At 44.0% G+C, this 114,213-nt stretch carries 100 protein-coding genes, 2 tRNA genes and 1 riboswitch (1 of these 103 only partly in view); of the genes, 61 read left to right on the forward strand and 41 right to left on the reverse strand.

The window, feature by feature from the left end; genetic code table 11:
• Window positions 1-327: the 5' portion of a hypothetical protein gene (locus tag CLV59_RS14775; RefSeq protein ID WP_146616202.1), read on the reverse strand. The gene continues 9 nt to the left of window position 1, outside the view; the window shows 327 of its 336 coding nt (coding positions 1-327); it begins with the start codon at window positions 325-327; its stop codon lies beyond the left edge, outside the window.
• A 40-nt stretch (window positions 328-367) separates the two neighbouring features.
• Entirely contained in the window at window positions 368-1,453 is a 1,086-nt protein-coding gene (locus tag CLV59_RS14780; RefSeq protein ID WP_111592810.1) for a class I SAM-dependent methyltransferase, read from the reverse strand.
• 163 nt (window positions 1,454-1,616) lie between these two features.
• Between CLV59_RS14780 and CLV59_RS14785 the strand changes: the two genes are divergently transcribed.
• The 4 genes from CLV59_RS14785 to CLV59_RS14800 all read left to right on the forward strand — a co-directional run bounded on the left by CLV59_RS14785 (window position 1,617) and on the right by CLV59_RS14800 (window position 5,316).
• The gene (locus CLV59_RS14785) at window positions 1,617-1,853 is read left to right on the forward strand and encodes an acyl carrier protein (protein WP_111592811.1); all 237 of its coding nucleotides are present in this window, start codon (window positions 1,617-1,619) and stop codon (window positions 1,851-1,853) included.
• A gap of 255 nt (window positions 1,854-2,108) precedes the next feature.
• A complete protein-coding gene (locus CLV59_RS14790) occupies window positions 2,109-2,699 on the forward strand; it encodes a Crp/Fnr family transcriptional regulator (protein WP_111592928.1) in 591 nt (196 codons plus the stop codon).
• Window positions 2,700-2,759: 60 nt separating this feature from the next.
• Window positions 2,760-3,683 (forward strand): haloalkane dehalogenase, encoded by a 924-nt coding sequence (locus CLV59_RS14795; protein WP_111592812.1) that lies wholly within the window; start codon window positions 2,760-2,762, stop codon window positions 3,681-3,683.
• A 343-nt stretch (window positions 3,684-4,026) separates the two neighbouring features.
• Window positions 4,027-5,316: a peptidase associated/transthyretin-like domain-containing protein gene (locus CLV59_RS14800; protein ID WP_111592813.1), complete on the forward strand. Its 1,290-nt coding sequence runs from the start codon at window positions 4,027-4,029 to the stop codon at window positions 5,314-5,316.
• Between the two features lie 107 nt (window positions 5,317-5,423).
• On the opposite strand, the gene CLV59_RS14805 is transcribed toward CLV59_RS14800, so the two are convergent.
• From CLV59_RS14805 to CLV59_RS14820, 4 genes are all read right to left on the reverse strand, one after another.
• Window positions 5,424-6,899, reverse strand: a complete 1,476-nt coding sequence (locus CLV59_RS14805) for a hypothetical protein (protein ID WP_111592814.1) — start codon at window positions 6,897-6,899, stop codon at window positions 5,424-5,426.
• A gap of 108 nt (window positions 6,900-7,007) precedes the next feature.
• On the reverse strand, window positions 7,008-9,095 hold the full coding sequence (locus CLV59_RS14810; protein WP_211323868.1) for a hypothetical protein: 2,088 nt from the start codon (window positions 9,093-9,095) through the stop codon (window positions 7,008-7,010).
• 389 nt (window positions 9,096-9,484) lie between these two features.
• The gene (locus CLV59_RS14815; RefSeq protein WP_111592815.1) at window positions 9,485-10,432 is read right to left on the reverse strand and encodes a lipase family protein; all 948 of its coding nucleotides are present in this window, start codon (window positions 10,430-10,432) and stop codon (window positions 9,485-9,487) included.
• Between the two features lie 313 nt (window positions 10,433-10,745).
• Window positions 10,746-11,669 (reverse strand): alpha/beta fold hydrolase, encoded by a 924-nt coding sequence (locus CLV59_RS14820; protein ID WP_111592816.1) that lies wholly within the window; start codon window positions 11,667-11,669, stop codon window positions 10,746-10,748.
• 372 nt (window positions 11,670-12,041) lie between these two features.
• On the opposite strand from CLV59_RS14820, the gene CLV59_RS14825 reads away from it, so the two are divergent.
• Complete coding sequence (locus CLV59_RS14825; RefSeq protein WP_111592817.1) at window positions 12,042-12,740, forward strand: DUF1826 domain-containing protein; 699 nt, start codon at window positions 12,042-12,044, stop codon at window positions 12,738-12,740.
• Between the two features lie 45 nt (window positions 12,741-12,785).
• On the opposite strand, the gene CLV59_RS14830 is transcribed toward CLV59_RS14825, so the two are convergent.
• A complete protein-coding gene (locus CLV59_RS14830) occupies window positions 12,786-14,228 on the reverse strand; it encodes an SDR family oxidoreductase (protein WP_111592818.1) in 1,443 nt (480 codons plus the stop codon).
• Window positions 14,229-14,299: 71 nt separating this feature from the next.
• Window positions 14,300-14,770 carry a TspO/MBR family protein gene (locus CLV59_RS14835; protein ID WP_111592819.1) on the reverse strand — a complete coding sequence of 157 codons (471 nt, stop codon included), beginning with the start codon at window positions 14,768-14,770 and terminating at the stop codon, window positions 14,300-14,302.
• A gap of 297 nt (window positions 14,771-15,067) precedes the next feature.
• Between CLV59_RS14835 and CLV59_RS14840 the strand changes: the two genes are divergently transcribed.
• From CLV59_RS14840 to CLV59_RS14850, 3 genes are read left to right on the forward strand one after another with little or no spacing between them, the layout of a single operon-like run.
• Entirely contained in the window at window positions 15,068-15,742 is a 675-nt protein-coding gene (locus tag CLV59_RS14840; RefSeq protein ID WP_111592929.1) for a response regulator transcription factor, read from the forward strand.
• On the forward strand, window positions 15,739-17,022 hold the full coding sequence (locus CLV59_RS14845; RefSeq protein ID WP_170137766.1) for a sensor histidine kinase: 1,284 nt from the start codon (window positions 15,739-15,741) through the stop codon (window positions 17,020-17,022). The genes CLV59_RS14840 and CLV59_RS14845 overlap by 4 nt, the downstream gene beginning before the upstream one ends.
• 55 nt (window positions 17,023-17,077) lie before the next feature.
• Complete coding sequence (locus tag CLV59_RS14850) at window positions 17,078-19,477, forward strand: TonB-dependent receptor domain-containing protein (RefSeq protein ID WP_111592821.1); 2,400 nt, start codon at window positions 17,078-17,080, stop codon at window positions 19,475-19,477.
• Window positions 19,478-19,612: 135 nt separating this feature from the next.
• Here the strand turns inward: CLV59_RS14850 and CLV59_RS14855 are convergent, their stop codons facing one another.
• Window positions 19,613-20,887, reverse strand: coding sequence for a retropepsin-like aspartic protease (locus CLV59_RS14855; RefSeq protein ID WP_111592822.1), 1,275 nt, complete (start codon window positions 20,885-20,887; stop codon window positions 19,613-19,615).
• 410 nt (window positions 20,888-21,297) lie between these two features.
• On the opposite strand from CLV59_RS14855, the gene CLV59_RS14860 reads away from it, so the two are divergent.
• A complete protein-coding gene (locus tag CLV59_RS14860) occupies window positions 21,298-22,392 on the forward strand; it encodes a M23 family metallopeptidase (protein ID WP_170137767.1) in 1,095 nt (364 codons plus the stop codon).
• A gap of 17 nt (window positions 22,393-22,409) precedes the next feature.
• Here the strand turns inward: CLV59_RS14860 and CLV59_RS14865 are convergent, their stop codons facing one another.
• Window positions 22,410-23,306, reverse strand: coding sequence for a helix-turn-helix domain-containing protein (locus CLV59_RS14865; RefSeq protein ID WP_111592824.1), 897 nt, complete (start codon window positions 23,304-23,306; stop codon window positions 22,410-22,412).
• A gap of 288 nt (window positions 23,307-23,594) precedes the next feature.
• Here CLV59_RS14865 and CLV59_RS14870 point away from each other — a divergent pair, with 288 nt between their 5' ends.
• The 8 genes from CLV59_RS14870 to CLV59_RS14905 all read left to right on the forward strand — a co-directional run bounded on the left by CLV59_RS14870 (window position 23,595) and on the right by CLV59_RS14905 (window position 30,209).
• Window positions 23,595-24,446, forward strand: coding sequence for an aldo/keto reductase (locus CLV59_RS14870; protein ID WP_111592825.1), 852 nt, complete (start codon window positions 23,595-23,597; stop codon window positions 24,444-24,446).
• A gap of 54 nt (window positions 24,447-24,500) precedes the next feature.
• Window positions 24,501-25,454: an aldo/keto reductase gene (locus CLV59_RS14875; protein ID WP_245950873.1), complete on the forward strand. Its 954-nt coding sequence runs from the start codon at window positions 24,501-24,503 to the stop codon at window positions 25,452-25,454.
• A 13-nt stretch (window positions 25,455-25,467) separates the two neighbouring features.
• Complete coding sequence (locus tag CLV59_RS14880; protein WP_111592827.1) at window positions 25,468-26,550, forward strand: alpha/beta hydrolase; 1,083 nt, start codon at window positions 25,468-25,470, stop codon at window positions 26,548-26,550.
• A 283-nt stretch (window positions 26,551-26,833) separates the two neighbouring features.
• Window positions 26,834-27,886 carry an alpha/beta hydrolase gene (locus tag CLV59_RS14885; protein ID WP_111592828.1) on the forward strand — a complete coding sequence of 351 codons (1,053 nt, stop codon included), beginning with the start codon at window positions 26,834-26,836 and terminating at the stop codon, window positions 27,884-27,886.
• 49 nt (window positions 27,887-27,935) lie between these two features.
• Window positions 27,936-28,403, forward strand: a complete 468-nt coding sequence (locus CLV59_RS14890; RefSeq protein WP_245950874.1) for a nuclear transport factor 2 family protein — start codon at window positions 27,936-27,938, stop codon at window positions 28,401-28,403.
• Entirely contained in the window at window positions 28,403-29,152 is a 750-nt protein-coding gene (locus CLV59_RS14895; RefSeq protein ID WP_111592829.1) for a carboxymuconolactone decarboxylase family protein, read from the forward strand. Before CLV59_RS14890 ends, CLV59_RS14895 begins: the two co-directional genes overlap by 1 nt.
• A 28-nt stretch (window positions 29,153-29,180) precedes the next feature.
• Window positions 29,181-29,687 (forward strand): cupin domain-containing protein, encoded by a 507-nt coding sequence (locus CLV59_RS14900; RefSeq protein WP_211323869.1) that lies wholly within the window; start codon window positions 29,181-29,183, stop codon window positions 29,685-29,687.
• Window positions 29,688-29,873: 186 nt separating this feature from the next.
• On the forward strand, window positions 29,874-30,209 hold the full coding sequence (locus tag CLV59_RS14905) for a ubiquitin-like protein (RefSeq protein WP_111592830.1): 336 nt from the start codon (window positions 29,874-29,876) through the stop codon (window positions 30,207-30,209).
• A gap of 539 nt (window positions 30,210-30,748) precedes the next feature.
• Here the strand turns inward: CLV59_RS14905 and CLV59_RS14910 are convergent.
• The 8 genes from CLV59_RS14910 to CLV59_RS14945 all read right to left on the reverse strand — a co-directional run bounded on the left by CLV59_RS14910 (window position 30,749) and on the right by CLV59_RS14945 (window position 36,373).
• On the reverse strand, window positions 30,749-31,345 hold the full coding sequence (locus tag CLV59_RS14910; RefSeq protein WP_111592831.1) for a mercuric transporter MerT family protein: 597 nt from the start codon (window positions 31,343-31,345) through the stop codon (window positions 30,749-30,751).
• Between the two features lie 83 nt (window positions 31,346-31,428).
• Window positions 31,429-31,608 carry a hypothetical protein gene (locus CLV59_RS14915; RefSeq protein ID WP_111592832.1) on the reverse strand — a complete coding sequence of 60 codons (180 nt, stop codon included), beginning with the start codon at window positions 31,606-31,608 and terminating at the stop codon, window positions 31,429-31,431.
• Between the two features lie 9 nt (window positions 31,609-31,617).
• Window positions 31,618-33,387 carry an arsenical pump-driving ATPase gene (arsA, locus tag CLV59_RS14920; RefSeq protein WP_111592833.1) on the reverse strand — a complete coding sequence of 590 codons (1,770 nt, stop codon included), beginning with the start codon at window positions 33,385-33,387 and terminating at the stop codon, window positions 31,618-31,620.
• A gap of 5 nt (window positions 33,388-33,392) precedes the next feature.
• On the reverse strand, window positions 33,393-33,725 hold the full coding sequence (locus tag CLV59_RS14925; RefSeq protein WP_111592834.1) for an arsenic metallochaperone ArsD family protein: 333 nt from the start codon (window positions 33,723-33,725) through the stop codon (window positions 33,393-33,395).
• Window positions 33,726-33,794: 69 nt separating this feature from the next.
• A complete protein-coding gene (locus CLV59_RS14930; RefSeq protein WP_111592835.1) occupies window positions 33,795-34,382 on the reverse strand; it encodes a sigma-70 family RNA polymerase sigma factor in 588 nt (195 codons plus the stop codon).
• A 136-nt stretch (window positions 34,383-34,518) separates the two neighbouring features.
• Window positions 34,519-34,592, reverse strand: a tRNA-Pro gene (locus CLV59_RS14935).
• A 316-nt stretch (window positions 34,593-34,908) separates the two neighbouring features.
• Complete coding sequence (locus tag CLV59_RS14940) at window positions 34,909-35,076, reverse strand: phosphatidate cytidylyltransferase (protein ID WP_111592836.1); 168 nt, start codon at window positions 35,074-35,076, stop codon at window positions 34,909-34,911.
• A gap of 43 nt (window positions 35,077-35,119) precedes the next feature.
• Window positions 35,120-36,373: a hypothetical protein gene (locus CLV59_RS14945; RefSeq protein WP_146616203.1), complete on the reverse strand. Its 1,254-nt coding sequence runs from the start codon at window positions 36,371-36,373 to the stop codon at window positions 35,120-35,122.
• Between the two features lie 218 nt (window positions 36,374-36,591).
• Between CLV59_RS14945 and CLV59_RS14950 the strand changes: the two genes are divergently transcribed.
• The 3 genes from CLV59_RS14950 to CLV59_RS14960 all read left to right on the forward strand — a co-directional run bounded on the left by CLV59_RS14950 (window position 36,592) and on the right by CLV59_RS14960 (window position 40,718).
• Window positions 36,592-38,316: an ATP-binding response regulator gene (locus CLV59_RS14950; RefSeq protein WP_111592838.1), complete on the forward strand. Its 1,725-nt coding sequence runs from the start codon at window positions 36,592-36,594 to the stop codon at window positions 38,314-38,316.
• 216 nt (window positions 38,317-38,532) lie between these two features.
• Complete coding sequence (locus tag CLV59_RS14955) at window positions 38,533-39,537, forward strand: terpene synthase family protein (protein WP_111592839.1); 1,005 nt, start codon at window positions 38,533-38,535, stop codon at window positions 39,535-39,537.
• A 104-nt stretch (window positions 39,538-39,641) separates the two neighbouring features.
• Window positions 39,642-40,718 carry an NADH:flavin oxidoreductase/NADH oxidase gene (locus CLV59_RS14960; RefSeq protein ID WP_111592840.1) on the forward strand — a complete coding sequence of 359 codons (1,077 nt, stop codon included), beginning with the start codon at window positions 39,642-39,644 and terminating at the stop codon, window positions 40,716-40,718.
• Window positions 40,719-40,774: 56 nt separating this feature from the next.
• Here CLV59_RS14960 and mgrA read toward each other — a convergent pair whose 3' ends face one another.
• Window positions 40,775-41,773 (reverse strand): L-glyceraldehyde 3-phosphate reductase, encoded by a 999-nt coding sequence (gene mgrA, locus CLV59_RS14965; protein WP_111592841.1) that lies wholly within the window; start codon window positions 41,771-41,773, stop codon window positions 40,775-40,777.
• Between the two features lie 118 nt (window positions 41,774-41,891).
• On the opposite strand from mgrA, the gene CLV59_RS14970 reads away from it, so the two are divergent.
• Window positions 41,892-42,644, forward strand: coding sequence for a helix-turn-helix transcriptional regulator (locus CLV59_RS14970; RefSeq protein WP_111592842.1), 753 nt, complete (start codon window positions 41,892-41,894; stop codon window positions 42,642-42,644).
• 354 nt (window positions 42,645-42,998) lie between these two features.
• On the opposite strand, the gene CLV59_RS14975 is transcribed toward CLV59_RS14970, so the two are convergent.
• Window positions 42,999-43,910 (reverse strand): acyl-CoA desaturase, encoded by a 912-nt coding sequence (locus tag CLV59_RS14975; RefSeq protein WP_111592843.1) that lies wholly within the window; start codon window positions 43,908-43,910, stop codon window positions 42,999-43,001.
• 158 nt (window positions 43,911-44,068) lie between these two features.
• Between CLV59_RS14975 and CLV59_RS14980 the strand changes: the two genes are divergently transcribed.
• The 8 genes from CLV59_RS14980 (at window position 44,069) to CLV59_RS15015 (ending at window position 51,980) form a co-directional block, all read left to right on the forward strand.
• Window positions 44,069-44,644, forward strand: a complete 576-nt coding sequence (locus tag CLV59_RS14980) for an HdeD family acid-resistance protein (RefSeq protein WP_111592844.1) — start codon at window positions 44,069-44,071, stop codon at window positions 44,642-44,644.
• Between the two features lie 142 nt (window positions 44,645-44,786).
• Window positions 44,787-47,408 (forward strand): M1 family metallopeptidase, encoded by a 2,622-nt coding sequence (locus CLV59_RS14985; RefSeq protein WP_170137768.1) that lies wholly within the window; start codon window positions 44,787-44,789, stop codon window positions 47,406-47,408.
• 103 nt (window positions 47,409-47,511) lie between these two features.
• The gene (locus tag CLV59_RS14990; RefSeq protein WP_245950875.1) at window positions 47,512-48,969 is read left to right on the forward strand and encodes a cobyric acid synthase; all 1,458 of its coding nucleotides are present in this window, start codon (window positions 47,512-47,514) and stop codon (window positions 48,967-48,969) included.
• Between the two features lie 12 nt (window positions 48,970-48,981).
• Complete coding sequence (locus CLV59_RS14995; RefSeq protein WP_111592845.1) at window positions 48,982-50,007, forward strand: pyridoxal phosphate-dependent aminotransferase; 1,026 nt, start codon at window positions 48,982-48,984, stop codon at window positions 50,005-50,007.
• Between the two features lie 157 nt (window positions 50,008-50,164).
• A complete protein-coding gene (locus tag CLV59_RS15000) occupies window positions 50,165-51,013 on the forward strand; it encodes an SDR family oxidoreductase (protein WP_111592846.1) in 849 nt (282 codons plus the stop codon).
• A 118-nt stretch (window positions 51,014-51,131) separates the two neighbouring features.
• The gene (locus CLV59_RS15005) at window positions 51,132-51,431 is read left to right on the forward strand and encodes a hypothetical protein (RefSeq protein WP_111592847.1); all 300 of its coding nucleotides are present in this window, start codon (window positions 51,132-51,134) and stop codon (window positions 51,429-51,431) included.
• A gap of 6 nt (window positions 51,432-51,437) precedes the next feature.
• Window positions 51,438-51,725: a DUF6881 domain-containing protein gene (locus CLV59_RS15010; protein WP_111592848.1), complete on the forward strand. Its 288-nt coding sequence runs from the start codon at window positions 51,438-51,440 to the stop codon at window positions 51,723-51,725.
• 30 nt (window positions 51,726-51,755) lie between these two features.
• The gene (locus CLV59_RS15015; RefSeq protein WP_111592849.1) at window positions 51,756-51,980 is read left to right on the forward strand and encodes a hypothetical protein; all 225 of its coding nucleotides are present in this window, start codon (window positions 51,756-51,758) and stop codon (window positions 51,978-51,980) included.
• 80 nt (window positions 51,981-52,060) lie between these two features.
• Here CLV59_RS15015 and CLV59_RS15020 read toward each other — a convergent pair whose 3' ends face one another.
• Complete coding sequence (locus CLV59_RS15020) at window positions 52,061-52,753, reverse strand: uracil-DNA glycosylase family protein (RefSeq protein ID WP_245950876.1); 693 nt, start codon at window positions 52,751-52,753, stop codon at window positions 52,061-52,063.
• A gap of 34 nt (window positions 52,754-52,787) precedes the next feature.
• Window positions 52,788-54,938, reverse strand: coding sequence for an ATP-binding protein (locus CLV59_RS15025; protein ID WP_111592851.1), 2,151 nt, complete (start codon window positions 54,936-54,938; stop codon window positions 52,788-52,790).
• Window positions 54,939-55,168: 230 nt separating this feature from the next.
• Between CLV59_RS15025 and CLV59_RS15030 the strand changes: the two genes are divergently transcribed.
• The 4 genes from CLV59_RS15030 to CLV59_RS15045 all read left to right on the forward strand — a co-directional run bounded on the left by CLV59_RS15030 (window position 55,169) and on the right by CLV59_RS15045 (window position 60,592).
• Window positions 55,169-56,428 (forward strand): YdcF family protein, encoded by a 1,260-nt coding sequence (locus tag CLV59_RS15030; RefSeq protein WP_111592852.1) that lies wholly within the window; start codon window positions 55,169-55,171, stop codon window positions 56,426-56,428.
• An 87-nt stretch (window positions 56,429-56,515) separates the two neighbouring features.
• Complete coding sequence (gene treF / locus CLV59_RS15035; protein ID WP_111592853.1) at window positions 56,516-58,084, forward strand: alpha,alpha-trehalase TreF; 1,569 nt, start codon at window positions 56,516-56,518, stop codon at window positions 58,082-58,084.
• Window positions 58,085-58,115: 31 nt separating this feature from the next.
• A complete protein-coding gene (locus CLV59_RS15040; RefSeq protein ID WP_111592854.1) occupies window positions 58,116-59,066 on the forward strand; it encodes an NAD-dependent epimerase/dehydratase family protein in 951 nt (316 codons plus the stop codon).
• Between the two features lie 76 nt (window positions 59,067-59,142).
• A riboswitch (SAM riboswitch) is annotated at window positions 59,143-59,249 on the forward strand.
• 170 nt (window positions 59,250-59,419) lie between these two features.
• Complete coding sequence (locus CLV59_RS15045; protein WP_111592855.1) at window positions 59,420-60,592, forward strand: trans-sulfuration enzyme family protein; 1,173 nt, start codon at window positions 59,420-59,422, stop codon at window positions 60,590-60,592.
• Between the two features lie 4 nt (window positions 60,593-60,596).
• On the opposite strand, the gene CLV59_RS15050 is transcribed toward CLV59_RS15045, so the two are convergent.
• Window positions 60,597-61,808, reverse strand: coding sequence for a dicarboxylate/amino acid:cation symporter (locus CLV59_RS15050; protein WP_111592856.1), 1,212 nt, complete (start codon window positions 61,806-61,808; stop codon window positions 60,597-60,599).
• Between the two features lie 85 nt (window positions 61,809-61,893).
• Here CLV59_RS15050 and CLV59_RS15055 point away from each other — a divergent pair, with 85 nt between their 5' ends.
• A complete protein-coding gene (locus CLV59_RS15055) occupies window positions 61,894-64,995 on the forward strand; it encodes a TIM-barrel domain-containing protein (RefSeq protein WP_111592857.1) in 3,102 nt (1,033 codons plus the stop codon).
• A gap of 117 nt (window positions 64,996-65,112) precedes the next feature.
• On the forward strand, window positions 65,113-65,451 hold the full coding sequence (locus CLV59_RS15060) for a NirD/YgiW/YdeI family stress tolerance protein (RefSeq protein WP_111592858.1): 339 nt from the start codon (window positions 65,113-65,115) through the stop codon (window positions 65,449-65,451).
• 8 nt (window positions 65,452-65,459) lie between these two features.
• Here the strand turns inward: CLV59_RS15060 and CLV59_RS15065 are convergent, their stop codons facing one another.
• Window positions 65,460-66,425 (reverse strand): sulfite exporter TauE/SafE family protein, encoded by a 966-nt coding sequence (locus CLV59_RS15065; protein WP_111592859.1) that lies wholly within the window; start codon window positions 66,423-66,425, stop codon window positions 65,460-65,462.
• 175 nt (window positions 66,426-66,600) lie between these two features.
• On the opposite strand from CLV59_RS15065, the gene CLV59_RS15070 reads away from it, so the two are divergent.
• From CLV59_RS15070 to CLV59_RS15080, 3 genes are all read left to right on the forward strand, one after another.
• The gene (locus tag CLV59_RS15070; protein WP_111592860.1) at window positions 66,601-67,905 is read left to right on the forward strand and encodes a hemolysin family protein; all 1,305 of its coding nucleotides are present in this window, start codon (window positions 66,601-66,603) and stop codon (window positions 67,903-67,905) included.
• Between the two features lies 1 nt (window position 67,906).
• Complete coding sequence (locus tag CLV59_RS15075) at window positions 67,907-68,770, forward strand: pirin family protein (protein WP_111592861.1); 864 nt, start codon at window positions 67,907-67,909, stop codon at window positions 68,768-68,770.
• 317 nt (window positions 68,771-69,087) lie between these two features.
• Entirely contained in the window at window positions 69,088-70,032 is a 945-nt protein-coding gene (locus tag CLV59_RS15080; RefSeq protein WP_211323870.1) for an endo-beta-N-acetylglucosaminidase H, read from the forward strand.
• Window positions 70,033-70,183: 151 nt separating this feature from the next.
• On the opposite strand, the gene CLV59_RS15085 is transcribed toward CLV59_RS15080, so the two are convergent.
• The 10 genes from CLV59_RS15085 to CLV59_RS15130 all read right to left on the reverse strand — a co-directional run bounded on the left by CLV59_RS15085 (window position 70,184) and on the right by CLV59_RS15130 (window position 81,685).
• Entirely contained in the window at window positions 70,184-70,546 is a 363-nt protein-coding gene (locus tag CLV59_RS15085) for a hypothetical protein (protein WP_146616204.1), read from the reverse strand.
• A gap of 323 nt (window positions 70,547-70,869) precedes the next feature.
• Entirely contained in the window at window positions 70,870-72,444 is a 1,575-nt protein-coding gene (locus CLV59_RS15090; protein ID WP_111592863.1) for a beta-N-acetylhexosaminidase, read from the reverse strand.
• 70 nt (window positions 72,445-72,514) lie between these two features.
• Window positions 72,515-75,436 carry a DUF4132 domain-containing protein gene (locus CLV59_RS15095; RefSeq protein ID WP_111592864.1) on the reverse strand — a complete coding sequence of 974 codons (2,922 nt, stop codon included), beginning with the start codon at window positions 75,434-75,436 and terminating at the stop codon, window positions 72,515-72,517.
• Between the two features lie 218 nt (window positions 75,437-75,654).
• Window positions 75,655-75,966, reverse strand: a complete 312-nt coding sequence (locus CLV59_RS15100) for a DUF59 domain-containing protein (RefSeq protein WP_111592865.1) — start codon at window positions 75,964-75,966, stop codon at window positions 75,655-75,657.
• Window positions 75,963-76,391 carry a SufE family protein gene (locus tag CLV59_RS15105; RefSeq protein WP_111592934.1) on the reverse strand — a complete coding sequence of 143 codons (429 nt, stop codon included), beginning with the start codon at window positions 76,389-76,391 and terminating at the stop codon, window positions 75,963-75,965. The genes CLV59_RS15100 and CLV59_RS15105 overlap by 4 nt, the downstream gene beginning before the upstream one ends.
• 10 nt (window positions 76,392-76,401) lie before the next feature.
• A complete protein-coding gene (locus CLV59_RS15110) occupies window positions 76,402-77,649 on the reverse strand; it encodes an aminotransferase class V-fold PLP-dependent enzyme (RefSeq protein WP_111592866.1) in 1,248 nt (415 codons plus the stop codon).
• Window positions 77,650-77,660: 11 nt separating this feature from the next.
• The gene (gene sufD, locus CLV59_RS15115; protein WP_111592867.1) at window positions 77,661-78,965 is read right to left on the reverse strand and encodes a Fe-S cluster assembly protein SufD; all 1,305 of its coding nucleotides are present in this window, start codon (window positions 78,963-78,965) and stop codon (window positions 77,661-77,663) included.
• A 53-nt stretch (window positions 78,966-79,018) separates the two neighbouring features.
• Window positions 79,019-79,783 (reverse strand): Fe-S cluster assembly ATPase SufC, encoded by a 765-nt coding sequence (sufC, locus tag CLV59_RS15120; RefSeq protein ID WP_111592868.1) that lies wholly within the window; start codon window positions 79,781-79,783, stop codon window positions 79,019-79,021.
• 78 nt (window positions 79,784-79,861) lie between these two features.
• Window positions 79,862-81,307, reverse strand: coding sequence for a Fe-S cluster assembly protein SufB (sufB, locus tag CLV59_RS15125; protein WP_111592869.1), 1,446 nt, complete (start codon window positions 81,305-81,307; stop codon window positions 79,862-79,864).
• Window positions 81,308-81,358: 51 nt separating this feature from the next.
• Window positions 81,359-81,685 carry a HesB/IscA family protein gene (locus tag CLV59_RS15130; RefSeq protein WP_111592870.1) on the reverse strand — a complete coding sequence of 109 codons (327 nt, stop codon included), beginning with the start codon at window positions 81,683-81,685 and terminating at the stop codon, window positions 81,359-81,361.
• A gap of 245 nt (window positions 81,686-81,930) precedes the next feature.
• Between CLV59_RS15130 and CLV59_RS15135 the strand changes: the two genes are divergently transcribed.
• Window positions 81,931-82,590 carry a helix-turn-helix transcriptional regulator gene (locus tag CLV59_RS15135; RefSeq protein ID WP_111592935.1) on the forward strand — a complete coding sequence of 220 codons (660 nt, stop codon included), beginning with the start codon at window positions 81,931-81,933 and terminating at the stop codon, window positions 82,588-82,590.
• A gap of 11 nt (window positions 82,591-82,601) precedes the next feature.
• On the opposite strand, the gene CLV59_RS15140 is transcribed toward CLV59_RS15135, so the two are convergent.
• Genes CLV59_RS15140 through CLV59_RS15150 form a run of 3 tightly spaced genes read right to left on the reverse strand, consistent with a single transcriptional unit; the run spans window position 82,602 to window position 84,096 of the window.
• Window positions 82,602-83,018 (reverse strand): EamA family transporter, encoded by a 417-nt coding sequence (locus CLV59_RS15140; RefSeq protein WP_111592871.1) that lies wholly within the window; start codon window positions 83,016-83,018, stop codon window positions 82,602-82,604.
• A gap of 10 nt (window positions 83,019-83,028) precedes the next feature.
• A complete protein-coding gene (locus CLV59_RS15145; protein WP_245950877.1) occupies window positions 83,029-83,523 on the reverse strand; it encodes a GNAT family N-acetyltransferase in 495 nt (164 codons plus the stop codon).
• Between the two features lie 12 nt (window positions 83,524-83,535).
• Window positions 83,536-84,096 (reverse strand): GNAT family N-acetyltransferase, encoded by a 561-nt coding sequence (locus CLV59_RS15150; protein WP_111592872.1) that lies wholly within the window; start codon window positions 84,094-84,096, stop codon window positions 83,536-83,538.
• Window positions 84,097-84,212: 116 nt separating this feature from the next.
• On the opposite strand from CLV59_RS15150, the gene CLV59_RS15155 reads away from it, so the two are divergent.
• From CLV59_RS15155 to CLV59_RS15175, 5 genes are all read left to right on the forward strand, one after another.
• Window positions 84,213-84,896 carry a response regulator gene (locus CLV59_RS15155; protein WP_111592873.1) on the forward strand — a complete coding sequence of 228 codons (684 nt, stop codon included), beginning with the start codon at window positions 84,213-84,215 and terminating at the stop codon, window positions 84,894-84,896.
• Between the two features lies 1 nt (window position 84,897).
• Window positions 84,898-86,262 (forward strand): sensor histidine kinase, encoded by a 1,365-nt coding sequence (locus CLV59_RS15160; RefSeq protein ID WP_111592874.1) that lies wholly within the window; start codon window positions 84,898-84,900, stop codon window positions 86,260-86,262.
• Between the two features lie 77 nt (window positions 86,263-86,339).
• Window positions 86,340-87,620 carry a TolC family protein gene (locus tag CLV59_RS15165; RefSeq protein ID WP_111592875.1) on the forward strand — a complete coding sequence of 427 codons (1,281 nt, stop codon included), beginning with the start codon at window positions 86,340-86,342 and terminating at the stop codon, window positions 87,618-87,620.
• A gap of 15 nt (window positions 87,621-87,635) precedes the next feature.
• Window positions 87,636-88,748 (forward strand): efflux RND transporter periplasmic adaptor subunit, encoded by a 1,113-nt coding sequence (locus tag CLV59_RS15170; RefSeq protein WP_111592876.1) that lies wholly within the window; start codon window positions 87,636-87,638, stop codon window positions 88,746-88,748.
• 32 nt (window positions 88,749-88,780) lie between these two features.
• Window positions 88,781-91,903 (forward strand): efflux RND transporter permease subunit, encoded by a 3,123-nt coding sequence (locus CLV59_RS15175; protein ID WP_111592877.1) that lies wholly within the window; start codon window positions 88,781-88,783, stop codon window positions 91,901-91,903.
• A 65-nt stretch (window positions 91,904-91,968) separates the two neighbouring features.
• Here CLV59_RS15175 and CLV59_RS15180 read toward each other — a convergent pair whose 3' ends face one another.
• Window positions 91,969-93,060: an AI-2E family transporter gene (locus tag CLV59_RS15180; RefSeq protein WP_111592878.1), complete on the reverse strand. Its 1,092-nt coding sequence runs from the start codon at window positions 93,058-93,060 to the stop codon at window positions 91,969-91,971.
• Between the two features lie 134 nt (window positions 93,061-93,194).
• Here CLV59_RS15180 and CLV59_RS15185 point away from each other — a divergent pair, with 134 nt between their 5' ends.
• Complete coding sequence (locus CLV59_RS15185) at window positions 93,195-94,301, forward strand: family 20 glycosylhydrolase (RefSeq protein WP_111592879.1); 1,107 nt, start codon at window positions 93,195-93,197, stop codon at window positions 94,299-94,301.
• On the opposite strand, the gene CLV59_RS15190 is transcribed toward CLV59_RS15185, so the two are convergent.
• Window positions 94,302-95,228, reverse strand: a complete 927-nt coding sequence (locus CLV59_RS15190) for a helix-turn-helix transcriptional regulator (protein WP_111592880.1) — start codon at window positions 95,226-95,228, stop codon at window positions 94,302-94,304.
• Between the two features lie 437 nt (window positions 95,229-95,665).
• Between CLV59_RS15190 and CLV59_RS15195 the strand changes: the two genes are divergently transcribed.
• From CLV59_RS15195 to CLV59_RS15235, 9 genes are all read left to right on the forward strand, one after another.
• Window positions 95,666-95,965, forward strand: coding sequence for a hypothetical protein (locus tag CLV59_RS15195; RefSeq protein WP_111592881.1), 300 nt, complete (start codon window positions 95,666-95,668; stop codon window positions 95,963-95,965).
• 131 nt (window positions 95,966-96,096) lie between these two features.
• Window positions 96,097-96,444: a DsrE family protein gene (locus CLV59_RS15200; protein WP_111592882.1), complete on the forward strand. Its 348-nt coding sequence runs from the start codon at window positions 96,097-96,099 to the stop codon at window positions 96,442-96,444.
• Between the two features lie 181 nt (window positions 96,445-96,625).
• Window positions 96,626-97,489, forward strand: a complete 864-nt coding sequence (porG, locus tag CLV59_RS15205) for a type IX secretion system protein PorG (protein ID WP_111592883.1) — start codon at window positions 96,626-96,628, stop codon at window positions 97,487-97,489.
• A gap of 267 nt (window positions 97,490-97,756) precedes the next feature.
• The gene (locus CLV59_RS15210; protein WP_111592884.1) at window positions 97,757-98,092 is read left to right on the forward strand and encodes a hypothetical protein; all 336 of its coding nucleotides are present in this window, start codon (window positions 97,757-97,759) and stop codon (window positions 98,090-98,092) included.
• A 62-nt stretch (window positions 98,093-98,154) separates the two neighbouring features.
• Window positions 98,155-98,472: a hypothetical protein gene (locus CLV59_RS28785; protein WP_146616205.1), complete on the forward strand. Its 318-nt coding sequence runs from the start codon at window positions 98,155-98,157 to the stop codon at window positions 98,470-98,472.
• A gap of 96 nt (window positions 98,473-98,568) precedes the next feature.
• A complete protein-coding gene (locus CLV59_RS15215; protein WP_111592885.1) occupies window positions 98,569-100,491 on the forward strand; it encodes a menaquinone biosynthesis decarboxylase in 1,923 nt (640 codons plus the stop codon).
• Window positions 100,463-100,948, forward strand: coding sequence for a DUF6265 family protein (locus tag CLV59_RS15220; RefSeq protein ID WP_146616206.1), 486 nt, complete (start codon window positions 100,463-100,465; stop codon window positions 100,946-100,948). The genes CLV59_RS15215 and CLV59_RS15220 overlap by 29 nt, the downstream gene beginning before the upstream one ends.
• A 529-nt stretch (window positions 100,949-101,477) precedes the next feature.
• A complete protein-coding gene (locus CLV59_RS15230; RefSeq protein WP_111592888.1) occupies window positions 101,478-101,768 on the forward strand; it encodes a hypothetical protein in 291 nt (96 codons plus the stop codon).
• A 33-nt stretch (window positions 101,769-101,801) separates the two neighbouring features.
• Entirely contained in the window at window positions 101,802-102,182 is a 381-nt protein-coding gene (locus tag CLV59_RS15235) for a hypothetical protein (protein WP_146616207.1), read from the forward strand.
• A 452-nt stretch (window positions 102,183-102,634) separates the two neighbouring features.
• Here CLV59_RS15235 and CLV59_RS15240 read toward each other — a convergent pair whose 3' ends face one another.
• Window positions 102,635-104,218 (reverse strand): peptide chain release factor 3, encoded by a 1,584-nt coding sequence (locus tag CLV59_RS15240; protein ID WP_111592890.1) that lies wholly within the window; start codon window positions 104,216-104,218, stop codon window positions 102,635-102,637.
• Window positions 104,219-104,322: 104 nt separating this feature from the next.
• Between CLV59_RS15240 and CLV59_RS15245 the strand changes: the two genes are divergently transcribed.
• From CLV59_RS15245 to CLV59_RS15260, 4 genes are all read left to right on the forward strand, one after another.
• Window positions 104,323-105,576 carry an ABC transporter permease gene (locus tag CLV59_RS15245; RefSeq protein ID WP_111592891.1) on the forward strand — a complete coding sequence of 418 codons (1,254 nt, stop codon included), beginning with the start codon at window positions 104,323-104,325 and terminating at the stop codon, window positions 105,574-105,576.
• Between the two features lie 18 nt (window positions 105,577-105,594).
• A complete protein-coding gene (gene tsaD, locus CLV59_RS15250; RefSeq protein WP_111592892.1) occupies window positions 105,595-106,599 on the forward strand; it encodes a tRNA (adenosine(37)-N6)-threonylcarbamoyltransferase complex transferase subunit TsaD in 1,005 nt (334 codons plus the stop codon).
• 113 nt (window positions 106,600-106,712) lie between these two features.
• Window positions 106,713-108,833: an alpha-L-fucosidase gene (locus CLV59_RS15255; protein ID WP_111592893.1), complete on the forward strand. Its 2,121-nt coding sequence runs from the start codon at window positions 106,713-106,715 to the stop codon at window positions 108,831-108,833.
• Between the two features lie 3 nt (window positions 108,834-108,836).
• Complete coding sequence (locus CLV59_RS15260; protein WP_111592894.1) at window positions 108,837-109,556, forward strand: tRNA1(Val) (adenine(37)-N6)-methyltransferase; 720 nt, start codon at window positions 108,837-108,839, stop codon at window positions 109,554-109,556.
• Here CLV59_RS15260 and CLV59_RS15265 read toward each other — a convergent pair.
• Entirely contained in the window at window positions 109,546-110,766 is a 1,221-nt protein-coding gene (locus tag CLV59_RS15265; protein ID WP_111592895.1) for an NAD(P)-dependent oxidoreductase, read from the reverse strand. The genes CLV59_RS15260 and CLV59_RS15265 overlap by 11 nt on opposite strands.
• 96 nt (window positions 110,767-110,862) lie before the next feature.
• Here CLV59_RS15265 and CLV59_RS15270 point away from each other — a divergent pair.
• The 3 genes from CLV59_RS15270 (at window position 110,863) to CLV59_RS15285 (ending at window position 113,441) form a co-directional block, all read left to right on the forward strand.
• A tRNA-Leu gene (locus CLV59_RS15270) sits at window positions 110,863-110,949 on the forward strand.
• Window positions 110,950-111,323: 374 nt separating this feature from the next.
• Window positions 111,324-111,674 carry a hypothetical protein gene (locus tag CLV59_RS15275; protein WP_211323872.1) on the forward strand — a complete coding sequence of 117 codons (351 nt, stop codon included), beginning with the start codon at window positions 111,324-111,326 and terminating at the stop codon, window positions 111,672-111,674.
• Between the two features lie 546 nt (window positions 111,675-112,220).
• Entirely contained in the window at window positions 112,221-113,441 is a 1,221-nt protein-coding gene (locus CLV59_RS15285; RefSeq protein ID WP_111592898.1) for an esterase/lipase family protein, read from the forward strand.
• The last annotated feature ends 772 nt before the right edge of the window (window positions 113,442-114,213 follow it).

The following is a 114,213-nucleotide window of genomic DNA, read 5'->3' on the forward strand; positions in this document are numbered from 1 at the left end:
AAACAAACGCCACATCCGGAGAAAGACAAGTATCACCGAGAGAATGGATATAACGACAGCGGCTATCCGTAGTTTTTGGGAACCGGACTTTCCAATTAGACTCAACAGCAGCGCTGCTATCCCGGCAATGGCTACGCCGTATTGAAATCCATATGTCATTTCAATAATTCCAAATAGCGCGCGGGTTTTTCCATCCGCGTGAAGATAACGTTGGGCGATAGCGATATTTATCCAGGTAGTTGCAATAATAGAGAGCGCGGAAAGAAAAAATGATAATTGGATGGATCTGCTCATCATGGCCAGTTTTACGGATAGGAGAGTGTCCAAGATAGCTATTTAATGCATTTGACGTACAGAAACATTCATCTTACTTATCCTGATGCAGACCTGTCAATGCGGCTTCCGGTATATTCTTAGACTGAATGAGCACCTGGTATTTACTCCCCATATCAAATATCAGCGTAAAACTGATATAAGATTCATCCATCGCCATTTGCAGGATATTCTTATGAGACCGTTCACTGGCAGTTCTTAATAGTTCCTTAAAACCTAGGGCTTGCAAAAAGCAGCCCAGAGAGGTAATACCATTGGTATTTAATCCTGCTATTTCACCCCAATGTTCCAATGCGCTGAAGTTTACATGGGCAGTAATATCCTGTTGACCAATATTACAGAAATAATCCTCGCTCACCTGATGTTTGCAGTAGCAAAGTACAGTACCACAGCTCCTGTGAGGCTTGTAAAGGTCATTCGACAGGGCGCCGTAATCGATCGTAATAACAAAACCTTTATTCAGATGGCTCGCCACATCCTCTATCCATTGAATAGCATCCAAATTTACTTCTGCCCGATACCCGCTAGGAAGCGTTACCAATAATTCGTGAAAGTATTGCAGCAGCGCAGGACTGGCAGGTTTCAGTAGTTCGATGAATTGCTCCTGATAATCTATATATACTTCCATCAGTTCATCTTTCATTACTACCTGATGAACTGGGAAATTATCAATCAGTTCATTGGAAAATATGCAGTCTATATCCCCGGGGATTTCCTCAATAGTATGATAAATTTTGATCTTGTCGGATAACTGTTCCACAGGCGAGTGCGCTCGTCTCTCAATAATACAATACCTTAAATGATCATACAGTGGACGATTGTCTTTCAGATACTCCAGCATATCATGGCATAGCAGTCCCTGGCCTGCGCCGTATTCAACGATAGTGAAGTCTTTTTTCCCCAGGATGTACCAAATCTCCTCCATCTGTCTGCCAATAGTAGCGCCGAAAGAAGTTGTCAAACTGCTACTGGTGATGAAGTCGCCATCACGGCCTATTTTATCGCCAGTAGTGGTATAGTAGCCATAGTCCGGATGGTAGAGGCATAGCTCCATGAAAGTATGGAAGGAAATAGGACCTTCACGCTTTATTTTGCTGATGATAATGTCTGACAGTCCCATTTATCATATGTTTTGCCTATATAAACATACATATATTCTTGTGCCAGAAAATGACAATTTATTATTTGTTAGGAATCCAAATATTGTTTGAACTATTTGATGGGAACTGTGTTTTTCAGTCAGTTCGCTAAATGCAATTGTTTACCTTAAAAAAACACTTCCAATGAAACAACCTATTGAATCCGCTGTAATGAATGCAATCAGCACCTCTGCTGGTATTCCAGAGAATGCTATTTCTTCCAATCAGTCGCTCGATGACCTGGGACTGAATTCCATACTGGCGGTACAGTTACTCACTAATTTGCAGGACCGGCTTGGTATTTCAGTAGACCAGAACAGTATGTCTACCAGTAACACCGTTGGAGAAATCGTAGATTATTTCCAAAGCAAAGCTAAGTAAGTGGCAATAGTCACGAAAGCTATTCATCTCCCTTTATCATTTATTACATTGTAAAGGGAAATGATTCAAATCTTAACCTACCCCAAAGGCATTATACCCTAATGTATAATGCTTTTTTATTGTTAGGGAGACAAGGTTCAATCCTGCAGCCGCTTTCACCTGAAGCTACGCTTGTATCAACCGTTTCGGGATACGTAAATGTTTTTCAGAAAAATCATTTGGCAAACTGTACATTTAGTAAAAGAATCGCTGCCAATGCATGAAGACGCTATTGTGAAAAATTTACGCCGGCATATTGATCCAACAAAAGAAGAAACGGCTGCCTTTTTATCGTTGGCAATGGCTAGAACGGTTAAACGAAAAGAACTTCTGTTACAGGAAGGAGATGTGGCAAGACAACAGTTTTTCGTTATGGAAGGCTGTCTTCGGACATATACTATTGACGCTACCGGAAAGGAACATGTGTTGATGTTTGCCCCGGAAGACTGGTGGTGCAGTGGTGATTTGTACAGCTTTTTATCGGGGCAGAAGAGTGTCAATAACCTGGAGGCATTGGAAGCGACTACCCTGTTACAAATCAGCAAGGATAACCTGGATATCTTATATGAACAGGCGCCGATATTCGAACGGTTTTTCAGAATTTTATTTCAGAATGCTTTTGTCTTTCACCAAACCAGAATTAGCGCGAATCTCTCTCAGCCTGCTGAGGGGAGATACGAGTTGTTTTCAAATGCTTACCCTGGTCTGGAAACCCGTATTCCTCAGAAATATATTGCTTCCTATATCGGTGTTACACCGGAATTTTTCAGCCAGATGAAAGCAAATAAAATGCGTAAAAAAACTTAATGTACCTTATTTTCTGGCCTGCTGTATGGTTGTTGTTTTGTGGTATAAATCTTTTACATCATGGAACACATCGCAAACGTACTACCAGTTATCGGCGAGAAACCCTTTGCAGAAAAGAAATACATTGAAATAAAAGGCCACCGCATGGCTTACATCGATGAAGGCCAGGGCGATCCTATTGTCTTTCAGCACGGAAATCCCACCTCGTCTTATCTGTGGCGGAATATCATGCCTTATTGCAACGGCCTCGGCCGACTCATCGCCTGCGATCTAATCGGTATGGGCGACTCCGGAAAACTCCCTGGCTCCAACCCCGAAAGATACTCCTACGAGGAACAACGCCATTTCCTCTTTGCGCTTTGGGAGGAATTAAAACTAGATAAGAATGTTATTTTAGTCCTGCATGATTGGGGCTCTGTATTAGGTTTTGATTGGGCCAGTCAACACCGTTCCCGCGTGCAAGGTATTGTGCATATGGAAGCGTTGGCCATGCCTTTTAAATGGGATGAGTTTGAACCTAAAATGCGTGATTTATTCAAGGCATTACGTTCTCCTGCCGGCGAAGAACTGGTACTACAAAACAATGTTTTTGTTGATAAGGTACTGCCAGCAGGCATTTTCCGGCAACTCAGCGATGCAGAAATGGCGGAATATCGCAGGCCCTTTCTGCAGGAAGGAGAGGATCGCCGACCTACCTTGTCCTTCCCGCGTCAAATTACTTTAGATGGTACGCCTAAAGATGTGACGGAGGTGGTAACCGCTTTTGGCGATTGGCTGCAGCAGAGCGCTGTACCGAAGCTGTGGATTCATGGTGATCCCGGCGCCGTGGAAAATGACAGCGTGAGAGCATTTTGCCGTACCTGGCCTAATCAATCAGAAATTACCGTAAGAGGAAAACACTTTTTACAGGAAGATAGTCCACATGAAATTGGAGCAGCCATCGCTGCATTTGTCAAAGAATTGCGCCAGGTCAGCAATCATTAGCGTGAAAATATTAATAGTCATCCATCCTGATAATATCAAAATTGGAAGCCTTGCAGCACAATGCTGCAGGGCTTTTTGAAAGTTTTCTTTTTTTATAATTATCTAGTGTAACAGTGACGCACCTACGGATTAATAAAGATTTACCGCATAAATATTCCCTTTTCTTCTTTAAAATACAGTAAAAATGTATTTTTGCCACCGTTTGCAAAAAGGCTATTCAATTGCTTTTTACGAATACATTTTAGGAAACCTACCATATCTTAACGCCTTCGAAAAACCATGTGATAGTAAAAGGATGTAGATAGGTGAACATTATCATTTAGTAAGAAAATATAAGTACTGCATGCAAATTTCATGGAAAGTAATATCGTTATTGATATTACCGTTAGCCAGCTTCGCTCAGAAAACAGTTGTACCCGGAAGCCCAGACATTAACCCAGCTCGTTTGAAAACCGGAAAGTCATTGTACACGATCTACTATGTAAAAGATCTCACTTGGACAAAGAAGGGTACCTATACGAACGATTTATCTATTACAGGTAATGAGTTGAAACTGGTAGTCGACTACATTGATGATAAGGATAAATGGTACAGAAAGAGAACATCTGTAGCGGATACAAAAACATTTAATCCTGTCAGCTATAAATCAGAAAGCCTGAAAAGTGTGTTGGACCTGAATTTCAGTAATCCGGTAACTGCTAAAACCCGTTATCTGAATGGCGATAAGGAGCAGCAGGTCACTATTAAGCCTAAAGGGAAATTCGTGGATTTTAATATGGCAGAACTGCTGTTTACCACCTTGCCACTGGATGTAGGATACAAGGCGCTGGTACCAGAGTTTTATTATGATAAAAGTCCGGATAGCGTACTCTCTAACTACATTATTAAAGATGTAAAAAGCTATATACATCGTTCTCCCAAAACCGGCAGTCACGAATCCTGGCTGGTGAGCGTACTGGAAGAGGAATCTAACGCTGTTTACAACTACGTAATAGATAAAAAAGATTACCGGATCTGGCAAAGAGAAATGCCTGTAGGCGGCGGCACCACTGAAATATGCGTTAATGAAGAATTAGACTACAGACCTATAGAGGCTAACTTCGACAAAGCAGAAAACCTGAGAAAACTGGAGAAAGGAAATAGCGTAATTGTGGGAACTGCATTTGCAAGAGATCACAACAGTCGGCAACTGGTGAATATCAACAGGGCCCAATTTGCGCCCAGAGGTACGGTGGTGGCGATCATACCCAATTCCGCATACCTGGAAGAATGGAAAGAAGTAAACCGTAAAATCAGGAAACGCAAAAAACTGCCGGAGGTGCCCATCGATCCTAACGTTAGTGCATGTGTTAAAACCACTACCGTGTATGACGACAAAGGTCATTTTGAATTCACCAACCTGATGCCTGGTGAGTATATTTTATTTGCCAGCTTTGGCTATACGCATAGATATTCTTACTCCTATTATGCGGGAACCTCTAATTTGGTGCACCCTAGTGGAGCCGTATTATCTTCCACACCCATTTACCAGTCTGCAAATGCCTCCTCTGGCGCAACCGCTGAGATAGAATTATATGTAACCATCAAAAAAGATGGAGATAAAGTAGATGTGAATCTGAAAGACGTACGTTAACGGAGAGAATGAGTATATAAAATTATAATTATAGACACGGAATAAAGAAGCCTTACAGCTATTCTCAGCTGTAAGGCTTTACTTTTATAGAAAATTCCCTGTAAGTATCATCGTTTTTTCTTATACATAGACACAGGGTACTGCGCTGCAGAAATGGCAAAACTAAAATCGCCGAAAATATTATTGTTGACAGAGTCCCCGGGATAAGCCGCAATAGTGCTGTATTTATGACAACTATAGCAGGTATGGGTATCCTGTACGTAGCTCTCCATAGTCGTATTAGCGACGATATGGGCGCCACTCAGCATCGCGGAGACATTGAGCGGAAACGGCGCAGGAATGGGCGTGCTTTTATCGGGCTGTAAAGTTTGGGACCAGATCACATCTACGAGTTCATAATACTGAAATACAGATTGAGGATAGAACTGCCTGATATTATTTTGCATGCTGGTATTGATAGGTACCGCATCCGTCTTGTCAATCGCATTCAGCCTGGTAATTTGTATAGGTACTGGCGCTGCCTGCGACAGGTTATAAGGAGGGGATGTATTGGGCGTACAGCCTACTGTTACGGAGCCGCCCGTATTCAGGTTCACCTGCTGGCTGAAACAATTCGGGTTGTAAAAATTGTATCCGTAAGGGGGAGTGGTATTACTATTGACGTCCGGCACATTATCAATCTGTTCAAAGGTGGCCCATACCCAGGTAGGTTGATTCTGCGTTTTGTGGAGAATATGTAAACCCACTAATGCCACATTGGTTTCTCTTAGCTTGCCAGTAGCGCTATCATAAACAGTTGCCCGGGAAAGCTTATAGCGCGCCCATTTAGGGGAATCGAGACTGTCCACTTCCATCCAGGCAGCTTTGACTTCTATTGCTCCCACCGGACCATTGTACTGACCTTGCGGGAAATTTAGCGGAACGCCATTTTTTACCGAATCATGTTGGGTGATGGCATTATAATATCCGTTCCTGATGACAAAATCATAATAATCCTTATTCAACTTAATCTCATACCAGACATTGGTATTATTCTGAGCGCCCAGCCAGTTAGGTTTGCCAAAAGGTGCTGCCTGACCGGGATCCAGGCCAAATGTTGAATCCACCGCAAACTTAGTAGTGAAGGTTAAGAGCTTGGTTTTAGTGGGGCTCATCAATAAATTCTGGGTTCTGAACCTGGCGGCAAATTGTGGCGACACAAGGGTTCCCCAGGCAGATGGGTGAGCGCCGTTCGGTTGAAAAAGTACATCCAGTGGCATGTACTTCTCCCAGCTTACCGGGGCGAAATCTTTTGGAGCGCCAAAATATCCGGATGAATCCACCGGCCAGTTCATCGTAATGAATTCCTGCCAGGCAAAGCAATCAGCCTGGGATTGGTTATTGAATGCAGGTAAGTCCCCAGGTACTTTGTTATTGAATTGGATCACGACATTATATAGCGGGGAAGTAGAATAACAGTTGCAGGTGTTTGCCGTGAGGCCCGACTTCCGGACCCCGTTGTCCGGCTTGAATGCTGTTATGACGAATTGGTTGATAAATAAAACCGTACAGGTAATAATGAATATAATAACGGATCTGTTCATCTTTTTGCAGGATTTAAATGAAATGGTACTAATAATTTGAGCGGCACATATGAACCTATGTGCCGCTCTCCTATATCAATCAGCTGACAAGTTGATGTGTGGCATTTTTCAGCTTACATCAATGGTCACGGTAACAAATCCAATATTATCAGTCAATCCTGCGCCATATTGGGCATTCAGGTCATCATTGATACATAATTGTAATTCGCCACTGAGGTTGGCCGGTACTTCGGCTCCCTTACCAATCATGAACACTGTACTGCCTACTCTTCCAACGAGTGCGCCTATGTTTTGTCCTGCCATCGGATAGCCCGGAGGAGCCTGGAAGAACACAGGATTACCGCCGGCATCATATAATTGACCGCCATTATCCTGTGGATTGGCTGTCCATAAACCGGATGCATATTTAATGGAAGCCTTTTGGGTAGGAGTGAGCACAATGCCTGTATTTTGCCATGCAATAGTGGATTGTATAATTACTGGCGATACGGTAAACAGTGCAAGCATTGGGGCTGAACGTTGCTGACCAACATTCGTTACATATACTGCCTGTTGTCCATGTCTTCCATTAGGGCCCACTGTAACGGTGACGTATAACGCTTTATAGGTGCTAGGTTGACTATTACCAGGAACGGCATAGAAAACGTTTTCCTTAACAGCTGTTACTTCCGCAGTAATATTGGGGTCGCCGAAGGTGACTTTAGGAAAGGTGTCCGGTTTGTTGGCTTCTGCTGTACAGGTGTCCACAACTACTACCATTTCCACAGTGGTGCCAACATTTACGACAGATGGCACATAGGTACTGTTACTTAACAAAGGAATTGGATGGTTTACCGGATTAGGGACACTGATATTGTATAAAGTGTCGAAATAATCCTGGTAAAACATTTGAACTGGCTGCGCATATGTTTCGTCTGGAACGGTATCGCCTACTGGTTCATAGCCTTGTGGGGTAGTACCTGCATAAGCGCTGGCTACGATCTGCATTTTGAAGGTATAAGTTACCTGAGATCCCCAGTTGATAGGTGCACCGGAAATAGTGATATCGCTTACAGTATAATTTTTATCAGCAGGCACTTCAAATACTGCATGCAGGATAAAATTACCTGGTAATGCTACACCATTCTGATCAGTGAGCGTTTTGCTACCGCGGGTAATGGTCCAGAAAGTGGATGCATCGGTGCCATCAGGCGTTTTGTAATTGGAGAAATCAGGCATCTGAATGTATAAACCCGGAGGATCTGCAAGCGTTAGTACTAATCCCTGTGTAACGAAATTATTCACTGTGCCGCCAATATTAGGGTCGCTGTTACGGAACCGTTGACCAAACTGACCTACACAGATTAAATCGTTGTATTGTGCAGATGGCCACATGGTATTGGTGGTAGCGGGTGGTGGTGGAGGATTGAACCGTTGAACGGTAGAGGTAGTGGCGAGTCCAATCTCTGTTTGTATCGTGTTAGGAGTACTGGTGAGATGTATGGCGCCGCCTTGTGTAGAACTGGATACTGGTCCGCTGTTCCATTTGTTCAACGGGTTGTATACCGGCTGATTGGTGATAGGATTTACGATACCTGGTACGGATAAATCCTGTAGGGTAATCTGTGGCTTATTCAATATGGACTGATACAATGCCAGCACCTGATTAGGATCTACTTCCCATAAAGTATTCCAGTATTCAGGATTTTCGCAGGTAAAATCAATGCGTGTAATTTTTCCCGCCTCATTACGGGTAACTGCCCATTCGCAGTACTCGTCTTGCCAGCCTCTTGGGCCATAAGGGAAATAGGCAACGTTTTGCCCTGCTGGCACATCACAAGGGTCATTAGAGATCTGTCCGGGCATTACTCCCGTATCGGCCATTTGGTACAACTGATCTGGTGAGGCGCTAGGGAAGTTGTATTCCAGTCTCCCAGGAAAAGCCATCCACAGAATGTTGGCTGCATTGCTGGGTGGGTTGTTGTAAATGGGGTTATAATAATTGGTAGTAGGGGGCGTATTGGTGGTGTTCCAATTGTTATTCAACATGCCCTGCTGTGTAAATCCGTCCAGGTTATTATTCCACAGGCTATTCATCATCTTTTGTTTGTCGGGGTTTCCTGCGAAATCCTGGATATTCGCCGGGGTACGATACTGAAAGCCCGTGGTCGTAGCAGACACCATTTTGTCTGCGATGATTTTTTCTACACTTTGCATTTCGATTTTGTTTTAAATGGTTATTTAAAATTGTGTGGAGACGAAATATGTATGTTAGGATATCTGATTATTTGAGGTTGAATCATGGAGGGGTTTTCATTTTGTGGTACAAAGGTATTGAGCCAGGCGATTCAATAAACCGTGAAAATACCTTTTTTGCTGACAAATAATTTTAGTATATTAAGAACTATACCATGCCGGAATGCTCTCCTCTGATTTGGGTAAGGGTTGAAATTTTGTTTAGGGAGACAAGGTTACTCCGGTATCAGTATGAACATGTTAGCTTTGAGTGAAAGAAGAACTACGACACAAATAGTATGACCATAAAGAAAGCCTTATAGTTTAAAACTATAAGGCTTTCTTCTGAATGTTATGCCTTACTTATGTCATTAGCTTTTGGCTCTGCAAGTGCCGCCTCCAGCGTTTATGATATTTGGGTTATCATTACCATTGAGTACCTCCAATAGATATTGATAAACTGGCAGCTGATGGGCGCATCCGAAAGCGGTGCTGACATTCTTGTTAGTGCTGGAATCCACCTGGAATCCTTTGGCTACCTGTGTATAAATGTTTTTACCGTTTTCAATCCATTGTGGAAGGGTAGGAACGAGATCAGGCTTGTTATATACCCGGTTGCTTTTGGAAATGTTTTGGTTGAAAGTATCGGTAAAGGTGCTGTCGCCTGTCATCGGCGATGCGTAAGTATATACGCAAAGGTTTAGATCTTTACCCTGTCCGACAGTAACCGCAGCCGCATAATAAGTAATGATGGCGGCTCCCAGGCTATGGCCTGTAAGTACTGTTCGTACATTGGCAGCATCTTTCATCAGCGCAGCCGGATTTGCCGCAACAGTTGTAAACAATACTGGCTTAATTTGATTATTGGCGCCGGCCAGTGATACCACTTTTCCTGCTTTATACAGATTGTAAAATCCGGATGGAACAGATGGGTTACTGTCAAATTCCTTAAATGCAGTAGGCACGAAATAATTGTCTGCAATGGTTTCGAAAGAAGTTTCAGTACCACGAATGGCTATCACATATTCCTTGGTGCTGTTATGCTGTGCGATATAACCAAAGTAAACAAGTGACTGCTGTTCCAGCATCTGTATATTGTATAATACAGTGTAGTCTGTTAAGAAGTTCGGATCTATCAACAGCTGGAAACTACTGTCATTGCAGATAGCGGTATATGCCTTTAAAGAAGGATTTGTTTGGGTGGCTGTATCGCTATTCTTTACTGCTTGTTTGTAAAGGATGTCTGCCAGGTTTACGTGTTTGGCGTACTTAACAGCTTCAGTTAAGGAAATGGCTAAGGGTTTTACATGAGTGTCCATAGAATGATGATTTGAGGGTGAACAATTGTTTGGTTGTTGAGGTGTAATAGTTAGGAATGCAAACGTAGTGTATTTTCATAATCCGGAGAAATTATTTTTCCATCAGATGTATAGCAGGCACTGCGTGTATGGCGTTGTGAATCCTAAGGAGGTGAGGGGAACTGTATTCATCAGGGGAATGGTGGTACTTCAATTCAAGGTAATTAAAAAGCCTTGCAGTAATGGGATGCAAGGCTTTATTTGAATAATGAAAAAGATTTGCTATGACTTCGACTGTTGGTCGATATACTTACGGGATAATGGCAAATCGCTATCAGTTCAGAAAAAAATCCATTAATCCTTCCAATACAGGTGCGGTTTGTTCTTGTACCAGCCAGTGACCGGCGCCCATAATTTTGATCTCCTTTACATCTGATGCTACTAGTCGGAGATGGTCTGCCAGAAAAGGAGCAGATTGATATTCGCCGCCCATGGCTAATACAGGCATTGTTAGTTTGTGCTGGCTAAACTGGAGATTGTCTTTAGCGTCTTGAGGAAACGCAGCAAACCAGCTGAAACTGCCGGTAGTGGCGCCTGGTACAGCATATGCTCTTATGAATTCGTTCGTTTCTTCAGGGGTGAATGCATTTTGTACATGTCCAACAACTGGCCAGAAGTTAGTTAAGAAAATCTTTTCTTTCCCGGCTACCACCTGCCCTGATGCGGGCCATCCAAAGAAACCGAACCACCATAGTTTATCTTTGGCCTCGGACCAAACAGGCTCAATACCTGGCAGCAAAGCATCGAGAAAAGCCACTTTCTTCACTTCATTTCCATATTGGGCTGCATAGGCATACGCTACCATTAATCCGATATCATGACCTGCCAGGTTGATACTGTTATACCCAAGCTTTTCTACCAGTGTATGAATGTCTGTTGCCATAGTTTTCTTATCATATCCAGACGTAGGTTTACCGGATTCTCCTACTCCTCGCAGGTCCGGGGCAATGACGGTAAAATGTTTTGACAGCGCTGGCAGTATCCTGTTCCACATATACCAGTTTTGGCCGAACCCATGAACCAATACCAACGCGGGACCTTGTCCGCCGATAACGTAATGGATTTTAACGCCATTTACATCCATAAACTGATTTTTGAAATTGGCCGGCGGTAATGCTGGTTTTGTAACGGACTTTTGCGCATTTACCGCCATACCAAACATGGCAATGGAAAGTATCATTAATAGCAGAGATCGCATTAAATGCTTTTGACCGAAATTCATCTTACAATTTATTTTAGGGTTAATGAATGATTGGGTACCACCTATATGCAACGGAGCATCTATGAAACCCGGGATGGAATGATGGATCGTGTCTCCCGATAGCTATTTACTTATATCCATCCAATCCTTACATACTGAAATTAGCAATAGATGCTCATGCTACACTGATAACCGATAGGGTAGATATTACAAACATTTCGGAAACATAGACAGTTTGAAATTAGGAGAAAAAGACGGAAAGAGGGTTGCAGCTTGGCAATTCCAGAAGATCTTCCAATATTTGCATCCTAATACAGCGAGGTAGGACTATTCCAAAGCTTTGCTGTATAAGGATTTTATATTACTGTTATGATAGATTCATCTCATGCGGAGAAACATATTCTCCGTGTCAATAGTTTCGAGGAACTGGTTTCAACTCCTTTTCATGGCGATATTAATGCCATTTGTTGGACACGTGAACTAAGTGGTGATTTTTCTGAGATTGTTAAGAAGATACATTCAACTGGAAATATGACAGAAATTGAGGAAGAAGAGCTGCGTGCGCTTCAGTTGACAGAACAAGGTCAACTGGCGCGGGAAACTATTTTAAATGATTTGAAATTACTGGAGGCGCATGGGGCATCGCCAGTACTCAATGTGATTACACACTATGAACGGGATGATGATTTCCCATTTTTTCCAACGGATGTATACTCCTTTCATGTGGATCGCTCTCCTGTGCCCACTGATACCTTTTTATGTACCTACTATGGCGATTCCAGTGAAATACTGCCCAATGCCCAGGGCAAAAAGAAAGTATTGATTCCGGAAATACGTGATGAACTCAGAAAGCTCTATTATGGACCAGAGGAAGGTTTTGAAACCTTCTTAAGTGAACATTCTTTTGATTTGCATTATCAGGCAGAATGGGATGCTCAGCCCATAAGCCTGGGGATTGGCCACCTGTGGAGATTAGCAGTGGATCATCCTGAAAGTAAGGTGCCTCCTTGTCTTCATCGCGCACCGGAGGAAAAATCCGGCAAGAGCAGATTGTTGCTGATTTGTTGATGGTATTAATATCAAATGATATGCGGTTCTTTTCTGCTAATGCTGCTACTTGCGATCTTCATCGCTCAATAATGCGTTGATCATACCATTAAAAATGAAGTGATGAAATGGCAGCATGCTATACCAGTATAACCTTCCCCAAATGCCTTTAGGCCGGAAGGTCGCCGTTTGCACCAATTCGGAATGTTCCGCCTTTTGATGGACCTGGAACTCAAGCCAGGCTTCTCCTGGCAACTTCATTTCGGCAAAGAGCAACAGCCGTTTATTTTGTTGATCTGCTATTAGTACCCGCCAGAAATCAAGGGCATCGCCGCTTGAAATGCTGGTGGTATGGGTGCGTCCTCGCCTTAGTCCAACTCCGCCGAAGGCTTTATCCATAAGTCCACGCATTCTCCAGAGCGTATTACCGTAATACCAACCTGTATTGCCTCCAATGCTCCATATTCGTTGTAGCACTTCCTCCTCGTTATCTTTAATCACCCGCGATTTGATATCCTTGTAGCAGCCAAATACCGGTACTTCAATATTGCTGATAATTTGCGGATCTGTATTGGATGCGCTGAATGCATCTTTCCAGCTACTGATTACTTCCTGTTGTTCAATTTTTTGAAAGGCGAGGGCTACTGCCTCCTTATAGGTAATTAAAGTAATGCCCAGTTGCTGAGCAAGATTATTTGGACGGCATATTACATCTACTTTCATACTGTCTACCAGGTTCACCGCCAACTCGTACGAAGTGGAGGTCACAAAATAAAGCCAATAGCTGGACAAGCGAGGTGTCATCACCGGAACTGTAATAATATAGCGCTTCAAGCCGCGCACTTCCGCAAACTGAAGCAGCATCTGCTTGTAAGTAAGCACATCCGGGCCTCCAATGTCATAATCCTGGTTATAAGCTTCCTTTAGCAGCATCACGCCTGTAAGAAATGTGATCACATTACGAATGCCTATGGGTTGACATTTTGTGTTGACCCATTTAGGGGTAATCATTATCGGAAGCTTCTCTACCAGGTCGCGAATAATCTCAAAGGAAGAACTACCAGACCCCACTACAATCCCTGCCCGTAGGACTGTCACTGGTATTGTTCCGGCGCGTAATACATTTTCTACTGCTAGTCGGGAAGATAAATGCCTGGAAAGATGCTCGGCATTTACAATTCCGCTTAGATAGATAATTTGTTGACAGGCCGTAGCCGCTGCCTGACGGAGAAAATTGGTAACAGCACGATGTTCTGAAGCTTCGAAAGACGGTCCTTCCCTCATGGAATGGATCAGGAAAAAGGCCACGTCAATGTCTTTCGGGAATAGTTCACTGGGAATATTCTCGGAAAAGTCAATTTCAATCACTTGTATTTCGCCCTGTAAGTGCTCCGTACTAAACCGTTTTTTGCTTCGGACACAACAGGTAATACGATGCCCTTGCTCTATCAGCACACTGGTTAGTCGCTGACCTATATATCCATTTGCACCGGTGATCAGAATATGCATGTTTGTTCTGGTTAAAAGATTTAGATATGCACTTTTAATTCTAATAATACTGACCTTATACGCGCTGTCTCTTAATTTAAGTACCAGATCGAAAAATTGAGTACGCTTGCAAAACTAACCCAAGCCAGATATGGCCATTGCAAATTGGCCGCCTTGTTGGATAACCGGTAGAACTGGCGTATCATGAGAATGATAAATAACCACAACAGTATTATGTCCAGTAGGGCAATCCCAATGGAATGGAATCGAAAGAACAGGATACTCCACCAGAAATTAAAAAAGAGTTGTATGCCAAACAGCACAAGTGCCAGTCTTCTTTTAGGAGATGGAGGTTCCCGGAGTACCAGATAAAGGGAGATACCCATCAAGACATACAATATTGTCCAAACAGGCGCAAATACTGCATTAGGAGGGGTGAAAATAGGCTTTCGAAGTACCGGATACCAAAATTGTACATTTTGAATGGTCACATAGGCGGCAATAGCCCCTGTCGCCATAGGCAATGCAATACAGCATGCAGCAATTAACCAGTTATTCCTCATACTTAATCTCTTTATAAACTAGCTTTTCTTTGCTATAATTAACACCCCCGCAGGAAAAGCGTTTAAAAGGGACCACGATTCCTTTTCCTCCATAAAATAATAGAGGATGAGCCGATTGCCAGAGGATGTTAGGGGCTTCACTTAAAATGCATTTTGATTCTCATATATAATGAAAAATAATATTAATGCTGCTCGTTGGCTACCGGTTTGTACCAGCGTTTAAATATATCGTCTGCAATATCCAACAGTGCCTTCCAAATTCAGAAAAAATTCAAAATTGGGGCCTACTTTTGCCAGATGAAGGTATTGATAATCGAGGATGAACTACAGTTGGCGCAAAGCGTTATCGGGTATTTATCCGGAGAGAATTATATATGTGAACATGCCTCCACCTATCAGCAGGCCCTGGAGAAACTATGCGTATATGAATATCAGTGCATATTACTAGACCTCATGTTGCCAGATGGCAACGGGCTTCAACTGCTGGAAGAAATTAAAAAAAGACAGCAACAGGAAGGCGTCATTATCATCTCCGCCAAGGATTCCTACGATGATAAAATAAAAGGGCTGCAAATTGGTGCAGACGATTATTTAGCCAAACCCTTTCACCTGCCGGAACTCGCCGCCAGAGTGTATTCTGTGATCAGACGACGTTCCTTTCAAAACAACAACGTTGTTCAGCAGGAGGAGCTTCAAATAGACCTACTCGCCAAAACAGTACATATTCACGATAAACCAGTACTACTTACACGGAAAGAATTTGATCTGCTTATCTATTTTCTGAGTAATAAAAACAGGGTTATCTCCAAAAATGCACTGGCAGAGCACCTTTCAGGCGATATTGCGGATATGCTCGATAATCATAGCTTTGTATACGCACATATCAAAAATCTTAAACGAAAGCTCCATGAAGCGGGTTGTGGGAATTACCTTAAAACCGTTTATGCCACAGGATATAAATGGGAAGTATGAGTAAACTACTGAACAAATCGCTGAAAATATTTATCCTCTATGCCGGTATTGTACTGGCAGGAAGTATTCCGGCCTATTACTTCATCGTAGACCTGATCTGGGAGCATGAGCTGAAGGAACATAACCTGATTGTTAGTGAAACGATTAAACAAAACTTACAGTCGTTATCCCTTTCTGATGAGGAATTAGCAGCCAGTATTACGCTGTGGAATAAACTGCGCCCTGAAACGCAGTTGCAGCCTGTAGCTGCACTATTGCCAGATTCTACATACAATATATACAGAAAGAATAAATACATTCCCGCCAAGGGGAAAGACCGATTTCAAGGACTGATTACCTATTTTTCCATTAATGGCAAACCATTCCGCCTTACGCTGGAAACCAATATGGAGGAGAGCCATGAAACCATTATGGCCATTGCGGTCGTAACAATCATGTTCTTTCTTATCCTATTGGGGGGCTTCATTCTCATCAACCGGCGCATTGCGGAAAGGCTATGGCGGCCTTTTTATAATAGTTTAGGAAAGATTCAATCGTTTAACCTGCACAAACCTGAGGAGATTTCCTTTGATCATAGCGATATAGAAGAATTCAGGTTGCTGAATCATCATCTCCATAAACTTATTACTGGCAATATTGCCAGCTATCAGCAACAAAAGGAATTTACGCAGCATGCCTCCCATGAATTGCAAACGCCTTTGTCTGTCATTAAATTCAAGCTGGATCTCTTGCATCAAAGCGAACCGCTGACGGAAGAGCAGTCAGACATCATTGATCAGGCACATCAGGCATTAGCCAAGGTGACAAGGGTGAACAAAAATCTCTTGTTATTAGCTAAAATTGAGAATAGCCAGTTCCCGGAGAAAGAACAAATAGACCTGTCATCGCTGATAGAACGTTATGTCCCGTTTCTACAGGATTTCCTCGACGATAAGCAACTACAGGTGCAGCTTAACATTACGAGACCAGTACAACTCTCTGTTAACAAAACGCTGCTGGAAATAGTACTCACCAATCTATTTATGAATGCGATCCGCTACAGTGAAACCGGGAGCGTTATACAGCTATCGCTGGATGAGCATCATCTCATGATGGCGAATACAGGTACGGAAGCACTGGACACACAACGACTGTTCCGACGATTTGGCTTATCCGCCCCACATTCTTCCGGCACCGGACTAGGGCTGGCAATCATCCATGAAGTATGTCAGCTATACGGCTGGAAGGAAAGCTATCGTTTTGAAAATGGATTTCACATTTTCAGTATTCACTGGTCCTGATTCCAAATTTCTTCTAAATCGTCGTTCAATTTTGCATTATCATAAAACTGAACGGATGAAACGATTTATTAGCGGATTGGTATTAGTCTTGGTAACTATGTGTAGTCAGGCACAGCATGCGGTGACGGTATCGGGACTTGCAAAAGACAGCAGCAACCAGGCGGCATTAGCATTTGTTAATGTGACAATTCATAAAGCGCCGGATAGTGCTTTTATAACAGGTACGATCACCAGCGATGAAGGTCGCTTTAGTTTAGCAGGTATTGCTCCAGGTACCTATCTTCTTAAATTTTCCTATCTCGGATATCAAACCAAATGGCAGCCATTACTGGTAGGGCAGTTGAGCAATTACCTGTCTGTAGGTAACGTATCGCTGCAACACTCACCTGTAAGCATAAACGAAATAACTGTTACTGGGAAAGCGGATGAGATAAGTGAGAAAATGGATAAGAAAACCTTTTCTCCGGCTGCCAACATCAGCCAGGCAGGAGGTTCTGCGCTGGATGCAATGAAGAATCTGCCAGGCGTTACTGCAGGACAGGATGGTAAAGTATTACTACGGGGTAGTGATAAGGTGATGATACTGATAGATGGTAAGCAAACCGCGCTTACCGGTATGGGTGGACAATCGGGCCTCGACAATATCCCTGCTTCTGCCATTGCTAAAATTGAGATTATCAATAACCCCTCAGCGAAATATGATGCTAACGGAAACGCAGGTATTATCAACATCATTTACAAAAAGGAGAAAAAAGAAGGCTTCAATGGCAAAGTGGGTCTCACCACTGGTTTGGGCGCTCTATGGGAAAAGAAAGGAAACCTGCCGGATATCCGTCCGCAGTATACTGCTACCCCTAAGATAAACCCTTCATTGTCACTCAACTATCGGAAGAATAAAGTTAACTTCTTCTTTCAGGGAGATAACCTGTATACTAAAACCCTCAATAAAAATGAGTTCACCGAAAAATGGTATGAACATGGGGAGCCTATCATTCAACAGGTGAAGCGTAACAGAACCACTAATATTATTACTGGAAAAACGGGGATAGACTGGCAACCAGATGATAAGAACCTGTTTACTATCTCTGGTTTGTTCAGTAGTGAAAAGATCCTGGATAGGGGAGATGAACCATTTTTTAATGCCGATCTCTCTGAAAGACAACGCCTGTGGCAATTCCTGGAAGATGAGCTGAAAACTACTGCTACCTTCTCCGCAGGTTGGCAACATCAATTTAAACAACCCGGCCGTGTGCTACAGATGAATCTGAACTATACCTTTCATCGGGAAGATGAAAAGTATTTTTTCACCAACATCATGCCTACTTATACCGGATTGGATTCGTTTAAATTATTATCAGACGAACACGTTGCTGATTTGACGGCAGATTACATACATCCTTTGCGCTTTGGCCGCTTTGAAGGAGGCATTAAGTTCCGACGCCGATATATTCCTACCAATATGCAGTTCAAGCCTGGTCTGCATTCACCATTAGATACTACTGCTGGTGGCTGGGCAAACTATGGCGAAATCATTCCGGCCGCATATGGTATGTTTGTGTTTGAGAACAAAGACTTTGAGGTAGAAGCCGGAATGCGGGTAGAATATGTTAAGCTGAATTATGAAGTAAATCCTCAGCACAATACCTATCGCAGCAACGGGTACAATTATATACAGCCATTTCCCAATATCAGACTGGCTTATCATCTGAACGAACATAACAAGTTATCCTTGTTCTATAACCGACGGGTAGACCGCCCTAATGAAGTCGACATCCGTATTTTCCCAAAGTATGATGATGCAGAAATTATTAAAGTGGGTAACCCTGAACTGCGTCCACAGTTCACTAATACCTTCGAGTTAGGCTACAAAACCAATTGGCTCAATGGCTATTTATACCCAGCCCTTTATCATAAACGAATGGACGCAACCATTACCCGAATAGGTACCATTGTAGGTAATAGTAACCTGATCTATAATGTATTCCAGAACGCGGGAAAAAGTTACCAGTCTGGCCTGGAAGTAACCTTGTCTCAAAAAATAAATAAATGGGCAAGCCTGCAACTAAACATGAATGGCTATAAAAACATCATTGAGGCATTTAGCGTAATTAATAAATATCCGGAACCGACGCTCTACACGGATCCCCGTGAGGAAATGTTTTCCGGTAATGTAAAACTCAATGGTATGTTTCAATTGCCATCTAAAATAGAACTGCAGCTCACAGCTATTTATCTGGCCCCTGATATTGTTCCGCAGGGCAAGATTTATTCACGGTTCTCCATAGATATGGGTGCAAAAAAGACGGTTGGGAGAAATGAATTCTTTGTCAATGCTACGGATATCGCCAATACTTTGCGTATTAAACGCGATGTAACTGGAAATGGTTTCAACTATTCCAGTACGGATTACCTCGAAACGCAGGTGTTCAGGATGGGATATAATTATAAGTTCTAGACTGCCAGTGAATTGCTAGGCTTATTCATCATATCCGTTGCGACGCGGTATTTGTCTCCCGTGTGGCTTGACCCTGGAAGCAGCGCATAATTATGCGCTGCTTCCAGGGAAATAAGTAGTGTATTCGCCAACAGGTTAGGCGATTCTACGGGATCTTTTCCTGATTATCCAAACCACTGCAGCCATTATTATCAGCAACAAGATTACTGCAATAATCCAGGGCATTAAATTCGTACCCCTGTCTGGAGCTTGAAGCAAACTATTGGTTTTTAGATAAATATATCCGTTCCTGTTGTCCAGAAAAACATTGAACCTTTTCAGCAGGCTATTTCCCATTAGTCCCCTGGGATGACCATTTCCCTGCGAATTTTCCACTTTTGTTTTCACATTACTGAAAAGATGCCCTCCAACTTCAAACCCAGGTAACAGGATTCGTTTTCCCCATAAGCTAAATGCCTTTTCTACTTTGTTTTTCAACTGATACTTTTCATACAGGGCCGAGGGGATCCGCAGGTAACCCGAATAGCCGGTATCAAACATATACCAGTCCGTAAACAAGATCCCATTTACTTTAATACTGGCCTGTATAAACGGTATTACGCCTCCATCTAGAATGATATTATACCGGGAATACTCGCTCCCAATTTCAGGCATTGTATCATGTATCACCATAATTTTGCGGTCATAATTCAATTCTATTACCTTATCGAGAAACAATGTGTTGCCCAGCAGGCCATCTTCACCATGGTCCATATTATCGCCTACAACCAAAGTAATATTGTTTTCCCAGCGCATAGGTCCAACTGTTAATGTGTTTCTACTGCTGGTGGGTACTTCATTGCGGCCGTCCGAATTGATGAGGAAAGTTTTTCCGTCAAAGTTCAATTTGACTTTATCTATTGATCCCTTTTTAATAATATTTCCTCCTGCTCCCAAGTCAAACTGAAAATTTAACGGGGCGGAGCCATTTATACTGGCGGCAATAAAGATCTTATCGTTTCGTCCTATTGTTATCGGTATAGTATCGCTCTCTGAGCCTCCTGCTTTTCTGTCACTGGTGAAAGGTAGCAGATTGTTTTCCTTTGCCACAATGCGGGTATAACAGCTGTCTTTATTATTTAAGAGGATGATAAAATCGTAAACCCCGGTATACTGGGTCTCAAATGAAATGGAATCTACATCGGTCCGGAACATTACCCGGTGCGGTTTGTGCGGAATGAGTACATAATACAGATCAGGTCTTTTCTCAGGCAGAATGCGCCAGACTCCCTTGCGGAAATCGTCTCCATCTATCACATCCACTGCTCTGGAAGTCGCCTTTATTACCGGCAGTTTGTTTTGCGCCTGAACAGCTGTTAAAATCAGGGAAAAAGCTAAACAGACAATAGTACTAAAATTGGAAGTTCTCATAATGGAGTTTTTATAGGTTTTGGAATTTAGCCTTCCGTTATTAACCCCTGTAACTAAATGGAATGGTGATCCAAAAGTTAAGATTATCAGCAAAAAACAATCTGATTAAGGATGGGGGTGGGTTGAATTTAGTTGGCCTTGTCCAGCTACATTGATATCAAAATAGGAAAGAACTTTTAAAGATGCAACATAAAAAATAAACTAAGCGGCACTGGATGCATGCAATGTGACTGCTTTTAGCTATGTAAGGCTCACAATTTGGGGCAGTTTCTTATTTTGACGTTTTATTTGTAGTGGTGATAGGCCTTCAGATCTTTTTTGCTTAAATTTAAGTCAACCTATCATCTAAATACTCAAGAATGGCAATCCTCAGAAGATGGTTATCCTTCCTCATTATAGTAAACGTTAGTATGAAGCCGGGTTATAGTCAGGAATACCGGCAATCCATCGATATGCATATTCCTTATATGCCTGGTCCAGTACTTATAAACGGAAAACCTACTGTTTACTATGAGCTTTATTTGACTAATTTCTCCAATGATTCCCTAAGCCTGGAAAAGATGGAAGTGTTGGATGTGGTGGATTCTTCGGTCGTTGTTTCCTTTAATAAAGATGATTTGAGAAATAGGTTTAGTAAGCTGGGACTACAATTGAAGGACAAGGAAAATATAATTGCACCGGGTAATTCAAGGGTTGTCTATCTTGAATTGCAAAATGATAAGACGGATACGCAACTGATTCATCGTCTTAGTTTTGCATCGTCCCAGGGGAATAAGCAGCAAATATTTTCGGTTCAAGGCGCATTCATTCGCTTTTCGAGGAAGCCGCAAATAGTTCTTGGAGCACCTTTAAGTGGTGGGCCCTGGGTAGCAGTTTACGATCCTGCCTGGAGTCGTGGACATCGCAGGGTAATTTATACTGTTGGCGGGAAGGCCCGGATTCCAGGACGTTTTGCTATTGATTTTATCAAGCTTGATAATTTGGGGCGCTATGCAAACGGAGATAATGATGTGGTGAAAAACTGGTATGGGTATGGAGCAGAAGTACTTGCGGTAAGTGACGGAACTATTTCGGCAACCAGAGATGATTTCCAGGAAAGTAGCACTTTGTCAAATCATCCTGAATGCCCTGCTGAAAAGGCAACAGGAAACTACATTTCATTAGATCTCGGAAATAACTGCATCGCATTTTACGAACATCTGAAACCAGGAAGTATCAAGGTTGTAGCTGGACAACAGGTAAAGAAAGGAGATGTTATTGCTGCTGTTGGGTTCACTGGTCAGACTACCGGTCCGCATCTTCACTTCCATATTGCAGATCAGCATTCAGCCCTAGGAGCGGAGGGTATTCCTTTTGTCTTTGAACGTTTCACCGTTCTGGGGGCATATGTTGATTTTAGCAAATTTGGCAAAGATCCCTGGACACCAGTGAAAGCGGCTTCTCCATTCATCATTAATGCAGAACGCCCTGCATCAAATTCCGTAATAAAATTCGACGGGAGATAATTGCCTAATATGGGCTCCTAGTTCATTTGTCTATACTGATTAGGAGTAACACCTACACGGCTTTTGAAAAGGCGAATAAAGTGTTGCGGGTATTTAAAACCCAGCTCGAAAGCTATTTCATTTACCGTTTTTTCACTTTGAAAAATGGTGTGTTTAGCAATTGAAATAATCTTATTCTGAATGTATTCCTGGGCAGTAGTACCAGTTTCTTTTTTAATAAGATCCCCAAAATATTTCGACGACAAATGTAATTCATTAGCGAAGTAGGCAACCGTCGGTAGTCCCATGGAAGCAGGATTATCAGAAGAAAAATAATTGTTTAACAATGCTTCAAATTTTCCTAAGATGCCTTTATTTACTGCTTCTCGGGTGATGAATTGGCGGTCATAAAATCTATCGCAATAATTCAATAATAATTCAATACTGGCAGCTATTACTTTCTTGCTATGTTTATCTATTGGTTGTTGTAACTCAGTTGCTATTTTTGAGAAAAGATCCAATACCATTTCACGCTCTTTGGGAGATAAATGGAGCGCTTCATTTGTCTGATAACTAAAGTAATTGTGTTCAGCTATTTGTTTCCCAAGATGAGTGCCTAATAGCATATCAGGGTGGAATGCCAGGCCATGACCGGCAGGTTGATAATAATCGACCTTATTTTCAACATCAATGATTTGCCCAGGAGAAACAAATACTAAGGTACCCGCCTGGTAGTCATAATAGTGCCGACCATATTTCATATCGCCACATTTTACTTCTTTCAGAAAAATGCAATACAGATCAAAGTGCATTTTTGATCCTGTTCTTTCTTTTGCTTTTGAAAAATCAATTACACTCACCAGCGGATGCATTGTTTCGTGATTATTGAACGAATTATAATCGTCAATTGTCCGGAAAACATATTCCTCTCCCATATCCAACACTTTGTTTAATACATCCAAATTTACACATACTATTGGCCTAAACGATCTGATTCGGTAAAAATGGTAGTAAAACCCGAAATATATATACTGACTCGCCTTTAGTAATTTACATTTATAATATTAATAAATTGTAATTGATTTTTATTTAATAAAATGTGTGGTTTCCTTGTGCTTAAGGGAATATTGGTTACAAAATCGGTAATACGTATACTGATGGATCTTTTACGAAGTCGAACTTTGTTACGAAGGACTTTGTATATAATTCCAAAGGTAAAAAGTATGAAAACAGTCAAATTGAACAATGGAGTAGAAATGCCTATCCTGGGATTTGGAGTGTTCCAGATACCGGATCTTGCTGAATGTGAAAGAGCTGTACTGGATGCCTTAGATACAGGATACCGATTGATTGATACAGCAGCTTCTTATCTGAATGAAAGCGCAGTGGGCAATGCGATTAAGGAAAGTGGAATCAAAAGAGAAGAACTTTTTATTACGACCAAACTTTGGTTGCAGAATACAGGATATGAAAATACTAAAGCTGCTTTTCAAAGATCTTTGGATCGACTGCAATTAGATTACCTGGATCTATACCTTATACATCAACCATTTGGAGATATTTTTGGATCCTGGAAGGCTATGCAGGAGCTATATCATGCAGGGATGATAAAAGCGATAGGTGTGGCTAATTTTCATCCGGATAGAATAATGGATTTGATGATGAATAGCGGTTTTACTCCTGCTATAAACCAAATTGAGACACACCCATTTCACCAACAAATTGAAACGCAGAAGTTCCTTGAGGCAAACAACGTACAGATTGAGTCATGGGGGCCATTCGCAGAGGGAAAGAATAATATCTTTCACAATGAAGTATTGATGGGCATTGCCGAAAAATACAATAAGTCGGTGGCACAGGTGATCTTACATTGGCTGACGCAAAGAAATGTAATTGCAATTCCAAAATCTGTTCGTAAGGAGAGAATGGCAGAGAACTTCAACATATTTGATTTTGAGCTTACTCCGGAAGACTTGAAAGCAATTGAAGCGCTCAATACAAATCTGAGTCTGTTTTTTGACCATAGAGATCCTGAAATGGTAAAGTGGCTGAGTGGACGTAAACTGGATGTATAATCACTATTAAAATTATTATCAATGTTACCAAAAAGAACACTTGGAAAAAGTACATTGGAAGTATCTGCTATAGGTCTTGGCTGTATGGGCCTAAGTTTTGGGTATGGTCCTGCTACCAATGAGAAACAAGCTATTGAGCTGATCAGGTCTGCATATGAGGCAGGCGTAACCTTTTTTGATACGGCAGAATGTTATGGCCCCTTTACGAATGAAGAATTAGTGGGTAAGGCAGTATCTCCGTTCAGAGATAAAGTTGTTATTGCCACCAAGTTTGGATTTGAGGATGGCGATTCTAAAAAAGGATTGGATAGTAGTCCAACAAGAATAAGGATGGTGGCAGAGGCATCACTGAAAAGATTAAGGACTGATTATATTGATTTATTTTACCAACATAGGGTTGATCCGAATGTGCCAATAGAAGAGGTGGCGGGAACAATCCAGGATTTGATAAAGGAAGGAAAAGTTAGACACTGGGGATTATCCGAAGCTGGCGTAACTACAATCCGTGCAGCACATGCAGTTCAACCGCTAACTGCACTACAAAGCGAATATTCATTATTCTTTCGTGAACCAGCGAAAGAGATTATTCCCACATTGGAAGAATTGGGTATTGGTTTTGTTCCGTTCAGTCCGCTGGGAAAGGGCTTTCTGACTGGTGCTATCAACGAAACGACCAAATTCGATTCAACGGATTTCAGGAATATTGTACCTAGGTTTTCGGAAGAAAACAGAAAGGAAAATCAGGCTTTGGTAGATTTATTAAAAGCTGTTGCCAGCGAAAAAGGGGCCACTCCTGCCCAAATAGCCCTGGCCTGGTTGCTTGCACAGAAGAGCTGGATTGCGCCTATTCCAGGTACTACAAAATTGTCTCGTCTTCAGGAAAACATTGGCGCTGTCAATATCCAGCTTTCCACCGAAGATTTGCAGCATATTGACAATGCTGCTGCACAAATTCAAATTCATGGGGCTCGATATCCGGAGAATTTACAAAACAGGGTCGGGAAATAAAATCAATGAAACAATGCATAAAGCAATTAATTACCTATGCGCGTCTGCAATGTTGTTGTTTGCAGCGGGGGCGCTATATGCCCAAAGCAAGCAGCAACCATTGACAATTGCTAAGCAAGGCAGTTTTATGATCGGAGGATCGGTAATAACGGAACAAGGAAGTTTTGATTTAAACAACGCATTAAAGCCACAAGGTCAAACCTTCCATGGGGATCATGCTTACGTGTTTTACCAGATTCCCGTTAAGGCACATAAGTTACCGCTTGTTTTTCTGCATGGCGCCGGACAATCAAAAAAAACATGGGAGTCTACCCCTGATGGCAGAGATGGTTTTCAGCATATTTTTTTAAGAAAAGGCTTTAGCGTTTACCTCCTGGATCAACCGCGACGTGGAGATGCTGGCAGGAGTACGGCTAGTGTAGCTATTACGCCTACGCCAGATGAGCAGTTTTGGTTTACGCAGTTTAGGATTGGTAATTACCCTGATTACTTTCCTGATGTTCAATTCCCGCGGGATAGCGTTTCACTGGAACAGTTCTTTCGTCAAATGACACCCAATACAGGAGCCTTTGATGGTGCCATTGTTGCTGATGCCTGTTCTGAAATTTTCAATAAAATTGGAAATGGTATACTTGTAACGCATTCCCAGGGAGGAGGCCCAGGTTGGCTTACTGCTATCAGAAATGATAAAGTGAAAGCTGTGGTGGCCTATGAGCCTTACAGTGGTTTTGTTTTTCCGGAGAATGAACTTCCGCAGCCCATAAAATCAACCGGACTATTTGGAGAGCTTAAAGGCATAGGAATTCCTATGAATGATTTTTTAAAGCTGACAAAAATTCCAATTGTTGTTTACTATGGCGATAATATTGCAAAAGAACCCACTTTAACCTGGAATAAAGATCACTGGCGTTCCGGTCTTGAAATGGCCAGGATTTGGGCGGCGACAATTAATAAGCATGGTGGCAATGCGACTGTAGTACATCTCCCTGAAATTGGAATTTACGGGAATACTCATTTCTTGTTTTCTGATTTAAATAATATGGAAGTAGCTGATCTCCTGTCTAAGTGGCTAAAAGAAAAAGGTCTGGATAAGTAATATTGGTAATGAATTTGGCAATTTGTATACTAATTCCCATTTTGTTATCCCGACATTTGTATACATAAACTGTAGCACAGATAAGAAAGGTAATCGCCAACTGCTGCTGGTTTTGCACTATTCTTTCAATGCTAGCTTCCCGTTCACATACATAACAATCAGATAACTCGCATTCCGGAATGAAGAAAAGTGGAAGGTGCTTGTGGATTTAAAGAATTGCTAAGTGAAGTTTAGGCTATTGGAAATCGGGAGTAAGTAATTTGGAATTTCTAAAAAAGAGGAAATGAAAAACATAAAATCAATACTGTTAATAAGCATAGTGATGGGAGCGAGCGTTATATCTTCCGCACAAACTAAACCTCAAAATCCATTTGGTTTGGTTTATGAAGATGCGATTACAGAAAATTTACCGGGGAAAGTAAATATTCATGCGGCTATTTATATCCTTAATGGAATTGATATTGCCGCCAATGTTTACACACCTGCTGGCTATGATCCTTCCAGAAAATATCCTGCGGTAGTTGTTGCTCATCCAAATGGTGGCGTAAAAGAACAAACGGCTGGCTTGTATGCTCAACGTTTGGCGGAAGCAGGATATATTGCCATTTCAGCGGATGCGGCGTATCAGGGAGCTAGTGGAGGAAAACCAAGAAATGTAGATAAGCCAGCAAACCGAATTGAAGATATTCATGGCATGGCAGATTTTATAAGTCATTATCCTGGTGTTGATGCAAATCGTTTAGCCGTTCTAGGTATCTGTGGTGGCGGTGGTTATACATTGAAGGCTGCTCAGTCAGACAAACGTTTCAAGGCGGTGGCAACACTGAGTATGTTTAACTCTGGAGAGGTCAGACGTAATGGATTTAAGAATTCGCAACTGAATACCATTCAGGATCGTTTGAAACAAGCATCAGATGCCCGTGCGCAGGAAATTGCGGGAGGAGAAATAATGTATATCGGTACTGGAGGAAGCATGACAGAAGAAGAGGCGGCGAAAATTCCTACCGATCTATATCGCGAAGGTTATTTTTATTATGGAAAAACCCATGCGCATCCCAACTCAACTTTTAAATATACCATGAGCAGTTTACTGGACCTTATGACCTTTGACGCTAATACTAACATGAATCTGATCAATCAGCCTCTTTTGATGATAGTTGGAAGCAAAGCGGATAGCCGTTATATGACAGATGAAGCCTTTCCCAATGCGATCAATGCAAAAAGTAAAGAGTTATTTGTAATTCAGGGAGCTACTCATATTGAAACCTATTGGAAACCCGAGTATGTTAACCAAGCGGTAAACAAACTCGTCGATTTTCTTAGTAAAAACATATAGACTAAAAGTACAAGTAATATTAATTACAATTAATTCTATCATAATTTTTATGGGAACTGATATGAAAAAATATATGCTTACTTTGGTGCTGTTGGTTATTAGTGTCTCTTTTTTATTTGCACAAACATCATCTGTTGAGCAGGAAATTATTAAACTGAGTCGGGAAAAGTGGCAATGGATGGCTGATAAAAATACAGATGTATTAAATAACTTCTTTCATGATAAAGCAGTTTTTGTCCATATGGGAGGCTCCTGGGGAAAAGAACAGGAACTTAAAGTGATAAAAACGGGTAATATATGGTATAAAAAGGCAGATGTCCATGAAGTATCTGTAAACATTATAGATAATACAGCTATCCTTCTGAACAAAATTGATTTACTGGCAGAGGTGGGAGGAAATGAAGTCACCAATCCTTTTACGGTTACGGAAGTATATATCAAACAGGGTGATTCATGGAAATTGGGCTCGCTCTCATTCACAAGATTACTAACTCCCCCTGGAAATAATAATCACTAATGAAGCTGATATTACTGAACATCCTACTTTTTGTAATAATGTTCGCGGATAACACCCAGTTATATGCCGTCCAACAGTATGATTCGCGCGATACCTTTGCTTTGAATCAAAGACAACGAGCAATAGTTGCCATTGCCGGACTTACCGCAAAAGGAGATTTGCAACGATTGAAATCCCAATTGAATATAGGACTTGAATCAGGTCTGAACGTCAACCAGATAAAAGAGGTGTTAATCCATATCTATGCATACGCTGGATTTCCCAGAAGTATACGTGGCCTCCAAACCTTTATGACCATTCTGGATGAACGTAAAGCGAATGGAATTGTGGATGTACCGGGAAATGAAGCATCCCCAGTCAATGAGGATAGTAGTAAGTACGAACGAGGTAAGCGGAATTTAGAGAAATTGACAGGGGTGATCGAAAATGGACCCAAAACGGGCTATGCTGCATTTGCGCCAACAATAGAAAAATTTCTTAAGGAACACCTTTTTGCAGATATTTTTGAGCGAAACATTCTCAGCTTTACAGAGAGGGAACTGGCAACAGTATCTGTATTAAGTAGCATTGAAGGGGTTGAGCCTATGCTATCCTCTCATCTCAAAATTTGCTTAAACATTGGGCTCAGACCTGAACAACTTCAACAATTTGTTGGTATGATCCGGCAGGTAGTTGGTGTCCGGGAGGCAGAAGAGACACAAAAAGTTTTGAATGATGTACTAAAAGAAAAAATACCTAATTCACAATAATACCTAATCACTTTAACTAGATAATACTATGGTGAGATCTTTGTGTTATTGGGCCTTGATTACTTTTACTATTTTGATGGCTTGTAGTGATGCAAACCAAAGTAGTGCTGGTAAAAGCCAACATTCTAATTTGATATTTCCTGTCGGACAGCGCGTTACCAATGGCAATTTTACCGGAACAACGTATCTGTATTCTCTGATTGAAGGCGATAGCGTTAATGGTAACAGCGTTGGTAATGTCACATTTGCTGCGGGATCAAGAAGTAAATGGCACCTGCATCCGGCAGGACAAATACTATTAGCAATAGATGGTGTTGGTTATTACCAGGAAAAGGGAAAATCTAAAATTATATTACGAAAAGGGGATGCTATAAAATGTCCACCAAATGTAATACACTGGCATGGGGCAAGCATTGATAGCCCCTTTGTCCAGATTGCTATTACTGGACGGGAAAAAGGACCAACGCAATGGTTTGAAGAGGTAACGGAGGAAGATTATAGCAGTACTCCCATTCATGATCGAGCGCCTTTGTAAGATCGACCACATCCGCTGCATAGAATCACCCGGAATGCTATATTAAATACGCATTTGCTTGAGGAGCGTTATATATTAGGCGTTCTTACTAACAATCTGTTTAACTTATCTCGTCAAATAATATTTTATTCAATAATAATTTATATTTAATATATTGCGGCCCTTATATCCTTAAAACCCATAACAATGAAAAGATTTTCCTTTGTGTGTTTACTCACCATGTTGGCTACAGCCTCTTTGTCTTCATTTGCCAATCCTATAACATCTACTGTCTCCAAGTCAACAAAAAGGCTTGACCAGTTCATTTTCATTAAGTCTGCGAGCGGTATCGGTATAATCACTATTTATGCGGAATATTCTGATACCATTGAATATGTAAAGCAACAAATAGCTCAAAAAGCAGGAATAGATCCTACTAGACAAACATTGATCTATGCTGGCAAAATACTACAGGATGGCTTCACGTTGTCTGATTATAATATTCCTTTTAATGCAACTGTGAATTTAGTAATTAGAAATTAGTAACATTTAAAAATACAGCTCATTGGTGCAATAACTGAGTATCCCTTTATAGTTGTAGTTGCTCTGCAATTTTAAAGGTTTCAAGGTATTACAGGCCGTTGCGGTATGATGGGCTATTAAAAACATCTAGATAATAAAGAGGGTGTCTCAAAATTATTATTTGAGGCATCCTATTTTGGTTTGAAAAAAAGCTAGGAGTTTGTGCTAAGAGGAGGAATAGTTGAAATCTTCGTCGTCTGATTCTACCTAAATAATTGTCAATATTTATTTCTCCTTTGGGATTTTCCTTTTGCGCCCATTCGGGGAAAGTACAGCAAATAAAAAGCCTTACAAATCAATGCTGTAAGGCTTCTTCATTAAGTTGGGACGATTATGCGACGCCCTGATATCGTAATTTATTTTAGTTCAATGTGTTGGTAAAGGAGCTTGGGATCTACTCACAGGATTACTTCCTATGTCAATAGTGCTTTCACCTTAGTATAGAAATTGTATAATATAGTATCAAAATATCCACTTTAATAATTGTCGGATAGACGACTTTATTTCTTGACGCTTTTTAATACAGCCTTATATGGTGTTTTATCAATTGCTTCCTGAATCTTTCCTTCGCTAGTTTTGTTAGCATCATACCACACTACTAACTGTCTCTTTGCAACATCAGCTTCAGACCTCAGATATCCATCTACTTTTTTAAGTGAATATTCTACAATCCCAACGCAACAACCCTGAGTGAGTTTTTCTACATAATATTCGGCTTGTTTAATTTGCGGTTTTGCGGCAGATGCACGAGTTTTCGTTTGCGCTTGACCGTAATAGGGGAGGACTAGTATCAATAGTGTGATAATGATAATAGTCCACAAGAATAATTTTGAATTGAAGAAATTATTTGATTTTTTTTCTTTACCAGTTGTAACTGCACAGCATGGCTGATTTGCAGGCTGATAAGCTTTATACAGATTGTATCCAAGTGCCATTAGACTTAAAATAATCAGATACGGCTTGATACTCATCAGGAAAGTTAGCTGAGCAACCCCAATTCCCAGCATGCCTGCCAAAGCCAGTAAAGGAGATAAGCAACAGGTAGAAGCTAATAAGGCTGCGATAATACCGCTGCCTGCGATCAATGTTTTTTTCATTACAGATGGTTTGAATAGTTTGTAATAGGTGAATAGGCATAGTAAAAGGAGATAACTGCCATGGCAATTATCTCCTGGATTGTTTAACTGCAACACTTCTCTTTTGACTGATCTGTATTGATCTCAGCACCATGAGTCTTGTCATTCTCTTTTTGTATAAATGCCTCTACTGGTCGTTTTGTTTCAGTAACAGGCATACAGCAGCTATCATTTTTGATGTTAGTGAGTTTCTCCCAGAAATTTCCGGATTTTGTTTCTGCCATAGTTCTCTTTTATTTTTGTAAAACAATTTTTAACTGATCTCCTTTCAACTCTTCGTGTTGCCATGGAACAAGTACCATGTGGTCTTTTGTCAATTGCTGTATGTGACGGAGCCAACGTTTTTCACCTTGTGCACGCGCTTTCAGTATAAGATTGTTAGTAGTAGTATTACTCATACTATTATTTACAATCCACCAGGTGTTGCCTATACCAGCTCTTGAAAGGTCTACTTTCAGACGCTCGGCTTCCAGTACAGGTGTGGCTTCCGGCAGCGTAACAATTATTACTTCGGTTTCTTTGCTATCTCTTAATCTGGGAAGTAGATTTTTTACAGATGTCGGGATGTCTCCATGTGAGCGTTCTACTTCCCGATGATAGCTTTCGGTACTATCCAGTAATAATAAGGTATGTCCGGTAGGAGCAGTATCGATAATAATTACTTCTTCGTCTGCTTTTTTTACGATATCCGCAAATGCTCTGAAAACGGCAATTTCCTTTGTGCAAGGAGACTGCAGATCTTCCACTATATAGGCAATGTCCTCTTCAGATTTTCCACTTATCCGGGCTTTTTCAATCACCTCCTTTTTGTACAGTGCTAGTTCTCTATCAGGATCAATATTGCTGATAGAAAGATGCTGATTTTCTGCAATAATGAATTTCAGATGATCGGCAGGGTCAGTTGTTGTCAGATGGACCTTCTGGCCTTTGTCTGATAAACCTATTGCCAGGGCTGCTGCCATAGTAGATTTTCCAACCCCACCTTTCCCCATTGTAAATACTACTCGTTTATTAGTAGCATAGAGATATTCAACCAGGCTATTTAGATTTTCATACTTAGTGGTGATATCTTCTTCGGTTACGATTTTAACACTATCAGAGAAGAAAAAATTTCGTAAATTATCCACTCCCGTAAGGTTATATGAACGAAGTGGTACAAAAAACGTCAGACTATTGGAAAGTACCTTTGGTGCATTTTTCAATGCACTGGTTTGTTTATGAAAAAGCTCCGCAGCCAGCAGATCATCAGTTTCAGGCTGTTGCAGCAGGGCATTAATTACTATCCACTGATTTCTGATCTTAAGATCCCAAAGTTCATTGGAAGAGCGGGCTACTTCTTGCAAGGGTGTAAAATCAGGTCTGGATACCAGCACAAGTGTAGTCAATAGCGGATCAGATAAACGGTTAACAGCTTCTTTGTATATAGCCTGCTTTTCCTTCATTCCAGATAATTGCCCTATATAGTTATCAGATGGAGCATCATGGCTGATATAGTTATCCCAGGCTGACGGTAGTTCCAGCATTCTTAGGGTGTGACCGGTCGGAGCTGTGTCAAAAAGGATGTAATCGTATTCTGCTGACTTTGCGTTACTGGTTATAATTTCAGAGAACTCATTGAATGCTGCAATTTCCACCGTGCAGGAGCCGGAAAGCTGTTCTTCCATATTACGGATCATCATTTCCGGTATCTTGCCACGATATGGAGCAATGATGGATTCTTTATACTCATGTGCAGCTTCTTCCGGATTCAGATTAGTGACCGTAAGGTTAGGAACCTGAGTAATAGTGACTCCTTTATTATTGATATCTGTATCAAATACATCTTGTAAATTGGATGCCGGATCAGTACTAATCAGTAATACTTTGCTTCCACTATCTGCTAAAGCTACAGCAGTAGCACAGGCAAGAGAAGTTTTACCTACACCACCCTTACCGGTAAAGAATATATATTTAGAGAAAGTTATTTCCGAAGGGAAATATGGTTTTAATGCTGTTCTATTCATAATGTTTAACTATTTTCTTTCGCACCTTTATTTGTAGCTGTCCATTCCAGTATCTCAGCCTGATTGGGGTATCCGCCGGATTTAACAATCAAGTTGTTTACTACTGTAATGGGAAATACGTCCATTGTTTTATCCAGTAAAAAATTGTCAATACCTGGAACCTTATTCAATAAGTCTGGCTTGAGAGCCGCATTGATGCGCTGAAGGCTGATTCCAAACTGGTATAGGTCCTGGGAGAAAGATTCCAACTGATTAAGGTCAGAATAATGAGAAGGATTCATAAGACTGGTTGAGCAACAACCACCTAACTCAAATATGAGCACTTTACTTGTTTCCATATGCTTCTTTTATTTAGAAGTCGGATTGGAAACAAAAAAGACACTTTTTCGAGTGTCTTTTAGAAAAGATTATTTTTTGAGGCAATGTTCTATTTCCTGCAAGGCTTGGCAACTGTCTTTTATGGAACAGGAGGCGAAAGCGCCATTTTTGTCATAAACTATATCGCAGCACTCATTGAATAGGTGGTATAATTTTTCTCTGGCTCGTTGTATCCTCATTTTAGCGGCTGATAGGGAGATGCCAAGCTTTTTGGCGACTACCTTTTGAGAGATACCATCTATGTCACTCCAGGTCAGTGGGGTTGCATACTTAGGCGGTAGTAATTGGATGATAGCTCGCATCCCGTCATTAAGAATGGAGGTGGTTTCTTCTGGAGAATTTTCTATTTCGAATTCATTTATATCATCGGAGAATTCAACAATCGATTTGCCATGTTGCCTGTAGTGATCTGCAATTACGTGGCGTAATGTCTGATATAACCAGGCTCGGATATTACTAATGGTGGTACCTTTATTATGTGCCTGTGTAATGCGGTACATTACTTCCTGTACGGCATCTTTTGCTGGATGTTCGTCCTTTAGTTGTTTTAATGCGTATAGATACAGGGCTTGGTAGAAGTCCTCCACCACTTTAATTATATCGCAGCATTCGATCATTTATAAAATAGTTTGTTTTTATTATCGCAATATTACGATTTATAATTGATTTTACCAACTGGGCATATGTAGTTCGAAGGAAATACCACAAACAAAAAAGCCCTACAACTCAATGTTGTAAGGCTTCTTCACTAAGTCGGGACGACAAGATTCGAACTTGCGACCCCTAGCACCCCATGCTAGTGCGCTACCGGGCTGCGCTACGTCCCGAAATTTCCGGTGAACCCATCCGTAAGATGGGAGGCAAAAGTAGTAATTTTTTGTATACTACAAAATTATAAAGACTAATTTTTATAATTTATGTGAAAGTCAGGCCCCGGATTTGTAGGTATATTATTGTATCAAAACACTGTGTTATGAAGAAGTTACTGCTTATCACAGGCGTTGTTATACTTATAGCTGCTGGTTGTGTGCCGCCCAGACGGCCACCTTCACCACCGCACCCGCCACGTCCACATGTTGGATATTTTTTGCCACATAAAATAATGCCGGATGCGGTGAGCATCCGGCATTCAAAGTACTTAGGTTAATCCCGGTTCATTCCCTTGGAAATTAGCCAGATAATCAATGCCACTACGACCACAACAATTAGAATGCCCACCCAGACGCCCGCTTTGAAAATAGCGCCTATAATCTGGCAACCGGATAAAGTTAGTAAGCAGCATACCAGCATGCTATAGATGTAGTTTTTCATCGAAATAGATTTGGTACTGCTATATCATTATGCAAAAACCTTACTATTTGTTGTAGGGATGCTCCGCTACCCATCTGAATGGTTGCTGTATCAACGTAAATCTTTTCAGATCTGCTGCCAGCAGCTGGAAGTGCAGTGTGTCCTTGACCAGGATACCAGACAATTCCAGCCTGTTTTCAGGTAGTTGCCGATAATGAAACTGAAGGGTATCCAGCTTTGTATAAATCGTTAATATTTGCTTCGTAGTATCCGTATTATATCGGCATCGAACCACGCCGGCAGATTGTAAGCGTAAAGTTCCCTTGTAAGCTTTATCCAGATATAACTGCTGTAGTTCCTGGTAATGGACCGGCGCCGCCGGAGATACCTGGCGCTGCTGTACGACATAAATGCCATAGAGCGGAGGATGTAGATTAAGCTCATTGGACCCTTCTCTCAATTCAATGATACCTAACGTTTCCAAAGCAATGATTACCAATATGCTAAGAATTTTTAGGGAGAGATAAATATATTTTCGTATTCGCTTCGTATATACAGGTACATACTGCTGGGAGGGAGGCGTTACCTTCTTCGTAAAGAAGAAATAGTATAAACGTTTGATCTCCGGCCCAGCAATAAACAGAGACACCAGAACGAGATGTATCGAAAATAACTTGACAGGTATATCATAAAAGATGTTCAGCAGCGCAACATTCCCCATTACCCCGACAGACAGAAGAGCGCCAGCAAGGCTGGTCCTACGGAACAACAGCAAAATACCAGGAATGACTTCTGCCAGTCCAAGAAACAGGTTATATCCTGTTGAATAACCAAAGAATTTCCAGGCAAGTCCCATAGGAGAAGATTCACCCAACGGCGAATCCAGCATAAACAAAGAGGCATCAGGAAATTGTGTCTTGATCACCTTACTGAAGCCATAACTAAATAGTATCAAGGCAAGATTATATCGGAAGATGACAGTTATCCAGTACTGCTGCCGCTCAAAAGAGCGTCGCCTGGAGTCTACCAAACTCCAGATCATAGTACCGGCAACGGCCAATAACAAGCAGGCAAAGACACTCACAAAGTGATATAAAGTATCCCCACTACCAGTGGCGTGTACATCATTTACATAACTGGCTCCTTTCAACAATCGGCCTGTTTGGGTGGTTAGCCACAACCATACAGAACTGATTCCGGGAAGAGAAGTCAGGAAATACTGAGCATGTAGTAGGTAAAGCAATAAATAAATGGAGAGAAAACGCATCCATACACGACCGGATATTTCTCGGAAACTGGCGCTGGTTTCTGTATTCATCGGCATAGAGAATTTGTTGCAAGAGGGAAAATAAGGACCTCTGAGAATATTTACTGCATGTTTTTTAATCTCGATTAGTTGAGTTGTTCTTGTGTAAATTACATATATTGCAGTGTGACGGCGGAATGCCGTGTATACAACTGTTATTCTTGATTGTCGATGAAAACCGAATGTGTTAATGCCCTCTGCCAATAACCCTTAAGGCTAAACTATTACAAATGAACGTAAAGAATTTCATTAGGAGTTTGCGTGAAACAGGAACTGCCGAAATTGGCGGTGATGATAGAAAAAGAATTATGTTGGTTAATACCCTAAGCCTGGCAACTGGAACGTTTGCTTTTGTATTAGGGACTTTTCTCGCTATTCTCCTAAAAGAGAAATGGATTCTTTATCCTTCTTTGGCAGAAGGAATGTTATTTTACCTTGTAATTTTTATTAACAGCAAAAGAAGGTATGTACTGGCAGCTGCTACAATGCTGGCGATACAAAATCTTTCTGCCATTTACTTCGGGGTTATCTTTGGCGCTGTTTCCGCTATACAGTTGCTAGTGCTATGTTTGGTTAGTGCCTCATTGATATTATTCAGACAAAAATCAATGAGGGTTGTTTGTATAACAATGGCAGTTATATGTCTTGTATTCCTGGAACTAAATAACCAGTTCAATTTTCTTGCACCTCTGGCCAGCGTTTTACGTTACCAAATATTAATACGTTGGATGGCTATTCCTGTTATATTGTTTATTAATATCCTGGTAATTCTCTTTTATGTAAGACTAAACGATGAACACACGAAAGTACTTGAAGCCGCAAATTTCTATAAAACTCTTTTCGTACAGGAAACCAGCCACGAAATAAGATCGCCATTGAACGCTGTTTTTGGCATTAGTCAATTGCTTTTACTGAATCTAGAAAAAGACAATGATAAAAAGACAATCGACAAAGATACCATCAGGCCACTTGTGGAACATTTGTATATGGCAAGCTATAACATTCGTTCTATCATCAATAATATCCTTGAGTTCTCTAAATTTCAAGCGGGTAAAATAGATTGTCTTAAAAATGACAGATTCCTCCTTAGAGAATGGTTAAAAGATGCAGTTAACCTCCATACCTATAATGCCAAGATAAAAGGAGTAGCCATTAAATTACAAATAGCGGAAGACCTTCCACAGGATATTATCGCTGATTTAGTGAAACTTACACAGATTTTAAATAATTTACTTTCCAATGCCATAAAATTTACAAACGAGAATAGCAAAGTTTACGTAAATGTATGTAGAGAAGATTCTAATATTGTTGTCAAAGTCATTGATGAAGGGCTGGGAATAAAGCCCGAGATGCAAACTTCCATTTTTGATGCATTTGTATCGGAAAATGTAAAATATTTTGAAAGTTCAGGACTGGGCTTATCCATTGGTAAAAGACTGGCCGAAATCTGCGGAGGAAACCTTACACTCCTTAGCAGCAGCGATAAAGGGTCTGTGTTCGCACTGGCTTTTCCGCTGAAAACAGGTACAGAAGGTGTACTAATCGACTTCTCAAAGTCCTTGCACCTGCGCTCAGGCCATTTTAAAGATCTGAAGATATTAATTATGGAGGATAACCTTATGAGTCAGGTTATCATTACTAAGTATCTGAAAGAACTGGAATGTCATGTTGTGGTCGCCAACGACGGCATGGAAGGTCTGGAAAAAGCCCAGGAAGATAAACCTGATATCATTTTCCTTGACACACATATGCCTGTCATGAGTGGAATGGATACACTCAAAGCCATAAGAGAGAGTAATACGCTAAAAGACATCCCGGTTATCGCCATTTCCGGTGATGCGTTTAAAGAGTCAATCGAAGAAGCCATTAACGCTGGTGCCAACGAGTATATCACTAAACCTGTGGAATTTAAACAGTTGCATTTTGTTCTAGATAAATACTTCAAACATAGCTAAGAGTTTTTGACTGCTTTTTCTTTTATCCATACCCGTATTTCCTGCTGGTAACGGGCTTTGATTGCATGTGAATTTTTCGTCCCGTTACTTATCTGTTTCCTACCGCTGACGCTTCTTTTACCGGAAAAGCCCTTTCCCGGTTACATCTAGTCATTTAACTGATTTGTCATTATACATTTCAATTATTTATTATTTGTTAATTTAAAATCCAACTTTATGGAAAGGGTCAACTATCCAAAACCCCGGTATCCATTTCCGGGTTTAATGAATCCGCATGCGGATATGGTAAAGACTGCAACTGATAACTGGATCGATGAACGATACCAGTTTCTCCCGAAACAGATGCAGATGAAGTACAAACTCTCCAATTTTGGCTACATCACCGCGCGATGTTTGCCAGACATCCACGACTTCCAAAAATTTGAACCCTGTGGGCGATTTATGCTCTGGGGAACCGTGTTTGATGACTATTACGAACATTGTAATGAACTGCAGCTACAAGGGCTCAGTCAACGCGTAGTAGATATTCTAAACGGAGATAAGGTGCTGCTAGATGAGCATCCTATCTTTCATGAACTGGTGGTCGTGAGGAACGAGCTCCGAGCATTCATGCCGGACATCTGGATGCAACGATTTAATGAACATGTAAGAGTGTTCATCGACAGTATGCAATGGGAAGCACCCTACAAGACGAACAAAGTCCATCCTTCCCTGGCTACGTTTATGACTATACGAGAAATTACAATCGGCGTACACGCGTTTCTGGATCTTATCGAAATTCAAACAGGAACTATTCTACCAAATGAAATTATGGATCACGCTTATATGAAACAATTGTACGCACTTACGTCTCGTATTTTTGCCTGGTGCAATGACTTTTTCTCCCTTGAAAAAGACATGGGGCGCGAGGTTATGAATCTTGTATTCGTTGTCCAAAAAGAATACAATCTGTCTTTTGAAGATGCGTGTACAGAAGCCATGCGTATTCACGATAAAGATGTAGCTGACCTTGTAGCATTGCAAAAAAATCAGCCGGACTTTGGAGAGTTTAATTCGGTTGTAAAAGCATTTGCAAGCTACCTCGGTACAATGATTGAAGGCCAGAACGCCTGGTACAATGTGGATACAAAACGCTACCAAAAAGGAGGACATCCTGAAGAAAATACATTCAGGAATGTAATCGATTCCCAAGCAGAAGCATATCGTTTGCAATCAAACTGATTTTTGATTAATCATCATCTCAATTAAGAGCCTCTCGGATGCATTCCGGGAGGCTTTCCTTTTCGTATCTTTAACAGTACTAATTGAATCATAATTCCGAAACCATGATACACCTCTTTCAGCCACTCCAACTCCGCTCCATTACCCTCAAAAACCGCATCGCTGTTTCGCCCATGTGCGAATATTCCTCCGAAGACGGCTTCGCCAACGACTGGCATCTCGTTCACCTGGGTTCAAGAGCAGTAGGAGGGGCCGCGCTCGTCCTCACGGAAGCAGCCGCCGTTTCCCCGGAAGGACGTATCTCTCCGCAGGACCTCGGTATCTGGAAAGAGGAACACCTGACCATGCTGCAACGTATTACGCAGTTCATTAAGGCACAAGGAGCAGTACCAGGTATCCAACTGGCCCACGCAGGCAGAAAAGCCAGCACCTACCGCCCCTGGGATGGCAATAAAGCCGTTCCTCCTGATCAGGGTGGCTGGACAGCCGTAGCTCCCAGCGCCATACCTTTTAATGAGGTATATCCAATGCCGGAAGCCCTCACACTGGAAGGTATCAGAAAGGTTATTCATGACTTTGCTACTGCCGCTGAAAGAGCTATCAGAGCAGGTTTTGAAGTGATAGAACTACACGGAGCCCACGGCTATCTCATCCATAGCTTCCTGTCGCCACTCAGCAACCAACGATCAGATAACTACGGCGGCTCCTTCGAAAACAGAATCCGACTCATCCTGGAAATAACAGCTGCTGTAAGAGCGGTCATTCCTCAACAATATCCCTTATTGGTTCGTATCTCGGCCACCGATTGGACGCCAGGCGGCTGGACGCCGGAAGAATCCGTGAAACTGGCAGCTGTACTGAAAGAAGAAGGGGTAGACCTCATCGATACCAGCAGCGGCGGACTTTCAAAAGATCAGAAAATTCCGGTAGGTCCATTATATCAGGTGCCCTTCGCAGAACAGATTAAAAGAGAAACAGGGATTCCAACAGGAGCAGTAGGATTAATTACTACCTCCACAGAAGCCAATGAGATCATCGCTGATGGCCGGGCAGACCTGGTGCTGATGGCGAGGGAACTCCTCCGTGATCCATATTTCCCCCTGCGAGCCGCCGCTGAACTGGATTTCCAGGATATGACCTGGCCCATTCAGTATGTCCGCGCCAAAAGAACCCGTAAATAAAAAAAACGGCGCCGCTCTTCGTATAGGCAGCGCCGTTAATTCTTTCGGGTAGAGATCTATGATTGTAATATCGTTTCTATCCGGGTCAGCTCCGTGTCGCTGAAAACGCGCTTGTCTAAGGCGGCCAGGTTGTCATCCAGCTGCGCGGTAGAGCTGGCGCCAATCAACACCGTAGTGATACGCGGATCTCTCATGACCCAGGCAAGCGCCATTTGCGCTAAACTCTGGCCCCTTTCCTGCGCCAGGGCATACAACTGCTGAATCTTCTGCAATTTCTCCGGCGTAATATCTTTCTCCTGTAAAAAGCCGCCAGGCCTGCTCGCACGGCTGCCTGTCGGAATACCCTGCAAATACTTTCCTGTCAGTAATCCCTGTGCCAGCGGCGAAAAAGGAATGCATCCCACGCCATTAGCCTCCAGCACATCCAGTAAACCATTTTCTACCCATCGCTCAAACATGCTGTATTTAGGCTGATGAATCAGACAAGGCGTACCCAGGGAATGTAATACGGCAACTGCTTCGGCCGTTTGAGCGGCATTGTAATTGGAAAGACCTACATACAATGCCTTCCCCTGTTGCACTATGCTGTGTAGTGCGCCCATAGTTTCTTCTATAGGGGTTTCAGGGTCCGGACGATGAGAATAGAAAATGTCCACATAATCTAACTGCATACGTTTTAAACTCTGATCCAGACTTGATATCAGGTATTTACGACTGCCTTTGTCGCCATAAGGACCCGGCCACATCACATAGCCTGCTTTAGTGGAAATGACCATTTCATCCCGTAAATGCCCTCCAAAATCTTTCTTCAGGATATGCCCGAAATTCTCTTCTGCACTGCCAGGAACAGGCCCATAATTATTCGCCAGATCAAAATGAGTAATACCCCGATCAAAGGCATGCCGGATGATACTCCGTCCATTCTCGAAAATATCTGTTGACCCGAAATTATGCCATAAACCCAGGGAGATGGCCGGTAGTCGTAACCCACTTTTTCCACATCTGTTGTAAGGCATATGTTCGTACCTGTCCGTCCGGGGAGAATATACTGTCATGCAAGGATTTTTGATCAAGATAAATGGAAAAATAGTATTTTAGTACTAATTTAGAAATAATCGTTTTCCCCCGTTACCACTTACTATATCTATTTTATCAACCCAGAGCCCACTGACTATGGAGCATGTGACTACGACTGATAGCATTTCAGTTGACCTATACGAAAAAAGCAGGATTCTTTCCACCAGCTGGAATGCCTGTAATACAGCAGAAGAGTATACTGCTGGTATTAAAAACTTCCATGAAATATGGTATAGGGTAGGACCCAAACATGCCTTATGGCATAACCAGAACTGTCAGTTTGTGCTCACACCAGAGTTGCAGGCATGGACAGATCAATTCCTGAATGTAGACGCTGCCCAGAAAGGATTTGATGGAAGAGTAGCCATATTAGTGGGAGATAACATGCTGCACCAGCTGTCGCTGGCCAATATGTTGGAAGAAGGACAGGCCCAGTTAAGTACACGGTTTTTCGCACACGTGGAAGAAGCGCTGCCATGGTTGGAAAGGAAAACCGTTGGTAAACCGGTGTCCGCACCGGCTATCCGCGTGAAAAGCTTAACCCCTGGCCAGATGGAACTCAAATTGGAGATAGACAGCGAAGCACTGAATGAATATATTTTCCTCCTAAACAGGATGCTCAAAAGCTCTCTCTTCAAAATGACGCATGCAGAAAACTATCAGTCCCTTTCTACCCGGGAACGAGATGTCTTTCAGCTGATCGTCCGTGGCTATACGAATCCCATGATATCCCGACAACTGTTCATCTCCATAGATACCGTAAAAACACATCGGAGGAATATTATGCAAAAATTGCATTGCCGGAATGTGCAGGAGCTCCTGCAATATGCCATTTTTGTACAGGTATAGGACGAGGAAAATCACCCCGCGGCGGTATTGATCTTCTAAAGTCTATTGATGAACTTGCATATAACAAATCAACCAAACCAAAACTAAATCATTACTGCTGTGCTGCTTACAGGAAGGTTGTCATTAAACCTGGATTTTCCATCATTTTTAATTCGCCTGTGATCAAGTCTCCTTCTGCCTTTCCGTGACGGTCTGGGTATCTTAATCGTACATGCTTCTATGTATACAGAGCAGTAGTGAAAAATATTATATCGTGTAGTGTGTTGTGGTTAACCTCAAAAAGAATAAGTGGCAAAAAGAAAGGTCGTCTCGGAAAACCGGACGACCTTTTATATTCTCTGCAGACGGTGGCTGTTACGCTCTCACTTCATTCAGTGCACTACCATCTTTTACATTATTAATCTTATTGCTCTCTCTCACTTTCGCAGGAACAGGACGAATTTCCCATACCAGACCTACTGCGCTGAGCATTTTCAGTACATAATAAGTGATGTCAACTTCCCACCAGTAGAAACCTTGACGAGCAGAACTCTGATAATAGTGGTGGTTGTTATGCCATCCTTCACCCAACGTAATCAACGCCAGCCACACACTGTTGCGGGACTGATCGCCGGTTACATAACGCTGACGACCAATTTTGTGCATCAGGGAGTTGATAGTGAATGTACCATGATACAGGAAAATAGTGCTGGCAAAGAAACCAATGAATAAGGTAGATAAACCTGCATGCCAGTCAAACCAACCAGTACCATTTACTTTGTTACCCACAAAATAACATGCAACCGCCAGAATAACAGCAGGCACCATATGCCATTTGTTTAACCAGAAAAGTTCCTTCGCTTTATGATCTTTAATCAGATCATAACGGGTAGGCTTATACTCCGGCCCCATGATCCAGCCAATATGCGCATACCAGATACCATACACATTCGCAGAGTGCGGATCTTCAGCCGTATCACTGTGCTTATGGTGAATACGGTGATTGGCAGACCACCATAACGCTCCTTTCTGTAAACTGCTCTGCGCCCCGCCAGCAAGAATAAACTGGAAGAAACGCGACGTCTTAAACGCTCTGTGGGAGAAATAACGGTGATAACCAGCCGTTACGAAAAACATACGCACTACATACAGTGCTACACACAAAATCCAGTCGAACGCTGTTGTTCCGGTAAAGAACGCCAGAAAGGGCACCAGATGTATGCCCAGGAAATCCGCTTGATGCCACCAAATAGGTCGGCCCCTCTGTTGCTTAATCGCATTATTCATCTCACAAAGATAGTTTCCAGAAATCGTTATTAAAATGATTTAAATCAGGTGGCAAAGTTAACTGATTTACCTGAGCCCCCGCCACCCCGGTTGAACTTTTTACAAAGGCATGTGTTAGGGAAGTAGCAATGTCTTCATTTTAATTAAAAAAAATACATATGTCTAACCTCTTATCTACTATCCGAAGTAACGTAAAATACTGGTGGCTGTACCTGATCAATGGGATCATATTCCTTATTGCGGGGTTCGTTGTATTTTCAAATCCATTCGGTAGCTATGTATTACTCAGTATATTCTTTGCCGTTACCCTGTTTGTATCCGGAATATTTGAAATTTCTTTCGCAATCTCCAATCGCCAACATATGTATGGCTGGGGATGGTCGCTCGCTGCAGGTATAGTTGACCTGGTAGTAGGATTATTATTAATGATCTATCCATCTGTCAGCATGGCCGTGATCCCTATTTTCCTGGGATTCTGGTTTCTTTTCCGAGGTATCAGTACCATCGTATTTTCTATTCAACTCAGTATGGAAAAGATCCCCAACTGGGGCTGGTTGCTCGTAGGCGGCATCATACTGATCATGCTCTCTATCTTTATCCTGGATAATCCTGCCCTCGGTGTTGCCACCATACTAGGTATTATGGCCGCTTCCTTCTGGATGATGGGCGTACTCAGCATCCTATTCGCTTTCCGGTTAAGACATGTGAAAAAGGAATTTAATAAACTCGTTTAACCATTTCTGTCTTCATATCTCCTCAAAAGCTCCGCTCAACGGGGCTTTTTTACTTTTCACCGATACCTGGTTGTTATTATCCCTATTCCACGTATATTTAAACAAAGCTCATTTTCTCAACAAAAAACGCCTACTTTCCAGGATGAAAAATACCCTGATCTATCCGCTTGCCTGTCTGCTGGCTGCGGCGACAATGCAATCCAGCTATGCCCAAACTTCTCACTACGATCAACATGAGGCTTTCGCACCGATCTTCTACACCAGTAACGGAAATGAATATCGCAGCGCCGACGGAAGTCCCGGCCCTAAATACTGGCAAAATCAGGCTGATTATAATATCCAGGCTACTCTTGATACCGTGTCTCACCGTATCACCGGCGTTGTAACCATCTCCTATAAGAATAACAGTCCTCAACCTTTGTCTTTCCTCTGGCTGCAACTGGATCAAAACCGCTTCCGTAAAGACTCCCGCGGCAACGCTACCATTACGCCAGGAGGAGCGAGGTTCGCCGTGAAAGATTTCACCAATGGTTATGAACTGAAATCGGTAGAAATTGCTGCCAACGGAAAAAACAGCGCCGCTAATTACCTGGTGGATGATACCCGCATGCAGGTGCGACTTACATCGCCGTTACAACCCGGCGCCAGCATACAATTGAAAATCAGCTACAGCTTCCTCATTCCGGCATATGGCATAGACCGTAGTGGCCGTATGGAATCCCGCAATGGCTGGGTATATGAGATGGCTCAGTGGTATCCGCGAATGGCCGTTTATGACGATGTGCTGGGTTGGAATAACCTCCCTTATCTCGGTGGCGCTGAATTCTATCTGGAATATGGGAATTTCGATTACACAATTACTGCTCCTGCAAATATGATTGTGGCTGGCTCAGGCGAATTAATGAATCCCACCCAAGCCCTTTCTGCCAAAGAGCAAGCCCAGTTGGCCAAAGCAAAAAATTCTGACGCTACTGTTATGATCCGGGATTCCGCGGATCTGAAAACCACTAAAAGCCTCACCGGTACCCGTACCTGGCATTTTATCTGTAAAGACAGCAGGGACGTGGCTTGGGCAGCATCGGCAGCTTTCATCTGGGATGCCGCCCGCATGAATCTTCCCAGCGGGAAAAAAGCCCTGGCACAGTCGGTATACCTCGCTGAAAATGCCGGAAAAGACGGCTGGGGACGATCTACTGAATACGTGAAAGGCTGTATTGAACTCTATTCTGACAAATGGTTTCCATATACCTATCCAGTGGCTACCAATGTGGCGGGGAATGTAGGCGGTATGGAATATCCCGGTATCGTATTCTGCTCCTGGCGGGCGAAAGAGAACGGCCTCTGGGGCGTTACCAATCACGAGTTTGGCCATAACTGGTTCCCGATGATTGTAGGCTCCAATGAACGAAAGTATGCCTGGATGGACGAAGGATTCAATACTTTCATCAATGGCATTTCCACCAAAGGCTTTCATAACGGTGAATACTATACGCCGTCGACTATACAACGCCAGGCGCCTAAAGTATTTCCCCATGATGAAGAAACTATTCTCAATACGCCCGATGTACTCGGTTTGAACTACCTCGGTGTAGGCGCTTATTATAAACCAGCTATGGGATTGAATTTGCTGCGCGATGAAATTCTGGGAAAAGAAAGATTCGATTATGCTTTCCGGGAATATATCCACCGCTGGGCCTTCAAACACCCTACGCCATATGATTTCTTCCGCAGTATGGAAAACGCCAGCGGGGAAGACCTGTCCTGGTTCTGGAGAGGATGGTTTTTCAACGACTGGAAAATGGACCAGGCCATCACAAAAGTGGAATATATCAATAACGATCCTTCCAAAGGAGTGAACATCACGATTGAAAATAAAGGAAAACTGCCCATGCCCGTTATTGTAGCCATTAAGCAGGAAAATGGTCAGAGAGACACGGTACATCTGCCCGTGGAAGTCTGGCAGCGCGGCAGCACCTGGTCGTTCGATTTTCCTTCCACCTCCAAACTGCTGAAAGTACAACTGGACCCGGAAGGACGACTCCCAGACCTGGATAAATCTAACAACGAATGGAATGCTGAAAGCGGAAAACCTGTTGCGCCAGGACTCAGTGCCACACAAGTTTTACAGAATTACCTGAAAGCAGTAAACGCTAACCAGGCAGCCGATTTTAAAGATATTTCCGTCGACTTCGACGGCGATATTGATGGCACACAAATCAATATGGTAAAGCGTTATGGCTATCCTAATAAAACCTACCGGGAAGTATATACGCCGGTTTTCTCGCGCACTACCTCCATCCTGTGGATCAACGGAGATTCCGTTTATGTGCTGCGCAATGGGAAACAGAAAGCGATGACTAGCATGGAAAAAGGATATGAAGCGGACAGAAACCAGGTGCTCCCGGAAAAATATTACGTGGAAAATCCAGGCAATGTAAAGCTGGAACTCTCGCCACTAACGGAAAATGTCAATGATCAGGAAGCGATCGTCGTATGCATTGCTACCAGCAATGGCACCGTGTTCAAAAACTATTATGATATTAAATCCGGCCTGAAATTACGTTCTGTATTGCTCGCTACGGAAGAAATGAATAATGCAAGCGCTGTAGTAACAGATTACTTCAACTACAAGGAAGTGGAAGGTTTCAAAATTCCATTCCTGGAAGTAGCCATCAGCGATGGCGTGGAACAGCGACTCAAAGTGAAATCCGTTAAAATCAACCAGGGCTTGAGCAACGATCAGCTCTTTAAAAAGACGTTCTGACCCGATCGGCTGTCGTCTCCCTAAATATTTATATATCGGCAAAGTCGCAATATTAATTGCGACTTTGCTGTTTCTGGTTGGCGATATCTTTATTTTTGCTGGTATGAAAAGTATCATGTTCGTAGGAACGGCCTCTGATGTAGGTAAAAGTGTGATTACGGCTGGTTTCTGCCGCATTTTTAAACAGGATGGATTCCAACCGGCTCCTTTTAAAGCGCAGAATATGTCGCTCAACAGTTATGCTACTCCTGAAGGCCTGGAAATAGGCCGTGCACAAGCGGTTCAGGCGGAAGCGGCCGGTGTGGCCTGTCATACAGATATGAATCCTGTTTTGCTGAAACCTACGAACGACAAGACTTCCCAATTGGTACTTCATGGTAAACCCGCTGGTAATCGCAGTGCGATGGAGTACTTTTCCAGTCAACACAATGATGCACTGTTTGAAGAGGTAAAGCTGGCATATGATCGGTTGTCGTCCCGTTATCATCCTGTGGTAATGGAAGGTGCAGGCAGTATTTCCGAGATCAACCTGTGGTCAAGAGATATTGTGAATATGCGCATGGCCATGCACGCCAATGCCGATGTATATTTGATTGCCGATATCGACAGAGGAGGTATTTTCGGCAGTATTTATGGCTCTTTGGAATTATTGCCAGCAGCACAACGACAGCTAGTCAAAGGAATTATTATCAATAAGTTCAGGGGAGACATCCGGCTCTTTGAAGACGGCCGTAATCAGTTGGAGCAACTGACAGGCGTGCCTGTAACGGGTGTCCTGCCTTACTTCCGCGATATCCATATTGAAGAAGAAGACTCCGTGGCATTGGCGCAGAAGCAACGCCGACTGGGCCACCAGGGCGTGAATGTGGCAGTAGTCCTCCTGCGGCATATGTCCAATTTCACCGACTTCAATGCCCTGGAGAAATATCCGGGCGTTCATTTATTTTATACGGATGATCCGGTGGAAATACTGGCCGCGGATATCATTATCCTGCCTGGAAGTAAGAATACCATCGCGGATTTGATCGCTATCCGGAATAATGGAACAGCAGCGGCCATTTTGCAGGCAAAAGAACAAGGAACAGTGGTCATTGGCATTTGTGGCGGTTTTCAGATGATGGGAACGGATATTTCCGATCCGCATGGCGTGGAAGGCAGCACCGTCACGGTTCCCGGACTAGGAATCCTGCCTGTTTCCACTGTCCTGGAAGAAGAGAAGGTAACCTTACAACGGAGTTTTTTGTTCCGGGGAGACACGACCCCTTGCATCGGCTACGAGATCCACATGGGCAGAACCGTGTCTCCGCAACCCTCTCCGCTAAATATATTCCGGGATGGTACAGAGGATGGCTACTGGCTCTCTGATAAGTGCTGGGGTACCTATCTGCACGGCATCCTCGACAACGATACCATTGTAAAGCAATTACTGCATGCCTGTGGTAAAGCAGGTAATGTTACTTTTGATTATCACCAGTTCCGTCAGCAGCAATATGATAAATTGGCAGCTCTCCTGCGTGAACATCTGGATGTAACAGCTGTTTATAAGTCATTGCGCATTTAACTCCAATATAATATGATGAAAGCCGGTACAGGAAACGATGCTTTTTCAGCAGATACAAGGATTGTAGCAGACTTCAATACCGATGGCTGGTACGGCGGATTGCGGCCGGAACTAAAAAGCCATCTGCTGAATGCTATGGACAGGATTGCGGTTTATCCGGATAAAGCGGAGGCAGACTTACAGTCTCTCTTGGAAAAAAAATCGAAGCTTCCAGTAGGCTCGGTGTTACTCACGAATGGCGTTACACAGGCGATATACCTGATAGCGCAGGCTTTTCGCGGCGCTACCACCACTATCGTAGGGCCCGCAATCGCAGAATATACCAATGCCTGCGCCTTATATGAACATCAGATCCGGCAGCTGCCCCGGGAGAAAGTCACTGATATCCTCCAGGTGGAAACAGATCTCTTTTTTATCAGTAACCCTGGTAATCCAGACGGACAAGTGGTGGAAGATACATGGCTGGAAAAGCTGATCAGCGCTAATCGTAAGCATATTTTTGTGGTGGATGAAACCTATATTCACTTTACCCGGAATGCTTCCAGTCTGGTTCCTCATTTGCACCGGCTTCCCAATGTATTCATCTTGCAATCGCCAGCCAGGACGGCCTGTTTTCCGGGGCTCCGACTTGGTTATGTGCTGGCGCAAAAAGCATTGCTGGAGAAAATTCGTCCCATACAAGCGCCCTGGTCCGTCAGTCAGCTGGCGTTGGCAGCAGGTCTGTTCACCGAGAAAAACCCTGAGATATTTAAATTTCCCCTGGACAATTTGCTGGGCGATGCCTTTCAGCTCAGAGAAAAGATAAAAAAGATGGCGGAGTTCAAAGTCTATCCCTCTTATACTCATTTTTTTCTATTTGAGACTTTAACCGGTACAGCCGCCGAACTGCAAGCCTGGCTGATCGAAAAATATGGTATTCTGATAAAAGATGTCTCCGAAATGGAAGGCCTGACCAGCGGATCATGCAGAATTACCTGCAGGAACGAACTGGACAATAAACTACTACTCACCGCCCTTAAAAAATGGTCTGTCATATAAAGCCCGTATATACATAAACGTTATATCTTCCATTCGCTGCTAAATCAGGCCTGTGGCCGAACTAAACATGTCGCCCGGAGGTAATAAATTGGGAGATGGCAGGAGGTTGCTCTAACTTGTTTTACCTTTACAGTAAATAATCAATGGAAAAGTGCGCATGAATCATCCAAAGTATCCGAGGATAAGTATTTTAGGCTGCGGTTGGGTCGGAAAGCCGCTGGCACAGCATCTTTTGAAGGCTGGCTATGCGGTAAAAGGTTCCCGTACCACTGCGGAGGGAGTGAACGAAATGAATGCGCTGGGGGTGCAGGGATGCCTCGTACAGCTGGAGGAATGGCGGCTTACAGCGCCTGCCACATTCTGGGATGCCGATGTCCTGATCATCGATGTGCCACCGCGTATGCACCGGGGCCCACAGGTATTTGCCCATGAAATGGCTACCCTGCGGGATCATCTGATGCAGACCAGTATCCGCAAGGTGATCTTCATCAGTTCTACTTCTGTTTATCCGAATGTAAATGGTACAGTGGATGAAAGCTGCAGCCAGTTGCAAGATACCCCTAATGGACAAGCGCTGTTGGATGCGGAACAGCTGTTATTAAATACAGCGGGAATGGATACAGTGGTGATTCGTTTCGGCGGACTGGCAGGCTACAATCGTTTTCCGGCTACACAGGCGAGGATGGATGAGACGAATGGCCTGGAGATGCCCGTGAATCTGATTCACCGGGATGATTGTATCGGGATCATTACGCAGGTAATACAAAAAGATATATGGGGGGAGATTTTCAACGCCTGTGCCAGTGCGCACCCGCGGAAGTATGATTATCTTTCAGTGGTGGCCGATTGGTATGGGCTGCAAAGGCCTGCCCGCAAGGATTCGGAAGTAGTGCCCTGGAAAATCATCAGCAATGCTAAATTGAAAGACATGCTGGGTTATTCTTTCCTGTACGATGACCCATTGCAGTTCTTCCATTCAGTGGCACAGGAGGCATCGGAGAAATAGGAGAGGGGACGGACTCGATAAGGCGAATATTTTAAATTTTTATTTGCATTTTAAATGCGAAATATTATTTAATTTGTTATTGCCTTATGTCAACGTCAACAGCTAAACCTAGTTTATCGTGTTTCCTATTTTATTAACCGCCGCCCTAGCCGCTTCCATTATCCTTGGAGTATTTCTGTACAGGAACTTTAATAGAAAAAGACCTATCCCTGCAGTTTTACGCTCTGCTGCCATCGTGAAAATCAACAGCTATAAGTCATTCGGCATTATGGCTACCGTACAATTCAACGATGCCGGTGCTCCCCAGGTAGGTGAGCGCATTCAGCAAGAGGGAGATACTTACAAAATTAAAGGGGTAGTATTTGAAAGTCCCCAACAGCACAACCACGTATGGGAGTGCAAGCTGGAAAAAATCTGATACTCCATGCATTATGTCAGAATTTATTGGTTAAACCGGGATGAAGATGAAGCAGAGATCCAATACAGCGAACTGGATGATCTCCGCTTTGAGTGCAGAAAGATAGAACTGTACCCGGACGGTAGTTTTGGCATTGCGAACAGTAATTTCAATTTTGGGGGTACTGCTCTCAGCGTAGAACCTGTGCCCCGACCCCAGGAACTGAATCACAACAGTCACATGGTAGCAGAAGACCTATCCCCGGAAGAATTCGAAACCGTCTGGTATAAGTACTACAATTATCTTTCGGCCTGATTTCTGCAACGTTTTTATAAAACGTGTCCCATGCACCCATTTATGATCAAGACCCCCTCCGGCCGTTTTTATGTAAAACCTGCCGGTACCCCCGACCACGAAAAATATTCCGTAGATATTGACGGTGAGGAAATTACAATGGAAAAAGACGACGACGGTTATCTTCGTGCGCCTGGCGCCACCTCCAACGGACATCGGTTCCATATGGGGTTGCTGAATATGATTGCGGACTATATCGCGAATGAAACCGATTGAAATTTGCAGTCGCCGGTGTGGAATTCCACGGAGAGTGTGGCAAATTAATCACAGTTCTACGGGGTATCCCAGCCTCATGCCTATAACTTATCATACTCCCGGAAAGCATCCAGGTATTTTTTGATGTATTCGTCCTTGGTTTTGGATTTATACTGCATGACAAACCGGGGATGTTCCAGCGGAACCATGTGCTCAAAAAAATGATGTTGTTGGTTTAACCCTTGCAGGAATGCCGCATTCTTGCCTGTACCCATACAGTAACAGATCTGGCGACTTACAGGCCAGGCCAGTTGAGTAGCCATAGCGCTCAGAATTAGCGGGGTAGCCGCTTTGGTAAGTGCTGCACTGTCGTAATAATTATAGTTCACTTCCTTTTCCCCTTTAACGGCAGTAAATCCCAGGGGACATATACTTGTAATGTAAAACTTCTTATAGAACTTTTCTGGGCCGCCATAGGCCTTAATCAGATCATAAATGAAAACGGAAGAGGGTTCATGAGTTTTGAAACCCTTTATTTCCAGACCTACTGTAGCCATTCGTTGCGTATCAGTAAACGGAACGCCGGTAGAACCTGATCCTAATCGCCCAGGATTGATCCCAAAGATGATCTGTCTGGGTTGATGATCATCATAGAATTTTTTATAAAAGGCGGTCATGATGCCCACGATTTCCTTATTGTTCTGGAAAGGATTCATGACGCGGATACCCGCAGGCAGTTTGCCTTCGAAGCTGAGCGATGTATTGAATGCGATGATACGGTCTGCGAATGTCAAGCGAATATGGATTTAGCCGATCAAGTTAGTCCATTCATGCCATCATACCAAACAACTGGATTTTCTCGAGGATATCTTCTTCGCGGTAAGGTTTGGAGATATAATCATTGAAGCCGGAGCGCAGGTAGTTGGCTACATCATCTTCCAGAATATTTCCGGTAATAGCCACTATTTTCACAGCTGCTTTCTCTTTATCATCCCACTGCCGTATTCTGCCTGCCAATGCAAGTCCGTCCATGCCCGGCAGATCGATATCTGTGAGTACAATATCAAAAGTGTTCAGCTCAAACTGAATAAGGGCCTCTTCCGCATTGGACACTACTTTGTAATACACCTGCATGCGATCCAGCATCAGCGACAACAGTTTTTGGTTGAGTACATTATCCTCTACTACGAGTATGCGTGTCAGTGAGGTTCTGGGTTCTTCCTGGTTGGAGGCATTTACTGGTACGGTAATTTTACGGGTAGCCGGACTATGTACTACCATTGGATATTTGATCTCAAAGAAGAAGGTAGAACCTTTGCCATGTATGCTTTTTACATGGATCTTTCCTTCGTGCAGATCAATTATTTTTTTGGCGATATGCAGTCCCAGCCCAGAACCGCTCACGCGTTTATGCGCATTAGGGTCGTTTTGATCTGCTTGGGTGAATGCATTGAACAGTTGTGGTAAGTCGCGGTTATGAATGCCAATACCCGTATCAGTAACAGCAACTTCGAGTAAACAGGTGTTGTTATCAGTATTTCTTACAGACGCAGTAACGGTAATCTCTCCGTTATCAGTATACTTAATTGCATTGGCTACCAGGTTGGTGATTACCTGTTTCAGCCGAAATGCATCGCCAGATACTTGTAAGCCGGTAGGGAAGTAGATATTGAGCGTCATGATAAGCGACTTCATGTCCGATTGTACACGGAGTCCTTCGCATACCTCTTCTATAGCGGTGCGGGGAGAAAACTTCTCCTGCTTTAAAATAAGTTTCTGCGTTTCTATTTTCGTATAGTCCAGCACGTTATTTACTACCTGTAACAGCATTTCTGCGGCCGTTCGAATAGCGGACACCGTTTCTGGCTTGTATTCGCGGTTCAGTTGCTGGCTGTAGCCCAGGAGCGAATGAATAGGCGTGCGCAGTTCATGACTAACCGTGGCGGCAAATTCCGCTTTTTGCCGGGCGAGCCGCTCTGCCTGTTGTTTGGAGCGCAGCAGGGCCAGATCATAGCGATAGAGACGCATCATACCATAGATGATAATACCTGCAAGCAGGAGTATCAAAGGAATTTCCCAGTAGCTCTGACGCCAGATGGCATAGAGTGCGGAACCTGCTTCGGCTTTTTGTTCCGATTGTTTGGCAAGGATGGCGTCTGTCATGGCGCGGCGGGCACTTTGCAATAACGATTCCAACTGTTCAAATAAACGGCTGCTGGTGGCTACTAAATCCTGTTCCGCCGTGTTCATGCGGTACCTGCTTTTGGCGGCCTCATTGAGCAACTGGTCATAGGAGGCCTGCATTTCCTGTAACTGAGAGGAAGAAACAGTACCATTGCCGCTGCTGCCAGGATTACTGTGGTGTACCACACTTACCTGGTTACTCTGCTGATGAACGCTGGATTTATTGGTGATGGCGTCTTTCAGTCGGCCAAATAATTTCTTCTTATTGGTTTTGGTAACTTGTTCGGTGGTAACAATAGTATCAGAATGCGCTTTTTGCCGCGCCACCATTTTACCCAATACCTGCACAGGGAGAGATACCGCCGCTGGCTTCCAGTCTTCCTGAATTTGTAACAAGGAATCCAGCTGCTGGCTGCATTGCAGGAAGATATCCATTTTATCAGATTTGTAGTTCAGGAGTTTACGCAGACTACCTGTACTAACGCTGTCAAGCAGTACGCTGTCGAGCTGTAATTTCAGCCCATCCAGTTGCTCGCGATAACTGTTAAAATACTTTTTATCGTATGTAACTGTATACAGGCGGAAATTATTATCTGCCTGGTAAAGAAGTTGCGTGGCTCTGTCGAGATAGACGATACTGGTATGGCCTGTCCCCATTTCTCTGATAATGGTGCTCACTTGTTCAGATGTTCTCTTTCTGAAAAAGATGATCATAAAGAGGCTGATCATTACAATGATCATCAAGGTCAGTACAGCAAATCGGACAAATGTCTTCCTCTCGTGATTGTTGTGCATGGGTCAAGAATTGGCGCTTGGCTAACATGTTTTTTTCCGCCGTAAAAATAAGCGTTTTGAGCCTTCTGACGCAATAGATTTTTTATCTAAATGTTTGTTATACAGGTATTTAGGTCTTAGGTAGATATGTATTAAATATATCAATGGATTATTAATATTTATTAAATTAAGAATTGAACAAATTTGAAATAAAGCAGTTATAAATTCATAATTATCTTATAATCTTGTGTATGCGATTAAAACGAAGAATATTGATCTTTTGCCTGTTGATGACAGGAATTACTGCCGTTGCACAGCTAGCGCCGCCGGACCCGCATTACACCTTTTTCTCCGGCGCGAGTGCGGTGCAGGACAGGAATTTTTATCTCTTTACCTTGATGGAAAAGATGCCTGCCGTACGTAGGATAATTACGACAGACTCTTTCCTGGTTCGTATAGGGCAGCAGTTTAGTCGGCGATTGGCGGGGCCTTCAGTACCGGCGGGTAATGAGGCCTATGCATTGGTACAGCCTTTTCAGTTTTCCAATGAAGAGGTAATCGCTGTAGGGGTACGACTCAACGAACTGTTGAACGCCAACCAGCGGGAAATGGCCCCTATGATTCATGCTATGCGTAACAGTGGCATGTACCAGTTATACATCCATGAAAGCGATACCGGCATGCTCACCCTGGCCTGGCAGGACGCCGCCAGAGGAATCAACTATATCTTGGACGCCTATACGAAAAATAAAGGGTTCAGATATCCCAATATTGATTCCGCGGCCTACTGGGTGAAATCGCCGGAATATTTTGCAAGTGTAAATGGTTTGCTGGATAAGTTGCAAGGAGATGACATCCATTCAAACCTTTTCTTTGAGCCCTCCCTGGATCTGTCGCTGGCCTTGCTGATACTGAACCATCATGATGAAGCAGGCAGATATGAACCGCTTTCCAACCTTAATAAGGAGGCCTATCAGAAGATAAAACGCACCGACTGGAATAAATATCCTTACTCCGTAATCCTTATCCTGGGCGCAGGGCCGGGGAATAAAGACCATATCAGCGATGCAGGGAAGAACCGTTGTAAATCGGGCGTAGCAGATTATAAAAAAGGACAGGCTCCTTTTATCATTGTATCCGGAGGACATGTACATCCATTCCTGACGCCATATGCAGAAGGAATAGAAATGAAAAAATACCTGGTGGATAGTTTAGGAATGCCGGCAGATGCCGTAATTGTGGAGCCGTATGCGCGTCATACCACCACGAATATACGAAATGCTATTAGGATAGTGTATCGTAGCGGTATGCCCATGGATAAGAGAATGCTTTGCGTCTCAGATAATATGCATCTCACGTATATCAGCACAAAATTATTTGATCTGCGATGCAGGCAGGATTTGGGATATCTGCCTATGAAGAAAACGCTGAATGTCAGCGAAACGAGTATCAGCTTTTTACCGGAGCTAAGTTCCCTGCAAGCAGATAGCCGTGATCCGCTGGACCCTTGATAATTGCATGAAGGTAACAACAGTTTTTCCTGACGAAAAGCTTATTTTAGTAAGGTACCTGTTACTGACTAAAGAAAACGCTACGTTATGAAGAAACTGTTGTTGCCTTTTCTGTTGATTTGCCTGTTCACCGTACAGGCACAGCTTAAAACACCCCGAGCCACTTATCCAGGTTTATTTGAAGCCGTCCAGATGAACCGCATCTACCCAGATGGCAAAACTTTCCCTGACCTGAAACCGAAGGTTACTCCAGATTCTATTATGCATGCTTATCAGCTGTTAAAAGATAAGCCGGATTTCAACCTGAAATCCTTTACAGAGATATATTTTGAGATGCCATCCTCTCAGTCCCACAGTTACCACAGTGATATCAGCGGGGGCATCCGCAAACATATTGACACGCTCTGGACGGTACTCCGCCGGGAACCAGTGGCAGACGGAAGTATTTCCCTGATTAAGCTTCCCTTTCCTTATATCGTTCCCGGCGGCCGTTTCAGGGAGGTCTACTACTGGGATTCCTATTTCACCATGCTAGGACTCCGCGAGTCCGGGAAAACGGATATGGTGACTAACATGCTGAATAACTTTGCCTGGCTGATCGATACGCTGGGGTTTATTCCTAATGGCAACCGTACCTACTTCCTGACCCGTTCTCAACCGCCGTTCTTTGCCTGCATGGTGCAATCCATGGCGGAAACCAATGGAGACAAGGTTTATCTGCGCTATCTGCCCCAACTGTTAAAAGAATATGCCTATTGGATGCGTGGGGCAAACCATATTAAACCGGGTGAAGCCAATGCACATGTCGTAAAAATGCCGGGAGGAGAAATCTTAAACCGTTACTGGGATTTCAGCGATCAGCCAAGAGAAGAATCATACAGAGAAGATGTATTGGCCGCAGAGAAATCCGGTAGAACGCCTGCAGAATTTTATCGGGATATCCGCGCTGCCGCTGAATCCGGATGGGATTTTAGTAGTCGCTGGTTCCGGGACCCACAGGACCTGCATACCATCCATACCACCGATCTCATTCCTGTAGATCTGAATGCATTGTTGTGTAACCTGGAAGCTGCTATCAGTAAGGCTTACATGGTGAAGGGGAAACGTGATTCCTCTATGCTGTTCCAGCAGAAAAGAATAGCCAGAATAAAAGCGATGAATCGTTATTGCTGGAATGAAAAATCAGGTTGGTATTTCGATTATGACTGGAAAGCCAGACAACAATCCACGGCTATCACTATCGCGGGGGCTTTCCCGCTCTTTTGCGATATGATGATCTCATATGCTCGGGGCTATACGATGAGTGACTTTATAGCGAAAAATCTGTTAGCGCCCGGAGGCGTAAAAACGACACTGGTGAATAACCGCCAGCAATGGGATGATCCTAATGGCTGGGCGCCGCTGCAATACGTTACTGCAAAAGGATTATTGAAAAGCGGACATGAAAATCTGGCGAATGATATTATCAGAAGATGGTTGGGACTTAATACCACTGTATTTAATCATACCGGCAAACTGATGGAAAAATATAATGTGGAAGATTTACACCTGGAAGCCGGGGGAGGAGAGTATGCACTTCAGGATGGGTTTGGCTGGACAAACGGGGTATTCTTGCAATTTCTTGCACGAAAAATTAATCTTCATATTCAGGAATAATCTGTCTCTTTGCAATACTCAAATCATCTTTATGTCAGACCAAAATGCACAGCCCCTTTATACCATCCTTGGTGCAGGAGGCATCATCTCTAATGAACTCACTAATCACCTGGCCGCTAATGGCCACCGGGTGCGACTTGTAAGCCGGAATCCGGTATCCTATGCGGGTATCACGGAGCTTGTTGCTGCTGATATTACCAATGAGCAGCAAACGATGACAGCAGTAAAAGGCTCAGATTATGTAATCCTTTGTGCAGGGCTCAAATATGATATTAAAGTTTGGTCTGTAGCCTGGCCCGCTATCATGAATAACGTGATTCGTGCCTGTAAAGAGGCAGGCGCCAAACTGCTCTTTTTCGATAACGTATATTCGTATGGGTTAGTAGACGGTCCTATGGTGGAAACCACCCCTTACAATCCTTCCAGTAAGAAAGGAGAGGTAAGAGCCCGCATCGCCCGTCAGTTGCAGGACGAAATGCAGGCAGGCCACATCACCGCTACCATTGCACGGGCAGCCGATTTCTACGGACCCAAAGCGGATAAAACCGGCTTCCTGAATATCCTCATCCTGGATAAATTTAAAACAAAGAGCAGCGCGATGTGGATAGGTAAGGATGATTTGCCCCACAGTTATACGTATACGCCAGATGCTGGAAAAGGGCTCTATCGCCTCCTCCTGGATGCAAACAGCTGGAACCAGGTATGGCATCTCCCTACAGCTTCTCCTGCACCTACCGGCAAAGAGTACGTACAGATGTTTGCGGATGCTATGGGCGTAAAAGCCAGACATATGAACCTGAATAAATTCATGCTTACCTTGACAGGCCTCTTCGATAGTAATATTCGGGAGATGGTGGAAATGCTTTATCAGAACAATTATCCATATCAACTCAATTCCGATAAATTTGAAAAATATTTTCAGCTCGCGCCAACGCCCTACCTGCAAGGGATTCAGGAGACAGTTGCGGCCTTAAAAAGATAGTAGTCTACAAAAATGGTAGGAAATAAATTTGGCGAATTGAATTTCCGCTGTATCTTTGCATCAGTTCTTACATAGTTGCTTATCAAGAAAGGAGTAGGGAAATGGCCCGATGATACCTTAGCAACCTTCACCACCAGTGAAAGGTGCTGCATCCATCCTCGCCGCGGCGAGGGAAGATAAGTCAGATACCAGTTTTATTGCGAATTCTTCGGAATCAACATATTTAAAACTCATCTGGCTGCCAGATGAGTTTTTTTATTGCTATCACGCAATAGAATACCCACCTGTCTGCCCACCTCACTTGATAGTACCACTGCAGGAACCCATTTCATCATCATTAAAATTATTTATCCATGAGTACTATCACACAACTGATTCATTCTATTCCCGTAGATCCTCAAACCGGCGCTATTGCGGTTCCTATTTATCAGACATCTACTTTTGTACAGGAAGCTCCTGGCGTCAACAAAGGATATGATTATGCCCGTTCCAATAATCCAACCAGGGAAATAGCAGAGAAAATAATAGCAGGACTGGAAGGAGGAGCAGGCGCATCGGCGTTTTCGAGCGGACTCGCAGCCATAGATGCAGTGGTAAAATTGCTGCAATCCGGCGATGAAATCCTGGCAGTAGACGATATCTACGGAGGTGCGTTCCGGTTATTCGATAAAGTGTACAAAAAGTTTGGTATCCATGTCAATTATATCGATACCAGCGATATTGAAACGGTCTTTCATGCTATCACACCCGCCACGAAGCTGATCTGGCTGGAAACGCCTACCAATCCCACTTTGAAGATCTCTGATATTGCAGCCATAGCCAGTATCGCGAAAGCAAATAATATTTTATTGTGTGTAGACAACACTTTTGCGTCGCCGGTATTACAACAACCAATAGCGTTGGGCGCTGATCTGGTGGTTCATAGCGCTACGAAGTATCTAGGTGGTCACTCTGATCTCATTGCTGGTGTTGTTATCAGTAAAACCCCGGAGCTGGCACAGGAAATCAAATTCTACCAGAATGCCTGTGGGGCCGTGTTATCGCCATTCGATTCCTTCCTCTTGATTCGTGGCATCGAAACGTTGCCATTGCGTATCCGTCAGCATAATCAGAATGCGCAGCAAATTGCAGCCTATCTCGAACAACATCCGGCAGTGGATAAAGTATATTATCCGGGATTAGCTTCCCATCCGGGACATGAGCTGGCAAAGCGCCAGAGTAAAGGATTTGGAGGAATCATTTCTTTTACCCTGAAAGATGACGCTACGGCAGCAGCTACCGCGTTTGTCACTGCTACTAAATATTTCAAACTGGCAGAGAGCTTAGGCGGCATTAAGAGTTTGTTGTGTCATCCTGCGGCAATGACGCATAAATCCATCCCTGATGAAAAGAGAAGAGCGGCAGGCGTCAGCGATAGTCTGATCCGTTTGTCGGTAGGACTGGAAGACGCAGAGGATCTGTTGGCCGACCTGGAACAGGCGTTCGCCCAACAACCTGTTCCCGCAAAAGTAACAGCAGCTGTATAAACGTTTATTCGGTTTGTAAATGACCTTTCATGAACCGGGTAGTCAGCATGGCAGCCACATTATCGCCGGTGGCATTCAGTATAGTGGCCAACGGGTCTACCAACGTACCAATAATCATCAGGGGAGGGAGCGCTTCTACCGGGAACCCATATACGCTCATTACGAGCAGTTCGCCTACATAGCCTCCGTTAGGAATGCCTCCTTCCACGATGCTGGCAATAACGGTCACGCCCAATGCCAGCATGATGGTTTGAGGATTGTCGAATCCTTTACCATACATCCCGAAGACTACCGCCATTTTCACAATAGAACTTATACTGGAGCCGTCTTTATGAAGAGTAGCGCCCAGCGGTATCACCACGCTGGATATATCGTTGGGAACGCCCATGCGGGGCGCCGCTTCCAGGTTGGCGGGAATGGTGGCAATACTGCTACCCGTTCCCACGGCGGTCAGCGTAGGAATAATATTGTTTTTCCAGAAGAGTTTTACCCCACGGACACCGCCGGCAATAAAAGCATAACCACTAAACCCAACCAGGAAATAAACGATGCCAAAGCCATAGTAAATAGCCATGGAATGGGCGTAGGTACCAAACAATTTTGGACCCAGCGTGCCCACCTGGCAGGCGAAATAAGCCCCCAAACCTATTGGCCCGGCTTTCATGATGAGATGTAATACCTGTTTCATCACCTCATTACCGGAATAAAGAAAATTACGGAAACCAGCTCCAGCAGCGCCTGCTCTCATCGCCGCAAAACCGACTATCACCGAGAAGATGATAAAAGGCAGCATATTCTTCCTGGATAAGAGGGTATAAAATTCATCGACCGTCAGTAGTCGCGTTAGCTGCTGACCAACATTACCGGGATTGCTGATATCCCCGGCATCATGCGATAATATCACCTGTTGATGAATAGGAAATATCCATACACAAACGATGGTCAGGAAAGCGGCAATTAATAAAGTAGATAAGAATACCAGAGACATAGTTCCGAGTATACGGCCTAGCTTCCGGCCAGCATCCACCTGGGCAATAGCATTTGAAATGGCAAAAAATACCAGTGGTATAATAGCAGTAAAGAGTAAATTTAGGAAGATATCGCCAACAGGCTGGATAACAGTAACGCGGCTTCCCAGTATCAAACCCGCTATGCTACCGGCAATGATACCTCCCAAAAGCCATAGCACACTGCTGTAATTCTTTATAAATCCCATACAGGAAAATTTTCTTAATACAATTTATGCCGGAATTCTCAATTATGATGACTATTTTTATCGCCACGTTAGCATATACTGAACAATGAAAAGAATCTCCTTTAAGTCCCTGCTGGGAGGGGCCGCACTGACGGTACTCCTGAGCATGGCCGTTACCCACGCGGATGCACAATACCGCCTGCGCTTCAATGGAGCCAGCAATTTTGTGGAACTGAACGGCAAAGACCTCAAGCCGCCTTATACGGTGGAATGCCTCGTCAGTCGTAATAAAGTCAGCACCTATTCTTCACTGCTTACCAGCAGCGATTATGAAAGCGGCATCCGACTGGAACAATACAACAATACCAACAAAATCGGGCTTACCAGGAAAGGTAAATTTGATGTACTGTTTAATTATGAGCTGCCGGTTGGTAAACTCACGCATATCGCCCTGGTAGCGGATAGCATGCAAACCTCCCTTTATGTAGACGGTAAGTTCATTCAGACGATCGATAAAAGTATTCCCCTGCCGCTCGCGCAGATAGGCCTGGATGCAGATGGTTTCGGTACCCTCAATGCCACCGTTGATGAGATGCGTATGTGGGATAAAGAGTTGTCGGCCGCCACTATAGCACGTCTGGCCTTTAAAGAAGTGACCGATAAAGATCCGGAATACAATCACTTGTTGCACTATTATAAGTTCGATGAAGGTAGTGGCAATGTGGTAAAGGATTCGAAAGGCACGCTGAATGGAAAGATTTTCCTGGCAAACTATGAAAAAGTGTATCCACTGGATATCGCTATTACCAATGTGGTTACTCCACAGAATGGCCGTGATGCCTTCTCTGCAAATGAACCTATTACCATTCGCGTTACAAACCTGGGCACGCAGGAAGTAAACAAGGATGTGACGGTTACTTACTCCGTTGGTACCGGTACTGCGGAAAAGCGTATCAGTATTCCGTTTGGAGCCGCGCCGCTTCCGCCATATGCCTTTAGAGATGTATTGCTGGAAAAAGCAGATCTGCATAGTAAAGGGATCTGGAAGCTGGATGCTAAAGTATTATTACCGGGAGACGAGAATCCCTCCAACAATCAACTCTCCACGCATCTCCTGTTGAAGAAAGTACCATTGACAAATGCCCTCAAAATGCAACAGTTGCCTGGGCAGGTGTTGTTTACCTTAGGGAATGCTATGGTGAAACTGCAATGGCTGCAACCGGATGTATACCGACTGCAAGTGAGTCCTGACGGTAAGTTTGAAGATGCCATGGAAAATGGTATTGTGGTATGGAATGGCGATAAGGCAGTACCTTATAAGATCACTGAGTTAAAGAACTACTATGATATCTCTACTTCAGCATTAAAGATGCTGATAGAAAAATCACCTTTTCGTATATCCGTTTACGATAAATCAGGCGCGCTTGTCTATGAACAAAAAGAGCCTATCAGCTTAGGTGAGCAGGCAACAGAGTACCTGGGGCGCAGAGACAAAGATTACTATTATGGCGGTGGTATGCAGAATGGTAATTTCTCACATCGCGACAGTATCATTCCTATCCGTAATAATTTCGGTAACTGGGGCGCCAATACTACTTCCAACCCCGCGCCATTCTTCGTGAGTACCGCTGGTTATGGCATCTTCCGCAATACCTTCAACAAAGGTGAATATGCTTTCCGCGATACTGTAAAACTGGAGCATGAAGGGTACGAATTTGATGCTTACTATTTCTATGGACCAAGTATCAAAAAGGTACTGGAAGCGTATACCCATGTAACGGGACGTCCGTTTATGGTACCACGTTGGGGCCTTGAATTCGGAGATGCCGATTGCTACAATAAGAAGGGGGTGACTGGTGATGTAATCAGTAAAGTAGCCCGCGTATACCGCGAAAAAGATATGCCAGGCGGCTGGATACTGCCTAACGATGGCTATGGTTGTGGCTATCAGGGACTGGATACGGTAGTGAAAAGTCTGCATAAACTGGGCTTCTACACCGGCTTGTGGACCGAGAACGGCGTGGAAAAAATCAAAGATGAAGTAGGTCGGATCGGTACGCGTTGTATGAAGCTGGATGTTGCCTGGGTAGGTCCGGGTTACAAATGGGGCCTGGATGGGAACCGTGCCGCTTTCCAGGGCATTGAGAACAATGCAGATGCCCGTGGTTTCATCTGGTGCGTAGCCGGCTGGGCGGGTACACAACGTTATGCTACCGTATGGAGTGGCGACCAGAGCGGAAACTGGGAATATATCCGTTTCCATATTCCTACTGTAATTGGTAGCGGACTCTCCGGCTTCAACTATGCCACCGGCGATGTAGATGGCATCTTCCGTGGAAGCGCCAAAACGTATGTACGCGACATGCAATGGAAAGCATTTACGCCGGTATACATGGCTATCAGCGGTTGGGCGAAAGAGAATAAACAACCGTGGACTTACGGTGAACCCTATACGAGTATTAACCGCAAATTCATGAAGTTGAAAATGCGCCTGACGCCGTATATGTATTCCTATTGCCGTGAAGCCTATGAAAACGGTACCCCGGTTTGCAGGGCCATGGTACTGGAATATCCGAAAGACAGCACCACCTGGGGGCGTTCCACTCAGTATCAGTTTATGAGTGGCGAATACCTGTTGGTAGCGCCAGTTTATAAGGATGAAGAAAAACGCGACAGTATTTATCTGCCTGCAGGTACCTGGACCGACTACGAAAATGGCGATACCTATTCCGGTGGCCAGTGGCTGCAAAATTTTGCAGCTCCGCTGGAGAAACTGCCGTTGTTCGTAAAGGAGGGCGCTATCATTCCTAAGTACCCTGAAATGCTGTATGACAGGGAGAAGCCGAAAGATACCCTCACCCTGGAGATCTATCCGGGCGCTGATGGTCATTTCAAATTATATGAAGATGATGGCGCTACGCTGGCCTACAAGAAAAGCAACGCCTTCGCCTATACGAATATCACTTCCAAATATGTTGGAGCTAAAACCACTGTAGTAATAGGCGCCACCAGTGGCAAGTACAATGGTCAACTGGAGAAACGCAGTGTGAAACTGGAAGTATTCCGTCAGCAAAAGCCTAAAAAGGTAACGCTGAACGGGAAAGTGATCAGCAGCTGGACCTGGCAGCCAGGCTATAAGAAAGGTTGTGTAATGATAGACGCTGGCATAGCGGATATCCGTAAGGCACAACAGTTGGTGATCGAATAAAATTTTTCCGCATCCATCCATTCAACTCCGGCTGACAGCTGCAAGGCTGTCAGCCTTTTTATTGTAATGAACTTTTCTTTTCGCCGGGTGTTTTAGTAAAGCAAATGATTGTCGCACATGAAAACGCTGTTCCTTTGTTTGTTCCTGATAGCTGCATTTGCGTTTATCCGCCCACCGCAGGAGAATTATACTGTAGGAGAGGTATTGCGAAAGGCAAGACAGCTGGACCGGGACAGTTCCACCGTCCGACTCACCGGCTATTTTACGCGGAAGCTGTCAAAAGGATGGTATCAGTTTGCAGATCGTACTGCAGAGATCAAAGTGTATGTAGACGACAAGTATCTCCCTAGCAAACCATTGGACGACAGAATTTCCATGATTTTATATGCGTCGGTAGAGTACGAGCAGAATAAGCCTGTCACCCTCAAGGCCAACAAGCTTATCACAGAAGAATAGGTGTGTATTTACAGCACTTTCACTGCGAATCCGTAAATACTTTTTATACTTGCCAATATTACAATCACGGCAACGGCGATCATAATTGTTTTAGCGGAGATTTTATTGGAAACTCTGGCTGCGATAGGAGAGGCCAGCGCGCTGCCAATAACCAGCCCCATCACCGCATCCCAGTGCACATGAGAAAGCACTGTTACGAAGGTCAGAGAGCTCAGCATAGCAATAAAGAAGCGGCAAAGTTTAACGGTTCCCAGGGAAAAGCGGGGATGCCTGCCGCCGGCAATCAGCGAAGAGAGTACAATAGAACCCCATCCGCCACCGCCAATGGCGTCAATAAAGCCTCCAAAGAAGCCAAGGATACCGATTTTCTTAATTTTTTTATGTTGATGCGCTTTTTTATTGCGCACCTCAATCGCTCTTTTCAGGATGATACTACCCAGAATCAGGGTGTACAGCGAAACAACAGGTTTCGTATAGGTAGCATAATGTTCCAGGGAAGACAAGAGGTACGCGCCAATCACGGCCCCGGTAATACCCGGAATGATGAGCATTTTAAAGAGTTTCTTATTGATATTCCCCATCTTGAAGTGCATCCAGCCTGCGATCCCGTTACTGAGGATTTCAGAAATATGGACAGCCGTACTGGCGGAAGCCGGCGGAATACCCATGGACAGTGAGAAAGTAGTGGAAGTGATGCCATAAGACATGCCAATGGCGCCGTCTATCATGGCAAATATAAATCCTGCAATGAGAAAATAATAAAAAGTGGCGGGGATATCTTCTACATACTGTTGGAAGTTGGGCGTATGCCACCAGATGAAGGTCAGGGTAATTCCAAGGAAGAGCACCGCAGCCGTCCACCAGAGCAGACGCTTTCCCGATGGGGAGCCTTTGGCAGGCAAAACTGTTTCCTGTGGCGGAACAGGGGTTGTTTTAGCAGTGGTAGGGGCGGCTGATGGTATGACTTTCTCCATGTATATATCCTGTCAATTTCTTCACAAAATACACAAACTCTATGAAAATAGTAGACTAATTGAAAAAAATTCCGGAAGATAGTTTTGGGGAGTGGGAAAGGACCTGGTAAAAATACCTTAACGTATAAGAATTCTTTAGCCTATATTTGGGGTTGCGAACCAATTTTCCCACATAATGTTTCTACAAGTTCTTGGAACTATAATTCTTGTTTTACTGAATGGATTTTTCGTAGCGGCCGAATTTGCTATTGTAAAAGTTAGGTCTTCACAGATAAATGCCAGCGAGGGCGCTTCCAAAAGAGCCACCAAAGCGGCAAAGCATGTTCTGAGCAACCTCGATGGTTACCTGGCAGCAACACAGCTGGGTATTACCCTGGCTTCCCTGGGGCTGGGTTGGGTCGGAGAATCCGTGGTAACAACACTGGTATTGAATTTTATGGATGCTATCGGGCTGCACATTACCGAGAGTGCGGCGCATGCGGTAGCTATTCCAGTAGCGTTTTTTATTATCACCGTATTACATATCGTATTTGGAGAGCTGGCGCCCAAATCCATGGCTATACGTAAACCGCTGCCTACAACGCTGGCAGTAGCCATGCCATTACGATTCATCTTCATTATTTTCCGCCCTTTCATCTGGCTCCTGAATGGTCTGGCCAACAGTATTCTGCGTCTTTTCGGACTGCAGCCTGCCGGAGAATCGGAAATCCACTCTGAAGAAGAGCTCAAGCTGATTATCTCTGAAAGTCAGGAAGGTGGCGCTATTGAAGAAACGGAAAGAGAGCTTATCCAGAATGTATTTGAGTTTGATGATAGTCGCGTGAAAGAAATTTTCACCCATCGAAAAAATCTTTCTGCCCTGGATATCTCATTGCCATTTGATCAGTTGGTAAACCAGGTGATTACCGATGGTTATTCCAGATATCCGGTATATGATAATACCCTGGATGAACTGAAAGGCGTGATCTATACCAAAGATCTTGTAAAAGGAGTGCATGAGAAGAAAGTAACTGATATCAGTCAGATCCTCAAACCGGTGTATTATGTACCGGATAGTATGAAGATTAAGGATCTGCTCCGTACTTTCCAGCTGCAACGTATACAGATGGCCGTAGTGACTAATGAGTTCGGCGATACCGAAGGTATAGTAACGATGGAAGATATCCTGGAAGAGCTGGTAGGCGATATTCAGGATGAGCACGACCATGAAGCGCCGATTGTAGAGAAGAAAGATGATATTACGTATATCGTAAATGCCCACGAAAATCTGTCTGATATTAACGAACATCTGCCGTATCCATTACCGGAGAGCGAACATTATGAGACGTTGTCGGGTTTAATAAACTATGTACATGGTAATATTCCGCGGGAAGGAGATGTAGTTCGTCTGGAGAGATACGAGGTATTAATATTAAAGATGTTCCGCAGTTCCGTGGAAAAGGCCAGTCTGAAATTATTATCTGACGCACAAAAACAATAACATGGAAAAGAAAATTCTGCATGTACTGGAAGGAAGAGAAAAACAGATCACCGATACAGAAGTAGTGCGCCAATCGTTGCCTACTATGCAGTTTCGCTTTGCAAATCCGTTTATTGTAGTGCATCACATGATGCCGAAATTTTTTCCTGCCGATTCTCCGGAAGACAGGCTGCATCCACATCCGCACAGAGGCTTTGCTCCTGTTACATTTATGCTACAGGGACAGGGGTTCCACCGCGATAATGCCGGTAATGCAATGACCGTTACTGCTGGTGATGTACAATGGATGTTTGCCGGAAAAGGTATTCTGCATAGTGAAGGGCCTTCAGAAGAATTCCTGGAAAAGGGAGGCATCTACGAACTTTTACAGCTATGGTTCAATGTACCTGCGGCAAATAAGTTTGATGCGCCGTATTATCAGTATGTACCAGGTAGTACCATGCCGGTAGTAGTCAATGAAGGGGGAGTACATCTGACCCTGATAGGAGGGGAGTATGGTGGCCAAACGGGTCCACTGAAGAATTTTACCCCTATCACCGCTATCTGGGGAACCATACATGCAGAAAAAGAATTCAGGTTGCATGCAAAACCTGGCTACTGGACATTGCTCTATGTGATTGATGGCAATCTCCTCGTAAATGGCACCTCTGTTGATGGTTATCATTTAGTCGTATTTGATAAAGAAGATCCGCATACGGAAGTTTTGCTGCAAGCTACAGAAACCACGCGTATCCTGTATCTCAGCGCTGAACCGCTGAACGAGCCTGTTGCAGCAAAAGATAATTTCGTGATGAATACCCAGGAGGAAATAGAACAGGCCTTTGCCGATTATAAGAATGGGTTGTTCGGTACATTGGAAAAGTAGTCTCCCTAAACATATCTCATTACATATTTCCGCCTCACCTGTGTGAGGCGGTTTTCGTTTATGGACTGCCGTAGTTTAGCAAATGTTTTATGGAATGCTAAGGCAGACAAAACTATGGCTTGCTAAACTATTCCCAAATCCTTTGTGGACTTGAGCTTAATCGTTTTAGTTGTTTTATTGATTTTTTCCTATATTCATGATAAGAATTCGAATTCCACATTTTCTGGTCGAGATAATTTAGCACACAGTTAGACCCATTAGTCGTATCCCATGATCCGATCCTGATTTCCTTTTTATTAACCATCAAAAATCTAAAAATGACGACCCAATTCCACGCACTGCACCGCGTTGTGCTGCCTGCTATTATCATTGTAATGCTGGGTATGCTCTCCTGTAAGAAGGATGTTGCACCCCGGACAGATCAAACTACCAAAGCCCATACAGAAACTGTGACCAAAGCTGGCGGAAAGTCCGTTTGCTATGTGGAGGTTAACAGCAACAGTTTGTTGAATACCGGTAAATACACGCTCACTACCGGTGGACAGCAACTCTTTGATATTGCGATTATATTCGCGGCCAATATCAATTACAACACTACTACTCAGAAAGCTTACCTGTCCAACAATCCACAGGTTACAAGTGTATTGGTAAACAAAAGTACCCAGATCGTTCCCTTGCAAAACAAAGGCATGAAAGTGCTGTTGTCTATTCTGGGAAATCACCAGGGCGCGGGTTTCACGAATTTTACGAGTCGCACTGCGGCACATGATTTCGCCAAGCAATTAGCAGACACAGTATCCTATTACGGACTGGATGGAATTGACTTCGATGATGAATATGCGGATTATGGTACGAATGGTACGCCGCAACCGAACGACAGCTCTTTTGTATTCTTGTTGAGCGAATTACGTTCGCTGTTGCCTACAGGAAAAATTATTTCTTTCTATTACTATGGCCCTGCGGCCTCCCGCTTATCTTATGGAGGACAAAAAGCAGGCGATTTTGTAGATTATAGCTGGAATGCTATTTACGGCTCTTACTCTGTTCCAAATGTAGCCGGTCTTGCAAAAAGCCAGCTGGCGCCAGCTGCAGTGGATATTTCCAGTACAAGTCAGTCTACCGCCGTTTCCCTGGCTAATTCTACTAAAAACAACGGCTATGGGGTTTATCTCTGGTATAATCTGACAAGTACGAATAAAGCTTCTTATTTCTCTGCTGTATCACAGGTACTTTACGGAAGTAATGTTACTTATACTCCTTAATGCAGGAGTTTCTTTTCAGTGTGTGCTAAATCGTTTAAGTACAGGATAAGACTGACTAAAAAGTGGTAATTCAAAAAAGAGAGGACGTTTCAAGATACTTGAAATGTCCTCTCTTTTTGCATGAAGATAGTGGTGGCGTCTATACGGCATACTAGCATTTCCAGGTTTCCCAATCTTTGCCCATGTCGAGCATGATCGTTTTCATTCCTGCTATGCTGTAGTCTACTCCATCAAATCGTTTTTCGAACTTGTCATTCATCAACTGAATTTCCATCTGCATACCATTAAATCGTTTTTCAACTTTAAGATCCAACTGCTTAATACTATCTTCCAGGAAGGCAAATTGGATTTTAGAGCTTTCATTCATCCCTTTCATTTCCTTCTCCATGCGTTCAAATCTTTGATCTATGCGCTCAAATCGTTCATCTATACGTTCAAATCTTTCATCCATTCGATGGAATCTTTCCTCAAACTTGGAGTCCATTCCCTTTAAGGCAGCTAAGATTACTTGCATCTGGTCATTTGACATACTACGAAATTTAGGGTTCAAAGAATTTATTTCGTTGTAAAATTAGCAAGCTTTTCCTTCCGGAAATCTGTTCAAAAGTTAATCAAATGTTATTGATAAACAATAATTTATATATTATTAAAATGATATTTTGATGATCGTTTTGATAACCTAGAACATAATATGCAAATGCTAGTGTATAAAACGCAAATGAATAGCGTCACAGACATCATTCATTTACGCTTGAGTTTTCATCGTCCCTACCCAGCGGGCAGGAACGATGAAAAGCATGTTTTAGATGTATGCACATTTTGGGTGCTATACTATTTTTATTGCCCGTAGTTAATACCTGCATTTTTCCAGCGGGAATAGAAGAAGCCTAATGCTTGTTGGAACTCGCTGAAGTTTTTATTGGCGGGCATAGTCCAGCCAACTTCTGCGTAGGCAGCTAGTCGCGGATATACACGTACATTCATGCTTTGTGCATCGGGAATAAATTCTCCCCACATTTGACAACCGAAGCCGAGAATTTTTGAATGGTACTGAGGTTCGAGTCCTGCTGGAATAGGATCGAATCCATAAGCTTTGTCCAGTTTGAAATCATAGTCCAGGTAAGTATAGCTGTGATAAGAGTTTACCACATCGTAGCCTTTGGAAACCGCATCTCTGATGAGGGAAAGCTCGCCTTTCCAGAAATGAACAATGGTTTGTGGCGCGAGTTTCTCTGTGCCTGCGATATCGTTGGCATCATTGTACTCATGCAGTTTTACCCCCATGATTTCATTCCAGCCCATCATTCTGCGGTTATTGGCGGCAAGATAGTTGGAAATACTATTGGTGAAGGAGATTTGTAAATCGGCCGGAGAGCTTAAATGATGTTCCCGCATGTATTTCACGACAGTGGAATCGGCTTTCCACTGGTCATACTTCACTTCATCTCCGCCTATATGAATCACTTTTGATGGAAATAGTGCCATAACTTCCTGGAGTACATCCTGTAAGAATCCGATTACTTTGGGATCGGTTACATTGAAAACATTATAATGTACGCCAAACTGTGCAGGCACTGCAATTTGTTCGTGGCGGGTGCCCAGCCAGGGATAGGCCGCAATGGCCGCACTGGCATGGCCAGGCATTTCAATTTCTGGTACTATGTTGATATGCCTTTCCGTTGCGTATTGAATAATATCTTTTATCTGATCCTGCGTATAGTAGCCGCCGTGAGGCACCAGTCGGTATACCTTGCTACCGAAGGCAGTCTGTGAAGAATCGCGGTGGCTGCCGATTTTCGTCAGCAGGGGATATTTTTTTATTTCAATTCTCCAGCCCTGATCGTCTGTCAGATGCCAGTGGAAAGTATTCATTTTCAGGAGTGCCATCTCATCGAGCAATTGTTTTACAGTTGCCACACCTTTGAAGTGACGGGCTTCATCCAGCATAAAGGCACGCCAGCCGAAGCGGGGCTTGTCTTTGATATCTATTCCTAAAATCGTGTAAGCGTTGCCGTTAGTGCTGATAATTTGTCTTAATGACTGGATGCCGTAGAATACGCCGGCATTGGTGGCAGCAGTAATGATTACGCCGTTATTGTCTGCATGTAGGGTATAACCTTCTTGTCCCAGATCTGGAGATAGTTGGGGCTGCAGGTCGAGGCGTATGTAGTTAGATGCGGCTTTGCTGGCGGCGCTGAGGTGTAATCCATATTCGGCCGCTAATGTTTGTTGGAGGAAACCCGCTTCTGTGGCACTTTTGCCGGCAATGATGGCGGTTTGGTCTGTTAATGAAAAGTTGGCGCCTGTCGTTTTAATTTCTGAAGGTCGCGGAATGATGTTCACTGCGTAGAGCTGTGTAGCCGCGCAGAGTAGTGCGGTTAGCGCAGCCAGCTTTTGCTTGATGGTATGCATGATAAATGGAGGTTATAAGTAATTTCCAAAGTTAAAAATTACAAATAATCTCCGGATGCAAGCGGGACTTTTACACGAGTGTGGTATTCATGCGTGCGCTGGCAATATCTGCGATGGCTTCTGCCCAGAAGATAGGCGCCACTTTCAGGAAGGGGAGCAGGCGGTCAGCAGCCACCGGTTGGGGGCTGCTGAGGGATGCTGACTCCTGTAATATTTCAGTGAAGTACAGGTTACCCAGTTTGCACTGGATACCGGTTTCGTGGTAGATGCTGAGGACGTCTACCGTCGCGGTTACCTGTTGTATATCGTCGGTTTTGGTGAAGGCGTACAGTTTGCCTTCTTCATTGATAGCTGGCGTCCAGCCTTTATCCTGGAGATGCAGGATGAGGGCTTCCTGTTCCATCACAATATCTTCGAAGTCGTTGATTTGTGTCTGGAAGTGCTGTGCTGGCGTCAGGAGCGCGGTGTTTCTGTCGAGCTGATTGAAAGCAGGAATAACATTGTTTACGGTGAGATGCTGTCTCCACTGTTGCAGACTGGTTTCATCCAGCTGCAAAGGATGGAGGAGTCTTACAGTAGCATATTCCGGCAATTGAATTTCTGTTCCTGAAACACTGTGCAGACGGGATTCTTCAGTACATCTGAAAGTAGTTGTCAATTGACCTGCTTCATCATATACTGCCCAGATCAGTCTGTTGGCAAAAACAAACATCAGGGGATTTTGCAGGAACAGTTCCAGCCATTGGGTGGCTGTCCAGCTGCGCTGATTGACGAGGAACTGTTCCAATCGCTTCGTTTGTGCTATGGCCATATCCGGCAATTGTTTCTGCAGTGATTTGAAGAAACGTTTGGTCTCCGGAGCGGCGGCTACAGGCGGCGTTTTCGGGCGTCTGTTTTTGCGGTTCAGGTAAGCGATGCGGAAATTCAGGTCTACAAAGCCTTTCCAGGTATCGCCTTTCATATCGAATGGCTTGTATCTGCCATCGAAATCCAGGTCAGGAACGGCTTTATCTCCCAGTTCATGCAGTGTGAGTCCCAGTTCTTCGGCAGCGCGGGTGAGGGCCGTTCTGGCGGCTGTACCCAGCGCTACTTTTCTGGTGACGTATTTATTGGCGTAGTATTCTACTATTTGAAGTGATTTGCTGCCTGCCTGGAGGGCGAGTGCGGCCAGGCCATGTTCTGCCTGACGTGGGCGACGATGTTTGATCCAGTCTGCGATATTATCCTGCAATGCTGTTGCCAGTTGTTTATGACCAGTGAGTGCAGCAGTGGCCAGGAGGTATTTCAGTCTGGTATCGCCTTCGTGCTGTTCATAAAGGTTGAACAGGGCTACGGCGAATTCATCGTTACGTGTTTTGTCGAGCAGGCGAAGTAACGGTCTCGCCTCTACGTCGGCGCCCATCTCTTTAATCCTGGACATACGGTACAGAAGGAAGCGGGTGGCTTCGAGGGGCAGTTGAGTGCCGTCGGTGGTCCAAAGGAGTGGGAGGGATTGGTCGTCCAGCCATTTCTCCAGTGGGCGCGACAGTTTATGTCTGCTGGCAGCGGAAGCGATCAGGTAGTGGACCGTTTCCATATCGGCGGTATACTGAATGGTATTACCGAGTGTTTCCAGCATCATATCGCGGGCGTCGTCGTTGATCTCATTGTGGAGGGCTTCCTGAATGAGGGTGCGGGCTGCGGGCGTGTTGATACTGCAAAGTATGAGGGTGGCTGCCAGGCGCTGTTCTGCTTTTTTATGTTGCAGCAGCTCAGCGGCTTTGTTGTAAGCTTGCGGATCGCGTGCCAGTAGTGTGGCTACAGCCATACGTACCGATTTCAGTTTATGCAGGGTATAAGGCCAGAGCTGATCTGCAAACGCGGCAGGATCATATTGATCCAGCACGGGAAGCAGCAATTTAATATCATAGCCGTTTTCCAGTGCATTCAACAGGATGGGTAGTATCTGTTGCTGCGGCTGTTGTCCGAGCAAATCGAAGCATTCTTCCTGGATCATGCGTTTATCACGGATGAATGTTTCCACGTAAGCGGTACCGGCGGCAGGGTCCTGTTGGAGGAGCCCATGCAGTGCGATGACGCTTAAAGGATAGCTGCGACGGTCTGCTGCATGGAGCAATGTAGTGGCTGTTCCTTCTTCAGCCGGCGGTTGGGAAGTGAAATCTTCCAGGTACTGGCGGAATAAGGGCAGCAAATTCGCCTGATAGGTTTCAGGCTGGAAATTGGTCAGGGCGAGATGAACGCCCAGGCGTACGGCCACCGAACCTGCATTGGCGGCGGCAGTAGCGATTTGCAGCAGCAACGGTTCATATTTACTGTAGTTGTGCTGTAATAATGTATTGGCTAGTTCACTGTGAAGATATCCCGGAAGTTGTTGCAGGAGTTTGGCTTCCAGGTAATTCATTTCATGGTCGGGATGGCTCCGGCTAAGGAGTCGAAAGAACAGGGAGTTCCAGTTGTGCTGATACCATCTTTGCAGGTATGGCTGGATAGTTAGTTGATCCGTTGATCTGAGCAGGTCCTGCAGGAATTTTCGCAAGGGCGAAAATTTCAGCGGCATGAGGTCCATGTTATCGCCATAATTGGAATAAAGGATCAGCATGGAGCCGATTTTCTCAGGGGAGTAGCCCTGTTGCTGCAGGAATTGAGTAAAATTGCTGAATCGCTGTACAATAGAGGAGGAGCTGCCTGGCATATCTAGCATAGGGACCATATGCTTCAGGAAATCATGCTCGTTTTTCTCCCACACTTGTGGTTCGGATAGTAACTGTAGCACCAGCCGGTCGTTGTCATTCCATTGATCTGGTAACTGAAGCAGAGGGATAAGGGCGCCTGCCATTGCTAATTCGTCTGTGGTGAGCAGTGAGGGAGCTGTGGCTTGTCTGCCGGTCAGGAACAGTTGGATCGACACGATGGTGGTTTCATTCGCATGCTGGAAGTACCTTCTTTTCAGTCTTTCGATTATTGGTTGTGTCGCTTCCTCTGTATATGGCATAAGGTCTAAATAGGTGTTCAGTTTAGTTTGTCTTCTCTGATTGTTGCCGCGGGTAGCGGTTTTAAAGATTAAGAAATTATGTTATACATATAATGCCTGCTGGAAGCAAAATCGGTCACAAATTAAAGAAAATCGAAAAATAAAAAAGCCAAATATCAATGTCTTTTTAAAAGTCAAGTGATATTTGGCTAAAAAGTTTATTCAAAGAGCGGCGAAGATCAGAGGAAACCCAGTTCCAGCTTGGCTTCTTCGCTCATCATTTCTTTTGTCCAGGGTGGATCGAAGGTAAGGTGGACGTGAACATCGGTAACGCTTTCCACGTTTCTCACTTTTTCTTCTACCTCGCGGATGATATCTCCGGCTACGGGGCAGCCGGGAGCGGTAAGGGTCATATCAATCCCAACGCTGTTATCGTCCTTGATTTTAACGGCATATACCAGTCCGAGTTCCCAGATATTTACCGGAATTTCCGGGTCGTAAATGGTACGGAGTTGTGCTTCTATCTGATCCCTTAATGTTGATTCACTCATTGCTGATTGATTTTCGCCTGGTAGGCTACGGAATAAAGTTTCATTTGTTTGAGCATACTCAGCAGACCGTTGGAACGGGTTGGGGAGAGATGACTGCTCAATCCGATAGCATCGATAAAAAATATTTCTGCGTCCGCGATTTCTTTCGGCGTATGTCCGGAAAGAACGGAGATCATGAGACTAACGAGTCCTTTGGTGATCACTGCATCAGAGTCGGCGGTAAATATCAGTTTACCGTCTTTGAGTTCTGTATGCAGCCAAACGCGTGACTGGCAGCCTTTGATCAGATTATCGTCTGTTTTGAATTGTTCCGGTATGAGGGGCAGATCTTTTCCCAGCTGGATGATATATTCATATTTATCTTCCCAGTTTCCCATGAAGGAAAAATCGTCAATTACCTCGTCTTGTTTTTCTTTGATCGTCATAATGCCCATTTTACAGCAGCATTTTGCTGGCACGTTTCACACCGGCAACCAGTTTATCAATTTCTTCCATGGTATTATAGAAAGTCAGGGATGCCCTAACGGTACCAGGAATCTGGAAGCGGTCCATGAGCGGTTCGGTGCAATGGTGTCCGGTTCTCACGGCAATGCCTTGCTGGTCCAGCAGTTCGCCCATATCGAATGGGTGGATATTATGTACCAGGAAGGAGATAGCGCCGCTTCTGTGGGCAGCATCGCCAATAAAACGGAGGCCGTCTATCTGGCGCAGCTGATCCACGGCGTAGGCGGTTAATTCCTCTTCCCATTGCTGGATAGCCGGAATGCCGGTTTGCTGCAGGTATTCAATGGCTGCTCCCAATCCGATAGCGCCCGCGATATTCGGGGTACCGGCTTCGAATTTATAGGGTAGCTCATTGTAGATTGTTTTTTCGAAGGTAACGGTTTTGATCATATCTCCACCGCCCTGGTAAGGGGGCAGTTTATTGAGCCATTCGGAGGTACCATAGAGTACGCCGATGCCGGTAGGGGCATAGATTTTATGGCCGGAGAATACGAGGAAATCCGGTTGCAGGGCCTGCACGTCAATAGTCAGGTGCTGAATGGCCTGAGCGGCATCTATCAGTACCGGAATATTTCGTGCATGCGCCAGCGTGATGATATCTTCCACGGGGTTGATGGTCCCCATGGTATTGGAAACATAAGTAACGGCTACAATTTTAACGGTATCATCGAGCATGGCCTCGTACGCATCCATCAGCAGTTCTCCTTTATCGTTGATAGGGATTACTTTCAGGGTAGCGCCGGAATCTTCACAAGCCATTTGCCAGGGAACGATATTGGAATGGTGTTCCATGGCGGAGATGATTACGCTGTCTCCTTTTTTCAGGAAGCGGCGGCTCATCGCATTGGCAACGAGATTGATACCATCGGTGGTACCTTTGGTGAAGATGACCTGGTTGGCGTTTGGTGCGTTGATATAGCCAGCAACGGTTTGGCGGGCTTTCTCATAGGCATCGGTGGCCACCTGGCTCAGATGATGTACACCACGGTGCACATTGCTATTATATGTTTCGTAGTAACGTTCTATTGTATCTATTACCACTTTTGGCTTTTGCGTGGTTGCGCCATTATCGAGGTATACCAGCGTTTTGCCGTGCACTTGTTGTTGCAGGATAGGGAAATCTTTCCTGACAGCAGCAACATCCAGTGCGGTGGTTCCTATGTTAGCAATATGTTCCATGTTGTATCGTCTTAATTGTTCATGATAGCCTCGATTTGTCCCTGGATGTAATCCTGCAGGGCAGGTACCGCGATTTCGTCGGTAACATCGTGGGAGAATGCATTTACCAGCAGGGCTTTAGCGGCTTCCTGACCGATACCGCGAGCGCGGAGGTAGAACATCGCATCTTCGTCGAACTGGCCAGCGGTAAAGCCGTGGCTGCATTTCACATCGTCGGCATAGATTTCCAGCTGTGGCTGGGAATTGATATTTGCTTTATCGCCCAGCAGCATATTGTTATTTTGCTGGAACGCATTTGTTTTCTGTGCATCCTGGTGAACATGTATTCTTCCGGTGAAGACTGCATTGGCAGTGTCCAGGAGTACGCCTTTATAGTGTTCATTGCTGTTGCAGTTAGGCACCAGGTGATCCATAAAGGTGTGGTTATCTACATGCTGTGAGCCGGTAGCGAGGTACAGGCCTTTCAGGTTTGTTTCTGTGTTGCTGCCTTTCAGGATTACGCTCAGGTTGTTACGGGTGAGCGGCGTGTTGGGCAGGGTGAAATTGAAATGGTGGTAGCGACTGTCGGCTCCTTGCTGAGCGGCGGTCGTGTTTACCTGGCGGAAGTTATCAGCGCCCTGTTGCACGTTATAGTGCCAGAGTTCTGCATTTTCCAATACAACCACTTCGGTTACGCTGTTGGCAAAAGCCACGGCTTCCTGTTTAGGATGCACGGTGCTCTCGATGATAGTAGCCGATGCGCTTTTGTGCAGAATCCACAGGTGACGTGGTTGTACAAAGGCGTGACGGTCGGATGTATACACATGTACCAGGTGAATCGGTTTGTCTATCACAACATTTGCCTGCAGTTCGATGAACAGACCGTCCGCGAAGAGGGCAGTGTTGAGGTTAGCCATAGATTCGGCGGACAGGTGTTTCTGTTGGTTGAACCATTTGCCAAAGCCTGGAGCATCTGTGCTGGCGCTCATAGCGCCGATGCGAATACCTTTTCCTTCCGGCAGGGTGGAAAGGTCGGCTTGCAGATGACCATTTACAAGAACAATACGGTAGCCTTCCAGGCCTGCAATGGCTGCTTCATCAGCAACATTGGCGGTAGTGGTAGCGGGTGTATTTAAAAACTCATATGGATACTCTTTCAGGAACCGCTGGATATTGGTGAAACGCCATGCTTCCGTTTTCAGGGTAGGGAGACCTGCTGCGGCAAAACGTTCCAGTGCTTCGCGGCGTGTATCCTGCAGGCTATCCTGCGGGGCCGACAAGGCATTTACGTCTTCCGTTAAAGCCTGGTAAAAAGGTATCATGATATCACTTGTCATAATTGTTGCTAACGCTTTTTAATAAATTACGAAATATGGTTTCCGTAATTTGATTATACTGATTCTTTCTCGTGTTCTGTTTCCTTCAGCCAGTCGTAACCTTTTTCTTCCAGCTCCAGGGCCAGTTCTTTGGTTCCGGTTTTAATGATACGGCCGTTGTACAGTACGTGTACGAAATCAGGAACGATATATTCGAGCAGGCGCTGGTAGTGGGTAATCACTACGAAGGATTTCTCCTCGTCGCGCAGTTTGTTTACACCGTTGGAAACGATACGGAGCGCATCGATATCGAGTCCGGAGTCAGTTTCATCCAGGATAGCGAGTGAAGGATTCAGCATTGCCAGCTGAAATATTTCATTGCGTTTCTTTTCACCACCGGAGAAACCTTCGTTGAGGGAACGGTTCATCAGGTTGGTGTTAAAATCTACCAGCTGTTGTTTTTCCTTGGTCAGTTTCAGGAATTCCTTCGCTTCCATCGGAGGGAGACCTTTATAATTTCTAACCTCGTTTACTGCAGTTTTCAGGAAGTTGATGTTGGAAACGCCTGGAATTTCTACCGGGTACTGAAAAGCCAGGAATACACCTTCACGGGCGCGATCTTCAGGAGACATATCCAGCAGATTTTTGCCATTGAACCAAACTTCGCCTTCGGTAACTGTATAGTTATCACGACCCGCCAGCACAGATGCCAGAGAGCTTTTACCAGAACCGTTTGGTCCCATGATAGCATGCATTTCACCTTTATTGATTTCCAGGTTAATGCCTTTCAGAATTTTTTTCCCTTCTACTTCTGCGTGCAGATTTTTAATCGTCAGCATGATTGTTTTATTTCTTTCTGTATGTTTAAATAGTTGTCAGTAATCAGTTACTGGTTAATCTTCGTAACCAATTCCCAACTATCCAACGCTTCCTTCCAATGTGATAGATAAAAGTTTCTGAGCTTCTACGGCAAATTCCATAGGGAGCTGGTTCAGTACTTCTTTAACGTAACCGTTTACGATCAGCGCTACTGCTTTTTCGGAATCGATACCGCGGGCATTCAGGTAGAAGATTTGATCTTCACCGATTTTAGAGGTAGTTGCCTCGTGTTCGATCATCGCGGTTTTATTCCTTGACTCGATGTAAGGGAATGTATGAGAACCGCATTGGTTACCGATCAGCAGGGAGTCGCACTGTGTGAAGTTACGGGCATTTTCTGCGCGTGGACCAACGGAAACGAGTCCGCGGTAGCTGTTATCGCCATGACCGGCAGAAATACCTTTAGAGATAATACGGCTTCTGGTGCCTTTTCCGATGTGGTGGATTTTAGTACCGGTATCAGCGATCTGTTTGTTACGAACCACTGCTACGGAATAGAATTCACCTTCGGAATGATCACCCTGGAGGATAACGCTTGGATATTTCCAGGTAATTGCAGAACCAGTTTCTACCTGTGTCCAGGAGATTTTACTGCTCTGTCCTTTACATATACCGCGTTTGGTCACGAAGTTGTAGATACCGCCTTTACCGTCTTTATCGCCAGGGTACCAGTTTTGAACGGTGGAGTATTTTACTTCTGCATGATCCAGGGCAACGATTTCCACTACAGCGGCGTGCAGTTGGTTTTCATCGCGCATAGGAGCGGTACAGCCTTCCAGGTAGCTTACGTAACTGTTATCGTCTGCGACGATGAGGGTACGTTCAAACTGTCCTGTATTTTGTGCATTGATACGGAAATAAGTGCTCAGTTCCATTGGGCAACGAACGCCTTTTGGAATGTACACGAATGAACCGTCGGAGAATACTGCACTGTTGAGCGCAGCAAAAATATTATCAGAATGAGGTACTACGGTACCAAGATATTTCTTAACCAGTTCAGGATATTCCTGCACCGCTTCACCGAAGGAGCAGAAAATCACGCCCATTTCCTTCAGTTTGCCTTTGAAAGTAGTAGCAACGGAAACGCTGTCAAATACAGCATCTACTGCTACGCCTGTCAGTGCTTTCTGTTCATTTAAAGGAATACCCAGTTTCTCGAAAGTAGCCAGCAGTTCAGGATCTACTTCATCCAGACTGTTCAGTTGTTTTTTCTTCTTAGGCGCCGCATAGTAGGAGAGTGCCTGCAGGTCCAGTTCAGGAAGTTCAAAATGCTGCCATTTAGGGAATTTCAGTTTTTTGAAAGCCTGAAAACCCTTCAGTCGCCATTCCAGCAACCACTCCGGCTCATTTTTTTTCGCCGAAATAAAACGGATGATATCTTCATTCAGCCCAGGAGGTGCTATATCCATTTCAATGTCGGTGGTAAAGCCAAACTCATACTCCTTATTGGCTATATCATCTATTATTTCGTTACTATTTATCATACGGTTTTGTGATTTAGAGGTTGTTCGGTTGCAGCCTGGCGGTTGGTTGGTTTATACCGCGAAGCTTTCCCCGCAGCTGCATGTTCTGGTTGCGTTCGGGTTATTGAAGAAAAGACCCTTACCGTTCAGACCATCGGAATAATCCAGTTCGGTTCCGTATAAGTACAATAAGCTCTTCATTTGTACTACCACTTTAATGCCTCTGTCTTCAAACACCTGGTCCCCTTCTTCCTCTGTATTTTCAAACTTCATTACATATTCCAGACCGGAACATCCGCCTCCTTTAACACCTACACGAACAAAGGTGCCTGGCGCATGGTGCTCTTTCTCCATTAATGCCTTAATATATTCACCTGCTTTCTCTGATACGGTAATCATACTCAGAACTGTTTTAAATAATTGAAGCCGGTTACCCGGCCAAAATATTGTGTTAGAATGCACTGCTACCGGATTTTCGCAGTGGGCGGGCCAGAATAGTGACAAGGAGCGCAAATTTACAACCTTTTCACAGAAATTCCAGTCCCATATTGACTTTTAACCCCGCTTTCCGGGGTTTTGAGGTAAAAAAACATTTTGTTACCTTCCACAAAAATACGAGATTTGATAATAAAACAAGTAAAAACTTGGAAAATCACCCAACTCGAATCAGAAATGCTGCCGACCGGTTATTGACTATACTCAAGACCAGAGGTCCGCTGCCAGCTTCACAACTGGCGGCTGAGCTGGGTATTACCGGTGAAGGAGCTCGTCTCCACCTTGTTAAATTGCAGGAAGAAGGACTGGTACAGTCCGAAAGCATCTCCCGTGGCGTAGGTCGTCCGCAACAGATATGGAGCCTGACCGCCCTCGGCAACGCCCGCTTCCCTGATACCCATACCGAATTAAGTCTCCAACTCATACAAACCATCAAATCCGTTCTCGGCAAGGAAGCGCTCGCTAATGTCGTTTCTGCCCGCGAACAGAACCAACAGGAAAAATACCATGCCGCCCTCCAGGACATTACCGGCATCGAAAACCGCCTGGAAGCTTTTGCTACCATCAGAAGCGGGGAAGGATATTTAGCTGAATGGAAAAAAGAAGATGGGGTGTACTACTTCATTGAAAATCACTGTCCTATATGTTGCGCGGCAACAGAGTGCGATAACATTTGTACCTCTGAAATGAGAACGTTTGTCAGCATAGTAGGAAACGATGTGTCCGTTTCAAGAATGGAACATATCATCAATGGCGCCCGCCGTTGCGTGTATAAAATTGTTCCTGACGGAGCATCCGTGTCTTCCTAAAATATATTTACTTACTTTAATATTAATACCAAGGTGCCCGATATGATCAGTCCGGCGCCTATCGCTGTTTTCCAGGTAAGACTCTCATGCAAAAATACGGCTGCCATAATGATGGTCAGCGCCACGCTGAGCTTATCCACAGGGGCTACCTGACTGACCTTGCCCAACTGGATGGCTTTAAAATAAAAGACCCAGGAAAGTCCGGTAGCTACACCGGACAATACCAGGAATATCAGACTATGGCGGGAAATGCTGCCAGCTCCTTTATATTCTCCCCGAAACAAGACGATACCCCAGGCCACAAATAAAATGACGATAGTACGTATCGCAGTGGCGAGGTTAGAAGAAATATCCGCCACGCCAATCTTCGCGAAGATGGCTGTTAATGCTGCAAAGAAAGCTGATAGCAAGGCATATATCCACCACATAGTAAATAGTTTAGATCTTGTAACCCAGGATTTTCAGGCTCCTGCGCGCTCCATCCATCAGAGCAATGTCGGGGAGATGCGCCCATTCCTGAAAGCCTATCTTCTCAAACAATTTAAGACTGGGTATGTTGTGGGCGAAAATAAATCCTAATAATGTATCAATTTTGAAGTTAGGACTAACGGAAATGGCATAACGAAGAATTTCTCCGCCATATCCTTTGCCTCTCGCAGTTTCATCCAGGTAGATGCTGACTTCCACCGTCCCGTTATAGGCAGGGCGGCCATAGAAGGATTGAAAACTCATCCAGCCGATATTTATACCTGCATCCTCAATCATCCATAATGGCCTGCGGTCCGCATCATGGGCGTGAAACCAGTTTAGCCTGCTCTCCACAGTTACCGGTTCTGTATCTGCGGTAACCATGCGGCCGGCGATAGTAGTATTATATATGGCCACGATGCGGTCCAGATCTTCAATTGTTGCGTGTCTGTAAGTCAGTCTCATTTTTTTATTTCATCAATATTTTCCCAAAATGGTGATTGCATGTTCGGCTTTTAACAGACTGTAAATATCTGCGTCTACAAAACTGCCTTTTTCAAAGAAAGCATCCCGCAGCAATCCTTCCCGCGTGAATCCGAGTCGCTGTAACAGCTTTGCCGATGCGTTATTTACCGGATCTACAAATGCTTCTATGCGATTGAGTTCCATCTCTCTAAACCCAAATGCTACCAGTGCGCCCACTGCGGCCGTCATAATACCATGGCCCCAGTATTCGGGCATCAGATCGTATCCGATTTCTGCTTTGTAATGCGCCTTCTTCCAGTTATGAAACCCGCAGGTGCCAATCAATTCATCTTTTTCTGCAAAAGTGATGGCAACCCTAAAGCCTTGATCCGTCTGCTGTTGCTCCCGGAAATGAGCGATGATTTGCGTAGCTTCTATGATGTTATTGAAAGAAGCAATGTCCATATATCGTGTTACCTCATCATTGGAAAACAATTTGAACAGTGCTGCAGTATCTGTATCTTTAATAGGACGAAGTGTTAGTTCCCCAGCGCTAAATTCCGGTACATGCATGGTAAAGGTCACATTTATTGGATGATGTGTAAAGCTAAGGAATTTAATCCCGCTTTAATAACCATCTCTGCAACATTACCTAATTTCGTTTTCATACAGATCAATCAGCACAGCTTATGAAGATATTGGTTATTGAAGATGAAACTAAAGTAGGCGCGTTTATCAAACGTGGCCTGGAAGAACATCAACATCAGGTAGACGTTATACCAGACGGCCCTTCTGGCCAGCATATGGCGATTCAGGAAGATTATGACCTGATTCTGCTGGATGTCATGCTGCCTGGTATGAACGGTCTTACCATCTGTAAAAACCTCCGTGGTTCCGGATTACAGACACCCATTCTCATGCTGACCGCCCTCAATGCCACCACTGACGTAGTGGACGGGCTGAACTCAGGTGCGGATGATTATCTCGCCAAACCATTCCATTTTTCAGAATTACTCGCCCGTATCAACGCCCTGGGCAGAAGAAAGAACCTGTTCCGCCCGGAAGCTCCTGTACTGGCGTTGGCAGACCTACAGTTGGATACCAATACCAAAACGGCCCATCGGGAAGGCAGGGAAATTATCCTCACGGCCAAAGAATACGCACTGCTGGAACTCTTCCTTAAAAATGTAGGCAAGGTGCTTTCCCGCGCCCTGATTGCAGAATCTGTATGGGGACTTGAATTCGACACCGGTACTAATACTATAGACGTATATGTCAATTATCTGCGGAATAAAATTGAAAAAGGATTCAGCGGCGATAAACTGATCCATACAGTTGTAGGTATGGGTTATGTCATGAAAATTAAGAGCTGATATGAAGATACGTCACCGTTTGTCCCTTCAGTTTACACTGATCTCCGGTATTTTGCTTACTGTGGTTTTTATCCTGGTGTACCTGTTGTCTGCCCGATATGTTCGAAATAATTTCTATAAACAGCTGGAAGTAAGAGCCCTCGTAACGGCCCAGGTTTACCTGGAAAAAGATGAGCTGACCAAAAAGAAGTTCCTGGAAATTGAAAAGAGCTATCAGCAGAGTATTCCAGGCGAATCCAGCAACATCTATGATAATAAAAATCAACCTGTATTTATTGAGAAAATAAAATACAACTGGCCGGTATCCTTGCTGGATCAGATTCGCCGACATGATATTTACCGTTTTACCTTCGGCGATAAGTATGGACTGGGCATGTATTATCCTGATAACCAGGGCGACTTCGTCGTGATTGTAACTGCTCGTAATACCATAGGAGAACAACAATTGCAGTATCTGCTCTGGATTCTCGTATGTATGGGATTTGTGGCAATGCTGGTAGTATATCTGCTGGGGCAATGGTACGCCAGCAGAGCATTACAGCCTATTCAAAGCATCAACCGCCAGGTAAAGCGCATCCGCGCCAGCAACCTGCATATGCGGGTGAACCGCGGGAAGAACAAAGATGAAATAGCGGAACTGGCCACCAACTTCAATGAGATGCTGGAACATATGCAGCATGCTTTTGAAATGCAACGCTCCTTTGTGTCTAATGCCTCCCATGAGTTGCGTACGCCACTTACCACTATCATTGGTGAAATAGAAGTAACAATGCAGAAAGACCGTACTACAGAACAATATAAAGAAACATTAAGCACGCTGCTGGATGAATCAGAGAAGCTGAAAATCATTACAGACGGCCTTTTGCAGCTAACCCGCGTGGATGCAGTGCTGGACCCTGCCCAAACGGAAGATATCCGCATGGATGAATTGCTCTGGGAGATCCAGGCATACTGGCAGCAGCAGGAAACGCCTTTGCCGCTGGACATACAGTTATTACACCTGCCAGAGAATCCTGCCCAGCTAACCATCAGAGGAAACAGGCAATTACTCGCGCTGGCCATTAATAATATCGTCAGGAATGCCTTCAAGTTTTCCCACAACGCCCCCGTGAAATGCAGGCTGGAAGTCAATAAAGAAGGAATTCTATTATCTGTCAGCGATAACGGTATCGGGATCGATAAGGAAGAACAGGAGAAAATATTCCTGCCCCTGTACCGGGCTACTAATGCGCATAGTTTTGCCGGTTACGGCATCGGTCTCTCTATGACCCAGAAAATTCTCCATTTGCATCGCTCCCGCATTACGGTGAGTAGCGTTAAGGGTGAGGGGACTACATTTCACATTTTTTTTGATAATGAACACTAAATCTAATTTGGTTTTAATCTCGTTCTAACATACGGCTAATAGGCTATAGTCATCTTTGCAACGAAAAAATTTGTTGTATGACTAATAGACTAGCATTGTTCCTATTACTAATGCTGTATGAAACATTCTGTGGAAGTAGCATTTCGGCGCAAAGCAAAGACTCCCTGCAGCTTACCCTTTCTCAGGCAGAGCAGTTGCTGTTACAGAAGAATATCCCTTTACTGGCACAACGGTATAACATCGATTCCGCTAAAGCAGGTATTATCACCGCCAAATTATACGATAACCCGCAGGTTACGTTTGAGAATACATTGTATAACCACACCACCCAAAAATGGTTCGATTTCGGTTATGATAGTGAAAACACCCTCCAGGTACAGCAGCTGGTGAAGCTGGCCGGAAAGCGTAACAAGGAAATCCAAATGGCCCGCAGTGGGGTAAAGATGAGCGAGTTCCAGTTCTTCGATCTGCTCCGTACCCTGCGTTTCTCTTTGGCAGATAACTTCTACGATCTCTATTATAAGCAACAATCGCTGCAAACGTACAGCAGCCAGATTGCTTTCCTCCAAACGGTAGTTAAAGTTTTTGAACAACAGAAAGCAATGGGCAACATTGCCCCGAAAGAAATTATCCGTCTGAAATCGCTCCTGTACGATTTACAGCATGACGAATTGCAGTTAAGACTGGATGTGCAACAAACACAATCCGATCTGGCACTGCTGATTCGTATACCCGCGACCGTTACTATTGTTCCGGAGTTGCCGGGCACAGAACATTTGCCGCTGGTGGCGCAATACAGCTACCAAACATTGCTGGATACCGCAATGGAAAATCGCTACGACCTGAAGATTGCCAAAGAGAATGTAAACTACAGCAATCTGAATCTGCGTCTCCAGAAAGCCAATGCTGTACCAGATCTGACAGTAGGCTTCTCCTATGATAAACAGGGCAATTTCGAAAGAAATTACAATGGTCTGAACGTTAGTATGCCACTCCCATTCTTTAACCGCAACCAAGGCAATATCAAAATGGCCAAAGCGGTACTGGAAAGCAGCAAACTCCAGCTGGAAGGACAACAAGACCAACTGCAACATGAAGTGATGAATAGTATGAAAGAAGCGTTGCAAACAGAAAAACTGATTGGTGATTTTGATCCGGGTTTCGAGAACGACTATACGACGATGATGAAAGAAATCGAGAAGAATTACAGTCTCCATAACATCGGACTACTGGAGTTCATCGACCTCTATGACGCATATCGTAGTAATGTCCTGAAGATGAATGAGCTCAAATACAACAGGCTCAGCGCTCTTGAAAAACTTAATTATACCACCGGTTCACAGATCTTCCATCTCTAAACTTTACGTTTCACCATGCAAAATATTATCAAATCCTGCTTACCTGCAACTGCCTCTATTATACTCTCTGCCGGCATACTCACAGGCTGCGGCACTAAAGCCAAGACGCCTGATGCTCCTGTGCAATGGGCCCTTACCGATTCTTTAATAAAGAAACTGGAAGTGGATACCGCCAGCGTGATGCAAGTAGAGAACCAAATCTCACTAACGGGAAAAATCACGGCCAATGAAGACAGAATGGCCAGGATTTTTCCCATGGTGAGCGGTATCGTTACCAATGTGAAAGTCAATTCCGGCGATTATGTGCAACGCGGCCAAACCCTCGCTGTCATTAAAAGCCCTGAAATGGCTGGATTTACCGCCGATCAGACCATCAGCCAACAGGATATGCAAATGGCTAAACGCAGCCTGGAAGTAGCCGAGTCTTTCTACAAAAGCGGTTTAAACTCTCGTAAAGATTACGAAGAAGCAAAAGGAAACTACGATAAAGCAGTAGCCACCTACAACAAATCAAAAGCAATTGCCGATATCAATGGCGGTGCGCATCAAACGTTTTATACCGTAAAAGCCACTGTACCAGGATTTGTGGTGACGAAGAAAGCGGTGGAAAACATGCAATGGCGCCAGGATAACAATGATCCCATCTTCGAAGTGGCCGATCTGGCAAATGTTTGGGCTATCATAAATGTATTTGAATCCGATATCTCCAGCGTTCATCAGGGCGATAAAGTACAGATGACCACCTTATCGTATCCTAACAAAGTATTTGAAGGTCGTATCGACAAGATCTACAATGTACTGGATCCGGAGAAGAAAGTAATGAAAGCCAGAGTGGTGATAGATAATCCCGGTTACCTCCTGAAGCCGGAGATGTTTGTCAGCATCAAAGCACAAAGACATTCCGATTCTGATTTAGTGAGTATCCGTTCCCGTGGTATCATCTTCGACAGAGACAAATATTATGCATTGGTACTGACCAATCAAAAGCCAGGCGTGGCTATCCGCGAGGTGACAGTGGACCATACCGTTGAAGGCAGAGCCTATATCACATCAGGGCTCCAGGCTGGCGACAGGGTGATTGCTTCCCAGCAGGTGTTTATCTATGAAACACTGAAGGATCAACAGTAACCACATTAGCCAACTTATCAAAATTTCCGTACATGAATAAGTTCCTGAAGAAAGTCTTTGCTTTCTCACTTGTCAATAAATACTTCATCTTCTTTGCAGCCGCAGTCATGGCGGTTGCTGGATATATCAGCTTCAAGCAGATAGGCGTGGACGCATTTCCGGATGTAACCAATACCTCTGTTACCATTATTACACAATGGCAGGGGCGAAGCGCTGAAGAAGTAGAGAGATTCGTTACCCGTCCTATAGAGATCGCTATGAACAGGGCACAAAAGAAGACGCATATACGTAGTTCTTCTTTGTTTGGTCTGTCGGTAGTAAAGATCATCTTCGACGATGATGTTGACGATACATTTGCCCGTCAGCAAATCAATAATAATATTACCTCTGCCAACCTGCCGGAGGGCGCTGATCCTGAGATCGAGCCACCATACGGTCCTACAGGGGAAATATACCGTTATACCCTGGAGAGCCCGAAACGTTCCGTACAGGAACTGAAAACGATGCAGGACTGGGTAGTGGAACGTAACCTGTTATCTGTTTCCGGTGTAGCCGATATCGTTAGTTTCGGTGGGGAAGTGAAGATCTACCAGGTGACCATGAATCCTTCCAAAGCAGTACAGTACGATATTACCGCCCAGGAAATGTTCCAGGCATTACAGAAAAGTAATGTGAATGTTGGGGGAGATGTGATTGTTAAAAATGCACAGGCTTATGTGGTGCGTGGTATCGGGGTACTCAACAACGAAGATGAAATCCGAAATATAATAGTAGACCATATCAATGGTACGCCTATACTGGTGAAAGATGTGGCGGATGTCAGCCTGGCGGCACTTCCACGCCTTGGTCAGGTAGGACGCGACAGAGATCATGATGTGGTGGAAGGTATTGTGGTGATGCGCAAAGGAGAGAACCCTGCAAACGTCATCCAGGAGCTGAAAGTGAAGATTGATGAACTGAACACAAAAATTCTTCCTGAAGATGTAAAGATCAAACCTTTCTACAACAGGGAAGACCTCATCGAATTCTCTACCCACACGGTATTGCATAACATGATTGAGGGTATCATCTTTGTAACGGTGATTGTATTCCTCTTCATGGCCGACTGGCGCACTACTGTCATTGTATCTATTGTTATACCGCTGGCGTTGCTCTTTGCGTTTATATGTTTACGTATGAAAGGCATGAGCGCCAATTTGCTATCGATGGGGGCGATTGACTTCGGTATCATCATAGACGGCGCCGTGGTAATGATGGAAGGGATATTCGTGATGCTGGATCACAAGGCTCATAAAGTAGGCATGGAGCGTTTCAATAAGCTGAGTAAGCTGGGAATGATCCGTAAAGCTTGTATGGAGAATGGTAAAGGCATCATGTTTGCGAAGCTGATCATCATCACTGGTTTGCTGCCTATCTTCACCTTTGAGAAAGTAGAAGGAAAAATGTTCTCTCCACTGGCCTGGACACTGGGCTTCGCCTTGCTGGGAGCGCTGATCCTGACTTTTACACTGGTGCCTGCCTTGGCAAGTATGCTGCTGAGAAAGAATGTGAAGGAGAAAAACAATCCGTTCCTGAATTTCATACATACCAAAACGCTCCGCATATTTAATTTCTCCTTTAAACACAGACGTCCCGTATTCTTCAGTTCTCTTATTGCGCTGGTAATTGGCCTGTACTGCTTCAAATTCCTGGGAACAGAGTTCTTGCCGCAGTTGAATGAGGGCGCTATCTATATCAGGGCTACTGGACCTTTGAGTACATCTCTGGATGAATCAGTTCGTATAGCCAACGACGTTCGTCGTAAGTTATTACAGTTCCCGGAAGTACGACAGGTAATGTCTCAGACTGGCCGTCCGAACGATGGTACAGATGCTACCGGCTTTTATAATATTGAGTTGCATGTAGACATCTATCCGCAGTCGGAATGGAAGAGCGGTCTGAGTAAAGAAGAGCTCATCAAACGTATGAACGATAAGCTGGAAGGGATTCCGGGTATTACCCTGAACTTCTCCCAGCCGATTATGGATAACGTAGAAGAAGCTGTATCTGGTGTAAAAGGATCGCTGGTAGTGAAGCTCTTCGGTGACGACTTCAAAGTAGTAGAAGAGAAGGAAGAACAGATTGAAAAGATCCTGAAAACAGTGCGTGGTATTGAAGACTTAGGTATTCTGAGGAATATGGGGCAGCCAGAGCTACGTATCAACCTGGATCAGCAGAAAATGGCCTTGTACGGCGTTACAACCGAAGATGCCAACTCTGTAATTGAAATGGCGATTGGCGGTAAAGCGGCCACCCGTATTTACGAAGGGGAGAAATACTTTGATCTGCGTATCCGTTATCCGGAAAATTTCCGCGAAGATGAAACGGCTATCGGAAACCTGACCGTACCTACTCTCAGAGGGAATAAAATTCCTTTGAAAGAAATTGCAGACATCAAGCATATCGTTGGGCCTAGTATGATTTACAGGGATAAGCATGCACGTTATGGGGCGATTAAATTCTCCGTGCGTGAACGCGACCTTGGTAGCACCATTGCAGAGGCGCAGCAGAAAGTGGCTGCACAGATTTCGCTGCCAAAAGGCTACAACCTGGAATGGGCAGGGGATTTCGAGAATCAGCAACGTGCTACCAAGCGACTGACACAGGTAGTGCCGATCAGCTTACTGCTCATCTTCCTGATCCTCTTCATCCTCTTCGGAAAGGTAAAAGATTCCTTACTGGTATTGAACAACGTACCATTTGCCATTATCGGGGGTATCTTCTCTCTGTGGCTCACGAATACCAACTTCAGTATTTCTGCAGGTATCGGATTCATTGCATTATTTGGTATATGTGTGCAGAATGGGGTGATTCTCTTATCCAAGTTTAAGACAAATATCCGCACTTTGCCGGATGGCACAGAAGCCAGTCTGAAACTGGCGATACATGAAGGCGTGGAGTCTCGTATCCGTCCGGTGGTGATGACAGCCATGATGGCGGCTATCGGATTGCTGCCGGCAGCGATGAGTACCGGTATTGGTTCAGAAACAGCCAGACCGCTCGCCAGAGTAGTGATTGGGGGATTGATGACAGATACTGTTTTCAACCTGTTTATCTTCCCGATTGTGTTCTACTGGTCTTACCGCAGAATGGTAACACATCCGCCTAAGAAATAAATGAATGAAGTATACACTAACAAAAAATGCCCCATTGGGGCATTTTTTGTTAGTAGAAGTATTTTTTATTCCTCCGCTTTTGGAGCAGGAGGTACTTTTATTTTCTTTGGTTTTTCTTCTACGCCCAGCAGAATAGCCCATGGATGCATGCTATCTACGCTTTCGCAGAGAATTTTTACAATAGCAATCACTGGAATTGCCAGGAACATACCAGGAATACCCCAGAGCATATTGCCGAGAATAACGCCTACGATAGTAGCCAGGGCATTGATTTTTACCTTACTGCCAACGATGCTTGGAAACAGGATGTTACTATCTACGAGGTGAACCAGGAATAGGGAGATGGCCACTTGCAGACCTGCCAACGGTACGCTGGTGGCGAGCGTTACAACGGTACATAGTAACAGCGCCACAAATATCCCGATGTAAGGAATCAGGTTAAATATGGCGGACATCATGCCCAGCAGAATCGCGTATTTGATACCCAGAATGGAGAAAATAATGCAGTTCAGGATGGCTACCACTACCATTTCAATCATCAAACCGCCCACATAACTTTTGATAATAGAGCGAGTCCGCTCTACTACGCCCATCAGTGTTTCCCGGTGCTTGGCATCAAAAAGGGAGATGAGGAATTTCACCAGCATCCGGCGATACAACAAAATGAAGAAGGTATACAGTAATATAAAAACGATAAAGATCACCATGGAAGAAACCGAGAGCAGGGTGGTGCTAACGAAGCTGGTGGCGGTACCAAGGGTACCCATGGCCAGTTTTTCCAGGTAACTCATTTGCATATTCGAGTTGATATGGAATTTTTCGTTTACCCATGCCTGTATGGAGTTCAAGGTAATGACCAGTTTGTGTTGCAGCTGCGGGAGATCTGTGATGAAAGACTCCATTTGCTTGATGAGCAACATCAGCACAGATAAAAATAGGATAATGAAAACCAGTAGGGACGTGATGGCGGCCAATCCTCTGGGGAAATGCCATTTCTCCAGCAGGTTTGCCAATGGCAGTAACATAATGGATATGAGAAAGGCAAAAATCAATGGGATGATGACTTCGCTCCCTGTCCGCACAATGATTACGATCAATACCAGCGAGAGTAAAGTAAGCGCAAGTTTGGCGTAAAAGGGTAATTTCAATTCGTTCATGAAGAATAGTATTTATTCAAATTTATTAAATATCAACATTTTTTGCATTAAGATTTTAGTAATTCCGCGAACGGCATAGTATTCTTTATTTCCATTGTCTATTTTGTGTACCACCTTATCAAACCCTTATTTACATGAAAAGTTTAGCAACCATTGTCTTATTGTTAGTCGCAACACTGACAGTCTCAGCACAACAGAAAAACAACATCGACTCCCTTCCGGTACGGGGATTCTGTATCGGTTCTCCCAATGCGTCACGGGTGGAAGCCTTTATTAAGTTTATCAATGAGGAGTTGGCGCCCCGGCATATTAACACCTTGATATTAAGGGTGGATTACAATTATCAGTATAAGTCGCATCCTGAGCTGAGGGATTCCGGCGCTTTAAGCGAGGCGCAGATAAAGCAGCTGGTAAAAGTTTGCCGCAAGCATAATATCCGCCTGATTCCGCAGATCAATTTGTTGGGGCATCAGTCGTGGCATGGGCACACGATGAATCTTCTCCGCGTTTATCCAGATTTCGATGAAACGCCCTGGGTAAAGATGCCGGAGAAATATGAATGGCCGAATGCGGATGGTTTGTACTGTAAAAGTTATTGCCCTTTGCATCCGGGGGTACACAAAGTAGTATTTGATTTGGTGGATGAGATCTGTGATGTATTTGAATCCAACGCTTTTCATGCGGGGATGGATGAAGTATTTTATATAGGAGAAGACAAGTGTCCACGTTGCGGGGGGCGCGATAAAGCGGAATTGTATAGTGGAGAGATTTGGAAGATACGGAACCATCTGGCTGAAAAGGATCGTCAGTTATGGATTTGGGGCGACAGGCTCCTGGATGGCAAGACCACTGGATTAGGCATGTGGGAAGCTAGTATGAACAATACCCATAGGGCGGTGGATTTGGTACCGAAGGACATCATGGTATGCGACTGGCATTACGAACGTCCGGATAAGACGCCGGTGTTATTTGCGATGAAGGGTTTGAATGTGATTACTTGTCCGTGGAGAATGCCGGATAATGCATTGTTGCAATTGCAGGATATGTTTGACTATCGTAACACGGCTACCCGGGAAATGAAACCTCGTTATCAGGGTATGATGCAGACGGTTTGGTCAGACGCGGGTTCTTTCCTGGATGAGTTCTACGGGGTATGGAAGCCACCGGTGGATACTACCACCGGTAAGCCTTACAAGGATTTGCCATCGAATTGCTTCAAGGCAATATTTCCGAAGAAGTAATCAGTAATGTTTTCTAAGCAGTGGAATGAAAATTTCGCTGAAGTTAGGCTGGGTAAGGGATATGTAGAAATGATTTCCACTCATTTTGAATATCCCTTCCTTGCAATTACGACTGATGAAGTCGTACATAGGAATGCCGGCAGTAGCGAAATCCATGGGTAATGGTAACCGCAGATAGGAACCTCCGGGAATACGTTTCTTCATCAGGTAGGAAAAATTACCATCCAGTTGAATCAGCGTTTTATAGTCTGTTGCCGGGATAGCAATACCTGCAAACATGGAGAGTTTCTCATAGTCAGTCACCGGAACGGAATCGAGGGTGCCGGTAATGATTCTGCTCTGCGGGATATCGTAGAGTGTTTTCATTTTCTGGAAGATGCCGGTGAAGTGCGTCATTCTTGCCATCATTTCCGCGATGGGATTTTGTCCGCGGGAGATGAGTGAATAATAAAGAATATTATCTGGAAGTGTGACGCGTTCGCAGCGGTCGTAGGAGAAGAAGGAGCTAAGAGGGATATCGCCTGCGGCAGATGTGATGGCCTGAGTGATTTGAATGGTCCTTTTTTCGTTGGGTAGTTCGAGAATTTTTCGGAATTGCAGTGGACTTTCTCTGAAGTGTTGTTTAAAGGCTTTGCTGAGGGCGGCGGTGGTAGCGTATCCGCAATGGTCGCTTATTTCCCCGATGTTGTAACCGCTGTGCCGTAGCAGGCCTGCTGCCAGTTCGAGGCGATGTCTTTTGACATATTGCCAGAAGGGCTCTTTCATGACTTCAGCGAAAGTGTGGTAAAAGTACGAATAGGACATTCCTAACCGCTCGGAAACCTCTTTGATGTTGAAAGGGTCGCTCACATGATCATCTGCATAGGACAAACCCTGTAACGCCAGGTTCTCCAGCTGTTCCCTGGTAAAACTGGAAGATTTTAACATAGTGCAACCTTTTAAGGTTATTCATGGGATTTTGAACAATAATAACTTTGGTCCTACGGGCATTCTTAATAATACAAAATAGATAAAATATTCCTAAAAACGCATATTATTTTAAGATGGAAGGGTTCATATTGATAATCAGCCTAATGTGAAACTTTTTTAAGGTTAAATTCAAAAAAAGCTGAAATGGACAAATCTGTTTCAGAATGATTGGATAATTTTAGCGAGCAACCACCCCAACATAATTTTGGTCCTTTTATACGGGGGAGTGTCATGCGGATTTACCTGTTGTTGAACGATTGTCGACTTTATAGTGTTGAATGTGTTGGATTTACAAGGAAACATCATTTTGCTTACCACCGAAAAAGAGAAAATCATTGTTAGTTAGAGTCTCCATAAAGCATTTTGTCCTATCAATCCTTTTATCGGGTTGCGTGATGAGCAACGCCTATGCCGGTCCTCATGGTGGTTATACTGTCTGGGGATTATCTTTTTCCATATTGATTTTACTGAGTATTTTTCTATTGAGTGTGGCGGTGGTATTGTATTTGGGCTGGCAGATATTAGGGCGTCTGGGGCGGAAGTTGCAGGTGGCTAATATTAGTTTGTTGCAGTCGGAGATCAAAGAAGTAACCTATCGTCATCGTATCAACGAAGCGGTGGAAAAATGCCGGCGTTTGGAGCAGAAGCTTCAGGAAACCCAATATGAATTGTTGAAGGCCAGGGATCAGGCCTGAGTATTTTCCTTTTTAATTTTTCCCCAACTTAAACCAGCGTGAGCCTATTGCTGTTATGTGCAATAGTGTCTCCCTAATCCCCTGAAATATTTTTTTATTTCATATTTGACTGATATTGTTATATTTACAATATGCAAGTCGTATTTCAGATCACAACATCTGCGGAAGATGCGCAAAAAGCGATGTTGGGGCAGTTGAATAACCTGTTAGCATACTGTAGTAATAACAGTAAGGACATTCAGGTAGAGGTGGTGGTGCACGGGCAGGCTTATGGTTTATTGCTGCGTGAAGGAGGAGTGTTTGCGCCCCGGGTAAAGGCATTAGCAGAGCATGGCGTCCGATGGCTGATCTGCAGGAATACTTTAAACGGAAACAATATCAGTGAAGAGATGGTATTTCCTTTTGTGGGAGTGGTGCCTGCGGGTATTGCTCACCTGGTGGAAAGACAGCAGGAAGGATGGGCATATATTAGATGTTAATGTAATTCTTTATGGCTGAATTGTATTATTAGTTTATTTTTACATCTTAAATATTAATATTTGTACGGTGTAACGTGAATACATACACGTTAACCTGCTTTAAACCAATAAAAGAAGCTGGAATTACGTTATATAGCATATTCGTTATTATACCGGACTAACCTCTTAAAAAACTGACACCTTGAAAATCAGAAAATCTACCGGAATACTGTTGTTATTCTTGGCAATCCCTTTTATCAGCATGGCGCAAGACTGGCATGTAGGCGCGTTTCTGGGCATCAGCAATTATAGCGGAGATCTCGTAGAAAAAAAGGTAGACCTGCGATACACCCGACCTGCGTTAGGTATATTATTGAGAAAAGATTTCAACCGGTACTTTTCGCTTAGGGGTGCAATTACTTATGGTGTGGCTACCGGGGCAGACAGTACGAATGCAAGTCCTGCACTGAAGGCGCGTAATCTGAGTTTCCGCAGTCAGATTATTGAATTTGCCTTGATTGGAGAATTAAATATCCTCGATATAGATGATAAAGGCTGGACGCCTTATGTGTTTGCAGGTATTGCTGGTTTCGGCTTTGATCCGCAGGCAAAAGACAAGTCTGGTAACTGGGTGCGTTTACGTCGTTTGGGAACGGAAGGTCAGGGATTGCCGCAATATCCTGATCGTTTGCCTTATGATTTGTTCACGGTTTCTATTCCGTTTGGGGCAGGTGTGAAATTTCTGTTGAATGATCGCTGGACACTGGGAGTGGAAGTGGGGCTTCGTCCTACTACTACTGATTACCTGGATGATGTCAGCAAAACGTATGTAGATCAAAATACTTTACTGGCATATCGCGGTCAGCAGTCGGTTGATATGGCTTACAGAGGTGATGAAGTAAGCGGTAAACTGACGCCAGGCACTTATCCTGTAGACGGTACTAAACGTGGTTCTGATAAGTATAAAGACTGGTATGCGTTCAGTGGGTTTACACTGACTTATCGTCTGGGCAACAATGGAAATCCATGGGGTAAAGTAAAAGCGACCCGTTGTCCACGTTGGTAACACTATTTAACATTGGCATGGAGTTTGGTATAACAGGCTGACTTTCAAGCCCCCAACAAAGTCCATTTATAAATTAGATCCCTCGCAGCTGCGGGGGATTTTTTTTGGCACAGATGTTGAATTTATTTGTTTAAACAGGTACTGATGCCGCCACCAGCTTATCATCTGGAGGATATCTAAACGAATCGCGGAGAGGAGTAAAGCATCAACACCAAAGAATAAGTTGGGGCGCAAACACCTGTAAATAATCACTAAACTGAAAGTGCCATGAAAAAGATATTAGCCATAGCAGCAATGATTTTGATGGTCGGAACATTCGAAACAAGTAGTGCGCAGTTACCGCCAACGCCGCCAAGTCCTCCAGTACCAAGGCATCTTCCGGCGCCGCCGGTTCCTCCAAGGCCTCCAATGCCTCCGAGACCGCCAATGCCACCATTTGTTCATGGTCCTAGGCACCCACATCCGAGGTACCACCACAGGCATTATCATCATCCAAGATATCATCACAGGCGTTATCACCGTCGTTATTCAGCCATATTCAATGGTAACACCGGCGGCAACTATGCAACTAATGGCGTATACAACTTCACCATTTATGCTTGATAAGCGCTTATTGTAAGTTGTGGAATAAACCAACCAATCTTGAATTAAAAACCAAAGAGAAAATGAAAAAGCTAATTCTTTTAACCGTGTTATTGGGCGGCGTTGTGACGAGCACTTATGCACAGAGAGGATATGGTCACGGCTGGGGACGTGGAAATGGATGGGGGCGTGGACATGTAGAACGTCGTTGGGCTCCCGGACCCGGTTATTGCAGGCCCGCCAGAGTGGTAGTTTATGACCGTCCTTATTATAGACCGTACTACAGACCAGCCTACTATGCACCAGTGCCAGTAGTGCCGGTACCAGTTGCTCCGGTTCCGGTTCCAGTGTATCCAAGACCTAGAGCCGTTATCCATGCAGGAGTTACCATCGGTTACTAAATATTTGATTGATAAATAGTGAAATGCCTTCCGTCCGCGGAAGGCATTTTTTATTCAGCCAATGGATAGTTACTTTTGTGGGAATTTGTTAGGAACATGGCATATAAAAATCTCAGGCATTTTATAGATACGCTGGAACAGGCAGGTGAACTGGTGCGGATTAAGTCGTACGTAAACCCTGAACTGGAAATCGCAGAAGTAACAGACAGGATCAGTAAGTCTCCTGACGGCGGAAAAGCATTGCTTTTCGAAAACACTGGGTACGACTTCCCGGTGCTCATCAATTCCATGGGTAGTTACAAGCGCATGTGTATGGCGCTGGGCGTACAGGAACTGGATGACGTTGCAAAAGAAATAGAAGCCCTCTTTAAAATGCTTTCCAAACCAAAGGAAAGTATTCTTGATAAACTGGCGTTGCTCCCTAAATTAGGGCAATTTGCCTCCTGGATGCCTAAGGTAGTAAGTGGTAAAGGCGCCTGTCAGGAAGTGGTGATGACCACTCCTGACCTCAGTAAGCTCCCGGTAATGAAATGCTGGCCTAAAGACGGAGGTCCTTTCATCACGCTGCCAGTGATTCATACCAAGGACCCTAACACCGGTAGCAGGAACGTAGGTATGTATCGTATGCAGGTATTTGAAAAGGATATGACCGGTATGCACTGGCATAAACATAAAGTATCTGCCAAACACTTCATGGAGTACAAGAAACTGAATAAACGTATGCCCGTTGCCGTTATTCTCGGCGGAGACCCTGCATACACTTATTCCGCTACTGCTCCACTTCCGGAAAATGTGGATGAGTACATGCTGGCAGGCTTCCTTCGTAAAAAGAAGGTGGAACTGGTACGTTGTATTACTCAACCGGAGATAGAAGTGCCTGCGGATGCAGATTTTGTAATTGAAGGATATGTAGACCCCTCAGAAGAACTGATCTGGGAAGGGCCGTTTGGAGATCATACGGGATATTATTCGCTGGCCGACTGGTATCCTCGTTTTCATGTAACTGCTATTACTCACCGTAAGGATGCCGTATATCCGTCTACGATAGTAGGTATTCCTCCGCAGGAGGATGCCTGGATTGGAAAAGCCACAGAGCGTATTTTCCTGGCGCCTATAAAAATGACGTTGGTACCTGAGATCATAGATATGGACATGCCTGTGGAAGGAGTGTTCCATAATTTAGTGATTTCGCAGATTCACAAGGATTATCCGGGGCAGGCGCAGAAAGTGATGAATGCCATGTGGGGTGCTGGCCAGATGATGTTCAATAAAATTCTGGTAGTGGCGGATCAGGGAGAAACCATTACTGACTATAAGAAACTGGCGCAATATGTTTTCCGCAATCTTAACCCTGCTACAGATATTTACCTGAGTCAGGGTCCGATGGATGTGTTGGATCATTCCTGCTCCAAGATGGGCTTTGGCGGTAAGATGTGTATAGATGGTACCCGCAAATATGAAGAGGAAACGGACAGTGCGTACTTGCAGGTGTCGGCTCCTAAAACCATTGACGCTGCTGCCATCATGCAACAGTTTCCTGAAATTAAGGCCATCAACAGTCAGTTGTTGGCAATGGATATTTCCTGTTTGCTGGTAGCTGTTGAGAAGACACGCCCTTTCCATGTGAAAGAGCTCACAGAGCAACTGTATACGCTGCCTGCTTTTGCTGGCATCAAAATGATATTGTTTGTAGAGCATACCGTGGATGTGATGGATTTGCCATCTGCCCTCTGGCGTTTCTGCAATAACCTGGACCCTAAACGGGACAGCTTTATTATCAACCAGCCATCCGGCCAGCCAGGGAAGTATATTGGAGGCATAGGTATGGACGGTACCTTGAAAACCAAGGTGCTGGATGGTTTTGAGCGCGACTGGCCCAATATCATCGTAGCAGATGATGCCACTATTGCCAAAATTGATGCAAAATGGAATGAACTGAATGTAGGACCATTTATTGCATCGCCATCGCTGAAATATAAACATCAGATTTATGGTGAAGATGCTGTTGTGGAGCTGTAGTTGCATGCTCCTGCTGATAGCAGGTACTGCTGTTCGCAGTGCTGCACAGGTCAATACGGCCGATTTTAAATTGCTGGATAAACTGGCTGGCACCTGGACGATGAATACCAAACTGGGTTCGGTAGTAGAGCAGTGGCAGAAACTGAACGATTCTTCCTGGATGGGAAGAACGTGGCGTATAGCCGCTGGCGATAGTTCGCTGCAACAGACGATTCATGTTGTTAAGCAGGGAGACGCCATCTACTTCATCCCGGATTATGCCGGCAAGCAAACATTTGCGCCTGTTAAGCTGAAATTGCGGGTGCTGAAAGCCATTGGTTTTGTAGCGGAAGATTTGCATAATGATTTTCCCCAGAAGGTGACGTATCGGTTTACTTCTGTGAAGATTTTGGAGGCGAGGGTACAGGGTACCAGAGATGGTACGATTGAGGAATATATTTTTAAGTTTAACCGCTAGTAGCGGTTACTTTAATAGTGGAGATTCTTTTTTCTTGCTTTTTCCCGCCATCCGGCGGGAAAAAGCAAGGCAGGAGGAAATAGCGATGGCGTTTTTTCTATGTTTGCTGTTATCCGGCGGGAAAAAGCAAGGCAGGAGGAAATAGCGATGGCGTTTTTTCTATGTTTGCTGTTATCCGGCGGGAAAAAGCAAGGCAGGAGGAAATAGCGATGGCGTTTTTTCTATGTTTGCTGTTATCCGGCGGGAAAAAGCAAGGCAGGAGGAAATAGCGATGGCGTTTTTTCTATGTTTTCTGTTATCTGGTGGGAAAAAGCAAGCCCGGAGGAAATCGCCAAGGTGTTTTTCTATGTTTCCTGCAATTCGGCGGGAAAAAGCTAGGCAGGCGGAAAAAGCAAAAGCGTTTTTCTATGTTTCCTGCAATTCGGCGGCAAAAAGTTAGGCCGGAGGAAATAGCCAAGGTGTTTTTCTATGTTTCCTGCAATTCGGCGGGAAAAAGCTAGGCAGGCGGAAAAAGCAAAAGCGTTTTTCTATGTTTCCTGCAATTCGGCGGCAAAAAGTTAGGCCGGAGGAAATAGCCAAGGTGTTTTTCTATGCTTCCTGCAATTCGGCGGGAAAAAGCAAGGCAGGCGGAAATAGCGATGGCGTTTTTTCTATGTTTGCTGTTATCCGGTGGGAAAAAGCTAGGCTGGCGGAAAAAGCAAAAGCGTTTTTCTATGTTTCCTGTTTTCCGGTGGGAAAAGCTAGGTCGGAGGAAATAGCGATGGCATTTTTTCTATGTTTCCTGTTTTCCGGTGGGAAAAAGCTAGACCTGAGGAAATAGCGATGGCATTTTTTCTATGTTTCCTGTTTTCCGGTGGGAAAAAGCAAGGCCGGAGGAAAAAGCGATGGCATTTTTTCTATGTTTTCTGTTATTCGGTGGGAAAAGCAAGCCCGGAGGAAAAAGCGATGGCGTTTTTCTATGTTTCCTGTTATCCGGCGGGGAAAAGCTAGGCCGGAGGAAATAGCCAAGGTGTTTTTCTGTGCTTCCTGCAATTCGGCGGGAAAAAGCAAGGCCGGAGGAAACAGCCAAGGTGTTTTTCTATGCTTCCTGCAATTCGGCGGGAAAAAGCAAGGCAGGCGGAAAAGGCAAAAGCGTTTTTCTATGCTTCCTGCAATTCGGTGGGAAAAAGCCAGGCCGGAGGAAATAGCTAAGGTGTTTTTCTATGCTTCCTGCTATCCGGTGGGAAAAAGCTAGGCAGGTGGAAAAAGCAAAAGCGTTTTTCTATGTTTCCTGTTTTCCGGTGGGAAAAAGCTAGACCTGAGGAAATAGCGATGGCATTTTTTCTATGTTTCCTGTTTTCCGGTACGAAAAAGCTAGTGTAGGAGGAAATAGGGATGGCGTTTTTTCTATGTTTTCTGTTGTCCGGGGGAAAAAGCTAGTGTAGGAGGAAATAGGGATGGCGTTTTTTCTATGGTTTCTGTTATCCGGTGGGAATAAGCTAGTGCCGGCGGAAATAGCAAAGGAGATTTTTCTACTATTAGGTGAGCCCATTGCAGGGCTAGAGAAAACTGTTATTAGTACTTACCGTTTAAGAATTTAAACCAGGCATGTTCCGTTCCAGCCCAACGGGCTGGAACGGAACAAAAAAAATAAACGAGAGAGGGTCGACAGCGAAGCTGTCGACCCTCTCTCGTTTATAGAATTAATTATTTATGAATCTCCGAAGTGAAATTGAATTCAATATCCGGATTATTGGTTCTTTCAGTATTCAGATACCATTCTGACTGCGCCAGATAAACCAGATGTCCATCTTTATCTTCCACGATGTTGGAAGATTTAAAGCGGATAAAGTCTTCCACTTTATTTTTAGGACCGGTGATCCAACATGCTTTATAGAAAGGCAAGGTATTGAATTCGCAGGCAGCGCCGTACTCCTGGAGCAGACGATACTGGATAACTTCAAATTGCAGATCGCCCACGCAACCGATAATTTTGCGGTTACCGCCGTGTTGAGTGAAGAGCTGTGCTACCCCTTCATCTGTCAGCTGACGGATACCTTTTTCCAGTTGTTTTGTTTTCATCGGATCTTTATTCACCAGCTCTTTGAACAGCTCAGGAGAGAAGCTAGGGATACCGGTGATATAGAATTTCTCACCTTCGGTGAGGGTATCGCCGATTTTAAAGTTACCGGTGTCGAACAGACCTACTACGTCGCCGGGGAAGGCATCGTCTACGATGTTTTTTTCGCGGGCGAGGAAGCTGTAAGGGTTGCTGAAACGAACGTCTTTGTCGAGGCGTACGTGTTTATAGAATTTATTTCTTTCGAATTTACCGGAGCAGACGCGGAGGAAGGCGATACGGTCGCGGTGGCGAGGGTCCAGGTTGGCGTGGATTTTAAAGATAAAGCCACTGAACTTGTCTTCATGCACATCTATTTCGCGGGTGCTGCTCATGCGGTTGCGCGGGGTCGGTGCGATTTCCACGAAGGTATCGAGGAGATCTTTCACCCCGAAGTTGTTTACGGCACTACCGAAGAATACTGGCGCTAGTTTACCATCCAGATACTCGGCGGTATCGAATGCGTCATAAACGCCTTCGATCAGTTCCACATCGTTGCGGAGCTGGGCGGCGTCTTTATCGCTGAAGTGTTCGTCCACGTATTTATCGCTCAGATCAGCGAGAGGAACGACATCTTCATCGGTTGCTTTTTTATTGGGGAGGAAGTTCACGAGGCTTTTGTCGTACAGGTTGTATACGCCTTTGAAATCCTTACCGCCATTGATTGGCCAGCTGAGAGGGCGAACGCGGATACTGAGTTTTTCTTCCAGTTCATCCAGGAGATCGAATGGGTTTTTACCATCGCGGTCCATTTTATTGACGAAGATGATCACTGGGGTATCGCGCATGCGGCATACTTCCATCAGTCTTTCTGTCTGGGTTTCTACCCCTTTTACGCAGTCGATTACCAGCACCACGCTGTCTACTGCGGTGAGGGTGCGGTAAGTATCTTCTGCGAAGTCCTTGTGACCGGGGGTATCCAGGAGATTGACGAGGGTATCTCGGTATTCGAAGGTCATTACCGAGGTGGCAACGGAGATACCTCTCTGCCTTTCTATCTCCATAAAGTCGGAGGTAGTATGTTTCTTGATTTTATTGGATTTCACCGCACCGGCAGTCTGGATGGCGCCACCAAAGAGGAGGAATTTCTCTGTCAGGGTGGTTTTACCGGCATCCGGGTGAGCGATGATGGCGAAGGATTTTCTTTTATTGATTTCGTTAACGTATTTCATATAATTGTCCGAAAAATGGCAGCAAAGGTAACTAAATTTTTTATCCGGCTATATTTCGTGTTCACCGGAAGTAATACTGTAAATAAATCCATTAAATTTGAAATATGATTGCTACCCTGAAAATATTATGGAACAGCCTGAAAATGGCGATGCAGGAACTGCGGGTGAATAAGCTGCGGACCTTCTTGTCGTTATTAGGCATTACGATAGGCATATTCTGTATAATATTCGTTTATACCCTTACCGGAAGTCTGGAAACCAACATCAGAAGCAGTTTGAATGAGCTGGGGGAAGATGTGATTTATGTACAGAAATGGCCCTGGGGGGGCGGTGGCGAATATGCCTGGTGGAAATATATGAACCGGCCTGAGCCGGAATATAAGGAATTGAAGTTGGTGGAGGATAGGGTACAGGGGGCTGGATATAGCGCTTTTGGCTTTGACGTGGGCGGAAAAAAGGTGGAGTATGGCGATGATTATATGGATGGGGTGTCTATGGTGAATGTGAGCCAGGATTTCAATCAGATCCAGCAGTTACAGATTGTGGATGGCCGGTATTTTGCCAATGCGGAAAGTAACAGTGGGGCAAATGTGGCGATATTGGGGGCGACTATCTGGGATGGATTGTTTGGTTCTGCTGAGGCGGCCCTGGGAAAAACCGTGAAAATACTGGGGAGAGATGTGAAGGTGATTGGTGTGATGAAGAAGAAGGGGGAGAGTATGGTAGGTGTGGCCAATTATGACAATGCCGTTATTGTTCCTTATAAGTTCGGGCGTACCCTGGTGGATGAGCGCAGGAACGGGAATACTTATATTTTAGTGAAAGCTAAGCCTGGCGTGACCTTAGAGCAGTTGAAAGATGAGCTCAAAGGGGTAATGCGGGCGGCGCACCGACTGCGTCCTACGCAGGAGGATGATTTTGCACTGAACGAGATCACGACTACCAATGAGAATCTGACCTCTATGTTTGCGGGGATTAACCTGGGGGGAGGTTTTATCGCCTTTTTTGCCTTGTTGGTGGGCGGCTTTGGGATTGCTAATATCATGTTTGTGACGGTGAAGGAGAGAACCAATATTATTGGTCTTAAAAAGGCGATTGGAGCGAAAAGAGGTATCATATTATTAGAATTTCTACTGGAAGCGATTTCTCTTTGTTTGATGGGAGGGGTTATTGGGTTGTTGCTGGTATTGCTGGTAGCGACATTGATTAGTTCTCTCACCAGTTTCCAGGTAATTCTTACGATGGGCAATGTGATCCTGGGTTTGATCATATCTGCTATGGTGGGGATGATTTCAGGGTTTATTCCTGCATATACGGCTAGTAAGCTAGATCCGGTGGTTGCGATTAGAAGCAATTAATTCGTAAATTTGCCGCTTATGTCAGTGAAAATATTAGCAATAGAGTCATCATGTGATGATACAGGAGCGGCAGTATTGGTAGATGGTAAGATATTATCCAATCAGATAGCCAACCAGAAAGTACATGAAGAATATGGCGGCGTGGTGCCGGAGCTGGCATCCCGCGCTCATCAGGAGAACATAGTGCCGGTGGTGGATATTGCCCTGCAAAAGGCGGGTGTAAAGAAAGAGGAGCTGAGTGCCATTGCGTTTACGCAGTCGCCGGGCTTGATAGGTTCTTTGCTGGTGGGAAGTTGTTTTGCCAAGTCCATGGCTATGGCGCTGAATATTCCGCTGATTGGTGTGCATCATATGCAGGCGCATGTACTGGCTAATTTCATTGACGATCCGAAGCCAGATTTTCCTTTTCTCTGTTTGACAGTTTCCGGAGGTCATACGCAGATTGTTTTGTGTGAGAGTCCGCTGAAGATGAGGGTTATCGGCGAGACGCTGGATGATGCTGCCGGAGAGGCGTTTGATAAGAGTGCCAAGTTGCTGGGACTTCCATATCCTGGCGGCCCATTGATAGATAAATATGCCAAAGAGGGAGATCCTACCAGATTTAAATTCCCTGAACCTAAGATACCGGAATTGAATTTCAGTTTCTCCGGTTTGAAAACAGCTATCTTATATTTCTTGCAAGAAAATCAGCAGCAAGATCCTCAGTTTATAGAAAAAAACCTGGCAGATATCTGTGCGTCTATACAGCATAGAATTGTGAGTATTCTGTTGAACAAAGTGGTGAAGGCCGCGGAGGAAACGGGTATCCGCGATATTGCTATTGCTGGTGGTGTGAGTGCCAATAGTGGCCTGAGAACTGCCCTGGAGGCTTATGGCCAGAAATACCACTGGCGTACTTTCATTCCCAAATTTGAGTACTGTACTGATAATGCAGGTATGATAGCCATTACAGCTTATTACAAATACCTGGCAGGGGAGTTTGCGGGACTGGATGCCGTTCCAACGGCCCGGGCTGCGTTCTAACCTCCATGGGTATACGTAGGGCAGACGGCTCCGCGTCTGCCGAAGGCGTAATAAATTACCCTACTTTAACGATTTAGCACTATATTGTTTTCATAAAGTCAACTTGGTACATTATGAAGAAACTTCTTATGGGGTTACTGCTGCTGGGCGGATTATCGGCTCAGGGACAGCAGAATGATGCCCTGACTGAATGGAAGAACCAGAAATATTCCATGTTTATTCATTGGGGTGCGATTTACAGCACGCTGGGCGGCGTATGGGAAGGCAAGCCGGTTACACGCGGTTACAGTGAGCAGATACAGTCGCATGCCGGAATTTACAGTGATGTATATGGAGATGTTGCTAAAAGGTTTAATCCAACTTATTGGAATGCGGATTCCATTGTATTACTGGCAAAAGCGGCCGGGATGAAATCTGTGGTAATGACTTCCAAGCATCATGATGGTTTTTGTATGTTTCATTCGGCCTACACCGATTACAACGTGGTGGATGCCACGCCATTTAAGCGGGATGTACTGAAGGAATTATCAGATGCTTGTAAGCGGCATGGGTTGAAATTCGGAATGTATTTTTCGTTGATCGACTGGCATTTTCCGCAGGCTTATCCGATTAGTAGTAGTAACAGTGATCCGATTACGCCGGAGCATCATGCCTATAACCTGCAGCAGGTAAGGGAATTGATGACTAATTACGGCCCGGTGTCGGAGATATGGTTTGATATGGGATCGCTGACAGCGCAGCAGAGTCGTGATCTGGCGAACCTGGTGCATCAGTTGCAGCCTGGATGTATGGTGAGTGGCAGGTTAGGAAATGATGCCGGAGATTTTTGTGTAATGGGAGACAACCAGTATCCGGATTATGCGATCGCCTCACCTTGGCAGACGCCGGCCTCCGTTTATGATGAAACCTGGGGTTACCGCTCCTGGCAGGAACATGGCAAGGCAGAAGATAAAGCAGATGAGAAACTTCGCGGACTGATAAAAGTAGTGAGTCGCGGTGGTAATTATCTGTTGAACATCGGACCGCGTGGAGATGGATCTGTAGTTGATTTTGAAAAAGAGGTGTTACTGATGAATGGTCAATGGCTGAAACGCAATGGGGAAGCCATTTACGGGGCATCGCCCAATCCTTTTGATACCACTTTTGCGTGGGGAGAAGTGACTGCCAGACCGGGAAAAATTTATCTTTCTATATTACAACAGCCGGCTGGGAATACCATATTTCTACCGGGTATGAAAAATAAAATTACCGCAGCGCAGGTGCTTGGCGCATCTGGATCTGTGGCCGCAAATGTTACTGTAGCGAATGGGGGAGTGCGTATACAATTGCCAGCAGATGCATTGCAGCAGGGGCATATACCTGTGATAGCTTTAAGTTATGAAGGTATGCTGGAAATTCGGCCGGTGCATCTGTTAATGCAGCCATCGGTGCTGGATCGTGAGAATGGCAGACCGTTGTATAGTTTTTCAGGAATTGATTATGAAAGTTATTATCGTAGTGGAGTAGGGGATTCCTGGTCGTTTATTACCACTAAACCGAAGCAGGTAGTGGCGAGATATAGCGATGCAGAGAAAGGTCGTATGCTCACTTATATGCAGAACGGACAGGTGCAGGAAATTCTGTTGGATCATGGTAAAACGATTGCATTGAAAAATGATTTCCAGCAGTTGAAATTTGGTCCTATGTATGTGGCTGGTCCATATCGTGGCGGTATTGGCGGGAGTGCTGGCGATCTGCATAACATTCGTCCGGCAGCTGCCTGGGCAGGGAAAGACAGTGCCTGGATACAACGCTCTGAGTGGAAGAATGACCAGGTGCAAACGTTAGCAGGTGGACGGAATACGAACTATTATGTAATGCAGGAAATCACCTCGGCGAAAGGAGGGGAATATCTGATTGGCTTTACCAGTGGAGATGGTATTCAGGTGTATGTGAATGGGGAAGAACAGGTGATACATAATAATCCTGACAGAGGAACCACGCAATCAGAAGTGGTGTTATTGCGATTGAAGCCTGGGGTGAATCAGATAGTGGTGAAGTTATATACGCGTTTTGCGAAGGAGTTGCAATGGGCTATCAACCGGAATGTGCCTCAGCAAATGTATGAGCAGCCGTTTGGTATTCTCTCCGGGGGTGATGGCGTGCAGCATATAATTATTCGTGATGCCGGGGCAGTATCTCCGCATCGGAACATGAGAATGCCTAATCTCTCCCTATCTTTGCGGGCAAAATAGGGTATGGCCAATACATTTTTTCAGTTTAAGCAATTTACTGTTCACCAGGAGCACTGCGCTATGAAAGTCTGTACAGACGCCTGTATACAAGGGGCTTTCACCGCGCAGTATCTCCGGGGGGCAACCGGTGTGCATACTATTCTGGACATTGGGGCCGGTACGGGATTGCTTTCACTGATGCTTGCGCAGGCGCATCCGGCGGCCATTACCGCAATAGAGTTGGATGCGGGGGCTGCGTTGCAGTCGAGAGAAAATTTTGCGGCTTCTCCATGGGCTGACAGGCTCTCCTTGCTGGAGGCTGATGTGCGGGCTTTGCAGCCAACGGCATTGTATGATTTTGTAATTACGAATCCGCCTTTTTATGAATCGGCATTAAAGAGTGGGCATGCTCAAAAGGATCAGGCGATGCATGCGACGAATCTGGATTATGCTGCCTTATTGCAAGCGATAGCTGCACATTTAAAGCCGGGCGGCTCTTTTTCTGTATTGTTGCCTTATCAGGAGTTTCTCCTTTTCCGGGAACTGGCGGAGCGGGCAGGGTTTCATGCATGCCGGCTGTTACAGGTGAAGCAGAGCGTGCGTCATGGATATTTCCGGACGGTAGGTATTTTTTCCCGCGAGTTGCAAACGACTGTTGAAGAAGAGCTGGATATACGCGATGCTCACAACAACTATACAGCCGCATTTACAGCCTTATTACAGCCCTATTACCTCAAGTTATAACATCTCCATCCACATAGTCCTGCAAATAGCTGAATTTGGCCGTCAGCTGTCCATTTTGTGTAATGGTGGCATTCAGTAGCATTTCGCTATGGTCTTTCAATAATTCTTCGAAAACATATTTCATCAGTTGGTCTCCGAAATATTGGGAGGCATCTCTGGGTAATTCATTGGGGAGATTACTGACACACATCATATCCACGGTACCTTTAAGATAGGGTGCGGTGCGGGTATTGGTTTGTTTATCCACGCCATAGACGGGATCTTCGATGGTACTGTCGCCCAGATTGCAGGGTACGGAGCCGTTGGTATCGTCTGTGATATCTGCGATGACCTGGATATTGAAATTATCTTTTTTCAGGTCGTTGACGGAGAACAGTGGGGGGATATTGTGATCCCAGTAGATACCGTTCATGAGGATATCGCTGACGGTGACATAGGGGAGGAAGCGGCAGTCGTACATTTCGGGGTGGGCGTGGAAGTCGGCGCGACTATACGTTTTCTCTCCTTTGCGCAGATAAAGTTCTCCGGCTTTCAACTGCGTATATACGGGATAGTTATACTGATTGATGAGGAATTCTTCTGGCGGAATGTATTTGATGCCGAGGAGTCCCATAATTTCGAGTACGCCGGCGGCAACGCGTCCGGAGCCGGTGGCAACGATTTTGAGTGGCGGTAATTTAACGCCGAAATAGTGGGAGATGAGTTCCTGGAAATCGTGGCATTGATGGACGGGTTTCAGTTTATAATCGCCTGTTTTATGTCCGTAGGCCATAAGGCCGTTGTGGGCGCCTACTACGCCTGCGAAGAAGCCGAAGCCGAGGATGCGTTGTCCGTCGGGATGGACGAGACATTCGTAATCTATTAGGCGGATATTTTGCCGCAGGATGGCTTGCAGCATATGTTGGTTATGTGGTTGTTTCTTTTTTGTATGGCTGAAGAAGAGGTATGTTTTATGGGGGATAAGAAATTCGGGTGGTACTTCTTTGATGCCCAGGAGGAGATGGCAGTCGCTGAGATCTTCTTTGAGAGACACGCCTGCTTTGGCATATTCTTCGTCTTTGAAGCAGCGATGTGGGGAAGGTTGGGCATGAATAATTACCTGAGGATAGTGGTGCATAATCCACTGGCATTGTTTGGGAGTGAAGGCTGCGCGGTTATCGTGCGGTATTTTTTCTTCCCTTATGAGTCCGATGTGCAGTAACTTTTCCATGATATAATTTACGAAAAAAAATAAATATTTGTTTAATTCAAATTAATGTCTACATTTGCATCCCGTTTAACACGGAACGCATTGCGAAAGGCAATTGCCCAGATGGCGGAATTGGTAGACGCGCTAGACTCAAAATCTTGTTTTCGAAAGGGAGTGCAGGTTCGATTCCTGTTCTGGGCACCACAAAGGCTTGTAAGTAATTGACTTACAAGCCTTTTTTTTTGTACGATTGTCAAATTTTCCCGCTTTCAATCACTATTGTTGACAAGCAAAATGACAAGCAGAAATTTTCTCCTTTCATGGCTACTACAAAGCATTCCACTTGTAGCCTCATTACAAAAAAAACTGGTTTTTAGGCATTATTTTCTGGCAATTCTGATTGTCAGATTGTGTCTGACAATTATTCGATTAACAATTTCATGAAAAAATTCTTTTTACCACATTATATCACTTCTTCCCGCAGCCTGCCGGAGTGGCAGTATACAAGATGTCGGGACATTCTATTTGCCTTTTTTGATTCTATCACTTAAATCTATGTGCGTATGAATTTTATTGGGATGAAGAATAGAAAAGGTGACAAGATCCATTATTATTATGATTTAGGTCGTAAAAAGGGGCAACGTCCTTCACTGCGGTTCTTTATTTATGTTAAATATAAAACAAAGGAGGAACGAAATCATAACAGCGAAACAAAGAAGTTGCTGGAGATGAAGAAAGGCCAGCTTATTCTTGAGAAACAGGCTATTGGTACTCCGTTGATTCCTAAAAATAAACTGCAGGAAAATTTCCTGAATTATTATGAGGCATTTGTAAAAAAGAACAAAAGGGATAATAATAAACATCTCTATTATAGTTTGTATCATTTCAATAATTTTATGAAGGTGGATTTGATTTTACATCTGATGTAACAGAGGAATTATGTAAGGGATATAGTCAATACTTACTAAACAGACTAAACGGCGAAGCGCCGGCTTGCTATTTCCGACCTTTTCGTATAATGCTTAAGGCAGGATATTTTATTAATAATCCGGCAGAAGATGTTTTAAGTAAAGAGAAGAAAAACAAAAGAAGGAAAACTAATTTGGAGGCGGAAGACTACATTAAACTGCTTAAAAATCTTCATTTCAATGAGGAAATGAGAGAAGCGTTTATTACTTCTTGCCATCAGGGATATAGTATTGTAATTATAGTGTACTTAAATGGGAATATATTGACCTCGAAAAAAATTCAGATATTGACCAGGAGAAACCAGATGTACCTCTGAAGATCGCCTTAAATCCTATTATAATTCAGTTGTTACGAAAACGATTTGATCGGTTAAAACCTGAGCAAAGAATAGGACCTGACTAATTTCTCTCATGGTTCAGTACCAAATGAGGATTATAATGGAGCTGTTATTTTAAACTAAAAGAATTTGTTATCTTGGTTAAAGTTTAATTTTCTATATTCAATTTATGGCCCCCAAACATATACTCATTCTAGTACACGGAACTTTTGCCAAAAATGCTCCCTGGATTCAAGAGCGTTCTTTTTTTTCTATGAACATTATTAATAAGTTAGGAGGCGAAAATTTAATAATCCCTTTCAATTGGTCTGGCAAAAACTCTTATCAGGCGAGAGTTGATGCAGGTGAAGAGTTAGCAAAGCTATTAGATGATGTGTGCATAAAGTATTCTTCACACCAAAAGATAGTGATTGGGCACAGTCATGGCGGCAATGTAATTTGCTATGCATTTAAAAAAAATCCTAATCGCGGAAAAGACTATAAGATTATCACTCTTGCCACTCCTTTTTTGATATCAACTATTAGAAAAGATAAGAATACTAAATATGCCGCTGCTGTATTTAAAGGAATCATTTATCCAATGGGTTTATTTTTCACCTGCTTTATGCTTATCTTTTTGATATCATTTGGCATCGCATTGCAATATAAATTTTTCAAACCTCTACTGTTAGTTGGCCTTATTCCTTTCTGGGCTTGTGGTTATTTCTGGGAGTATTTTATTGAGGGTAAAATGATGAGCATATCAGATGCTTATCGCTATTACTATTTAAAGGCCATGGATAAGCGAAAAAAAATTGACATAACTATCCCAACAAACGAGATCGAAATATTGGCTATCACCTTTAAATTGGATGAAGCTAAAATGCTACTAAGCTTCTCGACAAAAGTTACAGATAAAATTAACTTAGTGTTTAACCATATAAACGTGGTAATTAGGAAGCTATTTAAATACTCTGAGATATTTTTATTTTTTTCATTTTTATTAATTATAGTGGGAGCGTTATTTGAATCTTTTACTGGTATAAAATTGGATATACTTGTTGATATTCTGGTCTTTTTTTGGACAGGATATGCAGCTTTCTGGATATATTACTCAAATGTATTTTCATTTACCAATTTTTTCAATTATATTTTTTCTGCCAATCCATTATTTTATGGTTGGAAATCATGGAATCATTTTTTGTATATAAAAACTGTCCCCAAGGCATTCCCTTCACACATAACACGATCAGCATATGTAGAATTTTCAATTAACAGACAATGGTCGCTCAAATTAATACATAGCCAAATTTATCAAAATGATGCTGTTATAAATGTGATTGCATCTTGGATAAAAGGAAAAATTACGGCACCTGTTGCCATTAAGTTGGCAGCGAAGACAAAGATCTAGGGATGCCAATTATAGTATATTAAGCATCATTTTCCATTACCATCTTAATATGTTAAACACTGAATAATTAATTGCTTATTCAATATATTTATACCAGAGTAGCTATTGTATAATTAAATGGTTGATATTTCGTATATACGTCAAGGTTACTGAATTTATTTACGAAGTTCCTAGTATTCGTATTGTTCTTTTTCTAGATAATCATATCGTAAATAAAATTGTCACTATAACCTTCAGTACGTAATTGTTGCTCATAATTTGTAAACTTTTTATGAATTCGTTATAGCAGATGTTAGCGAATTCATTTAATGATTCGAATGCCATTTGTTTTGTGATTTAGAGTGAATTGAGCATGTCATTAGCCTGGTTATGTACAGGTATATTAAAATAGTGATAGGTATATAATTTTGAAGCTCATAGGAGGAGAAAACTATTTGCTGGAGAGCCAAGTCCAAACCATGAAAAGTAATGCAGCAATACCTGCAATCCAACTTAGTTTTTCAACAAAGTTTAGATACTTTTATAGTGACAGGTTGATTTCGAGGAAAACAGTGTAACCGTTACCGTAAGTTGACAAGTATTTGATAAGTAAACATTACAAGATATTGATTCCCAGGACCATGGAGTTCCTGTTCTGGGCACGGAAACTACCAAATGGAAAAAAAGGCTCTCGGAAGTGGACTGCTCCCCAAAAGTTGGATAAAAAAATTAAGTATTTTGGAACTGAGCTCGGTATTTTACCGGGCTCATTCCATTTAGATTTAGTCTGATT

Source organism: Chitinophaga dinghuensis (assembly GCF_003259435.1).
GTDB lineage: Bacteria > Bacteroidota > Bacteroidia > Chitinophagales > Chitinophagaceae > Chitinophaga > Chitinophaga dinghuensis.

Bases quoted from the DNA above. Each gene is read 5' to 3' on its own strand.
- CLV59_RS15240 (WP_111592890.1), bottom strand. From the start codon at position 104,218: ATGAAATACGTTAACGAAATCAATAAAAGAAAATCCTTCGCCATCATC.
- CLV59_RS14790 (WP_111592928.1), top strand. From the start codon at position 2,109: ATGCATGAAGACGCTATTGTGAAAAATTTACGCCGGCATATTGATCCA.
- treF (WP_111592853.1), top strand. From the start codon at position 56,516: ATGAAGAAACTGTTGTTGCCTTTTCTGTTGATTTGCCTGTTCACCGTA.
- CLV59_RS14860 (WP_170137767.1), top strand. From the start codon at position 21,298: ATGAAGCCGGGTTATAGTCAGGAATACCGGCAATCCATCGATATGCAT.
- CLV59_RS14800 (WP_111592813.1), top strand. From the start codon at position 4,027: ATGCAAATTTCATGGAAAGTAATATCGTTATTGATATTACCGTTAGCC.
- CLV59_RS14950 (WP_111592838.1), top strand. From the start codon at position 36,592: ATGAACGTAAAGAATTTCATTAGGAGTTTGCGTGAAACAGGAACTGCC.
- CLV59_RS15140 (WP_111592871.1), bottom strand. From the start codon at position 83,018: ATGTGGTGGATATATGCCTTGCTATCAGCTTTCTTTGCAGCATTAACA.
- CLV59_RS14940 (WP_111592836.1), bottom strand. From the start codon at position 35,076: ATGAAAAACTACATCTATAGCATGCTGGTATGCTGCTTACTAACTTTA.
- CLV59_RS14815 (WP_111592815.1), bottom strand. From the start codon at position 10,432: ATGGACACTCATGTAAAACCCTTAGCCATTTCCTTAACTGAAGCTGTT.
- CLV59_RS14980 (WP_111592844.1), top strand. From the start codon at position 44,069: ATGTCTAACCTCTTATCTACTATCCGAAGTAACGTAAAATACTGGTGG.
- CLV59_RS28785 (WP_146616205.1), top strand. From the start codon at position 98,155: ATGAAAAAGCTAATTCTTTTAACCGTGTTATTGGGCGGCGTTGTGACG.
- CLV59_RS15080 (WP_211323870.1), top strand. From the start codon at position 69,088: ATGACGACCCAATTCCACGCACTGCACCGCGTTGTGCTGCCTGCTATT.
- CLV59_RS15085 (WP_146616204.1), bottom strand. From the start codon at position 70,546: ATGCAAGTAATCTTAGCTGCCTTAAAGGGAATGGACTCCAAGTTTGAG.
- CLV59_RS15265 (WP_111592895.1), bottom strand. From the start codon at position 110,766: ATGGAAAAGTTACTGCACATCGGACTCATAAGGGAAGAAAAAATACCG.
- CLV59_RS14910 (WP_111592831.1), bottom strand. From the start codon at position 31,345: ATGAAAAAAACATTGATCGCAGGCAGCGGTATTATCGCAGCCTTATTA.
- sufC (WP_111592868.1), bottom strand. From the start codon at position 79,783: ATGCTGACGATTAAAAATCTGCACGCAGAAGTAGAAGGGAAAAAAATT.
- CLV59_RS15180 (WP_111592878.1), bottom strand. From the start codon at position 93,060: ATGAACGAATTGAAATTACCCTTTTACGCCAAACTTGCGCTTACTTTA.
- CLV59_RS15255 (WP_111592893.1), top strand. From the start codon at position 106,713: ATGAAGAAACTTCTTATGGGGTTACTGCTGCTGGGCGGATTATCGGCT.
- CLV59_RS15160 (WP_111592874.1), top strand. From the start codon at position 84,898: ATGAAGATACGTCACCGTTTGTCCCTTCAGTTTACACTGATCTCCGGT.
- CLV59_RS15145 (WP_245950877.1), bottom strand. From the start codon at position 83,523: ATGAGACTGACTTACAGACACGCAACAATTGAAGATCTGGACCGCATC.
- CLV59_RS15260 (WP_111592894.1), top strand. From the start codon at position 108,837: ATGGCCAATACATTTTTTCAGTTTAAGCAATTTACTGTTCACCAGGAG.
- mgrA (WP_111592841.1), bottom strand. From the start codon at position 41,773: ATGACAGTATATTCTCCCCGGACGGACAGGTACGAACATATGCCTTAC.
- CLV59_RS14905 (WP_111592830.1), top strand. From the start codon at position 29,874: ATGAAAAGATTTTCCTTTGTGTGTTTACTCACCATGTTGGCTACAGCC.
- CLV59_RS14900 (WP_211323869.1), top strand. From the start codon at position 29,181: ATGGTGAGATCTTTGTGTTATTGGGCCTTGATTACTTTTACTATTTTG.
- CLV59_RS15050 (WP_111592856.1), bottom strand. From the start codon at position 61,808: ATGGGATTTATAAAGAATTACAGCAGTGTGCTATGGCTTTTGGGAGGT.
- CLV59_RS14825 (WP_111592817.1), top strand. From the start codon at position 12,042: ATGATAGATTCATCTCATGCGGAGAAACATATTCTCCGTGTCAATAGT.
- CLV59_RS14985 (WP_170137768.1), top strand. From the start codon at position 44,787: ATGAAAAATACCCTGATCTATCCGCTTGCCTGTCTGCTGGCTGCGGCG.
- CLV59_RS15095 (WP_111592864.1), bottom strand. From the start codon at position 75,436: ATGCCATATACAGAGGAAGCGACACAACCAATAATCGAAAGACTGAAA.
- CLV59_RS15175 (WP_111592877.1), top strand. From the start codon at position 88,781: ATGAATAAGTTCCTGAAGAAAGTCTTTGCTTTCTCACTTGTCAATAAA.
- CLV59_RS15030 (WP_111592852.1), top strand. From the start codon at position 55,169: ATGCGATTAAAACGAAGAATATTGATCTTTTGCCTGTTGATGACAGGA.
- CLV59_RS15210 (WP_111592884.1), top strand. From the start codon at position 97,757: ATGAAAAAGATATTAGCCATAGCAGCAATGATTTTGATGGTCGGAACA.
- CLV59_RS14990 (WP_245950875.1), top strand. From the start codon at position 47,512: ATGAAAAGTATCATGTTCGTAGGAACGGCCTCTGATGTAGGTAAAAGT.
- CLV59_RS14955 (WP_111592839.1), top strand. From the start codon at position 38,533: ATGGAAAGGGTCAACTATCCAAAACCCCGGTATCCATTTCCGGGTTTA.
- tsaD (WP_111592892.1), top strand. From the start codon at position 105,595: ATGTCAGTGAAAATATTAGCAATAGAGTCATCATGTGATGATACAGGA.
- sufB (WP_111592869.1), bottom strand. From the start codon at position 81,307: ATGATAAATAGTAACGAAATAATAGATGATATAGCCAATAAGGAGTAT.
- CLV59_RS14820 (WP_111592816.1), bottom strand. From the start codon at position 11,669: ATGCGATCTCTGCTATTAATGATACTTTCCATTGCCATGTTTGGTATG.
- CLV59_RS14865 (WP_111592824.1), bottom strand. From the start codon at position 23,306: ATGGGAGAGGAATATGTTTTCCGGACAATTGACGATTATAATTCGTTC.
- CLV59_RS14830 (WP_111592818.1), bottom strand. From the start codon at position 14,228: ATGCATATTCTGATCACCGGTGCAAATGGATATATAGGTCAGCGACTA.
- CLV59_RS14845 (WP_170137766.1), top strand. From the start codon at position 15,739: ATGAGTAAACTACTGAACAAATCGCTGAAAATATTTATCCTCTATGCC.
- CLV59_RS14945 (WP_146616203.1), bottom strand. From the start codon at position 36,373: ATGAATACAGAAACCAGCGCCAGTTTCCGAGAAATATCCGGTCGTGTA.
- CLV59_RS14795 (WP_111592812.1), top strand. From the start codon at position 2,760: ATGGAACACATCGCAAACGTACTACCAGTTATCGGCGAGAAACCCTTT.
- CLV59_RS15110 (WP_111592866.1), bottom strand. From the start codon at position 77,649: ATGGAACATATTGCTAACATAGGAACCACCGCACTGGATGTTGCTGCT.
- CLV59_RS15065 (WP_111592859.1), bottom strand. From the start codon at position 66,425: ATGGAGAAAGTCATACCATCAGCCGCCCCTACCACTGCTAAAACAACC.
- CLV59_RS15060 (WP_111592858.1), top strand. From the start codon at position 65,113: ATGAAAACGCTGTTCCTTTGTTTGTTCCTGATAGCTGCATTTGCGTTT.
- CLV59_RS15230 (WP_111592888.1), top strand. From the start codon at position 101,478: ATGTTTCCTGCAATTCGGCGGCAAAAAGTTAGGCCGGAGGAAATAGCC.
- CLV59_RS14895 (WP_111592829.1), top strand. From the start codon at position 28,403: ATGAAGCTGATATTACTGAACATCCTACTTTTTGTAATAATGTTCGCG.
- CLV59_RS15285 (WP_111592898.1), top strand. From the start codon at position 112,221: ATGGCCCCCAAACATATACTCATTCTAGTACACGGAACTTTTGCCAAA.
- CLV59_RS15130 (WP_111592870.1), bottom strand. From the start codon at position 81,685: ATGATTACCGTATCAGAGAAAGCAGGTGAATATATTAAGGCATTAATG.
- CLV59_RS14915 (WP_111592832.1), bottom strand. From the start codon at position 31,608: ATGGCAGAAACAAAATCCGGAAATTTCTGGGAGAAACTCACTAACATC.
- CLV59_RS15070 (WP_111592860.1), top strand. From the start codon at position 66,601: ATGTTTCTACAAGTTCTTGGAACTATAATTCTTGTTTTACTGAATGGA.
- CLV59_RS15195 (WP_111592881.1), top strand. From the start codon at position 95,666: ATGAGCAACGCCTATGCCGGTCCTCATGGTGGTTATACTGTCTGGGGA.
- CLV59_RS14780 (WP_111592810.1), bottom strand. From the start codon at position 1,453: ATGGGACTGTCAGACATTATCATCAGCAAAATAAAGCGTGAAGGTCCT.
- CLV59_RS14785 (WP_111592811.1), top strand. From the start codon at position 1,617: ATGAAACAACCTATTGAATCCGCTGTAATGAATGCAATCAGCACCTCT.
- CLV59_RS15185 (WP_111592879.1), top strand. From the start codon at position 93,195: ATGAAAAGTTTAGCAACCATTGTCTTATTGTTAGTCGCAACACTGACA.
- CLV59_RS14870 (WP_111592825.1), top strand. From the start codon at position 23,595: ATGAAAACAGTCAAATTGAACAATGGAGTAGAAATGCCTATCCTGGGA.
- CLV59_RS15215 (WP_111592885.1), top strand. From the start codon at position 98,569: ATGGCATATAAAAATCTCAGGCATTTTATAGATACGCTGGAACAGGCA.
- CLV59_RS15045 (WP_111592855.1), top strand. From the start codon at position 59,420: ATGAGTACTATCACACAACTGATTCATTCTATTCCCGTAGATCCTCAA.
- CLV59_RS15155 (WP_111592873.1), top strand. From the start codon at position 84,213: ATGAAGATATTGGTTATTGAAGATGAAACTAAAGTAGGCGCGTTTATC.
- CLV59_RS14995 (WP_111592845.1), top strand. From the start codon at position 48,982: ATGATGAAAGCCGGTACAGGAAACGATGCTTTTTCAGCAGATACAAGG.
- CLV59_RS15105 (WP_111592934.1), bottom strand. From the start codon at position 76,391: ATGACGATCAAAGAAAAACAAGACGAGGTAATTGACGATTTTTCCTTC.
- CLV59_RS15025 (WP_111592851.1), bottom strand. From the start codon at position 54,938: ATGCACAACAATCACGAGAGGAAGACATTTGTCCGATTTGCTGTACTG.
- CLV59_RS15220 (WP_146616206.1), top strand. From the start codon at position 100,463: ATGGTGAAGATGCTGTTGTGGAGCTGTAGTTGCATGCTCCTGCTGATA.
- CLV59_RS14840 (WP_111592929.1), top strand. From the start codon at position 15,068: ATGAAGGTATTGATAATCGAGGATGAACTACAGTTGGCGCAAAGCGTT.
- CLV59_RS15245 (WP_111592891.1), top strand. From the start codon at position 104,323: ATGATTGCTACCCTGAAAATATTATGGAACAGCCTGAAAATGGCGATG.
- CLV59_RS15275 (WP_211323872.1), top strand. From the start codon at position 111,324: ATGAAGAATAGAAAAGGTGACAAGATCCATTATTATTATGATTTAGGT.
- CLV59_RS14835 (WP_111592819.1), bottom strand. From the start codon at position 14,770: ATGAGGAATAACTGGTTAATTGCTGCATGCTGTATTGCATTGCCTATG.
- CLV59_RS14850 (WP_111592821.1), top strand. From the start codon at position 17,078: ATGAAACGATTTATTAGCGGATTGGTATTAGTCTTGGTAACTATGTGT.
- CLV59_RS14970 (WP_111592842.1), top strand. From the start codon at position 41,892: ATGGAGCATGTGACTACGACTGATAGCATTTCAGTTGACCTATACGAA.
- CLV59_RS14855 (WP_111592822.1), bottom strand. From the start codon at position 20,887: ATGAGAACTTCCAATTTTAGTACTATTGTCTGTTTAGCTTTTTCCCTG.
- CLV59_RS14960 (WP_111592840.1), top strand. From the start codon at position 39,642: ATGATACACCTCTTTCAGCCACTCCAACTCCGCTCCATTACCCTCAAA.
- CLV59_RS14930 (WP_111592835.1), bottom strand. From the start codon at position 34,382: ATGATCGAATGCTGCGATATAATTAAAGTGGTGGAGGACTTCTACCAA.
- CLV59_RS14810 (WP_211323868.1), bottom strand. From the start codon at position 9,095: ATGCAAAGTGTAGAAAAAATCATCGCAGACAAAATGGTGTCTGCTACG.
- arsA (WP_111592833.1), bottom strand. From the start codon at position 33,387: ATGAATAGAACAGCATTAAAACCATATTTCCCTTCGGAAATAACTTTC.
- CLV59_RS14890 (WP_245950874.1), top strand. From the start codon at position 27,936: ATGGGAACTGATATGAAAAAATATATGCTTACTTTGGTGCTGTTGGTT.
- CLV59_RS15015 (WP_111592849.1), top strand. From the start codon at position 51,756: ATGCACCCATTTATGATCAAGACCCCCTCCGGCCGTTTTTATGTAAAA.
- CLV59_RS14880 (WP_111592827.1), top strand. From the start codon at position 25,468: ATGCATAAAGCAATTAATTACCTATGCGCGTCTGCAATGTTGTTGTTT.
- CLV59_RS15190 (WP_111592880.1), bottom strand. From the start codon at position 95,228: ATGTTAAAATCTTCCAGTTTTACCAGGGAACAGCTGGAGAACCTGGCG.
- CLV59_RS14805 (WP_111592814.1), bottom strand. From the start codon at position 6,899: ATGAACAGATCCGTTATTATATTCATTATTACCTGTACGGTTTTATTT.
- CLV59_RS14925 (WP_111592834.1), bottom strand. From the start codon at position 33,725: ATGGAAACAAGTAAAGTGCTCATATTTGAGTTAGGTGGTTGTTGCTCA.
- CLV59_RS15000 (WP_111592846.1), top strand. From the start codon at position 50,165: ATGAATCATCCAAAGTATCCGAGGATAAGTATTTTAGGCTGCGGTTGG.
- CLV59_RS15010 (WP_111592848.1), top strand. From the start codon at position 51,438: ATGCATTATGTCAGAATTTATTGGTTAAACCGGGATGAAGATGAAGCA.
- sufD (WP_111592867.1), bottom strand. From the start codon at position 78,965: ATGACAAGTGATATCATGATACCTTTTTACCAGGCTTTAACGGAAGAC.
- CLV59_RS15170 (WP_111592876.1), top strand. From the start codon at position 87,636: ATGCAAAATATTATCAAATCCTGCTTACCTGCAACTGCCTCTATTATA.
- CLV59_RS14975 (WP_111592843.1), bottom strand. From the start codon at position 43,910: ATGAATAATGCGATTAAGCAACAGAGGGGCCGACCTATTTGGTGGCAT.
- CLV59_RS15040 (WP_111592854.1), top strand. From the start codon at position 58,116: ATGTCAGACCAAAATGCACAGCCCCTTTATACCATCCTTGGTGCAGGA.
- CLV59_RS15200 (WP_111592882.1), top strand. From the start codon at position 96,097: ATGCAAGTCGTATTTCAGATCACAACATCTGCGGAAGATGCGCAAAAA.
- CLV59_RS15075 (WP_111592861.1), top strand. From the start codon at position 67,907: ATGGAAAAGAAAATTCTGCATGTACTGGAAGGAAGAGAAAAACAGATC.
- CLV59_RS14885 (WP_111592828.1), top strand. From the start codon at position 26,834: ATGAAAAACATAAAATCAATACTGTTAATAAGCATAGTGATGGGAGCG.
- CLV59_RS15165 (WP_111592875.1), top strand. From the start codon at position 86,340: ATGACTAATAGACTAGCATTGTTCCTATTACTAATGCTGTATGAAACA.
- CLV59_RS15090 (WP_111592863.1), bottom strand. From the start codon at position 72,444: ATGCATACCATCAAGCAAAAGCTGGCTGCGCTAACCGCACTACTCTGC.
- CLV59_RS15150 (WP_111592872.1), bottom strand. From the start codon at position 84,096: ATGCATGTACCGGAATTTAGCGCTGGGGAACTAACACTTCGTCCTATT.
- CLV59_RS15055 (WP_111592857.1), top strand. From the start codon at position 61,894: ATGAAAAGAATCTCCTTTAAGTCCCTGCTGGGAGGGGCCGCACTGACG.
- CLV59_RS15100 (WP_111592865.1), bottom strand. From the start codon at position 75,966: ATGAGTGAATCAACATTAAGGGATCAGATAGAAGCACAACTCCGTACC.